Source organism: Aliiroseovarius sp. F47248L (assembly GCF_023016085.1).
Lineage (GTDB): Bacteria > Pseudomonadota > Alphaproteobacteria > Rhodobacterales > Rhodobacteraceae > Aliiroseovarius.
The window spans coordinates 1,591,242-1,704,000 of record NZ_JALKBF010000001.1; the positions used below are offsets into that span (position 1 = coordinate 1,591,242).

Sequence of the window (112,759 nt, forward strand, 5' to 3'; positions counted from 1 at the left end):
CGATGCGCCCGAGGCCGCCGACACTCCGGTCGAAACCAAGGCCGCCGCCCAGCCGATCACCCCGGTGGCGCCCCCGGAAACAGACATTCCCGAAGGCACCGAAATGCGCTCGACCACGGTACGCGAGGCGTTGCGCGACGCGATGGCCGAGGAAATGCGCTCGGACGACACCGTGTTCCTGATGGGCGAGGAGGTCGCTGAATATCAAGGGGCTTACAAGATCAGCCAAGGCCTGCTGGACGAATTCGGCGCCAAGCGCGTGATTGACACCCCGATCACTGAACACGGCTTTACAGGCCTGGCCACCGGCGCTGCGATGGGTGGTCTGAGACCGATTGTCGAGTTTATGACGTTCAACTTTGCCATGCAGGCGATTGACCACATCATCAACACCGCGGCGAAGACGCGATACATGTCCGGTGGACAGATGTCCTGCCCCATCGTGTTCCGCGGTGCCAATGGTGCTGCAGCCCGTGTGGCCGCGCAGCACAGCCAGGATTACGCTGCATGGTATGCGCAAATCCCCGGTTTGCATGTAGCAATGCCTTATTCGGCAGCCGACGCCAAAGGGCTTTTGAAAACGGCGATCAAGAGTGACAACCCGGTCGTGTTCCTGGAAAACGAACTGCTTTACGGGCAGAGCTTCGATGTGCCGGTGATGGATGACTATACCGTCCCCTTCGGCAAGGCGCGCATCTGGCGTGAAGGCAATGACCTAACCATCGTCAGCTTTGGCATCGGCATGAAATACGCGCTTGAGGCGGCCGATGCGCTGGCCGAGGAAGGCATTTCCGCCGAGGTCATCGACCTGCGCACGCTGCGTCCCCTCGACTATGACACGGTGATCAACTCGGTCATGAAGACCAACCGCTGCATCACGGTGGAAGAAGGCTGGCCGGTTTGTTCGATCGGCAACCACCTGTCGGCGACGATCATGGAACGCGCATTCGACTATCTTGACGCGCCGGTGATCAACCTGACCGGCAAGGACGTGCCCATGCCCTATGCCGCCAATCTTGAAAAGCTTGCGCTGGTGACGACGAAAGAGGTCATCGACGCCGCCAAAGCCGTAACCTACCGTTAAGGAGACACTGACATGGCAACCGAAATTCTGATGCCCGCCCTGTCCCCCACGATGGAGGAAGGCACGCTGGCGAAATGGCTGGTCAAGGAAGGTGACGAGGTCGCGTCGGGCGACCTGCTGGCCGAGATTGAAACCGACAAGGCGACGATGGAGTTCGAGGCCGTTGACGAAGGCATCATCGGCAAAATCCTTGTCGAAGAAGGCACCGAGGGCGTGAAGGTGAACACCGCCATCGCGATCCTTGTTGAAGAAGGCGAAGAGATCGGAGTGCTGGCCGAAAGCGCGCCCGCTACGCCTGCCGCCGCCGCCGAGGCTGACGCTGCGCCGGAAGCTAAGGAAGCATCGGTTCCTGCGGCTGCAAAACCTGCCACCCCTGCCCCGCAAGCCGCTGATGGGACACGCATTTTCGCCTCCCCTCTGGCGCGGCGCATTGCGGCGGACAAAGGGTTGGACCTGGCCCAGATCAAAGGCTCAGGTCCCAAGGGGCGGATCATCAAGGCCGATGTTGAAGGCGCGACCACCGCACCGAAGGCGGCCCCGGCCGCTGCGTCAGCGCCCGCCGCTTCAGCAGCACCCTCTCCATCCGTGTCGGCGGATGCCGTGGCCGCGATGTATGAAGGCCGCGAGTTTGAAGAGGTCAAGCTGGACGGAATGCGCAAGACCATCGCCGCCCGCCTGTCCGAAGCGAAGCAGACCATTCCGCACTTCTATCTGCGGCGTGACATCAAGCTGGATGCGCTTCTGGCCTTCCGCAGCCAGTTGAACAAGCAACTGGAAAGCCGTGGCGTCAAGCTGTCGGTCAATGACTTCATCATCAAGGCGGTCGCGATCGCCCTGCAACAAGTGCCCGAGGCCAACGCCGTTTGGGCCGGAGATCGCGTATTGCAAATGAAAGCGTCCGACGTGGCTGTTGCCGTGGCCATCGAAGGCGGTCTGTTCACGCCGGTCTTGCAGGACGCGGATCAGAAATCCCTGTCCAGCTTGTCGACCCAAATGAAAGATCTGGCCGCGCGGGCACGCGACCGCAAACTTGCTCCGCACGAATATCAGGGCGGCAGCTTCGCGATCTCGAACCTTGGCATGTTCGGCATCGACAATTTCGACGCCATCGTGAACCCGCCTCATGCGGGTATTCTGGCCGTGGGCACGGGGGTCAAGAAACCCATCGTCGGCGAAGATGGTGAGTTGATGGTCGCAACAGTGATGAGCGTGACGATGTCTGTCGATCACCGGGTCATTGACGGGGCCATAGGCGCGAACCTGTTGAAAGCGATTGTCGAGAACCTTGAAAACCCGATGACGATGCTGGCATAACATTCGCAATCGCGAAATTATTGGCATGGCTCAGGGCGGATTTCCCTGCCTTGAGCCATTTGCTTTTTCGAAACCTCAGTTTCGGAGAAACTCAATAGGTTTCAAAACCTTGCTCAACGACATTCCGCCCAATACGTAAAACTTTCGATCGGCTTATTCAGAGGCTGCAAAGGTATTCACCGGGATGCACCGTGCAGCCATGGGAAACGGGGCGTTGTCCACGAAAGACAAGGAATTACAGTGCGTTGCTATCGGCATTGCCAAGAACTGCAACGATTGCATCGGCTTCATATCCGCGCGGCAATCAAGGCAGGCGCTAATCGTGAAGAGGTGGCTGAAACCGTGTCGGTTGCCATCATGATGGGTGGTGGTCCCGGCTATATGTATGGCGCACGTGCGTTGAAGGCGTTTGATCAACTGTCGCAATGAACGGCGGTCCAGAAACGCAAAAGGGCGGCGCAATCGCGTCGCCCTTCGTCATTTTCGGGTGTATCACCCGGTTCACGCGTGTCGGTTACCCGGCAACGGCGACAAGAAAAAGGGTCGAAAACCCAACCACTGTCGCAAACCAAATCTGTTTCATCTCGGATCTCCGATCATTGTCCACGGCTCCGTATAGATGAAGTCGACTGATCAAAACATTGATTTATTGCAAATTTGCGGATTTCCGCCGATGGTCACTGAATCAGACGCTGATCCATGTTGATTGATGGGCAATCGCACCCTGCCTCGCCAACGATCCGGGCCGGAACGCCTGCAACAGTCTTGTTGCTTGGCACATCTTCCAACACCACAGACCCCGCCGCGATACGCGAACAAGTGCCAACCTTGATGTTGCCCAGCACCTTCGCGCCCGCACCAATCAGAACACCATCAGCGATCTTGGGGTGACGATCTTCATCTTCCTTGCCCGTGCCACCCAGTGTCACGGAATGCAGCATCGACACATTGTCGCCCACCACAGCGGTTTCACCGATGACAATGGAGTGCGCGTGGTCAATCATGATCCCGCGTCCAATCCGTGCTCCGGGATGGATGTCGATCCCGTAAACCTCGGAACAGCGCATCTGGATGAAGTAAGACAGTTCTTTACGCCCTTGCGTCCAAAGATAATGCCCCAGACGATAGGCCTGCATTGCCTGAAACCCTTTGAAGTATAAAATAGGCTGCAACATGCGGTGGCAGGCCGGATCGCGGTCCAGAACGGCGGTGATGTCGGCACGTGCCGCCTCGGCCAGTTCCGGGTTGTCGACATAGGCTTCATCCGCAATCTCGCGCAGCAGCACCATGCTCATCTCATTCGAGCTAAGCTTGGCGGCGAACCGATAAGACAAAGCTTTTTCAAGGGTGCGGTGATGCAGCACACACGCATGGATCAGACCGCCCATAAGCGGCTCATCCGCGACAGCCTGACGGGCTTCTCGGGTGATCCGATCCCAGACAGGTTCTATTTCGGTAACTGTTGCGCGCTTCTCGGCCATGGTCTTTCCTTGTGTTGAAGCCATTCCCTACACCAGATAAGGTCAGAGTTCAAAATTCAAACCCGTGGTATCACGGATAACTGACATGAATAAAACCCAAATCGCTGCCTATCGCGCACAGTTGACCAAGACGTTAGACACGCTTGATCACGGCGATGCTCTTGGTGAGTCAGGACAAAAGACCGTGGAGTTGGACCAACAGGCTGTTGGGCGGCTGAGCCGAATGGATGCGCTGCAAAATCAAGCCATGGCAAAAGCAACAGGCGCACGCCGAGCCGCCCAGCGCGAACGTATACACGCCGCGCTTGGCCGGATAGACGCGGGCGAGTTTGGATATTGCGAAGATTGCAGCGAGAAAATTCCCAAGGGACGGCTGGATCTAGACCCCTGCGTCACCAGATGCGTCAGTTACGCAAGCGGGTAAGCGCCACACGCCGGTCATTGCGCGTCTTGAGCGCCGCAAACACGGTCAACATACAGTCGACATAATCTGGGTCGTTAAGAAAAGGTTCAGCCGAACGTGGCAGGGACATCGCAACCGAACCAAGACTTCCGTTGCCCCAATCAGGATGCGCGTGGCCCAGCGCCAACCGGTACCTGTCCGCCGCTTCAGCGCGGTTCAGCATTTCCAGCATGGCACCGGGCCGTTTGCGGACCGGAAGCGCAAGAAGCGCGCAACCGGCGGCCATGACATCTCCGGGCAAGACAGGACGCATGGTTTACAGCGCCACATCCAGTTGCGCATACGGTCCGGGGCCGAACCGGTCCGAGACCTGCGCCACCTCAACAACATAGGAACCATTGACAAGATCCGCCGTACGCATCATCGCGTCGTAACTCCATTCCGGGGCTACCACTTCGACCTCTCGCTTGACCGTCCCGCCGTCGATCACTCGCAGGCGGTAGCGTTCGGACGCCTCACCCAGTGGCACATCGCCCTCGCCCCAAGTGTCACCGTCGATCCTGCTGCGTCTGATCCAGTGGATCATGTGCGCACCGGCGGCATCACGCGCCGAAAGGTGGACGGGGGCATACGGACGTAGACCGATCCCCTTGAAGGCATGGACCTGATGCAGGAATGACGGGTCTGACAGAGGCTTACGTGCGGGCCCGATCCGGTAGTGCCGGTTCAAGCCGCGCGCCGAGGAAGCCAGTCCAACCTGCGCCTGATGCCCACCCAACAACACGAAATAACTGCCAACCGGCCATGTCTGCGGAACAGCCGCATCGGTGCCTACTTGCCCGCGAAGCCGCAAGGTCAGGTCATATGTGCGATCGCCCACCAGTTCTGCCCCGGCAAACTGGAACACTTCCCAGTTGTCCAGGCTGCCATCACCGATCACGGCCACGTTCGCGCCGTTCAACAAGTCGTCAATGGAACAGGCAGACAGTGCTCCGTCGGTCAGTGAAACCCTCACGGCCGGGCCACGGTCGATCATGCCGGATTGCGCGTGCTCCAGCACCGTTTGTGTCACGCCGACAATCGACGGGTCTGTAATCATTCGGTTCACAGCATAGCCGTTATCAGTGACAGAGCTATAAAGCGCGACACGTCCCGGCCATGGCCTGGCCGCCACAGCGATACGCGGTTGGTGCGGCACCTCATCCCCGGTCAAAAGCGGCAAATCCATGAACAGCGGAAACACCGGCGCTGGCGGGATATAAGGTTTTACCGCCGGAGCGGGCTCAACACTGTCTGCTGGTTGGAACAATCCTGGTTCGACCCGCACAGCGCGCAAGGTCTGCACACCAGTATGATCCACGTGATCAACCCGGTATTGCTCGGTCCCCGCGTCAGTCGTCAGCTCAATCACATCGCCCGCGCCCTTTGACAACTCGGATGGTGGCAGCGCAAAGGTCGCCTTGTCGCGGGCCACGCGGGCTTCGGACAACCAGCGTTCGACGATTGTCCGAGCCTCGACGCGCGTTAGAATCAACGGAATCTCTGAGACTGCGACAGAGCGGCTGGTTTCATCCGGGAATGTCGCCTCGACCGACCGCACGTCGTAATCGCCCGCCCCTTCGACATAGGTCAGACGGATCCGTCCCGCGATCTCGGCTTCCGGATCTCTCACTCGTTCCAGCGTGGTATCGCGATCCGACGACAATGCCATTTTGTTCGGATCAAGCATGTGATCGGACCGTCCGGTCCGCGTTTTGAAGACAAGCACTCCTTCGCGTTCCATCACTTCAAAGCCATAAGCCAACATCAGGGGTTGCAACGCCGCCCGCGCCCCACCGACCTGATCGACGATATAGCCACGCACCAGACCATAAAGCTTCGAGACATCGTAGCGCGTCACACCTGACCGTTCGCAGATTTCAGCAACGACAGAGGCCAGCGAGCGTGCAGAAACTCGCCCGTTCAGCCAATGGCCGCGGTCATAATTCGCCCCGTCACTCCAAAGCCCCTTGCGATTGGGAAACTGCGGAAAGGGACGGGCATCCCAGGCCCACACATGCGCACGCGACATATCCAACATTTGCACACCCGTCGCACTGTGGGTCGAATTGTTTTCGGCCTGCCCCCAATACTCATACATAGCCCGCAGATACTGCGCCTGTATCAGGTCATCCCGACGCCCGTTCGAGTAGCGCGGCTTTGAACTTTCCGAGCTTTTGGGATCCAGAAACTTGTTGGGCTGGTTGGTGCCTTTGTCTATCGCCGCACAACCAAGTTCGGTAAACCAGAACGGCTTTGATCCCGGCAACCAAGCGGTTGGATCGCTGTCGCGTATACCGGCCACACGATTGTGGTGTGACCGCTCCCACCAATTGCGCAAATCCTTGTAGCGATAAACCCATGGTTCACCATGCGCGTCATCTGTGATGGGGGTACGGATTTGAAGCGCCCGGGCATCTGGTGTCTTGTAATACCAATCATACCCCTCTCCGCCTTGGATGTTGGACTGAAGATAGGCGAGGTCATAGATCGACCCGTGATGGGCGTCCGCATGGTCAAACCCGTCGCGCCAATCGGAAAGTGGCATGTAATTGTCGATGCCGATGAAGTCGATCTGAGGATGGCTCCAAAGAGGGTCCAAGTGATAGAACACATCCCCCGACCCGTCCTGCGGATGATATCCAAAATACTCGGACCAATCAGCGGCATACGAAATCTTAGTCCCCGCTCCAAGGATCGCGCGCACATCCTGTACCAACGCGATCAGGTGATCGACCACTGGAAAGCTGTTTCCGGGGCCGCGAATTTGCGTCAGTGCCCGCAGTTCGGATCCGATCAAGAACGCGTCGACCCCACCAGCAGCCGCACAAAGATGGGCGTAATGGAGGACAAACCGACGATAAGAAAATCCAGCCGGGCCTGAATAACTGACACCATTTTTTGTTACTGTGAAATCCCCCGGCTGGGCATTGCCAAAGAAAGCATCCACCTGTGCCACTGCACCAGCGGTGCCATCCGGAGAAGCAACATGGCCCGGCGCGTAAGAGGTCGTGATCCGACCGCGCCAGGGCAGCACAGCTTGCCCCAGATTACCACTCCACGGGTCGGGCAACATGTTGTCTTTCATCTGCTCCATCAGGATGAACGGGTAAAATGTAGCCTTGCGCCCGTCATCAGACGCCATCACAATCGCTTCCATCACGGCACGATCGGACGGGGTTCCGCCATAGATCGGGCGCCCCTTATCGTCTTTCGGCACAAGACCCGCCTGCCCTCGGCTCAGTCCCGACACACTCCACGGCATGTTATGACCATCCACCTCGTGCTGTTCAACACGAGGACGGATACGGCAATTGCCACAGCGCAGATCGTCACCAAACCACGACACAACAAGGGCGGTATTACGGCAGTTGGGCATTTCCTGCCGCATCATACGATAAGAGGTCTTGAAATCGGTCCACCCGGATGGCGTGTTCATGTTCGACCCCTCGACCGCGCCGGGGGCGCTTTTATAGAAGACGGGCGTGGTGGCCAAAGAATATTCACCCGTGCCGGGGATCAGCGCGACGGCACGCGTGCCTCGCGCCACTTCCTTGGGTTGGTCCCGTTGCTCGGGGCGGAAAACTTCGAAACTGAACTGGGGCACTCGGTTGCCAAACTGGCCCAACGACAGATCCTCGATCACGACATAGGCGACGCCGCGATACGCCGGTGCCTTGCCCGCACCTTTCACAGCCTCGATTTTTGGATCCGCAAGCTGGGTTTCCGTGCCGCGGTAAACGCGCATATTCAGATCGTTGCGCGATACTTCATTTCCATCCGCCCAGATTCGACCAACACGGGTGATTTCACCCTCGCACAACGCAATCGCAAGGCTGATCGAATAGCTATAGGTTGTCACTTCGGGTTCGGGCGGCGATGGCATCCCCTTGCCTCCGCCGCCCCCGGTCGTTGTAATCGATTCCTTGAAGCGCGTGGCCCAGATCACCTGCCCCCCCAACCGGGCGCAGCCAAAGACCATCGGAATCGCCGCCCCTTCCGAAGCACCCGTCAGGCGCATCCGGTCGACCTTGCCAGTTTCGACAGGCTCGGACCCTTCCCCCAGAATGCGACTATCAATGACTTGCCCGACTGTCGCGCCGATTGCCTTTCCAATCACCACGGACGACAGGCCCAGAACGCCGCCACCAATCGAGGCCCCGGCAGCTGCACCGACTGCGGATAGTAAGATCGTTGCCATCAGTTGATCCTTTCAGGAAATGCAAAACACGCCACGATGCGGCGGGCCCATGGGTCTGATAATGAGTTTTCGATTACGCCATGCCCCGAGTAGGCGTGAATAAAAGTTGGGGAAATGTCAGCGCGGGTCAGAATGCCCAGATGTTTGGCGACCGCGCCGCCCTGCATCCGAAACAGCAGCACGTCGCCGGGCCGGGCATTCGGGATTGGACGCTCAACCAGATGCTTGCGGGCAGCATCCCATAGAACTTCGACCTGTGCCGCTTCGGACCAGTCAGCCGTGTAGGCGGGCACCAAAGCAGGCTCGCCGCCCAACACCGCACGCCATATGCCCCGGATCAGCCCAAGACAATCGCACCCACCACCCCGGAACGAGGCTTGGTGCACATAAGGCGTGCCAAGCCAGCACCGAGCCTCAGACACAATGTCCTTCTGCAAACTGGTCATTTCAATCACCAGCGTTAGGGAAGAATGGGTTGGTGTCGTCCCCGCCCAGCACCGACCAATCTGGCAACTCGTTTGTCTCGCGCGCATCGCTGCCATCGTTCTTTCCATGCCCAACCGGGTAGGACATCAACCAGTCTTCGCCGGGGATGTCTGGAAAGCCGCGAAAATTGCGGAAGTTGTTGAACTTGACCCGGCAGGTTGTCGAAAGCTTGTCACAGCCTGCTTCCAGACGAACCATGTCACCCGGTTCCACGCACGCGCGAATGGATTCCCACAACTCGATGGTCCGATTGCCTTCCGTGCCCTTGCGGTCATTCTTTATGAGACCAGTCAGATTCTTGGCCGCGCCGGTCAACACAGTGAACTTGCCACGCTCGAACCAGCGATTTGGATAAAGCGCCATATTGGCAAACTGAAACGTGGTTACGTCCGTGTTTTCACCCACAGCAATGTCCAGCTGATATCCGGACTGGTTCAGATTGAACCGGCACGCGCCGTCGCCCAGAACCGCTGAACAGGGCATCTGATAGACGCGGCCCTGCGGCTGGTTTAGTTTTTCTGACAATCCATTCAGCTCGGCCCGAAACCCACCGGCTTCGCGCGCAAGCTCACCCACGGTGCCACGAAAACGTAGATACCGCTGACTTGTGTCGTTCCAGTTGACCAGCCATGCTTCCACCTCGGCGCCGTCATACCGGCCCGCGCGAATGTCTTTTTCAGTGATCGAGGCATCGTTAAGAACGCCCAATGCTTCTGTGTTATCAACGGACAGACCGGTGGTTTGGCTCAACGCATGGGCTGTCATCCCGGTGTCTGCACGATATGAAACACCGTCAATCGTCAGATCCAGATCGTGATCGGTGAATCCATGCACGACGCCGTCACGCCGCATGACTTTCCAACACCTTGCGATCGTGGTGACGCCTTGCCCCAGATGGGCTTCAAACTCAGCAGACAACGCCATCAGACCCGTACCTCCACCACTGGAACATTTGGCGCGTCACCGGCCTGAAACGAGGCAACGGACGTATGGATGCGGTCGGTATCAAATCGAACTGGCACGTCAAACTCATAGCCTGCCGTAACCTCTGCGCCAGTTTCCGGCGCGGTCATGAAGGTCACGTTCCCGGTGGCGTAATCCACCGTGAAATGTGTGCCTTCGCTCAGCGGATCGCCCTTCAGGCCCAGCTTCACCGTGCCGTCAACCGGCTTTTGAATGGGGCGTGCATAGGTCTGCTCTCCTGATCGATAGGTCTTGATCAGTGGAAACTCGACCGTTTCCCCATCCCCCCAGGCAATGATCTGATCGGTGTATTCTGGGGATTTCGACGGCAGACTGCTTTTAAAGTCGGACCAGTCTTTCCAGCGAAACCCGACGAGCTGACCGCGCCGTGCCTCGAAGAACGAGATCAGCGTTTCCACATCGTCGAGCGACCGCATCCCGATGCCCGCATCATAGCGGCGGCGGGAATGCTCCCACGGGGTGTTGCGTTCCTCGAACCCATTGGCCAGCGTTACAACCTCGGTGCGCCGTTCCGGGCCACCAACGGACCCAAAGCTCAGATTTGCCGGAAACCGGACCTCGTGAAAAGACATGGGGAAACCCTCCTAGGTTCGAAATGACTGGGTTAACGGTGGCGTTGGCCACGTGACAGCGCGCGCGACATTTGCGCGGCGATCTGGCTTTGCGACCGCCTGAACCCTTCGACGTCAGGGGTCGAAATGTTCATGGTGATGTTGACGGGACGACCAGCGCCCCCGGCCTGCACGCCCAATCGGCCATCCGCCCCACGCGCCAGCGGCATGATCGCCTCTGGGCCCGCCTCGCCCATCAGGCCGGTGGCGCCACGCATCGGAAACGTTGTTGCGCTAGAAACCACGCCGCCCTTGGCAAATGGCACCACACGTCCCTGTGCAAAAGCCCCACCCTTTTCAAACGGCAGGAAGGCATTGGTCATGGCCCCGACCGCCTGCCCCAGAATGTCGCCGAAATGTCCCGTGACGGGCTTGATCGCCGCGTTATAGGCCGCCTGCGACATGGATTGCGCCACGCCCTTCAGGGCATCCGACAGTTTCATGCCGTCGAAAACCAATCCATCAAACGCCTTGCGCAACCCCGACGAGATGCCCGAGGACAAGGTGTTCACATCCGCGCTCAGATCCGAGACTGTCGAATGCATCCCCTTCAGTTCAAACACGAACCCTGCGGTCATCGCCTGCGCACCGCCCAGGGCTGTTTCCAACGCATCCAGTTGTTCATCAAAGCTGTCCAGACCGTTCATTCGGGGTCTCCTTTCACCCGGCGACTTGGCGTATCCGGGAACGCCTGCGCCAATTCCTCCAGCCGCGCCCGCAGGCACGGCGCGGGTTGATCATCCAGCCCGGCCATCACAATCAGCTCGACCGGGGTGAGCGCCCAGAACTGATCCGGGCGCAGCCCAAGCCGCCCCAGCCCAAGCCGCATCAGGCCGGGCCAGTCAAAGGCGGAACAGGTGCTCACGATTGCAGCTCACTGTCCGTGGGCGTGGCAAAGGCACGGCTCAGAATCTGTCCCGCCGCCTGCGCGGCACGCACCGGGCCACCGGCAATCTCGGCCGCCAGCAGATCCTGCGCGCGCCCTCGCCAGCCGCCGCCCCGCAATCCGGCAACAATCAACGCCAGCACATCCCGGCTTGAGAACGCACCGCGTTCAAACCGTTCGACCAACGCGATGATCGTATCCTCGCCAAGTTGCGCCTCAAGCTCGGCCAGCGCGCCCAGTGTCAACTTCATGACATGCGCCGTGCCGTCGATCTCTAACGTTACCTCTCCTGTCCAGGGATTTGCCATGATCACAGCGCCGTAAAGCTGAGTTCACCCGCCGACGCCATCGACAGCTCATACGTGGCCTCGCCGTTATGCGATCCCGCATATTCGACCGAAGTGATCATGAACGGTCCTTCGACCACGCCGAAACCGGGCACAATCACCTGGAAATCCGGCACCTCGTTGTCAAAAAAGATCTGCCGCGCCCGCTCGTCCGTGGTCGCATCCTTGAACACGCCCGAGCCCGAGATCGAGGCGGATTTCACACCAGCCCCGCCCAGCAACTCGCGCCAGCCACCGGTGCTTTCCAAACTTGTCACATCAACGCTTTCCGCGTTGAAACTCAGACGTGTGGCCCGAAGGCCCGCAATGGTCTCGAACACGCCGCTGCCGGTCATGTCGAGCTTGATCAAAAGGTCCTTGCCGTTTTGCGCAGCCATGGGATCACTCCGTTATTAAGGGTTAGTCGTCTTGAACACGGGCGCGGAAGAACAGGTCGATCCGGCGCACATCCGCGTCCTCGACTCGACGCGCCCGCGCGCGATGGAAATTCAGGTAAACAAGCTGGCCACGCGCCAGGGGCAGCGCCGCATCCACCAGCGCATCACTAACAGCGGCGGCCACATCCTTGGCACTTTGAAACCCGGCTTCATCCGTCACCACGCTGACCGTGATGTCATGCAGGGCGCCATACCCGGTCATATCGGACCGCTCGCGCACATCCTCGGGGCCAAGGCTGACATAGGTGCCGGTGATGATGCCCGCAGGGACCGCGTCATAGATCGCACCGGCCACGAGGGTCGACAGGGTCACATCCCCGGTCAGCCGTTGATAGACTGCCTGCTGCAAGGCGGCTGAAACACCATAGCTCATGCCGACACCTCCTCTTGGGCAAAACAGGTCAGGTAGTGGGCGCCGGCATCGGCCTCGGTCACAGCCAGGATGCGAAACAGGCGCGATCCGGCGCGAAACCTCTGGTCGGGCTGGGGGCGCGACGGAGCACCATCGGGGGCGGCCCGCACCGTGATACGAAACGCGATGGTGGAGACAGTGGCAAACCCGGCGGCACGTTCGCGGCCCGTGCGGGGCGAGATTTCGGCCCACAGCTCTCCCAATGCCTGCCAGTTTTGCGTAAATCCCCCGGCCCCGTCCGGTGTGCGCACCGGCGCTTCAAGGGTTAGTTTGCGGTTCAGGACGGGTTGCTTCATCGGCCACCCCCACCGCCAAACAGGCGCACGGTGCGATAGCGTTGGATCAACGCGGCAACCGCAGAAGGCCATTGGCTTTGTCCTATTGCAGTCCCACCCATATCAGAACGGTTTTCGTAGTAGGACGCAGCCAGCAGCATCACAGCCTGTGCCAGATCGGCAGGCATGTCCGCCCAACTCGCACCAAACCCAGCCTCGAATGCGATTACCACCTGTCCACCCACCGGGATGGCTGGCAAACACAGGCCCGTCGACACCAATCGTGGCCGGTGCATATCGGGTTCCAACACATAGCGAGCCGTGTTGATCACCTCTTCTCCGCCAAGGCGGTCGATGATCTTCAGGCTGGTGATTTGGCTGACCGGGGCCACCGGCAATGCCTGCGTGGCCAGATCGCGCCATGCGGTCAATGTCCAGGTAAAGCTGCGGGACAAAAGGATCTTGCCAGTACGCGCCTCGATGGCGGCAATCGCAGCCCTCAGATAGGATTCCAACACGGCATCCTGCACCCCGTCATCGGCAAACCCGGTGCCCAGCCGCAGGTGGTCCTTGAATTGGGCGACCGGAAGGACCGCGCCCGGCACAGTGGTCTGCTCGACTAACATCATGGATCATCTCCGAAATTCGGGTCCCTCACGTCACTTGGGATAAGGTAGGCGCGCACCGTCCGCGTTGCTCGGACGGAGGGGGAGCAGCTAGACAACACGGAGTGAGGTCGGCGCGCGCCCGGTCCCGCACCTGCCAGACGGCAGAATGCGGGTCTCGGGTTCAGTCTCTTACGAGACCGAGAACTTCAGAAGCTTGATCGCTGCGAAGTCGCTGACATCGCCGCCCACGCGTTTGGTGGCATAGAACAGCACATGCGGCTTGGCCGAGAACGGGTCGCGCAGGATGCGGGTGTCGGGACGTTCGGCAATCGTATAGCCCGCCCCGAAGTCGCCAAAGGCAATCGGGGTGGTGTCAGTGCCGATGTCCGGCATATCCTCGGCGATCAGCACCGGATAACCCAAGAGGCGTGCCGGTTCCCCAGCGGCCAGACCGTCCGACCACAGGAAGCGACCATCCATGTCCTTCATCTTGCGCACAGCCCCCGCGGTTTTCGAGTTCATCACGAACTTTGCGCCTGCGCGGTATTCAGCATCCAGCGCATAGACCAGATCAATGATTGCATCCGCCGGGTTCGACGCGTCAAAATCACCCGACGTGCCAGTTACGACATAGCCCAAATTGCCCCAAGTCCAGATGTCATTGTCCACGGACGGGTGCGCCAGAATGCCCTTGGGCTTGTCGATCCCATCACCTGAAATGAAGGCGCCAGCTTCAGCGCGGGCAAACTTGTCGGCAATGCGACCGGCCAGCCAGGTCTCGATCTCGAACGCGCTGTCATCCAGCAGGCGTTGCGACGCCTTAGGCAGGGCCGACAGCTCGTGCAGCGGGATGGTGATGCGTTCGATCGACGGGGTGCCCGTTTCGACCGAGGGGTCGGTTTCCGTGGCCCAGCCCGACCCGACATCGGAATGGTCGATCAGCACGTCATAAGACGTCGCCTCGACATTCACCACATTGGCAACCGCACGCAGCGATGCGGTGGATTTCAAAACACTCTGGATGGTTGCCGCGGTCTGCGGGTCAACCAGATAACCACCGTCGCCTGCGACCGCGGTCGACATGGCCTTGCCTTCCAGTTCCAGCCCGCGCAACCCGTCATCGTCACCCGAGCGCAGATACGCTTCGAATGCTTTTTTGTGCGGCGCCTCAAGATCGGCAGCAGCGGCAAGATGCGGGCGCCCCGCGGTGAAATTTGATTTGCGATCCAGCATGGTCAGTCGCTCTTCCTGTTGTTGAAGTTTGGTCGAAATATCGTTGTGAAAGGCGTTGATATCACTCATGAAGCCAGCCAGAGCGGTCTTCACCTCGGCAGCCGGTGTCACGCCAGTCACGGCCGACTGGCCCTGAGCTTTGGTCTCGTTCTTGCTCATCTATGGGTCCTTTTCAGGGGTTCAGATCGCTGGCTCAGCAGTGGCGGGCCAGCATGCGGCGTGCCTCGGTGATCGAAGCTGCCAGTTCGCGCAATGTGGTATCAATAGCTTGAGGCGCATCGCCCTTCGCCCCCACTCGCGCCGTCGGAAGCATGGGGAAAGTGACAAGCGACACCTCCCACAGCTCCAACTCGGTCAAAAGCCGTTGGCCCTTGTCGTTCTTGGTGGCCCGCTTGGTGCGATAGCCAATCGACAACCCGTCAATCGCGCCCGCTTCGATCAGCGCGGCGGCCTCTCGCCCCTTGGCGACATCCGTTAGAATGCGGCCTTTGACGTAAAGCCCGCGCGCATCTTCGCGCACCTCGTCCCAGACGCCGATGGGTTGGGCCGGATCGTGTTGCCACAACATCTTCACACCGCGATCCGCCTTTTTCAGTGCGCGCAGGGATTTGCCATAGGCACCAGGGGCCACGATGTCGCCGCCCGTGTCGCATTGATCAAAAAAGCTGGCATAGCCTTCGATCAGAATGCCCTCGTCCACTTCGGACGTTTCGCCCAGTTTGACGAATTTGTGTTCAAGCCCCAGATCGGGCCGGAAATCGCTCATGTGCTTTTCCTCGTTGGTTATGCGTCGTCGGATGTCAGCGGCGGCAGGCCCAGAAGGCTGCGTTTTTCAGCGTCTGACAGAAAACTGGCCTCGGCCACGCGACGCCATTGTTGGTCACGTTCAGCAGACAGCGCCGGCACTTGATCAAGATCGGGTTTCAGAACCACGCTTTCGTCAGTGAACCCCGCCAGCCAATGACCCACATTGGCCGCCACGCGCGACACCAAAGGCACTACAGTCAAGCGATAGAAGGCACGGCTGGCTTCCTGGTAATTGGCGTATGTCGCGTCGCCCGGAATACCGATCAGCATCGGCGGCACCCCGAAGGCCTGCGCGATCTCGCGTGCGGCGGCTTCCTTGGTTTTCTGGAACTCCATGTCCGAGGGGCTGAACCCCATCGGCTTCCAGTCCAGCCCGCCTTCCAGCAGCATCGGCCGCCCGGCATTGCGTGCGCCCACGTGATGGGTCTCCATCTCGGCCAGCAGGCGATCATACTGATCCGCGCTCAGCTGTGCCTGGCCATCGGCACCATTGTAGACAATCGCGCCCGACGGTCGTGCGGCATTGTCCAACAACGCCTTGGACCAACGACTGGCTGCGTTATGCACATCAATGGCCGTGGCCGCTGCCTGCAAGGGGGACAGGCCATAGTGGTCATCCTGCGGGTGGAACGCCTTGACGTGACAGATCGGGGACGTACCCTCACCGACATGGAACCGGTGTTTGCGCGTGCCAACCGTGTAGTCATAGGCGACCGGCCAGCCATCCGCCCCTGGCACAAGATTCATTCGATCTGACCGCAGCACATGCAGTTCGGTCGGCCTGCCATCAGCACCCGTCACCGCTTCGACATAGCCATTGCCGGTCAGTAGAAGCTGTCCGAAAAAGGCTTCGAACAATTCGGCCCGGCCCTGAGCATGGTTCGGTCGCGCCAGAAGCTCTAGCAGGGGATGCGTGTCAAACCGTTGCTGGTCGTCTTGCAGCACCAACGGCAGGGCGGCGGCGGCCTCGGCGATCAGCTTGACGGACCGAAAACCGACCGGGTTTGCGGCAAAGCCGGTTTTGGTCAGGCTGACCACGTCGCGCGGGCTCCAGGCGACACGAGCGGCACCACCATAGGCAATGACCGGACCTGTTGCGGACGCCTTGGTCTCGGTCGGTTGTGCCGATATATGCGCAGCGTCGCCCCGCTTGAGAAAGTCGAATACCATGTGCTGGTGCTCCTCGCGTTCTGTCCTATTGGGGTGTGACCCCCGGCAAATCTCTCTCTCCCGGTGGGCTGCAGGTCGCAGCACCGGTCGTTGAAACCTTCGTCTCAGTGATGATCAGTCAGAGTCAGTGAACCGTTGCGGCCCATGCCCTGCCTTTCGATGTTTTGCACTCTGCCATCCAAGGTTAAAAAACTGTTTAACTCAGCGAACGCACCTGCGGCCTGCGCCATTTGGCAACGGGTTCGATGATCAACTCGTGCAATGCCCAGACCAATGCATCAACGCGATCAGGGCTGCCCTTGCCCTCGTAACCCTGCACCGTCATGCGGCACATCTGATCCTCTAAAAGCGGCATCCCGCCCGTATGGATAACGCGCCCCTGCTCATAAAGCGCCGCAACAGGTTCAGCCCGTGCGCACTTGCCTCGCGTAGCCCGCACCGCGCGAAACGGCACAGTTGGGTCAATCTGTCGGATAACGCTTTCTACCAGATCGCCGCCTTGGTTGACCTCGGCCACCAACCGATCGGCACCGTGGCGTTGCATGGCCGCAATCGCCGCTTGCGCCCATTGGGACGGTGTCACGGCAGACACGCTGGCATCTTCCAGAACAACAGCGCGCCAATTCCCTGGCGCACCTTGCGCCACAACGCCCGCCACGATGATTCCGCAATCATCCGACCCTTTGTGCCCCGTGACCGGTGGATCAACAGCCACAACAATCCGGTCAAACTCAGGCAGGTCCTCGGTGCTGCGCGCCTTGTCCAGCGCCGCCATCGTCCACAGCGCGCCCTCGGTGTCTTCTAACAACACGCCGTCCAACTCTTGCCGGCCCAAACGGGTATCGGCATAGCGCGAGCGCACCTCGTCAAGGAAACTCTTTGCCAGATAGGCACGGTTTGCCTCTGTCGGCGCCTGTGTCACGACGGTTGTAGGATTCTTTAGGATTGCCTTTAGCACTCCGACATTGCGCGGAGTGGTAGTGACGCATTGCCGTGGATGGCTGCCCAACCGCAAACCAAACTGGAGCATGTCCCAAGTGTCTTCGGCCTTTTTCCATTTCGCCAATTCATCCACCCAAGCTGCATCAAACTGCGGGCCGCGTAGACTTTCCGGCTCATGGGCGGAAAACACCTGTGCCACCGCTCCGTTTGGCCACACCAGGCGCCGTCGCCCCGCTTGCCAATCCGGTCGCCGATCCGGCGGCGAGCAGGCCACTATACCGCTGTCACCAAAGATCATCACCTCGCGGACCTGATCAATGGTCTCGCCCACCAACGCGACCCGTTGCGATCGACCAGGATCAAGGGGGCCTGCCCCCTCAACCTCGGCGCGCACCCATTCGGACCCAGCGCGGGTTTTCCCCGCGCCACGACCGCCCATGATCACCCATGTGCGCCAATCACCGTCCGGCGGCAATTGATGATCCAACGCCCAGAACTCAAACAGGAATGGCAAGGCCGCCAATGCGCCATCACTTAGGCTATTCAGAAATGCTTCCCGCTCCTCTTGCGTCGCGCAGGCAAGCCAGTCTGCGCCCGATTTCATCTCGGGCCTCAGCAAGGTCGAGTGCACCTGCTCCCGCCCCGCCAAAGGCGTTGATACCACTTTGTTCAAGACGTTTCCTTTCTTCGAATACAGTTTGCATGGCACGGCGCACCTCGGTCACAGCTTTCGCCAATCCCGGTGTGGTCTCGCAATCGGCCAGTTCCGCCGCGCTCAACTGGCGGTCTAGCTCTTTCAAAACACGCAGAAAAAACGTGTCCGCGATCTTCAGGTAATCTTCCGAAGCCGCGTCCTTCCCCAAGGGCGTGATCATTGTCATTATTGTGTCTGCCTCTCATGCTCTTCTCCGCACGAGCGACATGAAAAAACGGCCCCGGGCGGAAGCCCAAGGCCGTTACATTCACGTCTTCTAGCGTATGTCAGAAGTTACGAGGGACCGTGCGTTCTGTCAAACCAACCCGCCGCAACAGCGTGCGGCAAGGTTATTTTTTGTTTACAAAATCACTCAGTTGCCCGCTGCGCTTCAATCTCGCGCCACTTGGCAACATTGCGATTGTGCTCGTCCAACGTCTCTGCAAAGGCATGTCCGCCGGTGCCATCAGCGACGAAGAAGATGAAATCCGTGCTGTCTGGGTTCAATGCCGCCTCAATCGCGGCTTTGCCGGGATTGGCAATGGGCGTCGGCGGCAATCCGTCGATGGTATAGGTGTTGTAAGGCGTTTCAGACCGCAGCTCACTTTGCCGCAATCCACGACCCAAGGCGCCCTGCCCCTTGGTGACGCCATAGATTACCGTTGGGTCCGTTTGCAGGCGCATCCCCTGGTTCAGACGATTCACGAATACGCTGGCCACCTGGCGCCGCTCCTCGGCCAAGCCAGTTTCTTTTTCGACAATAGATGCCATGATCAGCGCCGCTTCCGGGCTGTCATAGGGCAAATCCGGTGCACGTGCCTCCCAAGCCTCGGCCAAGATGGCCGACTGCGCCGTTTGCATGTCTGCAAGCAGCGTGGCACGGTCCGCGCCTTCCTTCACTTCATAGCTGTCCGGGGCCAACGTGCCTTCAGCCGGAACCTCGGCAACCTCTCCCTCAAGGAAATCGGCGCGATTAAGGCTGTCCACGATCTGCCAGCTGGTAACGCCCTCGGCCAAGGCGATACGATAGCGAGTATCACTCTCATTGCGAACCTTGGTGTAAGTCTCAGGTGCCGCGCCTTCCAGTTCAGCAGGTTTGAATTCAGCCGTAATTTCATATTCCTGCGTCGCAGGGTCCAGTTCTCGCACCTGAACCTCGGCAGCCAACACGCCAATTCGATAGACAACTTCGGTGCCACAGGTCGACGCCCCGCCGCGAGTGACCACATCGACGATTTCTTCCATCGACGCACCTTCATCGACCAAAAACGATCCAGCCTTCAGCGCAGATTTCTTATCGGAATACTCGACGCCCAACCGAAAGATAGTCGCATTAGAGATCGCCCCTTGGTCAGACAGCTTGCTGGCCACCCGAGAGAAATTTGAACCTTTCTCAACGCGCAGACAAATTGCCTCTGCCAACGGGCCAGGGTTGGTATACTGGCTCTTGCCCCATGCAATCATCCCAACCGCGATGATCAAGATGACAATGAACAGGCTAAGCGCGTTCGAGGCTATGTTGCGCCACATCAGTCCGTGACCTTGCCCATGATCAGGCTGGCATTGGTGCCACCAAAACCGAAGCTATTGGACAAAACCGTGTTGATCTCACGCTTCTCAGCCTTGTTAGCGGCAAGGCTTAGGCGCGGCTCCACCGCGGGGTTGTCCAGATTGATGGTGGGTGGTGCGATCTGGTCGCGCAGGGCAAGGATGCTGAAAATTGCTTCAACCGCTCCCGCAGCCCCCAACAGGTGACCGATCGAGCTTTTGGTCGAACTCATCGTGGCCTTATCCGCCGCATCACCCAGCAGGCGTTCAACAGCACCCAATTCAATAGTGTCTGCCATGGTCGAAGTGCCGTGCGCGTTGATGTAATCAATCGCTGACGGCTCAAGTCCGGCCTTGGCAAGGGCCGCTTTCATGGCGCGGAAACCGCCATCTCCGTCCTCGGATGGGGCAGTGATGTGATAGGCGTCACCAGACAGGCCGTATCCAAGCACCTCGGCATAGATTTTTGCACCGCGTGCCTTGGCGTGCTCGTATTCTTCCAGAACGACAATACCTGCGCCCTCACCCATAACGAAGCCATCGCGATCCACATCATAGGGACGGCTGGCTGCTTGCGGGTTGTCTTCCGCTTTGGTCGACAGGGCTTTACAAGCATTGAACCCGGCAATGCCAAGTTCGCATATCGCAGCCTCGGCACCACCCGCAATCATCACATCGGCATCACCTGTCTGAATCAGACGTGATGCATCACCAATCGCATGTGCGCCAGTCGAACAGGCGGTAACAACCGAATGGTTTGGCCCTTTGAAGCCAAACTTGATCGACACCTGTCCAGAAATCAGATTGATCAACGAACCGGGAATAAAGAATGGCGATACACGACGTGGACCGCGTTCGTTCAGAATGATTGAGGTTTCGGCAATGGTTGCCAGCCCCCCAATCCCCGAGCCGATCATGACACCCGTGCGCAGCAGGCTTTCTTCGTCCTCGGGCATCCAACCTGCGTCTTTAACGGCCATCTCGGATGCCGCCAGCCCATAGAGGATGAAATCATCCACTTTGCGGCGTTCTTTCGGCTCCATCCAATCATCAGGATTGAACGTGCCATCTGTTCCGTCGCCCAGCGGCACCTCACACGCGTATTTCGTGGTGACACGTGACGCATCGAACTTTGTAATCGGACCTGCACCCGACTGCCCGTCCAAAATACGTTTCCAGGTTTCCTCAACCCCGCACGCAAGAGGAGAAACCATACCCAGACCTGTAACGACCACTCGACGCATTATGCTGCCCTTTCTCAGGAAGTCTTTCATCCCACGCTTGATAGCGCGGCGAAGGGTTTAGGGGCAAGAGGCGTTCGGCCTGTCAGGCAAAAGCTGCCGATGTCAGGGTCTATTCGGATGATCTCAGAAGTCGGCCGGTAAGAATTGCTCACCTTCTACGCGCCACCCGGCCAACGTCTGACTACTCTTTACATTATATGAACTCTGCTCTGGCCTCAGGCTCTGGCCGCGCCACTTCAAGCGCCTCGCTCAAATCCACGTTTTTCGAGAACAGTGCACGCCCAATCAGAGTGCCCGCGATATTGGGAACATATTTTAGTCGCGCGACATCATCCAACTCATGGACAGTGCCAGCGGCAATGACCTGATGTCTGGTTTTCCCCGCCAGCTTGCTCAGAAGACCAAGCTGAGCGTCGGGTTGGTCAATGTCGCTGTCGATATCGGTGATCAGAACACTGGCCAGCGGAACATCTGCAAAGGATGCCAGGAAACTCTCGGGTGTAATCGCCACGGGGTTGCGCCAGCCATCAGTCATCAATTGGCCCTGCCAGATATCGGCCGCCAACACGATCTGGTCGGGATGTCTGTTGGCAAGTTCTTTCACCATGTCTGGATCACGCGCCGCGATAGAGCCCAGCACAACACGTCCAACTCCTTTATCGATCCAGTTTTCAACGATATCGCGGGTGCGGACTCCACCCGCAACCTGAACCGAGCATCCAGTATGTTTAATGATATCTTCAATCAGCGCGGAGTTCTCGCCTACACCGTCAACCGCGTCGAAGTCAGTGATGTGTATCCATTCGGCGCCTACTTCGACGAAGCTTTGCGCCGTCTCCACCGGGTCTACGTGCCAGATCGAGGGTTCCTCAAGACGCCCCCGACGCAAAGATACGCAACGCCCGTTCTGCAATTCAAGTGTCGGATAGATGATCATGGATCGCCTCCTTCGCCAAACCATCAATGGTTTAGTGAAATAGTAACACACCCCTGGAAGCGTATCCAAAATCGTCTGAATGCATGCTGAAAGCGTCGCGGAGTCCACACTGATGCGGAAAAAGAAACGGCCTGCCGATTGGCAGGCCGTTTCAGGAATTAGAAAGTCTCGAAACCTTACACGGCTTCCGAGATGAATTTCACGGCGTCGCCGAAGGTTTGAATGGTCTCGGCAGCGTCATCCGGAATTTCAATGCCGAACTCTTCTTCAAAGGCCATGACCAGTTCAACGGTGTCCAGGCTGTCTGCGCCAAGGTCGTCAATGAACGAGGCCGATTCCGTTACCTTGTCCTCTTCAACACCCAGGTGCTCAACAACGATTTTCTTCACGCGATCTGCGACGTCGCTCATGATAAATCCTCACGTATTTTCAGGCACATGGCCTTTTTCGGTAGACCCGGGATGGGCCATTTAGTTTTCAGCGTGTTACGCCAATATCCCCCACCCCGAAAGGTATGTTGGAGAAAAACATGCGCCGCCTATAGCACATCACATTAGATAGGCAAACGCTTTAGACCTTCAATAGGCCGGGCGGTCAAGCGCTTCCAGCCTGACCAAATCCGCTACACCATTGCCATCCCGCCATTCACATGGATCGTAGCCCCTGTGGTATAGCCCGCTTCTGACGACGCAAGATAAAGCACTGCAGCCGCAATCTCTTCTGGTGTGCCCATCCGGGCGGCTGGAATTTGTGCGTTGATCTTATCTTTCTGTTCATCGGTCAGTTTGTCGGTCATCGCGGTCGCGATAAAGCCGGGTGCAACACAGTTCGCGGTGATACCACGGCTGGCGACCTCATAGGCGATGGATTTCGTCAACCCAACCATCCCTGCCTTCGACGCGGCATAATTCACTTGTCCGGGGTTGCCCGTAGCCCCGACGATCGAACTGATATTGATGATCCGCCCCCAGCGGGCTTTCATCATCGGACGCATCACGCCACGACACAGCCGCATCGTTGAGGTCAGGTTGACGTTGATCACACTATCCCATTCCTCATCCGACATACGCATGAAGATCTGATCGCGTGTGATCCCGGCATTGTTCACCAAAATATCAACCGAGCCCAACGCCTCAACCGCTTGTTTCGGCAACGCATCGACGGCCTCGCCATCTGACAGATTGCAAGGCAATACATGTGCCCGCTCGCCCAATTCGGCAGCCAAGGCCTCAAGCGGTTCAACGCGCGTGCCAGACAATGCGACGGTCGCACCCGCTGCATGAAGAGCCTTAGCAATGGCACCCCCGATCCCGCCAGAAGCTCCGGTAATCAGTGCGTTTTTTCCATTCAGATCAAACATTTATCGTTCCTTCTTCATAATCCACCAAAGCCTATCCCCTTAGACGGGAACAAGAAGAATTTTGTATAATTCCTGGCTCTGCTCAGCCCTTCAGCGCCCCAACGGCGGCAGCTACGTCTTCAGGTGTTCCCACGGTGCGAGTTTCAACGTCCTTCGCGATGCGCCTGATCATGCCAGACAAGGCCTTCCCGGCACCGATCTCCCAGATCTCGGTCACACCTTGTTCAGCCATCCACGCCACGCTTTCACGCCAGCGAACTGAGCCGGTTACCTGTTCCACCAACAAAGATCTGATCGTCGTTGAATCAGAGATGGCCCGCGCCCGCACATTGGACACCAAGGGCACCAAAGGCGACTTCATCTCGACATGTGACAACGCCTCGGCCATCGCTTCAGCAGCGGGTTGCATCAAGGCACAATGGAATGGCGCGCTCACTGGCAACAGCACAGCACGCCGCGCCCCTTTGCCTTTCGCGATTTCAACAGCACGCTCGACCGCTTCCTTGTGACCGGATACGACCACCTGTGCCGGATCGTTGTCATTTGCCGCCTGACACACCTGATCATGCGCCGCTTCCAGCGCCACAGACTCGGCGGTTTCGAAATCCAGACCAAGAATCGCAGCCATCGCCCCAACCCCAACGGGAACAGCCTCTTGCATCGCCATGCCGCGCGCGCGCAACAAACGGGCCGCATCCGCAATGGTGAAGGTGCCGGCAGCCGCCAAAGCCGAGTATTCTCCCAAAGAGTGCCCCGCGACAAAGGAAGCGACTTCGACCGAAACGCCCTCGGCTTCCAGCGCCCGCATGGCCGCCAGAGACGTGGCCATCAGCGCGGGTTGGGCATTTTGCGTCAAGGTCAGTGCGTCTTGCTCGCCCTCCCAGATCAGAGCTGACAGCTTTTCACCAAGCGCTTCGTCAACCTCGTCAAACACGGCTTTGGCGGAAGGGTATGCATCAGCAAGGGCTTTGCCCATTCCGATGCTCTGGGCCCCCTGCCCGGGAAATACGAATGCGCGGCTCATGGGCTCTCCTGTTGCTAAATCTGTACCAATGGGCATAGCGCGCAGGGGCGTGTGGCGCAATCCGCTTTGCCATAAATGAAAATCGGCGCGCGCCAACCAAGACGAGCACCGATCCAAATTTTGAACTGATTAGTTTAAAGGGCAGAGACGCGTGCCAGCGAAATGGCATTACCTGTAGGCCGCGAAATCCTGCGGTTCTTTGGGTCGCGTCTGCGCCGCTCTCCGGTCAAATCCGAAACAAGCCGCGCTTGAATGGGTTCTAGTGCTGCCTCGCTGCCCTCGATCACTTCATAGGCGTCCATACCGCTGCCGATCCGAGCGTAAAGCGCTGCTTTGTTGGGGTCGTCTTTTGTGCGCAGGATCAAAAACGAACCGATGTCGCTGAAGGGTATCCGCGTCTCTTGCCGAAACCGATTCAGCCCGTTCCGATGCCCAATCCGCAGTTCACATCCATCTAAATCAACCTGCGCTTCGACCTGTCGTGCGTCGCGCCCATACCAGAACAACATCCAGCCCACAACGAACAGAAGTCCGGTCAGGCCAAGTTTCATCGCCATGATCAATGGATCAGCGAAAGCATTCGCCGAGAACGACCAGACACCCGCGATGATCAGAAGAAGCACCAGTCCGACAAACCGACCCGCCGCATGGGTCACACGCAACAACCCTGCTTCAGCGCCCACGGCGCTCAGCCGGTATCCCCACGTGGTTTGCAACATCGCAGGACCTTTCCGGTCTTGTGGCATTACTTCAGTGTGTTTGGTGTTTTGAATATTGCCCTGCATCATTGTGCCGCCCTTTTCAGTTCAATACCGCTGGGACTATCAGCAAAAAATCGCGACATATCCCTTGTCTACATGGCTCCCATGCAACTGTGACGGGATTAGGGCACATGTCTGGTCTTTCGCAGGCATTTGCACGACCTAAACCCTTCCGCCTGCCAACACTTCGCACACCAAGCAGGCAACAGGAAACGGCCTTGCACCATTGGTCCAGACGTGTATAAGGCACCGTCCTTTCCGTGTGTCTATGAACCGCGTGGCCTCTCGTGGATGGGGGCGGAAAGGTGAAGCCCCATCCTTTGAAGCGCGCTTGAAAAAAGAACTGGAGCTCACATGCCGCTTTACGAGCATGTCTTCATCTCGCGTCAGGACTTGTCCAATACGCAAGCTGAAAACCTCATCGAACATTTTGGCACCGTGCTGGGTGACAACGGCGGTAAAGTCGTTGACAGCGAGTACTGGGGCGTCAAAACGATGGCCTACAAGATCAATAAGAACCGCAAGGGTCACTATGCGTTCCTGAAAACCGATGCGCCCGCACCGGCTGTTCAGGAGATGGAGCGCCTGATGCGCTTGCATGACGACGTCATGCGCATTCTGACCATCAAGGTTGACGATCACGCCGAAGGTCCGTCGATCCAAATGCAAAAGCGTGACGAGCGTGGCGATCGTCGCCCCCGTGACCGCTAAGTTCGAAAGGATCTAAACCATGGCAGCTAAACCATTTTTCCGCCGTCGCAAAGTGTGCCCGTTCTCGGGCGACAACGCACCGACGATTGACTATAAAGACACACGCCTTCTGCAGCGTTATATCTCTGAGCGTGGCAAGATTGTCCCCTCGCGGATCACCGCTGTGTCGGCTAAGAAGCAACGCGAGCTGTCGCGCGCCATCAAACGCGCTCGCTTCCTCGCCCTGCTTCCCTACGCCGTGAAGTAAGGAGATCTGATTATGCAAGTTATCCTTCTGGAACGTGTGGCCAAGCTGGGTCAGATGGGCGACGTCGTTGACGTCAAGCCGGGCTTCGCCCGCAACTTCCTTCTGCCCCAAGGCAAGGCTCTCAGCGCGTCGCAAGCCAACATTGACAATTTTGAAGCCCAGAAAGCGCAGCTGGAAGCACGCAACCTGGAAACCAAAAAAGAAGCCGAGGCTCTGGCCGCGAAACTCGACGGACAGCAGTTCATCGTGATTCGGTCTGCATCGGACGCAGGCGCCCTCTACGGGTCGGTCACACCGCGTGACGCCGCAGATGTTGCCACCGAAGGCGGATTCTCCGTCGACAAAAAACAGGTCGCTCTGAAAGCCCCGATCAAATATCTGGGTCTGCATGCCGTTCATGTCATCCTGCACCCCGAAGTCGAGGTCGAAATCCACCTGAACGTCGCCCGCTCGGAAGAAGAAGCCGAACTGCAGGCATCAGGTAAATCGATTCAAGAGCTGGCTGCCGAAGCCGAAGCTGAAGCCGAGTTCGAGATTGCAGAATTGTTTGACGATATCGGCGCCGCCGCATCGGAAGACGACGAACTGGCTGAAGCCGTCGAGGACGAAGCTGAAGCCGCGGAAGAGGCCGAGAAAGAGGACTGATCCTCTTCTCACCAGAACTACCAAAGGCCGCCCTTATCCGGGGCGGCCTTTTTCGTTCGGAGTCACTGATGAGCTCGTGCCAGACGGCTAACCGGTCATCCACGCGCCCAGCATCCAGAACCCCATACCCAGCATGACCAGGTTTTCGGTCAACGAAATTGCCCCCAGCGGCACATTCGCCCCCCCGCCTACACAGGCGCAGGTCAACTCGCGCTTATCAATATATACGGCTTTGATCACGCTGATCGCGCCAATCGTACCGATGAACATGCCCACCGGCGCCACCAACCAGATCAGCGCACTGCCGGTCCCGATCAACGCCATCATGCCGATGCCGGTGTGAAGTTCGGCAAACGGATAGGCATAGCCATAGGGCACATAACGGCGCGCCAGCAGATCATAACCCAAAAAACTGTTAACGAACGCCTCGACATCGCGCAATTTCTGGATGGCAAGCGCCACCATCGAGGTTGCAAAAAACCATTTAAGCCATGTTAAAATGGGAAACCCGTCATATACGTTTAGAACAATCGCCAGTGCCATCAGTGCCGTCGCCGCAAAGATGGCGATGACTGGCTGATAAGTCGTGTCGTCTTCGCCCAGTACACGATAGCCAAAATGCTCTTTCAGATCAGAATAGCCCCCTATCCTCTCACCATCTATGAAGGTTTGCGGGGTCTCGTCCACTTCATGCGCCGCTTGGAAAGCATCCACCTGCTCGCGCGTCGTCAACAGGTTGTCTTCAACGACATATCCTTTACGCTCCAGGATTGACTTCGATTTCAAGCCGAACGGGCACAGGTGCCCCGGCATTGCCATGCGGTAAAGTGCGGCGCGCAACCCTGCGCCCTGACTTTTCGCCCGCGCAATGTCCGGGCCGTCGATTTCGTCTGCAGGGGTCATGGAAACCTCTCTTGTCCAAGCTCGGATCAATCTGCCTGCGTTTCGCGCGGCGTGCCCGCTGGCACATCGCCATTGGCTTCGATATCCATGATATAGCGTTTCATTTCCTCGATTTCGGCCCGCTGCGCTTCAATGATCGCATCGGCCAAGGCTAGAACCCGTGGGTCGGAAATGTCCGCCCGCTCACTGGTCAGAACAGCGATGGAGTGGTGCGGGATCATCGCCTTCATCCACGCAACATCCCCGACTGTTGCCTGCGACCGGACCAGACCCACGCCCAGCACGAACGCAATCGCAGCACCAGTAAAAACGGCGATGTTAGCGGTACGGTTCGTATACATGCCCAGCATGAAAACCAGCATCACAACCGCCATCATGCCCCCCATGTAAAGCGCCATCCACAACCGCGTTTGCGAGAAAAACACATGATCCATCGCGTAAGTGTTCAGATACATCAGCCCAAACATCGCAACCGTCGATGTCGCGATCATCGCAAAAAACCGACCATAGCCGACGTGCATTCCTCGATCGTCCTGCGACGGGTCCTTTTCGGCTTGGTATCCCGGGGCGTTTTGCAAGGTATCCGAATGATCAATCATCTCAAGCCTCCTGTTCAGGTCTTACAACCTCAACGCAAATGCAGCCCGATGGTTCCATGCAACACGGTCGCGCAAAATCAGCAGGCCATTGCCGATCATGGATAGTCGCTCTATCTCATCACCGGGTCGGCACCTATAAGCGAAGTTATGAAACAGTTCCCCCGGCGCGCCGTTCTGGCCTTCCTGCCCGCATTGACCATGACCGCCTGCTCGCGCGGCAAAACGACAACCAGCAAAGCGCGCGGCGGTGAAATCCCCCCGCTTTATCCCAACGAAACGCCAGAGTTGCGCGTTCTGATCAACAAGTGGGCAGACCACTACGAAATCCCGCGCGAATTGGTGCATCGGCAGGCGGTGCGGGAAAGTACGCATCGACCGTGGGCGCGCAACGGGCCGTATTGGGGACTTCTGCAAATCCTGCCTCAAACCGCCCGCACGATGGGCCATCGCGGACCCGCGTCCGAACTTCTGGACCCTGACATCAACCTGAAATATGCGGGTAAATATCTGCGCGGTGCATACATGGTTTCAGGCGGCAGTATCGAAGGCGCTATGAAATGGTACGCCAAGGGGTACTATTACGAGGCCAAACGACAAGGTCTTCTGGTCGAAACCGGGTTGCGTCCGGGCTAACCACACGGCGCAATGAAAAAAGCCGCCCAATCAGGCGGCCTTCTTGGTAATCGGCAAAGCCAGTCTTATTCGTCTTCCAGCGCCTCAACGGCTTTTTGCAAGTCGTCTTTGGACACGTCTTTTTCCGACACTTTTGCCAGCTCGAACACATAGTCGATGACTTTGTCTTCAAACAGCGGTGCCTGGATTTGCTGGCGCATCTGCGGGTTTTGCTGAACAAATTCAAAGAATTGTTTCTCTTGTCCCGGATACTGACGGGCTTGATTCATCACCGCCTGAGTCATCTCGGCGTCCGAGACTTCGATCTCGGCCTTCTGGCCAAGTTCGGCCAGCAGCAGACCAAGGCGCACGCGGCGTCCAGCCAACTTGATATGCTCATCTGTCGGCTCTACTTCCGGGTGGTCGTGACCTTCCACTTCCGGGTTCTCTTCGTGCCACAGTTGATGCGCGATTTGCTTGGCTTCGGCATCCAGAAGCGACGGCGGCAAGTCGAAATCAACCAGCTTATCCAACGCATCCAGCAGATTGCGTTTCATCACGGCGCGCGCGGCACCCGAGAACTCGGCCTCAAGGCGTTCGCTGATCTGACCTTTCAGGCGATCAAGATCTTCGGCACCAAATTTCTTGGCAAGCTCGTCGTTGATCTCGGCAGCTACTGGTTCTTTGACTGCTTTCACTTTGCAGTCAAAAACGGCGTCTTTGCCCGCCAGGTTTTCAGCGCCATATTCAGCGGGGAAAGATACTTTGACTTCGACGTCATCGCCCGGTTTCGCGCCGACCAGCTGCTCTTCAAAGCCCGGAATGAACGATCCTGACCCCAGCACAAGCGGATAGTCCTCCGCCGCGCCGCCGTCGAACGCTTCGCCGTCAACTTTACCAAGGAAGTCGATCACAATCTGATCGCCATCTTTGGCTTTCGAGCCTTTCTTGCGGTCTTTGAAGTCCTGCGCGGTTTCAGCCAGGCTGCCCAAGGCTTCTTCGATGTCCGCGTCGCCGGCCTTTACAACCAGTTTTTCCAGCTTGATACCTTTCAGGTCGACTTCCGGAATCTCGGGAAGAGCTTCATAGCTCATCTCGATCTCAACGTCGTCGCCTTCTTTCCAATCTTCATTGGTCATCTTCACGTCAGGCTGCATCGCAGGGCGGTCGCCACTGTCTTCGAAATGCTTGCTCATCGCACCGTCGACAGCTTCCTGCATGGCTTCGCCCATCAGACGCTGACCAAACTGCTTCTTCAGCAGCGCCATCGGAACTTTACCTTTGCGGAAGCCTTTCATTTCGACTTCGGGCTGCGCTTCAACCAGCTTTTCGTTGACTTTAGCGTCCAGATCAGCGGCCGGAACCACAATCTTATAGCCGCGTTTCAGACCTTCGTTCAGGGTCTCGGTGACCTGCATCATTTCGTCCTTTTCCGTCTTTTGGTGCGGGTGGAGGGACTTGAACCCCCACGCCTCGCGGCGCCAGAACCTAAATCTGGTGCGTCTACCAATTTCGCCACACCCGCAAAAACCGTGGGCAGCCCGCACTGGTTTCGCAGGGGCCGCCCAAATTCGCGCCCTTCTAACACCAGTATAGTCGGGATGCGAGAGGAAAAACGCGCCAGACCACCACGGATCAGCGGCAAAACGCGCTGTATTGGTCACAGGCGTGCCAGGATTGACCCGACTACGCCGCCAGAGGTCAGAAATCGGGTGCTTTTATCAACGACGTTGCTAGCGTGCGAAGAATAAGCAGAGCCCGGATACCGGGCCACAGACGAAGGCAGGACGTTAATGACACCCAACCCCTTTTCGGGCGGCATGGTGGCTGGGGATGTGCGCAGCACGCCTCCAACCGCTGGTATTGGCCCCGGCGCAGCGATTCACACTCAACACGGCGACCGATTGATCGAAACAATTGTCCCCGGCGATCGCATCATCACCCCAGACGGCGGACGCGCCCGCGTATCGGCAATCTCAGTCTTAGTCGTCCCGACGCGAACATTATGCAGAATTTCGCCCGACGCATTGCCCGAAGATCGAAGGGGCGGACAATCAAACCCACTGATCGTATCATTGCAACAGATCATTCGGGTCACAGGCTGGCTGGCACGTGCAATGTTCAGGCGCAATCAAGCGCTTGTACCCGTTTCCGCGTTGGTGGACCGTGACTTCGTGCGCAAAATGACGCTGGACGCCGAACTTCCGCTGTTCCAGTTGCATTGCGAGACGCCAGCCCTGTTTTGCGCAGGCGGATTGCAAATGCTCGCAACCCCCAGCAAACAGTACGCCCGTTAGACACCCAGCTTTCGAAATACCTGCGGCAACATCTCGGGCAAGTCTTCGGCGACCAATCCCGGTCCAAACTCCAACGCGCATTCGACGTGCAGCCACGCTGCGGATTCTGCCGACTGCATTGGGCTGAACCCACGCGCCATCAGCCCTGTGATGAACCCCGCCAACACATCGCCAGATCCCGCTGTCGCTAGCCACGGCGCAGACCGTTCATATGCTGCTGAGTTGATCGAGCACGTCCCGTCCGGCGCAGCAATCACGGTATCCGAACCTTTGAACAGCACGACACAGCCTGCCCGCGCGGCGGCTTCGCGGGTCGCATCCACTTTAGAGTAAGCTGGACCTTTTGTGGCGGGGGCGTTCAGCTTCTCGGCGATATCCGGGAACAGCCGCGCGAATTCACCGGCATGGGGGGTTAGCACACAATCTTCATGCAGCGCTCCAAACAACTCGGCGGGATTGTCCACATAGGCAGTCAACGCATCCGCATCCAACACAGTCGCGCGCTTGGCGGCCAAAGCTACCGGCACCAGATCCCGCGCACGCTCAAGGCCCAATCCGGGGCCAAGGCACAGCGCATTGAGCCGCTCATCCGCGAGCACCGCCGTCAACGTCTGCGCGTCCCCAACAGGCGACAGCATAATTGCATCCAACCGCGCCGCGTTTTCCTGAAGCGCGCCGGGTGTTGGGGCGACGGTGACAAGCCCTGCCCCGATCCGAAGCGCCCCGCGCGCTGCGAGCCGCGCCGCGCCGCCTTTGCCCGATTGTCCAGAGAGGATGAGGGCATGGCCGTGGGCATATTTGTGGCTTTGCGCACCCCTCCGCTTATCAAGATCGTTTCCGGGCCATGCACGCTTGGATCGACCCTTTGGAACGTCGAAATCTAGCAAGCGTGCCACGTCATTCGAATGCGGCCAGAGCAAGTGCGCCGGATGGCGATCCTCTTTGCCCAATCCGATGTCACATACCACCACTTTTCGACTGACATCCGACAGAACATGCCCAAGCTTGCGTCGATGAAACGCAATTGTCAGATCAGGTAGAAGAAGCCGCTTTGACGCGTCATTCTGCCACCACTCCCAGTGACTCTCCCAGTTCTCTTCGTCTTCTGGGTCCCCGCTGAACTCAGGTAAAAGAAACTTACCGCTATCAGTATCCAGCCCAGAAGGGGTGTCTATCGCAACCCGATGGTAAGGCACCAGCCAGGGATGCCTATCGCCAACATCTCTTTTTTCAATCGCGTGAAATGCAAGCGCGCAATCGAGAGGTATCGCACGTGTGAGTCCCGTCCCGAACATCGCATCGATCAGCAACGTTGGCCGCGACCCGGAAGCAACCGCGTCGACTTCTAATTTCTTTACTGCCCCCATCGAGCACCAGACGTCGTAATTTGTCCGAGCATCAGGCGGCAATTTTTCCGGGTCGCCAAAAAGAAACACTTCGACGCCCCAACCTTTGTCCAAAAGCCTCCGTGCTGCCACAAACCCGTCGCCGCCGTTGTTCCCCGGTCCGCACAGCACCACCGCCTTATGAGAAGTCTTCGCGAGCTCTGGCCATTCCTCGAATATCGCCTCGACCACGCCCCTGCCCGCGCGCTCCATCAGTTCAAGCCCGGTGACCTCACCTGAGTCGATGGCCGCTTGCTCGATCGCCCTCATTTGGGTCGCTGTCAGCAGTTCCGTCATGGGTCTCCTTTCGCCATCTGCTCAATTCTTGAACCAACTGCCTATTTTTTATGCAATTGCCCGGAATACAGCCGTTCCGGGCTGCTCTACATCAGCCTATCCAATTGTCCCTCTCATAGGAAAGTGGTCTTTGGGTCGCAACGCGAGCAACCACATGAGGGATGCAGATGAAAAAGATCGAAGCCATCATCAAGCCGTTCAAGCTGGATGAAGTGAAAGAAGCGCTTCAGGACATCGGGGTGCAAGGCCTGTCGGTGATCGAAGTAAAGGGTTTTGGCCGCCAAAAGGGTCACACCGAGCTTTATCGCGGTGCTGAATATGTCGTCGACTTCCTGCCCAAGGTGAAAATCGAAGTTGTGCTTCCCGCCGATCAGGTGGACGAGGCCATCGAAGCCATCGTTGAAGCCGCAAAGACAGATAAAATCGGCGACGGCAAGATTTTCGTCACCCCCGTCGAACAAGCCATCCGCATCCGCACCGGTGAAACCGGTTTGGACGCGATCTGACCCAATCTCGATAAGATACGAACCAGAGGAAAAACCATGAGCGTTAAAGACGTACTCTCAATGATCAAGAATGACGACATTGCCTATGTCGACATCCGCTTCACCGATGTGCGCGGCAAGCTGCAGCACGTCACCGTGGATTGCGACCTTGTCGACGAAGACTTCCTTGAAGAAGGCTTCATGTTCGACGGTTCGTCCATCGCGGGCTGGAAGTCGATTGAAAACTCCGACATGAAGCTGATGCCCGACACAGAGAGCGCCTATGTCGATCCGTTCTACGCAGAAAAGACACTGTGTTTGCACTGCTCGATCGTCGAGCCGGACACGGGCGAATCCTATGGTCGCGACCCGCGTGGCACCGCGCAGAAGGCCGAGGCCTACCTGAAATCTTCCGGCATCGGTGACGTCGCCTATATGGGCCCGGAAGCAGAGTTCTTCCTGTTTGACGATGTGCGCTTCTCGAACACCATGAACAAAGTGTCGTTCGAAGTGGACGCTGTTGACGCGTCTTGGAATTCGGACACCGAATACGAGATGGGCAACACGGGCCACCGTCCGGGCATCAAAGGCGGTTACTTCCCCGTGAACCCGATTGACGACGCGCAAGACCTGCGGTCGGAAATGCTGACTACGATGAAGCAGCTTGGCATGAAGACCGACAAGCATCACCATGAAGTGGCGTCGTGCCAGCACGAGCTTGGCCTGATATTTGACAGCCTGACCAAACAGGCTGATGAACTGCAGAAATATAAGTATGTGATCCACAACGTCGCACATGCCTACGGCAAAACGGCCACCTTCATGCCTAAGCCCATCGCAGGTGACAACGGCACGGGGATGCACGTGAACATGTCGATCTGGAAAGATGGCAAGCCATTGTTTGCGGGTGACAAATACGCTGACCTGTCGCAAGAAGCGATCTGGTTCATCGGTGGCATCCTGAAGCACGCCAAAACGCTGAATGCCTTCACCAACCCGTCGACCAACAGCTACAAGCGTCTGATCCCGGGTTTCGAAGCCCCCGTCCTGCGCGCTTACTCGGCTCGCAACCGGTCCGGGTGTGTGCGTATTCCGTGGACCGAAAGCCCGAAAGCCAAACGCGTCGAGGCACGTTTCCCTGATCCGGCCGCGAACCCCTACCTGGCCTTTGCTGCCCTTCTGATGGCTGGCCTTGACGGCATCAAAAACAAGATCGACCCCGGTCCGGCACAGGACAAGAACCTGTATGATCTGCCCGCAGAAGAGCTGGAAGGCATCGACACGGTTTGCGCGTCCTTGCGTGAAGCACTGGATAGCCTGAAAGCTGACCACGACTTCCTTCTGGCCGGTGACGTTTTCACCAAGGATCAGATCGACGGCTATCTGGATCTGAAATGGGAAGAGGTCTACGCTTACGAGCACACACCGCACCCGATCGAGTATCAGCTTTACTACAGCTGCTGATACCAACACAGAAACAAAGAAAGGGCGCCGAATTTGGCGCCCTTATTCAATTCAATTTATCAAAAGTCCAACAAAAGAGGCTATTACAAGTCGCTCACTTGGCGGATGATCAAACGCGCCCGCCGGCCGCACGGTAGGCTTCCAGTTGTTTGGCGCCCTGTTCGATGCAAATATTGTCTGCTTCCTTCTTCGACATGCTTTCAGGTTTCGCAATTGCTTCGTCCCATTGCACGCGTCCCGGAGTATAAAGTTGACACGTCACTTTCCCCTTTGATGTGTTCACTTCAACGGGTGTGCTTTCATAACTGGCCCGCACGCAGCCTGACAATACTACCGCTGCACCCAAAACCACCAAACCTGTCCGGATCATATTCTCTACCTTTCATACCAAGCTACCGATCAAGAAAGCCACGATAGACCGCAGCTTTTACTACTCATACCGATCAACAATTAAAGTCCGCTTCACCGATAACCAAATGATCCTGTTTTTCAAGCCAGTACACGAAAGTTCGGCCTAAAAGGCTGATTTCCGCACCAAATGATAGCATTTGAAACACCAGCTCTACCGAACATAGGCCAAGCGCCATTCTGTCGACCGACCAACGTCATAGTCTCGTCACTGATCTTAACAGATATCAGTTCAAGAATCATCAATCGGCTGGCACACCTCACAAGTATGGATCATGAAAATCACCGTGTTGGTAATAAGAAGACGCCGCAAACCCTGACGTTCAACCCTGATCCATTTCGGGCAGTGTTTCGGTGCCGGACAACGTTCACTCTCGCGCCTTGGTTGGTGATGTTCCGGATCATCTTAAGTCCGGCAGTTTGCACGCCAAATCGGCCACCCGACTTGAAGCCTTCAAACAGTCGCGGCACGCGCTTTGCGATATCAAGTGTGTAATCTGCAACCGGCTTGTGAATGCGAACCATCGGTATATTGAATTTCCCGTCCAGCGACCAGCTTGCCGAAAAGCACGAAACGGCCCCAGTTACGACGTGTTCGTTTCCCTGCTTCTGCATCACAACAAGGTTTTCTTGGACAAGTATCCCGCAAGTCAGCAACGGCGCATCAAGGTCGATCTGCACAACGCACCCATCCGGGCAATTTACGTTCCCTTCGACAACATCAAGACCTTGGAGGTTGGCAAGTTCGTTCAAAACCGTCGCCAGCTATTCGTCTGCAGCGGGTCGCGTATCATCACACATCTTCTGCAGGACGCAGGGCTTGTTCTGGATCAACGCAATCCGTTGCGCCATCTGCGCGGCATAAGCATCGCCCTGCACCAACCATTTTCCGGGCGCGATAGGTTGCAATCCAGGAAGGCGTGTCAGGCGAACATCTTCCCACGGGCGGATAGGCAGATGTGATTGGCATATTTCAACCATTGAAGGCTCTGACTGGCAGCGGAGGCAACTCTCTGCCTACAATCCAAAAAATGATAAAGGCTGGACCAGTTACCGACCGAATGGCAAAGCAAACCGGGCAAACAATCCAAAATGATCCGAACCCAGCCGCTCAATGCGCTGTACACTGCCATTCCCTCCGCTGACCAGTACATGATCAATCGGCACCCGCATCCAGCCTTGCATCTTTGTCAGGGTCACATGTGGCGGTCCAATCCGTTCAGTGTTGCTCACCCTCGACAGCTGGGTCAGGGCATGGCTCCAAGGCACCATGTTGAAGTCGCCTCCGATGACCATAGGGGCACCTGTTTCACTACTTGCGAGCTTCTCCAGAATTGGCGACAGCCGTGCGATATGGGCCGGTTGGCTTTTCGGCCAGGGCCAATGAAGGTGGATCGATACGACCCAGACTGGGCCTTTGGGCGTCGTCACTTGCATCGCGGCCAGCCCGTCGGCCTCGGCACAAAACCCGGTTCCGGGCACCACCGGCCAACGCGACGCCACGGCGACGCCGCCAACGGTGGCAAATGGGCAGAATTGACGCGCCTGATAGGTAACATCCAGAGGGTCGAACACCGCCATATTCGCACCGCTCACTTCTTGCAAGGTCACGAAGTCGGGGCGACGCGCAAGGATATCTGCCGCCAGCAAGCCCGGATCCTCGACCCGAAATCGCATATTCTTTTGATACAGGCTCAACCCTGTTCCGCCCGATGCACTCAGCGCGCCGCTCATCCAAAAAATCGGGCCAACCGCAACGCCTGTGGCCACGATCCCCAGCAATGCCCATTTCCGTGCCCGCGTTATCCACAGAAGAATCGCCAACAACAGAATGACCAGCGCGATTTGCGGACGAAATACGGCAAGGCTGTCCCCTGCCGGATGATAACGCCCCAAATAACCGACCCCCAACACGATAAGTGCCAGCAGTAAAAGGTTTATTATACCGCGTTTAATCATGCGCCCTTGTTACCCGGATCATTGTCGAAAGGAACATTCAATCACCACTGCGTGAGCAACGCTCCGCCGATCTTGTGAGCTAAGCCTTGGATGACCAATCTGCAAGCACGCATCTAGGGGAGTTGCCAATGAAGACCGAGAAATTCACGTTCACCGGCCATGCGGGTCATGCTTTGGCCGCGCGGCTTGATATGCCTGACGGGCCACATTTGGCAACGGCTTTGTTCGCCCATTGCTTCACCTGCAGCAAAGACATCGTCGCTGCCCGCCGGATCGCTGCCCGGCTGGCCGGGCTTGGGATTGCCGTGCTGCGGTTCGACTTCACCGGGTTGGGCCATTCAGAGGGAGAGTTCGAGAACACGCATTTCTCGTCCAATGTCGAAGATATCGTGCAGGCTGCGAAGACCCTGTCAGATCGAGACATGTCGCCCAGTCTGTTGATCGGGCATTCACTGGGTGGTGCAGCTATCCTTAAAGCTGCCAGCTTGTTGCCGGACACAAAAGCGGTCGTGACGATCGGCGCCCCGGCAGACCCTGCACATGTGGTCGAAAACTTCCGCGAAGCCCTGCCCCGCATCCGCGCCGAAGGCAGTGCCGAGGTCAGTCTAGGTGGTCGAACTTTCCGTGTTAGCGAAGATTTCATAGAAGACGTCAACACCAGCGAACTGGAAACGATTCTAGGCAAACTGAAGCCCGCGCTTCTTGTCCTACATGCCCCACGGGACGAGGTGGTTTCGATCGACAATGCCGCTCGCATCTTCATGGCTGCAAAACATCCGAAAAGTTTTATAACGCTGGACGACGCCGATCACCTGATCACACGCCCCGAAGACGCTGAATATGTAGCCGAAGTCATTGCAGCATGGGCGACAAGATATGTCGAACTGACACCACCCGCGCCGCCGCCCGGCGCCCCGGAAGGCATCGTGCGCGCCAACGAAGCCGATCCACGAGGTTTTCTACAAGACATCCAGTCCGGACCGAACCACCACGCATATGCCGATGAACCGCTGGCCTATGGAGGCACAAACAAGGGCATGTCGCCTTATGGGTTTCTGTCGGCGGGTTTGGCGGCCTGCACTTCAATGACCATCCGCATGTATGCCCGACGCAAGGGTTGGCCCCTGGATCATGTCCGTGTCGATGTCAGCCACGACAAGGTGCACGCACAGGACGCCGAAACCGGAACCCGCGACCGTGTCGATCAATTCCAACGTGAAATCTGTCTTGATGGCGTGCTTGACGCCGATCAACGAGCCCGTTTGCTCGAGATCGCCGACCGCTGCCCGGTACACCGCACGTTGGAAGGCTCCAGCAAGGTTATGACCAAGCTGGTGGACTAGCCAAAAGGCGGACGGTTCTTGACAACACTCGGCGGGGAAAGATGCGCGCAACCTGACAGGATTGCCTTTTGGCCTTGACCTGCGCCCTTCACACGTCAAAAACCCCCTTTATGAGTACAGGCAGACTTACCATTGATCTGGACGCCGTGGCTGCCAATTGGCGGGCGCTGGACGCGAAATCCGACACCGAGGTGCAAACCGCCGCGGTGGTCAAGGCCGACGCCTATGGGCTTGGCGTGGGTAAAGTGGCGCGTGCGCTTGCTGCTGCAGGGGCGCGGCGTTTCTTTGTCGCCGTTGCCGAAGAAGGGGCCGCCTTGCGCGAAGCCCTTGGGCCGGGTCCAGAAATCAGTGTCTTTGCAGGGCACATGGCCGGCGACACCGACATGATCCATGATCTGGGCCTTGTGCCCATGCTGAACTCTGTCGACCAACTGACCCGCCATTTCGAATCCCTGCCCGGCCACCCGTTCGGCATTCAGCTGGATACCGGTATGAACCGGCTGGGGATGGAACCACCCGAATGGGCCACCCTGCGCGATTTGATCTTATCGCAGAACCCGCGCCTGATCATGAGCCATCTGGCCTGCGCGGACGAGCCCATGCACCTGATGAACCGCCAACAGCTTGATACCTTCCACGAAATGACCGAGGGCGTGGATGTGCCGCGCAGCCTGTCTGCGACCGGGGGCATCCTGATGGGGGCAGATTATCATTTCGACCTGACCCGCCCGGGCATCGGCCTATATGGCGGCCTGCCCTTTGACAGTGCAGAGCCAGTTGTGACGCTTGACCTTCCCGTGGTGCAGATCCGCGATCTGGCAATAGGCGAAAGCGTTGGATATTCTAATACTTGGGTCGCTGAGCACGCAACCCGTGTGGCCACCGTCAGCGGTGGCTATGCCGATGGGATCACGCGGCATATCTCGAACAAAGCAGTAATGTTTCATCTAGACACGCCCTGCCCGATCCTGGGCCGCGTGTCGATGGACTTAATTTCCGTGGATGTTAGCCACTTGAAGGAAGAGCCCAAAGCACTAACCCTTTTGGGCGCGCACCAAACCCCGGACGATTTGGCTGACGTGGGCGGAACGATCGGCTATGAAGTGCTGACACAGCTTGGCGCACGCTATGCGCGATACTATGCACGAGGTCGCGGATGAAGCCGATCACATACCCTCTGGCGGCTCTTGGCCGTGCCACGCTGGGTTTTTTGGCTATGGTGGGTCGTGTGGCGATTTTCGCGGGCCAGTCACTCAGCCATATCGTGCGCCCTCCCTATTATCCGCGCGAGTTTCTGAACGCGCTTTTGAATATTGGCTATTTCAGCCTGCCCGTGGTGGGCCTGACAGCGATCTTCACCGGCGCGGCCCTTGCCCTGCAAATCTATTCCGGCGGGCAACGCTTCTCGGCCGAGGCTGTGGTGCCGCAGATCGTTGCCATCGGCATGGTGCGCGAACTTGGCCCGGTGTTGGTGGGCCTGATGATTGCCGCGCGGGTGACATCTTCGATCGCCGCTGAAATCGCGACCATGAAAGTGACCGAGCAGATCGACGCCCTTGTCACCCTATCCACCCACCCGATGAAATACCTCACCGCGCCGCGCGTACTGGCCGCGATCCTTGTCGTCCCGGCCCTTGTCGGGATCGGGGACATCATCGGCATCATGGGCGGCTATATCGTCGGCACCAAGCAACTGGGCTTCGCGCCGGGCGCCTATATCAACAACACGTGGAACTTCCTTGAAACCGCTGACATCGTGTCGTCCCTTGTGAAAGGCGCGGTTTTCGGGTTCATAGCCGCCGTGATGGGCTGCTATCACGGGATGAATTCCGGACGCGGCGCGCAGGGTGTGGGCCGCGCCACCAAAACCTCGGTGGAGGCCGCTGCGATCCTGATCCTTGCCGCCAACTTCCTTCTCACCAGCTTTTTCTTTGCCACATGATTGAACTGACAGACGTCCATAAAAGTTTCGGCCCCAAGAAGGTGCTGGCAGGTGTGAATCTGACCATTCCGCGCGGCGAAAGCATGGTGGTGATCGGGGGGTCCGGCACCGGGAAATCCGTGCTTCTGAAATGTGTTCTGGGTCTGATGACGCAGGACAGCGGTACGATCACGCTGGACGGCGAAGACACGCAGAAAGCAGAACGCGACGCGTTTCTGGCCAGGTTCGGGATGCTGTTCCAAGGCGGCGCGCTGTTTGACAGCCTACCGGTCTGGCAAAACGTCGCCTTCCGCCTGCTGCGCGGCTCACTGGCCCGTCCCTGGCCCGAGGCACGCGAGATCGCGGTCGAGAAGCTGCGCCGCGTCGGCCTGACCCCGGACGTGGCCGACCTGTTCCCCGCCGAACTGTCAGGGGGGATGCAAAAACGCGTCGGCCTTGCCCGCGCCATCGCCGCCGAACCTGAAATCATCTTCTTTGACGAGCCCACCACCGGCCTTGACCCCATCATGTCCGGCGTCATCAACGACCTGATCCGCGAGATTGTCGTCGAAATGGGCGCCACCGCCATGACCATCACCCACGACATGTCCTCGGTCCGCGTGATCGCCGACAAGGTGGCGATGCTGCACGGGGGAAAGGTGCAGTGGACGGGTCCGGTCGGAGAAATGGACGCCTCGGGCGATCCCTATCTGACGCAGTTCATTTCGGGCAGTGCCGAGGGACCGATCGAAGCGGTGCGGTAGCCACTCCCTTCGCCCGGAGTTTCTCTTTAATGCTCGCCATCCCGGACATCGCATAGCAATGCTCAAATACCTAAACCTCGCCCTCCTCATCGCCTTCCCGATCGCGTGGTTCGCCCCGCTTATGCGGGCAGGCCTCAACCTGCCGCTCTTCGGCCTCAAGGAAGTCAGCGTGATCTCGGGCCTGCAGGCGCTGTGGGACACGGACGTGATCCTTGCCCTTCTCGTCACCTTTTTCGCGGTCTTCGCGCCGATCATGAAGGTGTTGGGGCTGGCGCTCATCCAATTCGGCATGATGCGCCGCAAGATGCTGTCCATCTTCAATGTGTTGGGCAAACTGGCGATGGCCGATATCTTCCTGATCGCGCTATACATCGTGATCGTGAAGGGTGTCGGCATGGCGAAGATCGAGACGGGCTGGGGGCTGTATCTGTTTACGGCCTGCATCCTGACCTCCATCGCGATCAGCTTCGCAACGGCCAAACGCCAGAGGGCCTGAGACCTCTTGCAAGCCCTCGAACGGTCAGGCAAAAAGCCGCATGGCAAAAGCTCCGAAAACCTTCACCTGTAACGTCTGCGGCGCGTCCTCGTCCAAATGGTCGGGGCGGTGCGAAGGCTGCGGCGCGTGGAACACGATTGTCGAGGACGCACCGCTCAGCGCGGGACCTGCATCGAAATCACTGGGCGGCAAACGTGGCGCTGCCATCACGCTGACCGACCTGTCCACGGAAGAAGCCCCGCCGCCGCGCACCGAATGCGGAATGGCCGAGCTTGACCGGGTTTTGGGCGGTGGGCTGGTCCCCGGCTCGGCCATACTGGTGGGTGGTGACCCCGGCATCGGCAAATCCACCTTGCTTCTGCAAGCCGCTGCAAAGTTTGCCCGCGCTGGTCTGCCCACGATCTATGTCTCGGGCGAAGAAGCGTCGGCCCAAGTACGGATGCGCGCGCAACGGCTGGGGTTGACTGACGCCCCCGTTCGGCTGGCCGCCGAGACCAATCTGCGCGACATCATGACGACGCTGGATTCGGAACGCCCGGCGCTGGCGATAATCGATTCCATCCAGACTATGTGGGCCGATCATGTGGACAGCGCACCGGGGTCGGTCAGCCAAGTTCGAACCGCCGCCCACGAGCTGACAACCTTTGCCAAAAAACGCGGCATTTCGGTCGTTCTGGTCGGCCACGTCACCAAGGATGGTCAGATCGCTGGCCCGCGTGTTGTTGAACATATGGTCGACACGGTGCTCTATTTCGAAGGCGAGCGCGGCCACCAGTTCCGCATCCTGCGCGCCGTTAAGAACCGCTTTGGCCCGGCTGATGAGATCGGCGTGTTCGAGATGACAGGCAAAGGCTTGGCCGAAGTTCTGAACCCCTCGGCCCTGTTCTTGTCCGACCGCGAAGACCCCGCCCCCGGCTCGGTCGTCTTTGCAGGCATCGAAGGCACGCGCCCTGTGCTGGTCGAATTTCAGGCCCTTGTCGCGCCCTCCTCCCTCAGCCAACCACGGCGGTCGGTTCTGGGTTGGGACAGCGGGCGTTTGGCAATGATCCTGGCGGTCCTTGAAGCCCGGTGCGGCATTCCCTTCGCGGGGCTGGATGTCTATCTAAACGTCGCAGGCGGCATGAAAATAACCGAACCCGCTGCGGACCTTGCTGTGGCGGCGGCGCTACTTTCCGCGCGCGAGGACGCCGCAATTCCGAAAGAGACTGTGGTTTTTGGCGAAATCAGTCTATCAGGGGCTTTGCGCCCCGTGGGACAGACCGAAAACCGGTTGAAAGAAGCGCAAAAACTTGGTTTTACAGCCGCAATTGCGCCCACGCGCAGCAAGACAGGTTCGGGTTCCGGACTGAAGATACAGAAAATGGCGGACCTGACCAGGTTCGTTGGTGAGATTTTCGGGGCCGGTTAGCCCCACAGACAGGGACGGTCGCAAGCAGTGCTTGAGCCGAAGTGAGACGACATGGAAGGCTTTACCTTGATTGACGGGATCGTTGCGGCGGTCATCCTGATTTCGGCCATTCTGGCCTATTCGCGTGGGTTCGTGCGCGAAGGCATGTCCATCCTCGGGTGGATCGCTGCGGCCATTCTGGCCTATATATTCGCGCCCCGCGCCCTGCCGCTGGTCAAGGAAATCCCGGTTCTGAAAGACTTCATCGCTGACAGTTGCGAACTGTCGATGATCGCGGCCTTCGCAGGGGTCTTCGCCTTGGCGCTGGTGATCGTGTCGATCTTCACGCCGCTTTTCTCCTCTGCCGTGCAACGTTCCGCACTTGGGGGCTTGGATCAGGCACTTGGCTTTATTTTCGGCGTCGCGCGCGGCTTGCTTCTGGTTGCCATTGCGCTGGTTGTCTATGACCGCATCGTGACCACGGACACGATTGCCATGGTCGATGACAGCCGCACAGCGAAAATCTTTGCCCGCACACAGGACAAGATCAACGAACAGATCCCCGAGGACGCCCCCGGTTGGATCGTCGGCAAATACGAAGAGCTTGTCGGTGCTTGCACGTCAACGTCGCTTTGAGCGGACAGTTGTAGATGTCGCAGTAACAGCCAGCTAATTTGCTGCTAATCTGACAAAAACCTCGTAATATGTTCTAACGCGCGCGCCCATTCAGGGTCACGTGGCAGCGGAATATGATTTGCACTGTCCAGCATCATTAACTGGCTGTCAGGAATGTGCGTCGCGATGTCCTGAGCTTCGGATAATGGATTCACCGCATCCTTTTGTGCATGGACAATCAAGACAGGTACATCGACAAGGCTCGCCAGGTCTGTGACATCGAATGATGCGATTGCACGTCGATAAGCAACCGCCATTTCGGCACTGGCCGATGCAAACTGGATCTCCGCCAAGCTCTCGCGTTCCGCGCGTGTCGATTCAGGCATATAGAACGCATAGAATGATTGCATGAATGGGCTGCCTGAATCCCCCCACCCATTGTGAAGCAGCGCAAGAAACGCATCTGTCATGGATGGTGCGCTGTCTCTGCGCCTATCAGCACCTCGCAAGAATCCCGACAAAAGCACGATACGCCGGACGCGTTCTGGATAGCGAACAGCAAAAGCGATCGAGACCGGCACATTTTGTGACGCGGCGACAATGTCGACCTGTTGCTCGCCGCTGGCTTGAAGCACCACAAGCATGTCTTCGACAAACCGGTCAAGGCTCAGGTCACTCACATTTCGAGTCGAAAGCCCCGTGCCACGCACATCGTATCGCAGCAATCGCCGCCCCTGATTTAGATGAGCCAACAGCGGTGCCCAAACATGATTCTTTAGGTCAAGTTCCAGATGGGTCAACCAATGCCCGCCACGTAGCAAGGCGGGTTGCCCATCATGAGAAGCCCCCGACGAAGCCCATGCCAAGCCAGTTCCATCAAGACTTTTGGTCATATGAACGTCCTGCTCGATTGCAGGGACCTCTAGTTCAACTGTTTCCTGTCCACCACTGCGTACCGTCTGCGCCAATTGAAATCCGACACCCGTCACCGTTCGAATGACATTCTGTGCGCGACCATCATCGCCAACAGCCTGACGCGCGGCATGAACACGGGCACTAATTGCGGAATCCGAGACAATCCGCCCGTTCCACACGGCGTCGATGATGGCATCACGATCAAGCACCCTGCCCTTGGCTGCTGCCAATGCCACAAGAAGACTAAACACTTGTGGCTCGACATGCACAACACAACCTGCCCGGCGCAGAATTCGCCGTTCAACATCCAGGTCGCAGTCTGAAAAGGAAAGGTGCATGCATATAGCAGACGTCAGCACAGCGCCAATCTCAAGAAAATTCTGCCGATCTTTAGAAATCTCAAGACAATCACAAGCCGCCCTTCAAGCAAACCACCTTCTTGCACGGCAAGATCAGTGAAAGGCACACACGAAGAGGAGGCTATAATGGACGATCCTGTCAAACGCATTGCAAACGGCGCAATCGATACCGATCACTACATCCGCAAAGCGCACGAAATTCGGGCGACCGAAACCATTTCGAAGCTTGCCGCGATACGTCGCTGGGCGACATCTTCCAAACATCGACGCTCGGACCGATATCATCGGACGTATCACCCCAAGAAGCGCTTTGTCTGAGAAATCCCGCCTTGTTCTGTGATAGTTTAATGACAGATCGGCACGCTTAGATTAAGAGGGGGCCAACGCCACGGAATCGGAGCCGCTGCCCATGTCCGACATCTCGTCTGCTGCCAACAAGTCGATGCCCCCCGCACATCCTTTTGATGACGATAAGCTCAAGGAAGAATGTGGTGTCTTTGGCGTCATTGGGCTTGCAGAAGCGGCGAACTTTGTGGCGTTGGGCCTGCATGCGCTGCAACACCGTGGGCAGGAAGCGGGTGGCATTGTCTGCCATGACCCGGAACAAGGATTCAATTCTGCCCGCCGGTTCGGCTATGTGCGTGACAATTTCACCAAGACCAGCGTGATGGAAACCCTGCCCGGCCCTCTGGCCATCGGGCATGTGCGCTATTCCACCGCCGGATCCAAAGGTGCCGTCATTCGCGACGTGCAACCTTTCTTTGGCGAGTTTTCGATGGGTGGTGCGGCCATTGCCCACAATGGCAACATCACCAATGCAAATGCGCTTCGCAAAGAACTCATCGAACGCGGGTCGATCTTTCAAAGCTCATCCGATAGTGAATGCATCATCCATCTGATGGCGCGCTCGCTTCAACGCAACATCCCCGAACGGATGGAAGACGCGCTGCGCAGGGTTGAAGGCGCGTTTTCCGTCGTCGCCATGACCCGCACCAAGCTGATGGGCGTGCGCGACCCGCACGGGGTGCGACCGCTGGTTCTGGGCCGCCTGGGCGAAGGCTGGGTGCTGAGCTCGGAAAGCTGTGCGTTGGATATCATCGGCGCGGAACTGGTGCGCGAGATTGAACCTGGAGAGATGGTCGTCATCTCGAATGGTAATGTGGAAAGCAGCTTCCCATTCCGTCCGCGCCCATCGAAGTTCTGCATCTTCGAACACGTCTATTTCTCGCGCCCCGACAGCATTATTGGCGGCAAATCAGTCTATGAGACACGCCGCCAGATCGGTGTGGAACTGGCCCGTGAAAACCCGGTGGATGCCGATCTGGTCTGTCCGGTGCCCGACAGCGGTACGCCTGCGGCCATCGGGTATAGCCAAGAAAGCGGCATTCCCTATGCGATGGGGATCATCCGCAACCAATATATGGGCCGGACTTTCATCGAGCCAACCGAGCAAATCCGCGACATGGGCGTGCGCTTGAAGCTGAACGTGAACCGCGCGCTGATCCGGGGTAAGCGGGTCATACTGGTTGATGACAGCGTTGTGCGTGGCACGACCACGCGCAAGATCAAGGATATGTTTCTGGACGCGGGCGCCGCCGAGGTGCATTTCCGCATCGCCTCCCCTCCGACCGCATGGCCCTGCTTCTATGGTGTGGACACGCCGGAACGCGAAAAACTTCTAGCCGCCACAATGAGCGAAGAAGAGATGCGCGAGCATCTGAAAGTGGACAGCCTGAAATTCATCTCGCTCGATGGATTGTATCGCGCTGTTGGCGAAGCAACGGGTCGCAAGAAAGACTGCCCGCAGTATTGTGATGCGTGTTTCTCGGGCGAATACCCCGTGACGCCCTCGGATCAGATCGAAAAAGGGTTCGCACTGAAAGCGGCGGAGTGATAATCACAGTTCTTGAAGAACTGTCGGAATATCGATCTCATAGGAAAAATGATATCGCCTGAGTAACTTTCTGGGCAACTGAGCGAAGCGAACCCAAGCCGGTACATTGGTCGCAGCCAAACTTGGAATGACTTTCAAGTTGATGTCCAGATTGGCAGCAGCCATGTCCAGCCATGGTCCTTCCATTCGCGGCGGGCGCAACTCTATTACCTTTGCTTGAGGGGCCAGAAAGCAAATATTGGCAAGAGCTGCTCCTGTTGATCCAATCAACACACGAGCGGTGCGCATCGCGTCGATTTGCTCTCGCACAGACATTTTCTGCGGACGTAGTACCCGAACCCCCCGATTGGAAAGCTCCGTTTCGAGTTTTTGTTCGTTTACAAGAACTCGTCCATAGTAACCCCTTCTGGAAAAGTATACGGCGTCTGCCCCCAATGACTTCGGTCGTTCAAATTTCATCGCCAAAGAACGGAACAGTCCATCATTTCTGTGCAAATAATGGTTCATACTCGTCAGCCAAATGACTTCTTCGAAGTGAACTTCGCTAACAGTCTTTTCATACGCATTTGAAGTCAGTCCGGCAGTTTCGACCAATTCGTGTTGCCAGGAATTCAGCCCCGCCGCAATCGGATGAAAACTTTTGTCCAAGCCACTCTCGGACAGAAAATTCAATCCAGTCAGTGCATCAAAAATGAAATGTCCATAATTTTTCTCCGACGCAGGACATAGCCAAAGGGCGCCTTTTCTTACTTTCAAGATTTTTCCAGGCTTCTGAATGTCGCGAAGGCCTGAAAGGCTTGCCGGAACACGCCCGTCTTCCAACACCATGCGCCCAGATTGGACATGCCAGATTGCATTTTTAGCCCAGTTGAGTCGCACGTCTCCAACTAAGCCAATCGGTGTTTCTCTTACCGGCTCTACAATGTCCTGAGCACAGTTGCCGCCGATTTTGTTCCCCGCAATCAACTTATCTGTCAATCCTTCCAGGATCGGAGACAGTGAAGCGTCGGGCGTTATGGAATTTTTCATTTCTTTCGAGTGTATTATTAAGTACTGCTCGCTATCATCCCATAATCCAAGGGTCAATGCGCCCAGCCTTGTTCATTTTGAACAGGCTTGTTAAGTGATTGTCCAGACGCGAATACTGGCTATAGGCTCTCACACACATGAACAATAAAATCGCCCTTGTCACCGGTGCCTCGCGCGGCCTTGGCGCTGCCATTGCGCTGGAACTTTCCAAGACCCATCATGTTGTTGCAGTTGGTCGCACGACGGGTGCACTGGAAGAACTGGACGACAAGATCAAGGCGCAAGGTGGGTCAGCCACGTTGGCCCCCATGGACATCACCAACCGGGACGCCATGGCACATCTGTGCCGGTCGATCCATGATCGTTGGGGACCGATAGATGTCTGGGCGCACACGGCGATCTATGGTCCGGCGCTGATGCCCACGCCCGATCTGGACGACAAGGGATGGACGCAGGCGATGAACACCAATGTCGAAGCCACGCGCAACCTGATCTTCATGGTAAACGCGCTGATGACCGATGACAGCACCGCCATTTTCTTTGCCGATGATCACGCGGGCGAAAAATTCTTTGCCGGCTATGGTGCGACTAAGGCTGCACAGATGGCACTTGTGCGCAGTTGGGCCGCAGAGAATACAAAGCTTGGACCGCGGGTGATAATTGCAGAGCCGAAACCGCTGGCCACAACGATGCGCACGCGTTTCTTTCCTGGTGAAGACCGCAGCAAACTGGCACTTGTTGAAGACGAAGCCAAACGCATTCTCTCCGAGGCAGGATTTACCTAAGTTTCGGCTGATGGCCAACTTGATCTGACAACCAATCTGCGGATGATGGATCTATGTCCCAAAGACAATCCACGTCCAACGACTTAAGCCGCAGATATGATGAAGTCGCACCAAAATGGCATGCGTCCATTATGAAGCTTGGCTACGATGACGCCTATACCCTACTGGTAAGCGCCTTACCGCAACCTGCAACATCGCTTCACGTGCTGGACGTGGGATGTGGTTCAGGCGCGTTTGCACAGGCGTTTCTGACTGCCGGTCTGCACCAGACGAAACACATACATCTGCTTGATCCATCGCGGGAGATGCTGAACCGCGCCCGCACTCTTTTGACCCCCTACAACGTGCCGATGACATGTCACCAGGCTGGAATAGGAACCAGTTCCATCAAGAGTGGGGGCATCGACACCCTGCTTTGCGCCCACGTGATTGAACATGTGGACGACCCAATCGGCGCATTAAAGTGGATTCGCAGCTGTCTGTCTTCGGGTGGGCAGCTGGCACTTTCGGTCAGCAAGCCCCATTGGTGTACCGCCATACTTAGGTGGAAATGGGGTCACAAAGCTTATCATCCCCATCAGGTCGAGTCCTTGTTGCGTGGGGCTGGATTTACACGGATCACCCCGGTTCCATTTCTGAAAGGGCCCCCGTCGCGCACATCAATGGGTTATGTCGCCTCTTGAACACGTTTGAAGACCGGCCCGGTGAGAAACTAGAAACCGTTTGCTGCAAGGCTGTGCCTGCCCTATTGAATGAAAAAGATTTTTAGGAAAACGGGTTGTCCATGCGCATTCTCATCACCAATGACGACGGGATCAACGCGCCGGGTCTGAAAGTTGCCGAAGCGATCGCGCAAGAGGTCGCACAGGAACTTGCAGGTGAACGAGCCGAGATCTGGACCGTCGCCCCAGCCTTTGAACAGTCGGGGGTTGGGCATTGTATCTCATACACGCATCCCTTCATGATCGCTGAACACAGTCCGCGTCGATTTGCCGCCGAAGGCAGCCCTGCCGATTGCGTGATTGCGGCGCTTTATGACGTCATGCCAGAACGCCCCGATTTGGTGATTTCCGGCGTCAACCGGGGCAACAACTCGGCTGAAAACGCACTTTACTCCGGCACACTTGGCGCTGCGATGGAGGCTGCCCTGCAAGGTCTGCCCGCCATTGCCCTGTCGCAATATATGGGCCATGGAACCAAAGGCCTGGTTAATATGTTCGATGCGGCGGCGGCATACGGTGGTGATGTGGTGCGTCGCTTGTTGGCCGATGCACCTTGGGATCACGGTTCTGATTACCGTCTGTTCTATAACGTGAACTTCCCCCCTGTCGGGTCGGATCAAGTCAAAGGCATCAAGGCGGCCCCGCAAGGCTGGAGAAATGATGCATTTTTCAAGATAGAAGCGCAGAACAGCCCTTCGGGCCGCAAGTTTCTGTGGATCAAAGGTGGACCGCAAGCCAACCGCGCAGCCCCCAACATGGACGTGACCCATAATCTGGATGGCTATGTCTCGGTGACTCCAATGCGTGCCGATCTTACAGCCCATGACCATCTGGTAAGTTTGGGAGCGTTATTTGAATGAGCGAGACGGGCGTCACAGACGCGGAACGCAAGATGCAGTTCCTGTTTGCCCTGCGTTCAAAGGGCGTGACGAACCCGCGTGTCCTGTCGGCCATGGAAGAAATAGACCGCGGCCCCTTCGTGCGCGGCCTGTTCGCCGAACGTGCTTACGAAGATATGCCGCTGCCGATATCCTGCGGGCAGACGATCTCACAGCCTTCCGTGGTTGGCTTGATGACGCAGGCCGCACAGATCAGCCCGCGTGACAAGGTGCTCGAAGTTGGCACCGGGTCGGGCTATCAGGCGGCGATCCTGTCGCGGCTCGCACGCCGGGTCTATACGGTCGATCGTCACCACAAGCTGGTACGCGCTGCCCGCGATCTGTTCGAGGCAATGGACCTGCATAACATTACCACCATCACCGGTGATGGATCGCGCGGCTTGCCCGATCAGGCACCGTTCGACCGCATAATTGTGACCGCCGCCGCCGAGGATCCCCCCGGACCCCTCTTGGCGCAGCTTGCCATTGGCGGTATCATGATTGTGCCGGTGGGCCAGTCCGACGCGGTGCAAAGCCTGATCAAGGTAACGCGCAGCGAAGACGGGTTTGACTATGACGAACTTCTGCCGGTGCGTTTCGTGCCCCTTTTGGAAGGGTTGGGGCAGGACTGACGCGCGCAAGACAGACCGGGACGCCGGGAACATGGGGCCATGCCCCGCACAGCAGTGAAAAGACCCGACAACAGGGTCACAACCAGAGCCTGACAACAGGCCAATGGATTGAGGAACGAGCAATGCCACTTTCATGCACGACTGAAACCCGTGCGCGCCGCACAATGCGGTGTCGCCCCATGCGCTCTACCGCCCTGGTTGGGCTTCTGGTGGGACTGACCGCCTGTGACAGCCCCTTCGACATGGATATGCGGCGGTTTGCCCCCGGCGGCCTGTCAACAACTGAAGCCGCACAAGGGGCCACAACAACAGCGCGCCCCAAAGCAGACGCACGTGGCGTGATCTCTTACCCCAGTTATCAAGTGGCTGTGGCCAAGCGCGGCGACACTGTCGCACAGGTTGCAAGCCGCATCGGCATGGCCCCGGCAGAACTGGGCCGCTATAACGGTATCGCTGTCGACGCCCGCCTGCGCGAAGGCGAAGTGCTGGCCCTGCCGCGCCGCGTGGCCGAACCGGCTACCGGGGTAATAACACCAAGCGACGATATCGACATCACGACACTGGCAGGCGACGCCATTGACCGTGCAGATGGCACATCGGCCAAACCAGCCGCCACCGTCACATCAGGTGAGCAACCCACCCGCCACCAAGTGAAACGTGGCGAAACCGCCTATTCCATCGCACGCAACTATGGTGTGTCGGTCCGTGCCTTGGCCGATTGGAACGGTCTTGGCTCAAGCCTGACCGTGCGCGAAGGTCAGTTCTTGATGATACCGGTAAAAGTCGATGCACCCGTTCAGACCGCCAGCGTCACACAACCTGGGCAAGGCTCTGCAGCGCCCATTCCGCCTTCATCGGCGAAGCCCTTGCCCAAAGATGAAGCGGTCCCTGAAAAGGTGACTGCCCCAGCGTCGCCCAAGCTGGAAGAAACCCGCACGCCTGCCAGCACAGCCCGCATGTCGCTGCCGGTTGCAGGGAAAGTCACCAGTTTGTTTGACGCCGAAAAGGCCGGCTACATTCTGGTGTCCGCCAAGCCCGGCGACCCCGTTAAAGCCGCGGCCAATGGCACGGTGCGCTTGGTGTCCAAAGATGTCGAGGGGGAAGAGATCGTGGTAATCGACCACGGCAACGGCACCCAAAGCGCCTATAGCTTCGTTCAGGGAATCAAAGTGAAGAAGGGCCAATCGGTGAAACGTGGCCAGCAAATCGCGTCTGCATCAAAGAACCAGTACAACGCGATTCAGTTCCTTGTCTTCAAGGGGACCGAACCGGTCGACCCAATGCCTTACCTGCAGTAAGACAGAGCAGATAGTGACATCAGGGGCGGCCAATCGGTCGCCCCTGATACGTTGAGGGCTACAGCGTGATGCGGAACAGAGCGAAGCCGCTGTCGGACATACCTGCCTCTTCAATCGCCACACGCGGCACATTGGCAACGTGTTTGGCGGCGGCGGGTCCGGTTTCGAACAGCACACTGGTGTTCTCCATCGGTGCAAAGGTCCAGTTTCCGTCCGCTTTCGGATTGATTGTGCCTTTTTCAACGATGTAACGCACTAGCACATCACGGTTGGTGTCCGGCCCTTCGAAGATCGTCGTATCACCGCCTGCGCCGGGGAAATGCCCACCACCACCAGCGCGGTAATTATTAGTCGCAATGATGAATTCCTGATCCTCATCAATTGGTTGTCCATCAAACTGCAAGTTGACGATCCGGTGGGCATCGGATGCGATTACCTCACCATCTTTATTGTAACGTGCTGGTTGGCTCAGGTCGATTTGATATGTGACACCATCAATGACATCGAAATTGTAAGATGGCATCTCGGGGTTCAGCAGCACCGCATCTTGTGCCCCCGGTTCGATCTGGTTGAAGATCGTGGCCGAGCGTTCCAGCCATTCGCGCACTGTCGCACCGTTGATCCGTACCGCCCTTACAGTGTTGGGATAAAGATACAGGTCGGCCACGTTCTTGATCGCGACATCACCGACCTCAACATCGGTATAGTAATCCGGGCCGCCGCGTCCCCCCGCCTTGAATGGTGCAGCCGCAGACAAGATCGGCAGACCTTCATTCTCGGTCCCTTTCATCATCTGTTCGATATACCAGATCTGAGCATTCGACACGATCTGGACAGAGGGGTCATCGGCAACCAACGCGAAATAGGAATGTAGCGGGGCATCGGTCTTGCCCACCGCGCGGCGTACATATTCCAGCGTCTCATCATGCTCTTTCTGTACAGACGCCAGCACGGCGGCATCGCTTTCGACCAGCGCCGTGATTGAGCGGTCTTCGCCGCGCTTGTAGATCGGGCGTGCCTCGCAACTGTGCGACACCACGCGCCACGCGCCGCCATCATGTTCCAGCATCAGGTCGATCAGACCCATATGCGAGCCCCAGAACCCGCCCATCACAGCCGGAATCCCCATCAGAGTGCCCGCTTCGACATCCGCGCCAGCAAAATCAGCGTAGGTATCAGAGGGGAACACAAGATGGGAATGACCCGTCAGCACAGCGTCGATCCCTTCGACCGCCGCCAGAGGGATCGAGGCATTCTCCATCCCATCACTATGCTCAGCCGCACCGATACCAGAGTGTGACAACGCAATGATCAGATCAGCCCCTTCCTCACGCATCTGCGGGACATAGGCGCGCGCGGCTTCAACGATGTCACGGGCCATCACGTTGCCTTCCAGATGGCGCCGGTCCCAGTTCATGATCTGGGGCGGTACGAAGCCGATGAACCCGATGCGAATGGGCTGCACGGTGCCCCCGCCATTGGTGATTTCGCGGTCCACGATCACATAGGGCGGCAGCAGGGTTTCATCTTCGCGCGGTGAAGCACCCAGCTTTTTCGCGACGTTGGCGCACACGATGGGGAAGCCCGCTCCAGCCACGGATTTCATCAGGAAATCAAGTCCATAGTTAAACTCGTGATTGCCCAGCGTTGACGCGTCAAATCCCAGTGTGTTCATCGCGTTAATGACCGGATGGGTGTCGCCATCTTTCATCCCGCGCTCATAGGCGATGTAGTCGCCCATCGGGTTGCCTTGCAGGAAATCTCCGTTGTCCAGCAAGAGCGAGTTCGTCGCCTCGGCCCGTATTTCACCAATCAAGGACGCGGTGCGCGCCAGCCCGACCGTATCAACCTCGCGGTCGGCATAATAGTCATAGGGAAAGACGTGAACATGCAGGTCCGTCGTCTCCATGATCCGCAAATGCGCCTGATTTTGCGACGCTTGGACGGAATAGGGATGCAAGGCAATAAACCCTGCTGTACCGGCCAGAAAGCCGCGACGCGATAGGGTAAGAGACATGGGAACCTCCGCTATAGGACGAATTTGGAAACAGGCTAGGTTGGTATCATGACAGCGAAATGACCCGTTTGGCAAATTTTGACGACCCAAACGGCAGCGCCCCGCCGGTCAATCGACACAACGGGGCGCTTTTAATTTATGTTTCCAATGCCTTGCAGTCCGCTATTCGTCTGCCCGGCCTTTGCCCAAATGCTTGCGCAACCGTGACGGCGTCGACTTCTTGCGGTTTTTGTAGGGGTTCTGCTCACCCTGCCCGCGCATCGTCAGCCGGATCGGTGTGCCCGGCATGTCAAAATCCTCGCGCAGCCCATTGACCAGATAACGGCTATAACTTTCTGGCAGTTTCTCTGGTAACGAGCACATGACCACAAAACCCGGCGGACGGGTCTTCACCTGTGTCATATAGCGCAGTTTAATCCGACGTCCGCCCGGTGCGGGCGGCGGGTGGGCCGAGATCATTTCGGCCAGCCAACCGTTCAACTGCGCGGTTTTTACCCGGCGGTTCCAGATCTCATGGGCGCGCATGACGGCGGCTTGCAGGCGCTCTAATCCCTTACCCGTTTTCGCGGAAATGGTGACCAGCGGGGCACCGCGCAACTGTGGCAACAGCCGGTCAAACGCTTCTTTCAGTTCTTTGAGCTTGGCCTGCTTTTCAGGCTCGGCGTCCCATTTGTTGACCGCGACGACCACCGCGCGGCCTTCGCGTTCGGCCAAGTCCGCGATGCGCAAATCCTGTTGTTCAAACGGGATGGCAGCATCCAAAAGCACCACCACAACTTCGGCAAACTTCACGGCGCGCAACCCGTCCGAGACTGACAGTTTTTCAATCTTTTCCTGCACCTTTGCGCGTTTGCGCATCCCGGCAGTGTCAAAGATGCGCGTCGGCACCCCGCCCCAATCGAACCGCTGCGAAATCGCATCACGGGTGATTCCGGCTTCCGGCCCTGTCAGCAGACGTTCTTCTCCGATCAACTTGTTGATCAACGTGGACTTACCCGCGTTGGGGCGTCCGATTACGGCCACCTGCAAGGGTTTGTCCTGAGTCGGCACGCGCGGGCCATCATCCGCGTCCTCGTCAAAATCAACATCCGTTTCAGGGGCTATTTCGGCGGCACGTTTTTCGAATTTTTCCGCGATCGGGCGCAGCACATCCATCAGCTCGCCCATACCCTCGCCATGTTCGCCCGATAGGCGGATCGGCTCGCCCAGCCCAAGAGAGAAGGCTTCCAGATACCCGGCCTCTCCGGCCTTGCCTTCGGATTTGTTGGCGGCAAGGATCACATGCGCGTTTTTGCGGCGCAGGATGTCGGCAAACACCTCGTCAGAGGGTAGAATACCAGCGCGCGCATCAACCAGAAACAGGCAAGCGTCGGCCATCTCGACCGCCCGTTCAGTCAGGCGGCGCATTCTGCCCTGAAGGCTTTCATCGGTGGCTTCTTCCAGCCCTGCACTGTCGATCACGGTAAAACGCAGATCGCCCAGCCGTGCCTCGCCTTCGCGCAGATCGCGTGTCACGCCGGGCTGGTCGTCGACCAACGCAAGGCGTTTGCCAACCAAGCGGTTGAACAGCGTGGATTTGCCCACATTCGGGCGCCCCACGATGGCAAGGGTGAAGCTCATATCGGTCTCCGGGTCACGTCAAGCGCCCCGCATACACGGTTTACGGGTCAGCGCAAAGCCAGAAGTTTGCCGTCACGTGACACCAGATAAGCGGTGCCATTCACCACGACGGGACGTGTTGCAGCCCCACCCGGAATGGCCACCTGTCCGACCAGCGCGCCGTTCACGGGGTTGAAACCACGCATCACGCCGTCAGACGAGGCAACCCACAGCTTGCCACCTGCCAAAACGGGGCCAAGATTGGCATAGATCGCTTTACGTTTCCGGTTTTTTGATTTGGTGTAATAAGGCAGCGGCACGCCCCAGATGCGTTCACCGGTTTTGGCATCCAGACGCACAAGTTGCGCTTCGTCCGAGACAAGGAAAACCGACCCGCCCGTGACCCAAACCGGGCTGACAGCGCCTTCTTTTGCGGTCCACAGACGCTCACCCGACAGGTCGATGGCCACGGTGCGCCCCACTGGGTTACCGGTAAAGATCACACCATCCTTCACCACAGGTTCGCCTGTGATGTCGGTCACGATGGAATAGCCGCGTCCGGCGCGTTCACCAGCGATCAGGCTGGACCATGTGCGCGCACCGCCTTTTTTCAGGGCGGCCACGACCTCTCCCGAGGCGAAAGGCAGAAGCACTAGACGATCGGTGACGGCTGGCGAAGATACTCCCACCACACCATCCTGGCTTGGCGTGCCGGACAGGCGCCATTTCACCCGGCCATTCGCCGCCTCGATTGCCCAGGCGCTGTTGTCGCGGCTGACCACGTAAACAAGCCCACCCGACAACGCAGGCGCCCCGGATCCCGAGGCGTCCATCTTCTGCTGCCATTTGACCCGCCCCGTGGCGGCATCAAGCGCGCTGACCAGACCGAAGCCAGAGGTCACATAGATCGTGCCATCGGCATAGGCCAGACCGCCCCCCGAGGCATCGTCGGACCGATCCGACGGCGGAGTCAGGTCACGCGACCAAAGTGTTGCACCAGCGGTCGATGTGGCCACCACCTGCGCACGGCTGTCCAGCGTGAACACGCGCCCGTTTGCCACGACCGGTTCGGCGGTAATCCGATGCTTTCGGTCATTGCCTTGACCGATTGATGCCGCAAACAGCAGCTTTGGCGCGGGGGACAGGGCGGGATGTTGCACGCGGTGGGTCAGGCTGCCACCCAGATGAGTCCAGCTTGAATGATTAACCACGGCCGGCAGGGAAATCGGCTGTGCGCGATCAGCGCGATCAGGTCCTTCGACGGCTGCTGCCGCCTCGGATAGCTCGGCGGCGTCCATGGTTTGCGGGTTCAGACTGCGCAGGTCTTCCCGTTCGCCGGGAAGAATGTATTCCTGTTGGGAACAGGCAGACAGAAGGCTCAACGAGACCAAAAGAGCAGCGCTGTGTGTGAACTTCAAAATACGTCCCCCAGATTATCAATTAATCTTATCAAACCGGGCAGTTTCCAAGTGATTGCCCAGTGCAGGTCATCAGGATGCGTCCAGGGACCCGCCCAGCGCCACAATCAACTGAGACGCACGTCGACGCAAGGCCCCAGACGCCTCGTCATCCACCAAAAGTGCTTTCAGGCGGGCGATGGCGGCATCGGTCTGGCCGTCGTCAATATCAACCAATGCAAGCTGCTCTTCGGCAAGCGTTCGAAAAGGGGCACCGGCAATGGCGAGCGGCTCAAGCCGTTCACGGCGCACGGCGGCCTCAAGATCCGCACCTGCCTTGGACACCAACTTCAATTGCGCCAAATCACGATACAAGCTGTCGATAGCGGGATCGTCAGCCAAAGCCCGCAACGCATCCACGCCCTCTTCCCCTTCAGCCGCCGCCAGCATGGCAACCACGGCAGAGGCATCGCCGCTGACATCCAGCGCGGCCAGTGCAGTGGCGCGTTCTGCAGGGTCGGCTTGCTCCTCTGCTGCCAAAATGGCATCACCAAGGGCTTGCGCCGCAGCACGGTCGCTGGCTTTGCGCCATTCGTTATAGGCGGCGCCACCCACCAGAATGACAACCAGCAAGACGGCGATCCAGCCATATTTCCGCATCAATGCATACAGCTTGTCGCGACGCACCTCTTCGCTGACTTCATCGATGAAAGTATCGGTCTCGCTCACGGTCGTGCCTCCGGGTCAAAATCTGAACTCCTTTTGCCCGAACAGTGGCCGATTGCCAAGGGGGGTGCGACGCACCGCTGTCGGTTCCTTCTGCGAGCGCTGAATTGATGACCGTTCGGCTGATGCCGGTTGATCCTTCTGGTTGCACAGGTCAGGGAACCCACACTTGTTCCCATGCAAAACAACGCATAGTGTTTCGCCAGTTTGTTTAACATCAGCAGGTATTCCTATGCGCCTTTTCCCAATAGTCACGGCGATCCTTGTGGTGGCGGGATTGTATTTTCTGGTGTTTCAACGTGACACGCTTGAAACGGCAGCGGGAACACCAGCCGCAGAGGTCAGTGAGGCAGCCACCGACAACGTGGATGCATCACCTACCAGTGGTGTTTCAGTGGTGGCTTTGCGAAGCACTGCGCGCGAGATCGAATTGCCTGTTCTGTTGCGCGGCCGGACCGAGGCCAATCGAAGGGTTGAACTGCGCGCCGAAACGACTGGGCAAGTCGTGTCTGCCAAGATTGCCAAGGGCAGCCTTGTGAACGAAGGCGATGTTTTGTGCCAACTTGATGCAGGCACTCGTGAAGCCAGCCTAGCAGAAGCCACCGCGCGTCTGGCCGAAGCAAAGGCACGTGCGCCCGAAGCCGACGCCCGTGTGATCGAAGCGCAGGCAAGGTTGGACGAGGCAACATTCAACCTGACCGCCGCCACCAAGTTGTCAGCAGGCGGATTTGCATCAGACACGCGGGTTGCCAACACCAAAGCATCTGTTGAAGCGGCACGCGCTGGGTTTATCGCAGCACAATCGGGAGCCTCCAGTTCCGCCGCGGCCATCCAGTCCGCCGAGGCCGCCGTGGCCGCTGCCCAACGCGAAATCGAGCGGCTGGACATCCGCGCGCCTTTCCCCGGCACGTTAGAAACCGACACTGCCGACATCGGGACGCTGCTGCAGCCCGGCGCCGCCTGCGCGACGGTGGTGCAATATGATCCGGTGCGCGTCGTCGGTTACGTCTCTGAACTTCAGGTCGACAAGCTGACCACCGGGCTGCCCGCGAATGTGCGGCTGGCGGCTGGCGGCGAGCTGACAGGTATCGTGACCTTCGTTGCCGACACCGCAGACCCGATTACACGGACCTTTCGAGTCGAGGTTGAAATCTCGCGTCCTGACGACGCTTCGGTTATCCGTGCAGGCCAAACCGCCGAGGTCGTCATCACGGGGAACGGGTTGCTCGCACACCTTGTACCGCAAAGTGCACTGACGCTGGACGACGATGGGCAATTGGGCGTTCGGATCGTGACCGACAGCAATTTGGCAGGGTTTTCGCCCGTCGAGATGATACGCGACAGTGTCGACGGTGTGTGGATCACCGGGTTGCCCACAACCGCGGATGTGATTGTCGTGGGCCATCACTATGTCAGTGATGGCGTATCCGTTGACGTCACCTATCAGGAGCCGGGCATATGATCGGGATCATTGATTGGGCAGCAAACCGCGCCCGAATGGTCATCGCCTTCGTGATCCTGTCGGTTCTGTCCGGCGCGATCGCCTATGTCAGTCTGCCGAAAGAAGGAGAGCCGGACATTGAAATCCCGGCTCTTTTTGTTTCGGTCCCCTTTCCCGGTATTTCCGCTGCTGATGCCGAACAGCTTCTTCTGCGCCCGATGGAAACGGAACTGGCCGACATTGACGGGCTGAAAACCATGTCCGGCACCGCCGCCGAAGGCTATGCAGGCGTGGCGTTGGAATTCGAGTTCGGCTGGAACAAGACCAACGTCATGGCGGATGTGCGCGACGCGATGAACTCGGCCGAAGGGAAGTTTCCGCAGGGGTTTGACAGCTATTCTGTCAATGAAATCAACTTCTCGGAATTCCCGATCATCATCGTAAACCTGACCGGAAACGTGCCCGAACGTACGCTGGTACGACTGGCGCGTGAATTGCAGGATGAATTGGAAGGGTTGGATGCGGTGCTCGAGGCATCGCTGACCGGCTATCGCGACGAGATGCTTGAGGTCGAGATCGACCCTTTGAAGCTGGAAGCGTACAACGTGACAGCGGGCGAGCTTATCCAGGTGGTGCAAAACAACAACCAATTGATCGCAGCTGGTGACATCAAGACGCCCACTGGGTCAACCGCCGTCAAGATACCTTCGTCCTTTGATGAGGTGAAGGATGTTTACGATCTACCGGTCAAGGTCAATGACGACAGCGTGGTGACTCTGGGCGATCTGGCGACGATCCGTCTGACTTTTGAGGACCGCGAGGGCACGGCACGGTTCAATGGCGACACCACGGTGGCGCTGCAAGTGGTGAAGCGGAAAGGATACAATCTGATCGACACGGCCGCAGAAGTGCGCGACCTGGTGGATGAAACCCGCAACAGTTGGCCCAAAGAGCTGCAACAAGCCGTACAGATCGGCACGTCAAACGACCAAAGCTATGTGGTCGACAGCATGGTGCGCCAATTGGAGGGCTCAGTCATCACTGCGATTGCGCTGGTCATGATTGTGGTGCTGGGGGCGCTCGGCATCAGGCCCGCACTCTTGGTGGGCTTTGCAATTCCGACCTCATTCCTTTTGACCTTTGCACTGTTTGGCGCACTTGGGGTCACAATCTCGAACATCGTGATGTTTGGCCTGATCCTTGCGGTGGGGATGCTTGTAGACGGTGCCATCGTGGTGGTCGAATATGCCGACAAGAAGATCACCGAAGGCGTGGGCCCAATGGCTGCCTATACGGCCGCGGCAAAACGAATGTTCTGGCCCATTGTCAGTTCGACCGCGACGACGCTGTGCGCCTTCCTGCCCATGCTGTTTTGGCCCGGCATTCCCGGCGAGTTTATGGGCTGGCTGCCTAAGACACTGATCTTCGTCCTGATGGCGTCTCTGCTGGTGGCGCTAATCTATCTGCCGGTGGTTGGCGGCGTGTCGGGTCGGATCAGCCGAACGATAGGCTTCTTGTCCGATGCCCTGCGGGGGCTTCCGGTGTGGCTGCGTGCGCTGTTGGTTCTGCCCTCAGCCTATGTACTGTTTCTGTCCGGTTTCCAATTATTAAACCCCGGCTATCTATTCGGCGGCGTGCCTCCGTTCGAAGGCGCAATGTCAATTCTGCCCGGCGCGTTGCTGTTCGTTTTGGGGGCGACCGCCACGTCGGTCACGCTGGGATCGCTCAGCTGGCATCGTGAGGCGCAAAGGATCCAGGGTGGCTATCGCCGGACCTGGTTTGGGCATCTGATCCACTTCATCTCGGGCAACCCAATCATGCCGCTGGTGTCCATCGCGCTGGTCATCGGTTTCGTGGTGTCCACGTTTATGATGTATGGCCGCAACAACCTGGGCGTCGAATTCTTCGCCGACAGTGAACCGGAACAGGCCATCGTCTATGTGCGTGCCCGTGGCAACCTGAGCCTTGAAGAACAGGATGCGATGGTGAAACAGGCGGAAGAAATTGCCTTGTCCACAAAAGGCATCGACAGTGTTTTCGCCTTTGCAGGCTCAGGCGGGTTGAACCAGAACACAGGCGGAGCCATGGGGCCGCGCGACAGCATCGGCCAGTTGCAAATCGAACTGGTGGCATGGGTGGATCGCCCATCAATCGAACAGGACGCGCCACTGTTTGGGCTGATCCCGTTCACCACCACCGAGATTGATCCCGAATTTGACGGCGATGTGGTCATGGCCCGGTTGGAGGAACGACTGGCCACCCTGCCCGGCATTCGTACCGAAGTGTTGAACCTGAACCGGGGTCCAGCATCGGCCAAGCCCGTGCATCTGCGCCTTAAGGGCGATGATTGGGACGCGTTGGAGCAAGCCGCGAACATGGCCATCGCTCAGTTCGACGCCACCCCCGGCCTGACCGCCATTGAAGACACACTGCCCCTGCCCGGCATTGACTGGCAGATCGAGGTGGATGTGGAAGAAGCTGGTCGCTACGGCACGGATGTGGCCACGGTTGGTGGCATGGTTCAGCTTGTGACCAACGGTATCTTGCTGGACACAATGCGGGTCGATAGCTCGGACGAGGAAATTGAGATCCGCGTGCGGTTACCGGAACAAGATAGGGTCCTGTCCACACTGGACGGACTTAAAATTCGTACCGCAACCGGGCTGGTGCCGATGTCGAACTTCGTCACCCGAAAACCGGTGCCCAGCCTTGCCCAGATCGACCGCGTCGATCAAAGCCGCTACTACGACGTGAAGGCGGGCGTGCAGGACGGGCTGGTCCGACTGACCGACCCCGAAGGAGGCGAGCGGTATGTGAACGCCGCCGAGGCTGACCGGATCATGGCAACCGGTGAAGGCGCCAATCTGACCCGCATACCGGTGACGCCCGGCGATCGGATTGCTGCCCTGACAAAATGGATTGATGGGGCCGATCTGCCCGCAGGCGTCAGTTATGAATGGACTGGCGATCAGGAGGATCAGGCGGAAAGTCAGGCTTTCCTTGGACAAGCCTTCATAGGCGCGCTTGGGATGATGTTCATCATTCTGCTGGCGCAGTTCAACAGCCTCTACAACTCAGTTCTGGTGTTGTTGGCGGTGGTGCTGTCGACCACAGGCGTGCTGATCGGGATGATGGTGATGCAGCAACCGTTCTCGATCATCATGACCGGCACCGGGATCGTGGCGTTGGCGGGGATCGTGGTGAACAACAACATCGTCCTGATCGACACCTATCAGGATTATGCCCGCTATATGCCCAAGATCGAAGCGATCACCCGCACCGCCGAGGCCCGTATCCGCCCGGTTCTTCTGACCACGATCACAACGATGGCTGGTCTTGCCCCGATGATGCTTGGCCTGTCGCTGGATTTCTTTAACGGCGGCTATTCACTGGACGCCCCCACCGCCCTGTGGTGGAAACAACTGGCCACGGCAGTGGTTTTCGGGCTGGGCATCGCGACCGTGCTAACGCTGGTATTCACGCCGTCGATGCTGGCGCTGCGCATCTGGATTTCTGCAGGCGCGTATCGGTCTGCGAACGGCTTGCAAGCGCTCGCCCGCCGATCGGGACAAATGGCGCGCGATGTCGCGTTGGAAAAGGCCGCGCGCAATACGACCCTGCATGATTTGATTTGGGATCAGCCGACGGAAGTGGACGGCGACATGCCAGACACCGGGGACATGTCGCCCAATATTGAAGATATCAAACGCGTCCTTTCACCGCAGACCAAATCACAACCCGTCGCGTCTGAAGCGACACTCTCCGCAACACCGGATTCGGAAGAAAAAGCTCCGTCGGGCGGAAAAGACGCCGCAGAATAGGCGCGCTGTGATCCAATACAGTGGCCGACGGCCGGATGTCATTCGGCCAGCTTCAGATGTCCGGTGGCAGTCATCGGGTTGGGGTCGGTCGTGTCCTCTTGCGCAGCTTCGCTGGCTTGGCGCGCCCACATGGCCGCATAGCGGCCGTCTTGCGCCAGCAGGCTGTCGTGGCTGCCCCGTTCAATGACCTCGCCCGCTTCGAGCACGATGATTTCATCGGCATCCACGATGGTGGACAGGCGATGGGCGATGGTGATCACCGTGCGCCCCTCGCCCATCTCACGCAGGCTTTCCTGGATGTCCCGCTCGGTCTGGGTATCCAGCGCCGAGGTCGCTTCGTCCAGCAACAGGATCGGCGGATTTTTCAGAAGCGTCCGGGCGATGCCCACGCGCTGTTTCTCACCCCCCGACAGTTTCAAGCCACGTTCGCCCACCTGGGTGTCGTAGCCATCGGGCAGGCTCATGATGAAATCGTGAATCCTGGCGGCCTTGGCTGCACCTTCCACTTCCTCGCGCGAGGCCTCAGGGCGACCATAGGCAATGTTGTAATATACGCTGTCATTGAACAATACCGTGTCCTGCGGCACCACGCCGATCACCCCATGCAGGCTGTCTTGCGTCACATCACGCACATCTTGCCCGTCAATCTTCAAACTGCCACTGCTGACGTCATAGAACCGAAACAGAAGTCGTCCGATGGTTGACTTTCCCGAACCGGAAGGCCCGACAATCGCAACCGTCTTTCCTGCTGGGACATCAATCGACACCCCTTTCAGGATCGGGCGCGCAGGATCATAGCCAAACCGCAAATCGTCAAAGGACAACGCTCCACCGGTGATCTTGATATCTGGGGCACCGGGTTTGTCCGTTACTTCTGCGGGTTGCTCCAACAGGTCAAACATCTCGCCCATATCAACCAAGGATTGGCGAATTTCGCGATAGACGGTGCCCAGAAAGTTCAGGGGCATGGTGATCTGGATCATATAGGCATTGACCATGACGAAATCGCCGACAGTCAGGTCGCCAGCCTGCACACCGATTGCAGCCAGCACCATCACGCCGACAAGCCCCAGCGTTATCAATAGCGCTTGCCCAAAGTTCAGGAACGCCAGCGAATAGGATGTTTTCAGCGCGGCTTGTTCATACCCGGCCATGGCAACGTCGTAGCGTTCCGCTTCACGCCTTTCAGCACCGAAATACTTCACGGTCTCGAAGTTCAGCAGACTGTCGATGGCCTTCTGGTTCGCGTCCGTGTCCTGATCGTTCATTTCCTTGCGGATGCGCACACGCCATTCGGTCACTCTGAAGGTGAACCAGACATAGGCCCCGATGGTGCCGACAACGACGGCCAGATACCAGACATCAAAGACGAAAAACAGGATCGCCGAGATCAGTGCAAGCTCCAACACCAGCGGCCCCATCGAAAACAGCATAAAGCGTAAAAGGAACTCGACCCCCTTCACACCGCGTTCGATAATCCGTGACAACCCGCCTGTCTTTCGCGTGATGTGATAGCGCATGGACAAGCGGTGAATGTGGGTGAACGTCTCTAGCGCCAGTTGACGCAAGGCGCGCTGGCCCACACGCGCAAACACCGCGTCGCGCAATTGTTGGAATCCGTTGGTCATGATCCGCGCCATGCCATAAGCCAACGTCAATCCAACCGCACCTGCCGCCAGCGCCCAAGCTTCCCCGGTTGCCTCGCCGCTCAGCACATCAACCGCACCTTTATAAAGAAACGGCGTCAGGACCGATACGATTTTGGACGCCAAAAGCATCACCAACGCGATCACCACCCGTCGTTTCACCCAAGGTTTATCCTCGGGCCACAGATAAGGCGCGACACGTTTGATCGTGCGCCAACCGTTCTTTGGCGCTTCGGTCGAGGTGATACGGGAGGGAGCCATAGGTAACCTTTTCGTGGCTGGCGAAGTCATATCTGTGCGATGGGATCAGACAGCGCTTGCGTCATTTCAATATTTCACCGATATTTGAAATATGGAGCAGAGTCGAGTCCTCAGATCCCTGTCAGCCATGGCACATGACACGCGGTTAGAAATCGTGCGTCTTCTTGTGCCTTGCGGCAAAAACGGGATGGCCGCCGGCGCAATAGCCAAGGCGATTGGTGTTTCAGCATCGGGTTTGTCGTTTCACTTGGCACAATTGGAAGCAGCGGGACTGCTGACCTCGCGCAAGGCATCACGACATGTCATATATGCAGCCGACTGCAAGGCGCTGGGTGGTGTCATCGCATATTTGTTAAACGATTGCTGCGCACGCGACCCCGATATCTGTGCCTGCACCGGCCAGGACGTCGACGTTGAACATCAAAGCAAACGAACTCATACTTCTCAGCCTTAGAAATTACTCTGCTTCAGGGATCGCAAAGACCTGTCCCGGATAAATCAGATCAGGATCCCGGATCTGCTCTCTATTGGCCGCAAATACGCGCACGTAAAGCGGCCCTTCCCCAAGATGTTCGCGTGCGATAGCCCAAAGTGTTGATCCCGGTTGCACCGTTACGGCCTCGACCCGCGCTTTCGGGGCGGATGTGTCTGCATTTGTCACTGCGGCCAACTGGGTGGGTTCTTCTCGTTTGAACGGGGTTTCAGTGCGCGATGTGACAGATCCATCTTCGGCCAGTTCATCGACTCTAAGCGTATATACACCGCTGTCCACCTCAGGCAACGGAACGCGCCATTGACCGCTTTGGGCTACCTCGCCGATTTCAATCGGTTTATTGTTCAGATATATCCGCAGATTGGCACCACCTTGCCCACGCCCCGACAAAGCGACGTCGCCAGATTCGTCGTAAGTGATTGCGTCTATGACGATATTATCGACTGCTGGACTACCAGTGCCATCCTGCAAAACAGCTATACCCTCATCATCGGCCAACAGAACCTGAGGGGCGTTGGCCGTGGTCTCGGGCGTTTCCATGCCTGGGGTGTCTGGATCTGCCGCGGCAAGTGCTTCGCTTTCTGGAGCTGCCGTCACCGGCTCAGGCGTCGGGTCAGATACGGCCGGCGCGATCAGGACAGTTTGCGAGCTTTCGCTGTTCTCGACGACTTTCCCGCTGTCATCAAGCGTCGAAAACCCAAGTGTGCTAGGGGCTTCGACGGGAAGGTCCAGCAGCGCAACAAAGTTGCCATCGCTGCCGACTTCGACATCCTCAAGCGGTGCACCGTCAATGGTCAGTTGAATGGTGCTTCCGGGTTCGGCATGGCCAGCCACAACAGCACTGCCATCCGGATCCACACGGACAACATCAAATCCCGGCGGTGTGTCAGACGGGGTCTCTGTATCTACCGCAGCATCTGCAACATCATCGGGCGTCGAGTGCTCGGCATCTGACGGCGAAGCATCGATCTCAGGCATTTCCGTCGGTGGCGCTGATGTTTCAGCTATTGGGTCGGGCAATACAGATGACGGTTTCTGCACCCAGAAATACAACGCCACACCAATAGCGACTGCAAGAACCGCTCCTGCCGCCACTTTTATTCCGGTCGCATTGCCAGCGTTGCCTGTTTCTGTCGTCATTTGCGTCCCCTGTCGGCTGAACTTTAGGCCGCACCTGCTTGTTGAACAGTAGCAATCCCGCTAACACCGGTCAAAAGATCATTCAGGCACCAACGAATTGGGGACATCCATGACACAGCACACGGCATCAGTTTGCGTTTACTGCGGCTCGCGGTTTGGTACGGATTCCGCCTATCGCGACGCTGCCACCGCACTTGGCACAGCCTTGGCCGGGAACGGTTGGCGACTGGTCTATGGGGCTGGAGATGTCGGGCTGATGGGCACGGTTGCCGTCGCCGCCCAGCTTGAAGGTGCGCAAACATTCGGGGTCATCCCGAAACACCTAATGAAATGGGAGGTGGGCAAACGCGACCTGACCACCTTCATCGTGACAGAAAACATGCATGAGCGTAAAAAAGTCATGTTCATGAATTCGGACGCCGTGGTGGTTCTGCCCGGCGGCGCAGGGTCACTGGACGAATTTTTCGAGGTGCTGACTTGGCGCCAGCTTGGACTGCATGCCAAACCAATTCTGCTATTGAACATCAACGGATTCTGGGATCCGCTGGTTACGCTTTTGGACCACGTGATCGACAATGGGTTTGCCGAAGACAGCTTGCGCAATTTCGTGACCGTTGTGCCGGATGTGGATCAGGCGCTCACCGCCCTGCGCGACGCCTTGTCGTGACGATAGGCTTCGGCGGAATAGATCGCCAAGGCCAGCCAAATCAGCGGGAAGGCAATCATGTGCCATACTGTTATGGTCTCTCCCAATACCGCTACAGCACAGGTGAACTGAAGGCTTGGATTGAGGTATTGCACCAAACCGACGGTCGACAGTGCCAAACGACGTGACGCGTAGCTGAACAGCATCAGCGGCACCGCCGTAACCAGACCCGACGCGATCAGCAGCGCACTGTCCCAAAAGTGGTGTCCAAACACACCACCCGTTCGCCCCACGATCCCCTGCCACCCTGCCAGATGCGTGCCCAGAAGCCATATGATCGCAAGAGGTGCCAACAAAAGGACTTCTGCGGTCACAGACACAACCGGACCAGATGAGACAGTCTTCTTGATCACACCGTAGATCGCAAATGTTCCGCCCAACAGCAGGGACAGCCACGGCGCCACACCCAAACCGAGTGTTAGAGTCAGAACCGCCGTGGTGGCAAGGATCAGCGCAATCGCCTTGCCCCGTGTGATCACCTCTCCGAAATGAATACGTCCCAGCACCACCATCACCAGCGGAAAAATGAAATAGCCAAGACTGCTTTCGACAACCATACCGATTTGCACTGACAGGATAAAACCACCCCAGTTGATAGAAATGACAAGAGCAGCAAGCGCCACCAGAAAAGCCGATCGCCCGCGCAGCAGAGCGGGCACCTGCCCCAATCGCCCCTGCACCGTTAAGATCAGCCCGAAGATCATCAGTGACCACAAGGTACGATGGCTAAGCAGCTCCAGTGGCGGAACGTGTTCCAACAGCTTGTAGAACAGCGGCGACAGGCCCCAAACGACACATGCGGCTACGATCGCCGCGATCCCTTTCATGCCATCGCTCATCGCTCGCCCCTTGGTTACCGGTCTGTTTTGGCACAAAAAAAGCGGCCGCCCAAGGGGCGACCGCCATGATGTTTCGTGATGGGTTAGGCAACAGATACGCTGCCGCAGACCAGCCCGAATTACAGGCGCGAGGCCACGTTTTCCCAATTCACGAGGTTGTTCAGGAAGTTGTCCAGATATGCCGGACGCTTGTTGCGGAAGTCGATGTAATAGGAATGCTCCCACACATCGCAGCCCAACAGAGCGGTCTGACCAAAGCAGAGCGGGTTCACACCGTTTTCAGTCTTGGTCACCTTCAGACCACCATCCGTGTCTTTGACAAGCCACGCCCAACCCGAACCAAATTGGCCCGCACCGGCAGCAGCAAACTGCGATTTGAACTCGTCAACCGAGCCAAAGCTGTCATTGATCGCCTTTTCAAGCTCGCCCGGCATCGCGGTCTTACCCGGCCCCATCATCTCCCAGAATTGGTTGTGGTTCCAAAGCTGGCTGATGTTGTTGAAGATACCGTTTTGCGCCACGGCGTTCTTGTCGTAGGTGCCAGTGATGATATCTTCCAGCGACTTGCCGTCCCACTCGGTCCCGGCGATCAGCTTGTTGCCGTTATCTACATAGGCCTTGTGGTGCAGGTCGTGGTGATACTCCAGCGTTTCCGCCGACATGCCGAAATCGGCCAGCGCGTCGTGTGCGTAAGGAAGATCGGGAAGTTCAAAAGCCATATCTAGCCCCCTGTTCATGCGTGTTTCCGTTACAACCTAGATGGGGTAGCGGAAGGGGGAAGGTCAAGGGGCAAGGCGGAAATCCACCCAACCCCCAAACAGTTATTTCACTGTGCATTTGCCTTTGGCGCGAAATGTATTGCGATAGCCGACCGGCTTCATCGAAGCGATGGCAGCTCCAGTTGCCTTCTGATAGGTCAGGCGAAAGGCAAGTTTGGCGACATGGTTTCCGGTTCGCTGCGTGGCCTTCCCGTCAACTTTTTCGACGGTCCAAGTGAATGTGGTCCGCTTAGCGTTGTCGACGTCAATTCTGGCAGCGATTGGTTCGCCGAACATGTTTTGGATAAGTCCGTCAATCACGCTGATCTTGCCGTTGTTGTCGGTGACAATGATACGTGGGGAAATACCCTTGTTGTCGCCAGACCCCGCTTCATCAACTGCGCAATCATAAGTCTTCGCCAATCCCGGAGCAGCAATACCCATTGTCGCCACGCAAGCAACAATCGAAATATATTTCTTCATAGTTTTATACCCTTACGCGAATTTCTTTGCGAAAAGGTGTATGGCAATGCGTTCAGGGCGGCAACCCTATGGGTTGAAGGTGTGACAAGTTCACTCTACCTATCGTAACGTCAACTCGGGTTGCCTTCCGACGTGACGCGAAGTCGTCAGATTACCCTAGCCAAAGACCTCGCCCCCCGGCTTCGCCGCGTCTTTCAGCAGATCAAAAGCATACTGAGCGACAGAGCGAAAGCAAACCAGAACCGCTGTCTCATCATCCTCCAGATAAAACGCAGCAGGGATCTGGGCAATCCGTGTACGGCGCAACATACCGGGCTGCATGACCGAGGTGTCGGCAGGCGTCAGTTTGGCGATCACCTCGCGGCAGACTGCGCCTTTTACGCGGTACACAGCACGCGCGTCGGACACGTTGACGACCAGCGCGTGCTCTTTCGCCAGCGATTTGCTGGCAGCCTCGACAACGTCGGCAGCTTTCGCGTGATCGACGATCAACAACAGCTCGTCCGGCGACATCCAGCCTGCGCGACCCTTCGCGCCTTCGGTAATCTGGCCCTGCCCCGGCATCTCAGCGCCGGTGGCGGTCTTGACCGTCTTGGCGACACCTTCCGACGACAGATCGCCGCGCAGGGTGATCATGCCGACCAATCCGGCTTCTTCGACCTTGCAATAGCCGTCAAAGCTTGCACCTTGAAGTGCGGAAACAGCATTAGACATTCTGCTTCTCCCCGTCCTTGTCATAGAAGACCGGATCACAAATCCGCGCCTTAATCACCGTGTTGGACCCATCGACCGTCGGGAAATCCAAGACTTCGCCCATCCGGTCGGGACCGTGTTTCACAAGCCCCATCGCGATGCCCTTTTTCAACGTCGGCGAATAATAGGTCGAGGTCACGCGCCCAATCATGTTGCGCTGGCCGTAATCGTTGTTGCCTTCCGCGACCGCGTAAGCCCCATCCGGCAGGACCGAACCGTCCAGCGTTTCCAAGCCGACCAACTTCCAGCGATCCGGGTCTGTCATATGGCTACGAAGCTGAGCGCGCTTGCCAAGAAAGTCCTCTTTCTTCTTCGAGATCGCCCAGTTCAGCCCCAGATCCTGCGGGATCACGGTGCCGTCGGTTTCGTCCCCAATCATGATAAAGCCCTTCTCGGCCCGCATGATGTGCAAACACTCAGTACCATACGGCATGACGCCAAATTCCTCTCCGGCCTCAAGAAGCGCATCCCAGAAGGCGCGGCCCTGGCTGGCAGGGACGGCGATTTCGTACGACAGCTCGCCCGAGAATGAGATGCGATAGACGCGCGCATCGAACGCGCCGATCTTGCCGTCTTTCCACTGCATGAAGGGCAGCGTTTCCTTGGACACATCCATCCCGCCCAACTTTTCCAACAGCTTGCGCGCGTTGGGGCCGACCACGGCGACCTGCGCCAGTTGTTCGGTGATGTTTGCGACGTAGACTTTCCAGTCCCACCATTCAGTTTGCAGCCATTCCTCCATCCACGCGTGGATGCGATCTGCGCCGCCCGAGGTGGTGTGGCAAAGCCACGTGTCCTCGTCGATCCGGGCAACAACGCCATCGTCCGACAGGAACCCGTTTTCCGAGCACATCAGACCATAGCGGCATTTGCCAACTGCCAAGTTCGACATCATGTTGGTGTACATCATGTCCAGAAACTTGCCCGCATCCGACCCCTTCACGATCAGCTTGCCAAGCGTGGACGCATCCAGCAGCCCAAGCTTTTCGCGAGTGTTCAACACCTCGCGATGAACGGCTTGCTCATTGGTCTCGCCCGGTTTGGCATAGCAATAGGGGCGACGCCAATGGCCGACTGGTTCCATGTAAGCGCCAGCGTCTTCGTGCCACCCGTGCATCGGCGTGCGACGGAGCGGCTGGAAGATCTCGTGACGCGCTTCGCCTGCAATCGCACCGAAGCTGATCGGCGTGTAGGGCGGGCGGAAAGTGGTGGTACCGGTCGCCGGAATGGGTTGACCCAATGCATCAGAAAGCACCGCCAAGCCATTGATATTAGATAGCTTTCCTTGATCCGTCGCCATGCCCAACGTGGTGTAACGCTTGGTGTGCTCGACGCTTTCGTATCCTTCGCGCGCGGCCAGTTGCACGTCTGACACCTTCACGTCGTTCTGATAATCCAGCCACATCTTCATGCGCTTCTGGTAGCCTGCGCCCTGCGGCATGATCCAGACGGGCGCCATTGGTTGAGTGCTCTCTGCATCAGCCTTGGGGCCAGCCTTGCGCACGGCTTTGCCGCCCGCCGCTTTCGCGGCTTGCTTGCCTGCTTCATAGGCGTCCGACAGCACATCAGCTAAACTCATCGCACCCGACGCGGCACCTGCGGTGACCACAAAGGGTTGGCCATCATGGCCCGTGGGCGCGCGGTCAGGATCGGGGCGGAAATGCGACTGCGCCTCGTCCCAGATCAGTTTGCCGCCGCAATGCGACCAAAGGTGCACGACAGGCGACCAGCCGCCCGACATAGCGACCGCGTCACAAGCGATATCTTCGACAGCTGAGCCTTCGCCTGCCTGCGAGCAGATCGAAACGCCCGTCACGCGCTTGCCGCCGTTCACCTTGGCAATTGCTTTGCCGACCTCGACACGAATGCCAGCGGCGCGGGCAGCCTCTGCCAGCGGACCGTTGGAGCTTTCGCGCGCGTCCAGAATGATCGGCACGTCCAGCCCGGCCTCTTTCAACACAAGGGCGGTGCGATAGGCATCGTCATTGTTGGTCACAACCACGGTGCGGTCGCCCACCGACACGCCCCAGTTCACGGCGTAATCACGCACGGCAGCCGCCAGCATGACACCCGGAATGTCGTTGCCTGCAAAGGACAACGGGCGTTCGATCGACCCTGTCGCGGTGACGATCTGCTGTGCACGGATGCGCCACAGGCGATGGCGCGGGCGGTCATCGCCCGGCGTGTGATCCGCCACACGTTCATAGCCAAGCGCATAGCCGTGATCGTAAACGCCCGAGCCCATCATGCGGGTGCGCAGGGTGACGTTGTCCATGCCTTCAAGCTCGGCCAGGGTCGCGGCGATCCAGTCATCGGGCGACTGCCCGTCAATCTCGCCACCATCCACCGGGGCACGACCGCCCCAATGGTGCGTCTGCTCCATCACCAGCACTTTCGCGCCCGACCGACCCGCGGCCAGAGCGGCAGCCAGACCGGCGACACCGCCACCGATCACCAGCACATCAGTGTGGTGATAGAAATGCTCGTAACGATCCACGTCAGCCTCGGTCGGGACTTTGCCCAGACCGGCGGATTTACGGATGATCGGCTCAAACACGTGCTTCCACGCGGGCGCGGGCGCCATAAACGTCTTGTAATAGAACCCTGCCGGCAGGAAACGCGCGGCGTAGTTGTTGATCACGCCCACGTCGAACTCAAGGCTCGGCCAGTGGTTTTGCGAGGTGCAGGCGAGGCCGTCAAACAGCTCGGTCGTGGTGACGCGCTGGTTGGGTTCGAAACGCCCGCCCTGCCCCATGTTTACAAGCGCATTGGGCTCTTCCGCGCCGCTGGCGACGATGCCGCGCGGGCGGTGGTATTTGAACGACCGGCCGACCAGCATCTGGTCTTCGCCCAGAAGGGCCGCAGCCAGCGTGTCCCCCTCATACCCCTTCATGCGTTTGCCGTTGAAGGTGAAATTCTTCGGTTTGGTGCGGTCGATCAGGCGACCGCCCTTTGCCAGACGGGTGCTCATTTCAAGCCCTCCCACTCGGGATGTTTCTTTTTAACCGCGTTGATGATCGCCTTGGGCGGCTCATAGGTCTGGGCGGAATAGGTGCCGTAAACCTCAAGCGTCATCGTGTTGCGCGCCGCGTGGAACCACTTGCCGCAACCCGACACATGCCGCCAGCGTTCAAAGTGAACGCCTTTAGGGTTCGCGCGGTGGAACAAATAGGTCTGAAAATCTTCATCGGACGAGCCGGGGCCATAGCGCTTCAGATGCGCCTCGCCTCCGCCATGCAGGTCCGTTTCATCGGCCATCACGCCGCAATAGGGGCATTCAAGGATCAGCATGGCTGCACCTCATAGTTGCAATGCGCGCCTGCATATGCAGGAATTACGCTATGGTAGATTTTCTGATTTCCGTCTCGCCATTGGCGCTGATTGTGGTTCTCGCCTTTTTCTTGGTTCGACGTGGTAGGAACCTTGACCCACATGGAGACGACCCACCGTATAACGGCGGATAACGAACTCGGTTTTCCGTACTGAGCAACCATCAGTGAGCCACCCCCGCAGCCACGCTTTCATCGATGAAGCGTCCTTCGGTGAAGCGGTTCAGGCCGAATTCGCTGGCCAAGGCGCCGGGTTCGCCCTTGGCGACGGTTTCGGCCATGGCCCAGCCCGACCCGGGAATCGCCTTGAAGCCGCCAGTGCCCCAACCACAGTTGATGAAGCAGTTGCCCAAAGGCGTTTTGCCGATGATGGGCGAGCGGTCGCCGGTCACGTCCACAATACCGCCCCATTGGCGCAACATTTTCAGTCGCGAGATGATCGGGAACGTCTCGACCAAGGCCCGCACGGTTTCTTCCACATGGTGGAACGATCCGCGTTGGGTGTAGTTGTTATACCCGTCTGTGCCGCCACCGATGACCAGCTCGCCCTTGTCGGACTGCGACATGTAACCGTGCACGGTGTTGGCCATCACAACCACGTCGATGCAAGGCTTGATCGGCTCGGACACCAGCGCTTGCAGCGCGACGCTTTCCATCGGCAAACGGAAGCCTGCCATATCGGCCAGATGGCTTGCGTTTCCGGCCACAAGCATGGCCAGCTTGTCGCAATCAATCTGACCATGCGTGGTGTCGACGCCCGTGACCTTGCCGCCCGATTGACGCACCCCTGTCACTTCGCATTTCTGTATGATGTCCATGCCCATGTCTGAACACGCCCGCGCGTAACCCCACGCCACCGCATCGTGACGCGCGGTCCCTGCACGGGCCTGCCACAGCGCACCCAGAACGGGATAGCGCGGGCCGTTAATGTTCATGATCGGCACAAGTTCCTTCACGCGCTCGGGCGAAATGAACTCGGTCTTGACGCCTTGCAGCGCGTTGGCATGCGCCGTGCGCACATATCCACGCACCTCGCTTTCGGTTTGGGCCAGCATCATGACGCCACGCGGGCTGAACATGACGTTATAGTTCAGGTCCTGGCTCATCGTCTCGTATAGCGAACGCGCCTTTTCATAGATCGCGGCCGAGGGATCCTGCAGATAGTTCGACCGGATGATCGTGGTGTTACGGCCCGTATTGCCGCCACCCAGCCAGCCCTTTTCGATGATCGCCACATTGGTGATCCCGAAATTCTTGCCCAGATAAAAGGCAGTGGCCAACCCGTGGCCGCCCGCGCCCACGATGACGACATCGTATTTTTTCTTCGGCTTGGGGGACGCCCACGCGCGCTCCCATCCCTGGTGATAACGCGCAGCCTCGCGCGCAATGGCAAATGCAGAATAACGTCGCATACGATTCCCCTGTTGGGTCCACGGTTCATGTCGGTTTTATAACTAAGCGACGTTTCCGAACGACATTCCAGCGTCATATGAAATGAAAAAGACGACATGTATGATTATTTGCACGTTCACGCGGCATCGTGATTGTCGCACCTGATCATTAAGGGTTTTGCCCGCCCCCATTGCACATTACATGAGGGGAAACCTAAGCACGCGGAGGAAACATGGTTTTCTGGCTGATCATCGGGGCGCTGACCCTTGCCACCATTCTGGTTTTGGCGCGGCAAATGCTGCGCTCCCGCGACGCTGCCGTCCCGACAAAGGGTGACACGACCCGGATGAGTTCCGACATGAAGGTCTATCGTGACCAGCTTAGTGAACTGGATCGCGATGTTGCGCGTGGCACAGTGACGGCCCAGGATGCGGACCGAGCACGTTTAGAGATCTCGCGCCGCCTGCTTGAAGCAGACAAAGCAGCGCAAGCCAAATCCCGACCCACCGATGCCCCGCAAAGTGTGAGCCGTCTGGTGATTGCCTTCTGTGCGATCCTGCTGGCAGGCGGTGCATTCGGTGTTTACTGGGGGCTTGGCTCGCCGGGGTATCAAGATCTGGGCCGCGAAAAGCGCATCGCCCTAAGTCAGGAAATGCGCGAAAGCCGACCCAGCCAGGCCGAGGTCGAAGCAGAAATGCCACCATGGCCCGGCCCCCCGATCGAAGCGCCGGCAGACTATCTTGAACTGATTCAAGGTTTGCGTGATGCCGTGGCCGATCGGCCTGATGACGTTCGGGGGCTGGATCTTCTTGCGCAACATGAAGCCGCCCTTGGCAACATGGTTGCGGCACATAAGGCGATGAGACATTTGCTTGAGATTAAAGGCGAAAACGCGACAGCGGATGATTTCGTCCGTCAAGCCGATTTGCTGGTCAATGCAGCGGGCGGATTTATCTCGCCCGAGGCGGAGGACATGCTTAGAAACGCGCTTGAACGGGATCCAAATCACCAGTTGGCACGCTATTATACCGGCTTGATGTTTGCTCAGAACGGTCGCCCCGACATGGGCTTTCGCCTGTGGCGCGGGTTGCTGGAAGAAGGCCCGGCGACGGCCATCTGGTGGACGTCAGTGCGCTCGCAAATCGGCAGCCTCGCGGCACATGCGGGTGTTGATTACACCCCGCCAGACACGCCCATCCGTCCGGCGATGCCAAACCTGACCGGCCCCAACGCCGATGACATCGAAGCAGCACAAGAGATGACCGAGGAAGACCGAACAGCGATGATCAAGGGGATGATCGACCAGCTTTCCGAGCGTCTGGCCTCCGAAGGCGGCACGCCAGAAGAATGGGCGCGCTTGATCAGCGTGCTTGGCGTCGTCGGCGATACAGAGCGCGCCGCTGCCATCTGGGACGAAGCTCAAACGCTGTTCAATGACCATCCCGATGCAATGGCCACCGTTCGCGCAGCCGCCGAACAGGCTGGGGTTGCCCCGTGATTTTTGAAACCGTCGAGGAGTTCGCCACCGCCCTGCCTCCCATGTCGGCACTTGCCGGGCTGGACCTTGGCACCAAAACCATCGGTGTGGCGGTCTCTGACAGAACGCGGCAGATTTCGACCCCGCTGGAAACGATCAAGCGCACCAAGTTCACCGCCGATGCGGCCAGATTGCTGACAATCGCCAAGGATCGCGACCTCGGCGGGTTGATCCTTGGCCTACCCCGCAACATGGATGGTAGCGAAGGGCCACGCGCCCAATCCACCCGTGCGTTTGCCCGCAACCTTGAGAGACTGACAGACGTGCCAATCACCTTTTGGGATGAACGCCTTTCCACGGTTGCTGCCGAACGCGTGTTGCTTGAGGCGGATACGTCCAGAAAGCGTCGCGCCGAAGTGATCGACCATGTCGCCGCAGGGTATATCCTGCAAGGTGTATTGGACCGAATGAGGCATCTATAATGTCGGACGACATCTGGAAACGGGACGAGGTCGAAAGCCCCTGCGTCAACATTTGCGTCGTCCATCCGATCGCGCGGATCTGCACAGGGTGTTACCGCTCGATTGACGAGATCACCGCCTGGTCTCGCCTGTCACCTGACGCACGCCGCGCCGTGTTGAAAGACCTGCCGGACCGCAAGGTGGAACTAACCAAACGGCGTGGTGGACGTAAATCGCGGATTGGGAAGAGCTGAACCCGCTCTCTACAACGTGAAATGGCGCGATGAAAATTGCGGTTAGGATCAAGGCAAAAGGACGCCTGATGACCACATTTCTTCGCTATTCCGTTGGCACAATCGCACTGCTTGTAACGCTTCCAGCGCTAGCTGAAGACTGGAAGACGAGACCCGGAGATACCCGACTGGGGCACGCCGAACTAACCGATAAGTTATCGGGTCAAACCCTGACCTTCTATGATGGCGCCACGTCAGTGTTCAATCTGGACGGGACCTATTCCTATACCTATGGCGGCGGTGGAACATGGCTGGGCGGCTATAAGGTCGGCACCGATAGCACAGCCTGTGTGGAGTTCGTCACGGGAGTGTCGCGCTGTGATCTGTATATTATGAACCACGATCAGCTTGTTCTGATCACGAAAGACGGATTACGCTTTCCTGTCCAGTCGATCGCAAGACACTAGCCCCCGTGGCCTGTCTCGACACTTGGAAAAGGGGCGTTGCCCCTCGCACCATGGGTGCTCACCCCGGATATTTTCAGCCAGAAGAAAGACGAAACTGGCGCGCCACCTCGACCGTTGACCAAGGGCTTGGCATACTTATCTCTTTGAATTTCTGGTATTGGACAGACCGGTTTAGCCCACCGAGCTTCTTCTGGCTGAAAATATCCTGGGGGTGAGAGCCGTGGGCTCGAGGGGGCAACGCCCCCTGTTTACTCCGCCGCCTCTTCAGACTGCAGATCGAGTTCCGCGGCACGCTTCTCAACCAGTTCAACGATATGGTCGACCATCTTTTCATTGTCGAGCTTATGGTCCTGTTTGCCCGCCAGATACACCATGCCAGACCCGGCACCACCACCGGTAAAGCCGACATCGGTCATCAATGCTTCGCCCGGACCGTTCACCACGCATCCAATAATAGACAAGCTCATCGGGGTATGGATATGCGCAAGGCGTTCTTCCAACGTCGCGACGGTTTTGATCACATCAAACCCCTGCCGCGCACAGGACGGGCAGGAAATAATGTTGACCCCGCGGTGGCGCAAGCCAAGGCTCTTCAAAATCTCAAAGCCCACCTTAACCTCTTCGACTGGGTCGGCGGACAAGCTGACACGGATCGTATCGCCGATCCCGGCCCACAGCAGGTTGCCAAGGCCGATTGCGCTTTTGATCGTGCCAGACACAAAGCCGCCAGCTTCGGTGATCCCCAGATGGATCGGAGCATCCGTCGCTTCGGCGATACCGTGATAGGCCGCAGCCGACAGAAAAACGTCTGAGGCTTTCACACTGATCTTGTAGTCGCGGAAGTCATTGTCTTCCAGAATGCGAATATGCTCGAGCCCGCTTTCGACCATCGCCTCGGGGCAAGGTTCACCATATTTTTCAAGCAGATGCTTTTCAAGCGAGCCCGCGTTGACCCCAATTCGGATTGAGCAGCCGTGATCTTTTGCGGCCTTGATCACTTCACGCACACGGGTCTCATCGCCAATATTACCGGGGTTGATGCGCAAGCAGGCCGCGCCAGCTTCAGCTGCTTCGATGGCGCGCTTATAGTGGAAATGGATATCTGCCACGATCGGCACCGGGCTTTCGGCGGTGATTTCCTTCAAGGCGGTTGTCGATGCCACATCCGGGCAGGAAATGCGCACGATATCGGCACCAGCCTCGGCCGCAGCCATCACTTGGGCCAACGTCGCCTTAACGTCAGAACTGTCGGTGTTCGTCATGGTTTGCACGGCAATGGGTGCCCCGCCGCCCACCGGCACGTTGCCGACCATAACCTGCCGCGATTGACGACGTTCTATATCACGCCAAGGACGGATTGGATTGTGAGACATGGGATCACTCTTTCGCCGATAGGTTTGCGGCTAGGGATAGCGCGCGCGCGACGCGGCGACAAGCACGCAAGGCCTATATGCGCGGGCAATTGGAAACGAGTTTACTGAGAAAGGCTCAGCTCGGCCACATAGGTCGCCAGATCGGCGTCAGCTGCCAGATCGGCAAGGGCAAAGACCTCGGTCAGGGCATCCTGCGACAACGCAACGTTTTTCACGACGGACGGGCCATCACCCGATGGACCATAGGCGGTGCCATTCACAGCGAAATAGACGGATCCCGCATTGCCCGTGCGCATAACAGGTGCTTGTTCGGTTTTGGGCAGCACATAATGTTCGCCCGCATCCAATATCTTTTCGAAGATAACGGTTCCATCTGCGGACTGAATACGCACCCAAGATGGACGCACCGCAAAAACGGCGACTTCGGCAGCTTCCGCGCCCAATACCTGTACCGCGCGAGCAGCCGTTTCGGCATTGCCCTCTACGGTCGGGGCAATGACGTTCGCCGCGAGTCTTTGCGTATCACGAGATGCAATCGCATCGTCGGTTCGGGACGACCCAAAGGACACAGGTGCCAGGCCCAGATCAGGCGCAGTTACACCGGCCAAAACTCCAACGCTGGCCGGGTCAAGTGTTGAGATCGGTGCATCCCGATGGGTCAACACCGGCACCTCCAACGCCTGAGGGCGATAGAGTCGATCCAGTGCTTCTGCAGACGGAGGTTGGGACAGACCCACACCCGCATGGGCCATGACCTCGGTGTCATTTTCGCTTTGGAAGCTAGAAGGGCCACCCCCCACATCGGGCAATTCAGCAAGCACACCGGGCGTTTGTTCAATTGGCGCGAAATCAACGCGTTGAATTTCCTGCAACACAGACCATCCGCCAAAGCCGAGAAGACCGATCAGCGCCGCCAATACAGCCACGGATCCAACCGCGCCGGGTTCGATCCCTGCAAAGATACTTTCCGTCTGGGGCACCCAGCTGGCATTGGGATTGGCCAGAGGATCGCCACTGTGATCGGTCCGTTTCGCAACCTTTTTGGGTTTATCCAACTGGCTCGAGGCACTCGCGGACAATCCATGGGCCGTTGTGAAACCGCTTTCCTTGCAGAACGTCTTGTAAGCCCATTCCGGATCCATCCCCAGATACCGGGCATAGGACCGGACATATCCTGCGATAAAGCCCTGCGTTTCAAAAGCGGACACATCGGCATTTTCGATGGCAGCAATATAGGTGGCTTTGATCTTCAATTCGCGCTGGACGTCCAACAGCGATTTGCCAAGCGTGGCGCGTTCACCCCGCATGACATCGCCAAGTCGCAGATCAAAGGAATCAAAACCGGTTGGCTTTTCTTCTTCCTCGACCCGAGACGTGTTCCAACGCCCGATCATCCAGCTGCTCCTCGTGCCTCATGTGTCCCAAATGAAGCCATCGATTCGTCATCGTTGCCTTCGCTAATGGAAAGGTAACACATTCTCACAAAATGTGCAGTCTGTGATTGGAGTTAAGCTGAGAGCTCGGCGCGATTTAGCTCACAATGCGACCAGAGCTGATCGAGGGCATTGATCAGGGCATCCATTTCCTTCGAGCCATGGACTGGCGACGGGGTAAACCGCAACCGTTCAGTCCCGCGTGGGACCGTGGGAAAATTGATGGGTTGCACATAAATTCCAAAGTTTTCCAACAACATATCGGATAGCTGCTTGGTGTGAACCGGATCCCCGACGATCAGAGGAACGATATGCGAATCATGGTCGATGATAGGCAGTCCGAGGGCTTTCAAGCGGGTTTTCAGAATCTTGGCCTGGGTCTGATGCGCGTCACGCAAAGCCTGATCAACCTTCAGATGCTTGACAGACGCAGCAGCACCCGCCGCCACAGCGGGGGGCAGCGAAGTTGTGAAGATGAAACCGGGCGCATAAGAGCGCACAGCGTCACACATTTTCGCGGAGGCCGCGATATAGCCGCCCATCACGCCATAGGCCTTTGCCAGGGTGCCGTTGATGATGTCGATCCGGTGCGCAAGGTTGTCACGTTCTGCCACGCCTGCCCCGCGCGGGCCATACATGCCCACCGCGTGCACTTCGTCGATATAGGTCAGGGCATCGAACTCGTCCGCCAGATCACAAAGCGCTTCGATCGGGCCGAAATCGCCGTCCATCGAATAGACACTTTCAAACGCGATCAGCTTCGGGGCGGCGGGATCATCGGCCTCAAGCAATTCACGCAGATGGGCAACGTCGTTGTGGCGGAAAATGCGCTTGGCACCGCCATTGCGGCGCACCCCTTCGATCATCGAAGCATGATTCAATGCGTCAGAGTAGATGATCAATCCCGGAAACAGCTTGGGCAATGTCGACAAAGTCGCGTCGTTGGCGATGTAGGCCGAGGTGAAGATCAGCGCGTCTTCCTTCTGGTGAAGATCCGCGATCTCGGCTTCCAGGCGTTTGTGATAGACCGTGGTGCCCGAGATATTTCGGGTTCCGCCAGAACCTGCGCCGGTGGCTTCGATCGCTTCGTGCATGGCATCACGCACTGCAGGGTGCTGCCCCATGCCCAGATAATCGTTGCCGCACCAAACGGTAACGGGCGCTTCGGTGCCATCGGGTTTCTTCCAGGTGGCGTGGGGAAACTGGCCTTGGCAGCGTTCAATTTCGATGAACGTGCGATAGCGGCCTTCGTCATGCAGGCGCTGCAGCGCCACATCAAGCTCATGATTATAGTCCAAGGTTCCCTCCTGGCCGGTCTGATCCTGTTCGTTCGCTCAACATACAGAGTATCACCTCACAAACATATTCAAAAATTGGATATGTTTTTCCCTGAACGTCGCTGTGTGCCGTGTTAACGGTTTGAGGCCGGGTTTTACATTGATCCATCTCAAACGGAACCCTTTTTGGGATCTCCGCGACACTACGCCCCCTTTTCCGCACGGGGTGGACAGTGCCTGACGGGCTGGTAGGGTCAGCGCCGACAACATACAAACTTGGAGCTTTCCATGACGCTCGACCCTGTTCTGGACCGCATTGACGCCGACCTTCCTGACGCCATCGACCGCCTTCTTGCGCTTCTGCGCATCCCGTCCATCTCGACCGATCCGGCTTATGCCGTAGAATGCCAGAAAGCAGCAGATTGGCTGGTGAACGATCTGAAAACCATTGGATTTCAAGCCGATAAACGGCAGACGCCGGGCCACCCGATGGTCGTGGCGCATGCAGATGGCCCTGCAGATGCGCCGCATCTGATGTTCTATGGGCATTATGACGTGCAGCCCGTTGACCCGCTGGAGCTGTGGGACACGCCGCCGTTTGAACCCGCCCTTGAAGACACGCCAGCGGGCAAGGTGATCCGGGGTCGCGGATCGTCCGATGACAAGGGCCAATTGATGACCTTTGTCGAAGCCTGTCGCGCATGGATCGCCGTCCACGGCAGCCTGCCCGCGCGCGTTTCGCTGTTTTTTGAAGGTGAAGAAGAATCGGGTTCGCCGTCTCTGATCCCCTTCATGGAGGAAAACCGCGACGAGCTGACCACCGATATTGCATTGATCTGTGACACCGGGCTTTTCGAATCAAAAACACCTGCGATCATCACCCAGTTGCGCGGCATGAGCTGCGAGGATTTCACCATCACCGGCCCTGACCGCGACCTGCATTCGGGCATGTATGGCGGCATCGCGATGAATCCCATCCGTATCCTGACCCGTGCTTTGGCTGATCTGCATGATGACACAGGACGCATCACCCTGCCCGGCTTTTATAACGGGGTCGAGGAGCTGTCGGACGAAATACGCGCCCAGTGGCAGGGGTTGGGCTTTGACCACGCCGCCTTCCTAGGCGATGTTGGTTTGAAACATCCGGCAGGAGAACAAGACCGCATGCCGATCGAAATGCTGTGGTCGCGGCCAACCTGCGATGTGAACGGTATCTGGGGTGGCTATACCGGCGACGGGTTCAAGACCGTACTGCCCAGCAAGGCATCGGCCAAGGTCAGCTTCCGGCTGGTGGGCAAACAAGACCCCGACGCGATCCGCAAAACCTTCCGTGCTTATCTGGAAAAGCGCCTGCCCGAAGGTTTCACCATTGAATACCGCACCGAGAAAGGCTCGCCCGCTGCGCAGGTATCCACCGACAACCCGATGTTCGAACAAGCACGCAAGGCGCTGAGCGAAGAATGGGGTATGCCGGCAGCCTTTGCCGGTTGCGGCGGCTCGATCCCGATTGCAGGCTATTTCAAGGATATACTGGGCGTTGACGCAATGCTGATCGGCTTTGGCAAAGATGACGACAACATTCACAGCCCGAACGAAAAATACGATCTGGAAAGTTTCCATAAAGGCATTCGCAGTTGGGCGCGCATCTTGGCAAAACTGTCCTGAACACGCTGGTCCGGTATCCTGCGTACCGGGCCAGCCCTATCCCTCGCGGGAGGTCGGACCCGACCGAAGGTGTCGCACGATCTTGATCAACAAGATCACCCACGGCCCACCATGCATCACAAGATCAAGTATATCGAGCGGACGCACCAATGTGCCGGATAACAGCATCACCAGCTTTTCCCAGATATGCGGTGGCGCAAATGGGGCTAGGCCGATGGTCAGGCAGAAAATGACGACGGTCAAAAAAGGAATATTGTCAAAAATCGACATCAACAGCCCCTTTTGCCAAACCGGTCGCAATCTTGGTGTCTTGCGATCAACGCGGACAGGCTATCGCCGAAAACTCAGGATGAATATGTGGTGAAGTGGCGCGGTTGACGGGGCTCGAACCCGCGACCCCCGGCGTGACAGGCCGGTACTCTAACCAACTGAGCTACAACCGCGCGTGGCGGCGTGAATACAGTGGGCATGATGGACCGTCAATGGGCAAATCACACGATGCGGCTGGTTGGTTTACGGGTAAGTAGACAGGCTTGAACGGTGGGCTAAAAACGAAGAAACCCCGCCAATGGCGGGGCGTCTTTCAGGCAGTGGTGGCGCGGTTGACGGGGCTCGAACCCGCGACCCCCGGCGTGACAGGCCGGTACTCTAACCAACTGAGCTACAACCGCTCACTGCCAGCCTTTCGGCTTGTTCGGGCGTTCTAGGCTGCAGGCCCAAGGGCGTCAAGCGGCCAATTCAGTTTTTCCGGATTATTTTTCGATGGTCCGGTGTCCATGTCGGGCGGACAGGTGAAATATGATACCCTGACCGCCGGGCAAGTCCAGCATGTCATGTTCGTTCAACCCCAACCAACGGGCCCGAAGCACTCGCGACAGAATGCCGTGGGTGAATATGACCGCCGGTCCGGACAGATCAGCCAAAAACGCATCGGCCCTGCGCTCAAGATCCAGATAGGTCTCGCCGCCCGGTGACATGAAGTGCCAGTTCAACGGATCGTTTTCAGCGATCACAGAAAGCTGGGGCCAACCAGCATGGATCTGGGATTGAGTCAGACCTTCCCACGCGCCAAACGCAACTTCACATAAGCGCGCATCTTGGGTCAGAGGCCAACCCAGCGGCTTCAGCGACAACTCGGCAGTTTGAAGCGCCCTGCCTTGCGGAGAACTAAAGGCTTGCACGTCCTGCCGTTCAGCCAAAATCTGCTGCAGGATCACGCCCATATCACGGGCTTGCTGGCATCCCAGTTCGGTCAGGGGCGAATCCAATCGTCCTTGATGCCGCCGCGCCAAGTTCCACTCTGTCTGGCCATGGCGAATGACAAACAACTCTGGGTATCGGCTATGCATGAGGATCTGTTCCCTTCTGCTCGCTCAACCTAACCGACCTGAGTGATCTGGCAAGGATTCTTGGATATGAACGAGGGGGAATGGTGGGTCGTGAGAGGCTCGAACTCCCGACATCTTCGGTGTAAACGAAGCGCTCTACCAACTGAGCTAACGACCCGATGGGCTGCTAATAGCCTTGGCAAACCGGGGATTGCAAGTGCGGTTTTCATTATGGGTTAAAAATTTTTTGTCCCCCTCGGCCAGCGACCGACAATATACGAATTGCACACAGGCAACCCAGCGCCAAATGGTTGCACTTTGCCCTACGTAACGTATGGTGCCTGAATTCCACCAGTGAGGACCCTGAACATGTCGGCCCCTGTCGTTCCTAAAGGCGTTGCCCATGTTGCCATTGATGCACCCGACAGTCCCGAACCGATTGTGTTTGTTCTGTTGCCCAACCTGTCGATGTTGGCTTTTACATCCGCCATCGAACCGTTGCGCATCGCAAACCAGCTGACCGGACAAAGCCTGTATTCCTGGACCACCATGTCTGAGGACGGTCAGAATGTGCGCTGCTCCAACGGGATCGAGATCGGCATTGATCGCGCTTTGGGGGACACGCCGGGCGACTGTCGTATCTTCGTTTGTTCAGGCGTGCAACCCGAGCTTTCGACTAGCAGCAAAGTCGCGGACTGGACCCGCAAACAATGGCGCCTGGGGCGCACAGTCGGGGCCTTGTGCACCGGTACATATACGCTGGCCAAAGCGGGCATTCTGGCAGGACACAAGTTCACGCTGCATTGGGAAAACATTGCCCCCTTTCGCGAACATTTCCCGGATCTGAACCCGGTCGAGCAGCTTTATACGATGGACAACCGCGTTCTGACCTGCGGTGGCGGGTCGGCCGCCACGGATCTGTTTTTCAAGCTGATCTATGACACCCATGGGCCGGTTCTGGCGCAAGCCGTCCTGAACATGTGCCTGCACACAGTGCAGCGTTCGGAAACCGACCGCCAGCAAAGCTCCACCTCGGCATCGATCGGGGTACGCAATGACAAACTGGTACGCATTATCAACCATTTCGAAGAACATCTGGACGATCACATCAATCTGGACATCGTCACCGAAGAACTGGGCATATCACGGCGCCAGATGGAGCGTCTGTTTCGTCACTATCTGGACACCACACCCAAGAAATACCTACAAAACCTGCGTCTACAACGCGCACGAATTTTGCTGGCGGAAACCGACCTGGCGGTGGTCGATGTGGCCGTGGCATGCGGGTTTGAATCTGCCGCCTATTTCTCAAAACGGTTTCGCGAAGCGTTTGGTATGTCGCCGCACAAGTTTTCAACCGGTCACGTCTGACGACTTATACACAACTAAGTTGCGCGAAGTTTGTGTTACTTCCAAAACAAAACAAGAAGATTGGTGGGTGATAAGAGATTTGAACTCCTGACATCTTCGATGTGAACGAAGCGCTCTACCACTGAGCTAATCACCCGACGGGGCAGCTTTTAGCGTCAGTCATCAACCGGTGCAAGAGGGTCATCGACCTTGGCTGACATCTTATTGCGTCGGATTTTGCAAATCACAACATCCGCATCAGGCAAGGTCTTCTGACGGTTCACTTTCACCGTTCCCAGCGGAGGAATGCGCAACTTCTCTCCACGCACCAGGGCAGCGCCCAGCTCTTCTAACACAGCCTCATAGACATCGCGCACTTGAATTGGGCGAAGCTCGGTCCGTGCTGCAACACGCGCCAGCATCTCTTTCGTTTTTACCACTGGTTCAGAGGGCGCGGTTGGCTTGCTCTCATCTGGTTTGGAGGATTTGGACAGCGGCGCGACGGCCTCTTTTACAGCTTTGTCTGCGGATGCCGAACTGCGCATCGTTTTTGATTTAGATTTCGGACTTACGGCCATGAAAGGTCCCCTGTTTTTGGGTGGCGGCGTTTTTTGTTATTCTTCAAGGATAACGACGCGCCGAACGTCGCCTGAATGTGAAACGTGCGGACACTTGGCCCGCACGTTTTTTTACTTTACCACCAATCAATGTGCGATCGGGGGAGCACTTGGCGGATTCTTCGCCAGAGCGGCCGCTGCCGCCTCTTCTGCAGCTTCATCCCATTCGACCGGGACCGGCTTGCGCACCAAGGCGTGCTTCAAAACTTCGGACACGTGATTGACAGGTATGATTTCCAACCCTTCTTTCACATTGTCCGGAATTTCGCGCAGGTCTTTTTCATTCTCCTGCGGAATCAGCACTGTTTTGATGCCGCCACGCAATGCTGCCAACAGTTTTTCCTTCAAACCGCCAATAGCCAGTGCGTTGCCGCGCAGCGTAACCTCGCCCGTCATGGCGATGTCTTTTCTAACTGGAATACCCGTCAGAACAGACACGATAGACGTGACCATCGCCAACCCTGCCGACGGGCCATCCTTCGGCGTCGCGCCTTCCGGCACGTGCACGTGGATATCCCATTTTTCGAACTGGGGTGGCTTCACACCGATGTCCGGTGCAATCGAGCGGACATAGGAGCTTGCCGCGTCAATCGACTCTTTCATCACATCGCCCAGCTTGCCGGTGGTTTTCATCCGACCTTTGCCCGGCAGGCGCAATGCCTCGATCGACAGAAGATCGCCGCCCACGCTGGTCCAGGCCAAGCCCGTCACGACGCCGATCTGATCTTCCTGTTCGGCCAACCCATAACGATGTTTGCGTACACCCAGATAGTCATCCAGTGCGTCCGGGGTCACGTCGACCTTGTCGACTTCCTTTTTCACCAGCTTTGTCACGGCTTTACGAGCCAGTTTAGACAATTCGCGTTTCAGGTTACGCACACCCGCTTCGCGGGTGTAATATCGGATCATATCGGTCAAGGCGCTTTCCGACACCGAGAACTCATCCTTTTTCAGGCCGTGATCCTTGATCACCTCTGGCAGCAAGTGACGCGTCGCGATCTCGCGCTTTTCGTCCTCGGTGTAACCGGCCAACGGAATGATCTCCATCCGGTCCAGAAGCGGGCCGGGCATGTTGTAGGAGTTCGCGGTAGTCAGGAACATCACATTCGACAGGTCATATTCGACCTCAAGGTAGTGGTCGACGAAGGTCGAGTTCTGTTCCGGATCCAGCACCTCAAGCATCGCCGACGCCGGGTCGCCACGGAAATCCTGACCCATCTTGTCGATCTCGTCGAGCAGGATCAGCGGGTTCGTGGTTTTCGCCTTTTTCAGCGCCTGAATGATCTTGCCGGGCATAGAGCCGATATAGGTCCGGCGGTGGCCGCGGATCTCGGACTCATCACGCACGCCGCCCAGCGAGATGCGGATAAACTCGCGCCCCGTGGCTTTCGCAACAGATTTCCCAAGCGAGGTTTTACCCACACCCGGAGGGCCAACAAGGCACATGATCGGGCCTTTGAGCTTCTTCGAGCGCTGCTGAACCGCCAGATACTCGACGATCCGCTCTTTGACCTTCTCAAGCCCATAGTGATCAGCGTCGAGCACTTTTTGCGCGTTGTTCAAGTCTTTCTTAACGCGGCTTTTCGTACCCCATGGCAGTCCCAGCATCCAGTCAAGATAGTTGCGCACAACGGTCGCTTCAGCCGACATCGGCGACATGTTTTTAAGCTTCTTCAGCTCGGCATCTGCCTTTTCGCGCGCCTCTTGCGACAGTTTGGTAGCTTCGATCTTTTCTTCAAGCTCGGTCAGCTCGTTCTGACCTTCTTCGCCGTCGCCAAGCTCTTTCTGAATGGCCTTCATTTGCTCATTCAAATAGTACTCGCGCTGGGTGCGCTCCATCTGGCTTTTGACACGTGTCTTGATCTTTTTCTCGACCCGCAGCACGGACATTTCGCCCTGCATCAGGCCAAACACCTTCTCAAGCCGTTCGGACACGGTGAAGGTTTCCAGAAGTTCCTGTTTCTGATCCACTTCGACACCCAGATGACCAGCTACCAAATCGGCCAGCTTGTCTGGCGCGCGGGTTTCTGACACAGCGGCCAACGCTTCTTCGGGGATGTTTTTCTTGATCTTGGCGTAGCGTTCGAATTCCTCGCCAACCGAGCGCAAAAGCGCCTCGATCTCGCTGGCGTCACCGGGGCGTTCCTCGATGATTTCAGCGAAGGCTTCGAAATAGTCGGCATTGTCGACGTAATCGGTGATGCGCACACGCGACTGTCCTTCTACCAACACCTTTACAGTGCCGTCGGGCAGTTTCAAGAGTTGCAGCACATTGGCCAGCACACCCACATCATAGATGCCTTCCACGTCCGGCTCATCAACCGAAGGGTCGATCTGACTGGACAGAAGGATTTGTTTGTCATCTGCCATCACCTCTTCCAGCGCCCGGACGGATTTCTCGCGCCCGACAAACAGCGGCACGATCATGTGGGGAAAGACCACAATGTCACGCAGCGGCAGGACCGGGAAGGATTGGCTCAGTTGCTCACTCATAAGATTTCCTTGTTCTTGGCAAAGCGCCCTGCCCCAGTATCTTGGCAGCTGGGGCGCCTCCTGTTCGGATATTCAGATGGGGGTCGCACCGCCCAACGTCAACCCGCTTTGCCCTGACACTCTGCCCCTGCCACGCGCGGACAACAAGGGCAAACCGGGGCATATTTTGCACGATCAGGTTTCCGATCTGTTAAAGCGGGTCGATATCGCCTTGTGCGCGACCTGCATGGAAGGCTGCTTCCCATTCAGCGAAGGATTGGGAGGCAATCGCATCGCGCATTCCTTGCATGATCTCTTGGAAATAATGCAGGTTGTGCCATGTCAGCAGCATTCCCGAAATCATCTCTTGCGCGCGAAAAACGTGATGGAGGTAAGCACGCGAGTAGTTGCGGCATGCGGGACAGCCGCAGTTGTCATCAATCGGGCGCGGGTCGTCCTGATGACGGGCGTTTTTTATGTTCAAAACTCCGTGACGGGTAAACACTTGCCCCGTCCGGCCCGAACGCGATGGCAAGACGCAGTCCATCATGTCGATACCGCGCTTCACCGCGCCCACGATGTCGTCCGGCTTGCCAACTCCCATCAGATAGCGAGGCTTGTCTTGCGGCAGAAAATCTGGCGCGAAATCGAGGCAGTCGAACATCGCCACCTGCCCTTCCCCCACAGCCAACCCGCCAACAGCGTAGCCATCAAACCCGATTTCTTTCAAAGCTTCGGCGCTTTCCTCGCGGAAATCGCGTTCCAGCCCGCCTTGCATGATACCAAAAAGGGCATGACCGGGGCGATCTCCGAACGCGTCTTTGGATCTAGCCGCCCAGCGCATTGAAAGACGCATGCTGTCCGCAATCCGGTCGCGATCGGCTGGAAGAGCGGGGCATTCGTCAAAACACATTACGATGTCGGATCCCAACAGCCGCTGAATCTCCATCGACCGTTCTGGCGTCAGTTCATGTTTCGATCCATCGATATGGGATTTGAAGGTCACGCCCTTCTCGGTCAGCTTGCGCAGGCCTGCCAAGCTCATCACCTGAAATCCGCCACTATCGGTCAGGATCGGCTTATCCCAGTTCATGAATCGATGCAGCCCACCCAGCCTGTCGATCCGCTCGGCCGTAGGGCGCAACATCAGGTGATAGGTGTTACCCAACAGAATGTCAGCCCCGGTGGCCGCCACACTTTCAGGCATCATCGCCTTAACGGTAGCCGCCGTTCCTACTGGCATAAAGGCCGGAGTGCGGATATCGCCACGCGGTGTGGATATCACCCCAGTACGGGCCTTACCGTCTGTAGCATTCAGCGAATAGGTGACGCGGTTTTGGCTTGGATTTTGCATGCGCTTCGTGTGGCGCAAGACGCTCAGAATGCCAAGGGTTTTTTGCCAATGCGTGGGGTTTCAGCGCATGCGCTGTTCAGTTATCGTCACCGTGGTTGATCTTCACCGACCCAAGTTTGGCTTTATTCACACGTTCTGAAAGCCGCTCCAGCTTGCGACTGGTCAGCATCAGTTCCGTCAGAGTTGTGTTATCCACCCGGTTAGCCAACGCATAGGCAACGTCCTGCACCATCCGAGCCGCCTGATCCAGCTGCTCGTTACATGTCACCGTTTTTGTCTCACCGTTTTTCGTCGAAATCACCGCCTAGGCTCCTCGTGTCGTACCTGTTTACGCAAAAGAGCGCTTTCCATCATAGATTCAAGTCGAACACGTCCATTTTATGGCGAATTATAGGCGTTTGCGCATCATGCGGTTGTGATTTTCAACACAATGCCCGGAAATTTTCTGGATTCGGATCGAAAGTCGAAACATGTAACATATTCAGCATCTTAAAGTTCTCGCCCCCGCTTTAATGTCTGGCTCTCGGCAACACAGGGCTTTGACTCTACCACAGTGACGGTCTTGTTTCTGGCTGCCTCTGGACGTTGCAGGCATCAATCCTTATATGATCAGTCAGGATTAGAATGATGGCACAATGACAATGAACACTTCCGACAAGATAGAAGGCGAACCGCTGATCAAGCCTTCGACGGTCGATCATCCGCTGTATGACAGCGTGGTCGAAGCCTGCCGCACGGTCTATGACCCCGAAATACCGGTCAATATATTTGACCTGGGTCTGGTTTACACTATCGAGATCAACAACCAGAACGAAGTTGACCTGATCATGACCCTGACTGCACCGGGTTGCCCTGTCGCAGGCGAAATGCCCGGCTGGCTGATCGAAGCGATCGAACCGGTTGCCGGCGTCAAGCAAGTGAATGTCGATATGACATGGGATCCGCCCTGGGGCATGGAAATGATGTCGGATGAAGCCCGCCTTGAACTGGGGTTCATGTAACCCCAGATGCACCCTGCACTTGAGCGACGCTCCGTGAGCGCCTAGCTTGAGAATGAAGGAGAAGCAGATGTTTGGTATTCCCGGCAAATCGCCGATCACCATGACACAGGCCGCCGAATCCCAGATTGCCAAGCTGATGGCGTCTGGTGGACATAAGGGTTTGCGCATCGGGGTCAAGAAAGGCGGTTGTGCGGGCATGGAATACACCATGGATTACGTTGATGACGTTGACCCACATGAAGAAGTGGTCGAACAGGGCGATGCCCGCGTGATCATTGCCCCCATGGCGCAGATGTTCCTGTTCGGGACAGAAATCGATTACGAGATCTCGCTTCTGGAAGCGGGGTTCAAATTCCGCAATCCAAATGTCAGCGAGGCCTGCGGTTGCGGAGAATCGATCAAGTTCGATGATGCGCTAACCGAAGGGTCGTCGAAATGCTGATGGCCGTCACCGACGCCGATATCGCCTTTGTCAAAGAATTGCTTGAAGGCCTTGGCTCATTGACCCATCGTAAAATGATGGGTGGCGCGACCTTCTATTGCGATGGGCAAGTGTTTGCGATCCTGTCCAGTGGCGGCGAGGTTTACCTGAAAGCCAAAGGCCCGTTTGCCGACGCAATGGAGGCCGAAGGCAGCCGTATCTTCGGCATGGACGGCAAGACCATGGGCTATTGGACGCTGCCCGACGCCGCATTGGATGACCCGGAACTTGCCTGTGACTGGGCCCGAAGGGCGCTTGCAGCCCTGGCCTAGCCTTGCCCTGCATCTTTGAGATGCAGATAGGTTTCATCAAAACGTTTTTTCATGTGATCACCGGCAAGGATCGACTTGTCCGCCCCTACCGGAGCGACATTTGTGTCATGGTTGGGGTTGAAAAACAGTGGGATCGAGATCCGCTCTGCGTCTGACCCGACCACCCGATGCATCGTGGCCTTGACCCATCCGCCCGTCCAAATTTCCAACATCTCACCAAAATTGATCACGAATTCGCCGACTGGAGCATCGACCGACAACCACTGTCCATCGTCTCCCAGAACCTCAAGCCCTGCCACCCCGTCGGAGGCAAGCAGTGTCAGGCAGCCGTAGTCGGTATGCGGGGCGATGCCAAAATCCTTGGCCCCCGCCCAGTCTGGTCGTGGTGGATAGTAATTGCCGCGCAACAGCGCCATCGGACGGGAGAATGCACTGTTGAAAAAGCCTTCATCTTCACCAATCGACACGGATATCGCTCGCAAGAGATCAAGTGATAAAGTTGAGGCTTGCTTATAATAATTTTGGATGGTTTCACGAAATCCCGGCAAGCTGGGCCATTGGTTGTCACCATAAACCAACAAACCCAGCGCTCGCAGCGGATCTTCCTTATCCAGTTCAAACCCGCAATCGAAGACCTGCTTGAAATCGGGGTTTGACGTCGGGTCCACCTGTTCAGACCGTGCAGCCCCCCACCCCCGGTTCGAGCCTGTCCGCGCCATATTTACGGCCTGTTTCTCGGCATCCGGTAGCCGAAAGAATGCTCGATAGCTGTCCAGCACCCGTTGCATCTTTGCGCGCGAAATCGGCGTATTGAAAATGGTCAGAAAACCAATGTCTTCCACGCTTCGTGTCAGTGCTGCCATAGTCTCGGGATCACGGGCCGAGATCTTTGCGGCATCCAGTCTTGGGATCATCTCGCCAGTCCTTTCCCAAAGGCCACTTTGATGACGTTGTAGCAAGCCATGTTTTCGGCGCAAGCCTCTCGCAGGGCTTGACGCCTCAGCCATTGCGTCGGACAACACATCAACCAACGAGGAGACATATGATGACCCGGCGCAAACTTGCTGCAGGCAATTGGAAGATGAACGGAACCAGCGCAAATCTGGACGAACTTGACGCGCTGGCACTTGCTCATCCAACACCGGGTTGCGACATTCTGATTTGCCCTCCGGCGACTTTAATTTCGCGAGCGTCTTCAGCAACTCCAACCCAGATTGCCGTTGGGGGTCAGGATTGTCACAAGAATGAAACCGGCGCTCATACCGGCGACATCTCGGCAAACATGCTGGTCGATGCCGGGGCCAGCTATGTCATTTTGGGCCATTCCGAGCGGCGCGAGGACTACGAAGAAAGCAACACGGATGTCCGCGACAAAGTACTGGCTGCACTCTCGGCTGGTTTAAAAACCATTGTCTGTGTGGGCGAAAGCCTGTCCGAGCGCGAGGCCAACAACACGCTCGACATCATTGGCGGGCAGTTGGCCGGGTCAATCCCTGACGTGGTGACCGGAGAAAGCCTTGTGGTCGCTTATGAACCGATCTGGGCTATAGGCACAGGCAAAGTGCCGACGTTGGATCAGATTGGTGAAGTGCATGACTTCATCCGGTCACGGCTTGAGCGCCGGTTTGGCGCAGGCGTCGGGCGCTCGACGCGCATTCTTTATGGTGGATCGGTCAAGCCCGCAAACGCCGCCGAGATTTTTGCTGTCTCGAATGTGGACGGTGCTTTGGTAGGCGGCGCCAGTCTGTCGGCAAAGGATTTTTCGCCGATCATCACCGCGCTTGAAAACAGCTGATCCTATGCCCTATGGGGTCAAGGATTGACGAGGCGTCCTATTTCATTAACAAGTTAATAATCTTGCCGGTGGAGCATGTTATGGATTATTCAGACCTTGCCGATTGGCAAAAACGCGCGGCTGACTGGGCGCGGGACTATCATGCCGGTCTGCGGGATCGCCCAGTGCGCCCCGACATCGCGCCGGGAGAGTTTCTGGCAAAGATCAACACCCCTGTGCCCGAAACTCCGGAACCGATCGAAGCGATCTTTGATGACTTCACCCGGCTTGTGCCCGATGCGATGACTCATTGGCAACACCCGCGCTTCTTCGCTTACTTCCCGGCAAATGCTGCACCTGCCTCAATGCTGGCCGAGCAACTGGCCAACGCGATCTCGGCGCAAGCGATGCTGTGGCAAACGGCCCCTGCAGCCAACGAAATGGAAGACCTTGTGATCCGCTGGCTGCGCGACGCGATGGGACTGCCCGGTGATTTCACCGGCACAATTCACGACAGCGCGACCACGGCGACCTTTTCGGCCGTCACCACGATGCGAGAACTGGCCTTGGGGCACGAAGGCATCACTAAAGGTCTGTCAGACGCGCCAGTACTGCGCATCTATGCCAGCGCGCAGACCCATTCCAGTGTCGACAAAGCGGTGCGCCTTTCCGGCATCGGACAGGACAATCTTGTGAAAGTGCCGACAATTCCCGACCACCCCACCTGGTCGATGGACCCGGATGCTCTAGATCAGTTGATCCGCGAGGACTTAGACGCCGGGCGTAAACCTGCGGGCGTTGTGCTCTGTGTGGGCGGCACTTCGATCGGGGCTTGTGACGACATCGCGGCCTGCATCAAGGTCGCCCACAGCCACGGGCTGACCGTGCATGTGGACGCCGCATGGGCGGGGTCTGCCATGATCTGCGAAGAGTTCCGGCATCTTTGGGCCGGGATCGAAGACGCCGACAGCATCATCTTCAACCCGCATAAGTGGCTGGGGGCGCAGTTCGATTGTGCCGTACAGTTCCTGCGCGACCCCGGCCCGCAAATCGGCGCAATGGGCTTGCGACCGGAATACCTGAAGACGCAAGGCGCGGACGAAATTGTAAATTACAACGAATGGACCCTGCCCCTTGGTCGTCGGTTCCGGGCGCTGAAGCTGTGGTTTTTGCTACGCTCCGAAGGGTTGACTGGGCTGCGTACACGCATTCGCAATCATGTCACTTGGGCCGCAGAGGCGGCAGAGGTCATTGACGCGCTTCCCGGATTTAACATCACCACGCCGCCGATCCTGTCGCTGTTCACCTTCCGCTTTCGGGACGACGCAAAAACCGTTGTGTTGTTAGAACGCGTGAACCGTGACGGGCGCATCTATCTGACCCAGACGCACCATGACGGACAGTTTGTGATCCGTGTCTCTGTTGGTCAATATTCGACGTCCCGTGAAGATGTGATGATGATCCCCCACGTGCTGCGCGAACTGGCCCAGGACCTGTAACAGCAAGAAATCTTTACTTTTCCGTGCCAGCGTATAAACTGGATGTGGGTCGTGCCCTGTGTGGCGGACATTAATTTACCGCACAATCGGCATGCCGGCACCCGCTTTGGTTCTTATCTATTTGATAGGCGAAAGGGGAATCCAATGGAGTTCGGGAAGGACTTTACATATCACGAGTACGTCGCCGACGGCGTCGTGCACGGTTTGGGGGTGATCGCTGCAATTATCGGATCGGTCGCCCTGATTTACTGGGCCATGGGTGACGCACCGCTGGGCCGATTGCCTCCGATGTTGGCCTATGGGGCCGGATTGATCGCAAGCTTCACGCTTTCCGCCGCGTATAACATGACATTGCACCGGTCTGCGCGCCAAGTGCTGCGCAAGTTCGACCATGCAGCCATCTATGTCATGATTGCAGGCACGTATACACCGATTGCCCTGATCGGAATTGGTGGCACAAATGGCTATGCGCTGGTAGCTGCGGCTTGGACGCTCGCCATCGTAGGGATCGCCATGAAGCTGTTTTTCTTCGGTCGATTCGAACGGTTTGGTTTAATGCTAACCTTGATGCAGGGATGGATGGCGGTTCTGATGATCGGACCGTTAATCGCTTCGTTCAGCCCGGTTGTTTTGGTGCTGTTGGTGGGCGGCGGTTTGCTGTTCACCTTGGGGATCTTCTTCCATCTTGGCGAACATCTGCCCTTCAACCGTGCGATCTGGCATGTCCACGTGCTGTTGGGGGCAGCAGCGCATTATGCCGCTGTGGTGATGGTCGTGGGCACATAGGGCCGAAATAAACCGCTGTGTATGACGCGAACAGAACAGACCTGTCGTTTCCTGACCCGCTACGCTTGGGGTAGGGAGGACGGAAATGGATCGGTTGGACTGGCTCATTTCAATTGTAGTGCGCACCATCGGGGCCGAGCGCGGACGTGCAGCGCGCGGTCGCCCCTGACGACATCTCTGTGTCACCAAAGCACTGCAATCTGATCAGGTTTACTCTATGACAAAATCTTTTTCCCGCCGCTCTGGCGGTCGCGCCGCCCGCACCGCCCTGCGTGCAGCCCCCCTTGCCCAAGATGTTCGCCCTGTCCGCGCAGGAATGGAAGGCGGTACCTTTAAACCTCTCACCCCCGACGGCATCAATCGCATTCACCTTGCTGCCTTGGACGCATTAGAGCAGATCGGACTGGCAGATGCCCCACCATCGGGCATCGACATCATGACACGCGCAGGCGCAATCCTTGGCGACGACGGTCGTTTGCGCTTCCCACGTGCACTGGTTGAAGACATGCTGGCCAAAGCAGCCAAGAGCATCACCCTGTGCGGTCGCGATCCGCAGCATGACCTGACCCTCAGCGGCAAGCGCGTGCATTATGGCACCGCGGGCGCGGCGGTTCACATGGTCGACCCCCACGGGCGCGAATACCGCGAAAGCACGGTTCAAGACCTGCATGATGCGGCGCGAATTGTCGATCAGTTGGACAACATCCACTTCCTTCAACGCCCCATGGTGTGCCGAGATATTCCCGACAATCGCGAGATGGACCTGAACTCGATCTACGCCTGTACATCGGGTACGAAAAAGCATGTCGGCGTTTCATTCTCTGAGCCTGACTTTGTAGAAGACGGCATCGAATTGTTGCACTTGATCGCGGGCGGCGAAGACGCGTGGCGCGCACGCCCCTTCGTTTCGAACTCCAATTGCTTTGTCGTCCCACCTATGAAATTTGCCACCGAAAGCTGTCACGTGATGGAGAAGGTCATCGCAGCAGGCATGCCCGTATTGCTTCTGTCGGCTGGCATGGCCACCGCCACGGCACCCCCCACCCTGGCCGGCGCGATCGTTCAGGCCGTCGCCGAGTGTCTGGCCGGTGTGGTCTATGTGAACGCGATCGCACCGGGGCATCCGGCCATTTTCGGCACATGGCCCTTCTTGGTTGATCTGCGGTCCGGGGCGATGTCCGGCGGGTCGGGTGAACAGGCTTTGATGACGGCAGGCTGTGCGCAGATGCACCAGTTTTATGGCCTGCCCGGAGGGGCGGCGGCCGGGTTCTCGGATTCCAAACTGCCGGATATGCAGGCGGGGTGGGAACAAATGTGTTCCAATGTGCTGGCTGGTCTTTCGGGTCTGAACATGGTTTACGAGGCCGCCGGCATGCACGCATCGCTTCTGGGATTCTGTCATGAAAGCCTGATCCTTGGCGATGACATCGTTGGGCAAGCCTTGCGCTGCGTGCGCGGGATCGAGATCACGGAAGATGCGGTCAGCATCGAGATGATGAGATCGGTCTGCCTTGGCGGCCCTGGTCATTATCTGGGCGAGGATCAAACACTCAGCCGGATGCAGACAGATTTCGTTTATCCGACCCTTGGCGATCGGACATCCCCAAAAGAATGGGCCGAGGTTGGAAAGCCGGATCTGATCGCTGCGGCCACCGCACGAAAAGAGGCAATTCTGGAGCAGCGATCCGGCGCCCGTTTCGATCCGCAGGTCGATGCCGCTATTCGGGCAAGCTTCAACATTCACCTGCCGCAGTAGCCACCGCTGCGCGTGTCACCCACGCGCGGCGTCCGCCTTTTCTTCCAATGTCAGCCATTCCTCTTCCGCGGTGGCCAACGCCTGTTGTCGCTCGGCCAATCCGTCAGAGGCCTTTTTGAACTTCACAGGTTCCTTGGTGAACAGGTCCGGGTTCATCAGAAACTCTTCCAGTTTTGCGATCTCGGCGGATAGGCGATCCATTTCGGCAGGAAGAGCATCAAGGCGGTGGCGTTCTGTGAACGACAATCCATCAGGTTCGGGCTTCACGTCCTGCTTTACGTTATCCGCCTTGAGCTTTGATTTATCTTTCCTTTTCTCATTCTGCAAACCGCCAACCGCGCGCTGCGCCTGATAGTCGGACCAACCGCCGGGATAGATCGTGGCACGTCCGTCACCTTCCATCGCGATGGTGCGTTCAGCCACTCGATCAAGGAAATCGCGGTCGTGGCTGACCACCAGAACGGTCCCGTCATAGGCGGTGATCAGCTCTTGCAACAGGTCCAACGTTTCCACGTCTAGATCATTGGTGGGTTCGTCCATCACCAGAAGGTTCGACTGCCGCGCCATGATCTTTGCCAGAATCAATCGCGCCTTCTCTCCTCCCGACAAAGAGCGCACCGGCGCACGAGCCTGCGCATCTGAGAACAGAAACTCTTTCAGATACCCGACCACGTGTTTGGGATTGCCGCGCACCATCACCTGATCGGCCTTGCCAGATACGCGCATTTCGGGATCGCCGGTCAGGTTTTCCCACAGGCTGTCATCTTCGACCAGCCCTGTACGATTCTGATCAAACACCGCGATCTCAAGTCCCGTACCATGTTGCACACTGCCCGTGTCGGGCGCTTCCTGCCCGATCAACATCTTCAGCAGCGTGGTTTTTCCGGCCCCGTTCGGGCCAACAAAAGCAATCGTTTCACCACGCATGACGCGCAGGTCAAAATCGCTCAGGATCACCCTTCCGCCATAGGATTTCGAGATACCGCGCGCTTCGATCACCTTGCGGCCGGATTTCGGGCCCGCCTCCAGCGCCATATCTGCAGCGCCCTGACGTTTGATCTGGGCGGCGCGTTCTGCTTTCAGATCGCCCAGCGCCCGCAAACGACCCTGATTGCGTTTGCGCCGCGCACTGATGCCTTCGACGGCCCAGCGCGCCTCGGCTTTGATCTTGCGATTCAACTTGTGGCGGCTCTGGTCTTCTTCTTCCCAGACCTTGTCACGCCACGCTTCAAAATGCTCAAACCCCTTTTCCTGCCGCCGCACCTGCCCGCGATCGACCCACAGCGTGGCCCGCGTCAGGGCGCGCAGGAAGGCACGGTCGTGGCTGATCAAAACAAACCCTGCGCGGGTCTGTGACAGTTCAGCCTCCAGCCACTCAATTGCGTGAATATCCAGATGGTTGGTTGGTTCATCGAGCAGCATCAGGTCAGGCGCTTCAGCCAGCAGCTTGGCCAATGCCGCGCGCCGCCGTTCGCCGCCAGAAGCCGTTCCAACCGGGGCGTCCAGTCGCATTTTCAGGCCTTCGGCCACGCGCTCCACCAGATAGTCCTGCCCCGGTTCAAGCCCAGAGGTCGCAAAGTCGCCCAACGTAGTAAACTTTGATAAATCGGGGTGTTGCTCCATGTATCCAACCGATACTCCGGGCGACAGAACGCGGGTGCCGTGATCCAGCTCTACCAAACCAGCCATGACCTTCATCAAGGTCGATTTACCAGAACCGTTGCGCCCCACAAGCGCCACCCGGTCCCCAGGTTGGATCACCAGATCAAGCGCATCGAACACAGGATCGCCACCAAAGGTCAGCGAGATATCGGACATCTGAAGAAGGGGTATACGAGCCATGTCGCCGAGTTAGGCAATCCGCTAGCCAAGGTCAACCGAAGGCTTGACCCGACACCGCGCGCAACAGGCGCGTTCGCGCGGCGGGCACAGCACGCACTTCAAGCCCGGTGAACACATGCAGGGTGTTCAGGTCGTGATCCACCACTGCATGATCAGACACCCACCCGCCCATCACAAGATAGCTGCGCAAAAGCGGTGGCATTGAACGCAAGGCCAGCTTTGTATCCGGCTTGCGACGCATCCGTTGCGCATAACGGAACACCATGGGCGCTTTTACCCGAGGCAGCCAACGTTTCGGGGCAAGATGACGGTCACGCAACATGGCAAACGTATCCAGATAGCGGGCGGCGTCCGTGCCTTGAAACGATGAGCAGCCAAACAACATACCAATATCGTCTTCTTCCACATACTTGGTCATCATAGCCCACGCGATGCGCAAAATATCGGCCCCGTCCGATACATCGGGCGCAATACAAAAGCGCCCCAATTCGATCATCGGGGCATCATAGGTTTGCAGGGCGGACAATTCATAGAACTGAGCGGCGTAGCTGTCTCCGATCTGTGCGCCACTCTCAAGCTGCAAAAGGCGACAACACCCGACGAGTTTTTGCGTCAGACGATCTTCGATCAGCATGTGGCGACAGCGTTCATCAAAGGCATCTGCGTCCAGTCCATCCCCTCCGCGAAAACAGCGATGGCGCAAAGCTTGCGCAGCACGAATGTCATCTTCGGTTTCTGCGAACCGGGCGATGTAGCAGCTTGTGGTCAATGTCTGCATCTCGGACCTCCGCCCCTGATACGGGACTTGTTACTGCAACATATGCGTCTCGGAAGGGATGCCGGCAAGATATGACAGCAATATGAGGTTACTCCAGAAACCAGAAAAAGCGCGGCAACCTTTCGGCGCCGCGCTGTCTTGATCCGTATCTACCGCCGGTTAATTGCCGCGGATTTGTTCAGCCACGTCGATCCGACCAAAAGACCCGAACAGCTGTCGCAGGAAGCCGATACCCTTGACGTTGCTATCTGTCACACGACGTTCCAGCACGACGATACGCCCATCTTCCAGACCGAAGCGCTCGATGTTCTGGACGACGCCCTTTTCGGTGAAGCTGATGGCCAATACTTCGCGGTCAATTTCTTGCGGAGCGTTGTAAAGGTAATGTTTGAAGCGCGAGCGGACATAGTAATACCCACTGCCTGCCAACAGGCCCGAGGTTCCCGGCTTGCCAATCGACGCGCCAACGGTTTCGCGCGTGTCTTTGCCGACCTCAATCAGGTCAACGTCTTCTTTCGGCGGCATATATCCGTGATTGCGGTATGTTGCCGAACAGCCTGTGACAAGAGCCAGAAGCAGCATCGCCCCGACCATCTTGCCCATATTCCTGCCCATTTGGCGCAGATAAGACATACCGCCCCCCTTGCGTTCGCCACTCTGTCTTGGGTATCGGCTTAGCGTAGGATAGCGCGTGGTTCAAGAAACGATCACGAGCATTCTTTATCTGGTATAGGTATATGCTGGACCAAACGCGACACCGAACAATCTGCGGAGACGCAAAATGACCGACACGACCCCATCCGGCGATGCCCTGCCGTTCACTCATCCCGTTCGCGTGGCCGATCTTCCGACCAGCCGCCCCACCCGGTTTGAACTTGTGCCAAATCAGGACACATGCAACGCGATCGCCGCGGATCTTGGCATCCCTGGTCTGCGCAAGCTGAGATTTACCGGCGAATTGAAACCTTTGGACAAGCGCGATTGGCAAATGGAGGCCGACCTTGGTGCAACGGTGATACAGGATTGCGTTGTCACACTTGACCCTGTCACCACCCGGATTGATGACACAGTCCTGCGCCGTTGGCTGAAAGATCTAAGCGAGCCTGACAGCGGTGAAGAGGTCGAGATGCCCGAGGATGACAATGTTGATGCATTGGGGCCTGTGATTGACTTGGGCCAGGTGATGATTGAAGCTCTAACCCTAGCGCTGCCCCTGTATCCCCGTGTCGAGGGGGCCGAGGTTCAGGCCAGAGTTTTCGCCGAGCCGGGTACGAAACCCATGACCGATGACGACGCCAAGCCCTTTGCGGGCCTGTCCGATCTGCGTGATAAGCTTTCGGGAAAGGACAAATAGGTTCTCAGTCCCGCGACGACCTTGCCAAGATCGTTCATTTTCACCAGAACCGTGAAATTCCAGCGCATGCAGTGCAATTCGCCCTTGCAAGAATCAAGAAAGGCAGTATTTTCCCGCCTTCTTCCAAAAGATGGGTTGGACAGCGCACCGCAAACCGCGTATGAGGCGCCGAGACTCAGGAATGACTTGAGAACACCGGGCCATTGCGCCCCAGAATGACACCGGGCGACACCGCCCCCGAAACCGAAGGTTGAGACCATGGCTGTCCAACAGAACAAAGTATCGAAGTCGCGCCGCAACAACCGCCGTGCGCATGACGCCCTGGTTGCCGCGAACCCGAACGAATGTTCGAACTGCGGCGAGCTGAAGCGCCCCCATCACGTGTGCCCGTCCTGCGGCCATTATGACGACCGCGAAGTCGTTGCAATCGCCGACGAAGTTGACTTCGACGACGAAGACGCGGCGTAAGCCTCTTGCCCGATGCGGGCGGGCATGTCAGAAAATCCCCGAGCATGGGATAACGAATGACAATGAACGCCCCCAAACGCACAATTGTATCGGTCGACGCCATGGGTGGAGATCTTGGACCGGCAGCCGTGGTTGCCGGTCTTGCGCTGTCTGCGGACAAAAACCCGGAAATCGGGTTCATTCTGCACGGCAACAAAACCGAGCTTGAAGGGCTGGTCGCCCGACACAAGGATTTGGCTGACGTTTGCGAGATTCGGCATGCCGACGAAGCTGTCACCATGGACGACAAGCCCAGTCAGGTGATGCGAAACGGTCAGAAGACCTCGATGTGGTCAGCAATTGACGCAGTTCGCGATGGTGACGCCGAAGTCGTGGTCAGCTGTGGCAACACCGGTGCCCTGATGCTGTTGTCAATGGTGCGGCTGCGCAAACTGCCCGGCGTAAACCGCCCCGCCATTGCCTGCCTGTGGCCATCGCGCAACCCGTCCGGGTTCAACGTGATGCTGGATGTCGGTGCAGATGTCCGCGCGGATGAAGATGACCTGTTGCAATACGCGATGATGGGCGCGTCTTACGCTCGCAACGGTCTGGGCATTGCCCGTCCACGTGTTGGTCTTCTGAACGTCGGAACCGAAGAACACAAAGGCCGCAACGAATTGAAGGCGGCACACGAGTTGATCGCCAACGCCGCTGATGGCGCGCAGATCGACTTTGTCGGGTTTATCGAAGGCGTCGACCTACCCTCGGACCAAGTCGATGTTATTGTCACGGACGGCTTTACTGGCAATGTCGCGCTAAAAACCGGCGAAGGCACCGCCAAGTTGATCTCCGGCCTGTTGCGCGAGGCATTCGGCGCAACGATCTTGTCAAAGATCGCTGCTGTTTTGGCCATGGGTCCACTGAAGCGCATGGGGCAACGCGTGGACCCGAGCCGCAACAATGGCGGTGTGTTCCTTGGTCTGAACGGGACAGTTGTCAAAAGCCACGGATCGGCGGATGCGACGGGGATTTCCGCCGCTGTTCGGCTGGCGTTTCAGCTGGCCAAGGGCGGCTTCAACCAGAAGCTTGCCGCCCGGGTTGCATCCGGCGACGCATCACGCCAAGATGTCGCAACGGAAAGCCGGCAAGGTGAGCAGCAAGAATGACAAAACGCGCCGTGGTCAAGGGCGTTGGGCATTATCTGCCCCAACGCGTCGTCCCAAATTCGTACTTTGAAAAGATCGTCGACACCTCGGATGAGTGGATTCGCACCCGCTCGGGCATTGAACGACGCCATTTTGCCGCCGAAGGGGAAACCACGTCGCAAATGGCTGCCGAAGCGGCACGTGCTGCGCTAGAAAAGGCAGGTCTTAAGATCGATGATATCGACGCGATCGTTGTTGCAACCTCGACCCCCGATCTAACTTTCCCGTCCGTCGCCACGATGGTTCAAAACGAGTTGGGAATGACACGCGGCTTTGGATTTGACGTGCAAGCTGTCTGCGCGGGTTTTGTTTTTGCGCTGACAAATGCCAACGCTTTGATCATGTCCGGACAAGTTGACCGCATTTTGGTGATCGGGGCCGAAACATTTTCCCGCATACTGGACATGACCGACAGGTCGACATGCGTGTTGTTTGGCGACGGCGCTGGTGCGTTGGTGCTGGAAGCCCAAGAGGGCAGCGGAGATAACACTGATCGCGGAATCCTGTCGGCTGATCTGAACTCGGACGGGCGCATGCGCGAGATGCTGTATGTGGATGGCGGAGTGTCAACGACACAGACCTCGGGCCATTTGCGGATGCAGGGTAACCCGCTGTTTCGTCAGGCCGTCGGCAAATTGACTGAAACTGCCGAAACCGCATTGAAAAAGGTGGGGCTGACGGATGACGATCTGGATTGGATCGTGCCACATCAGGCCAATATTCGCATCATTCAGGGCACAGCCAAGAAGATGGGCGTGCCGATGGATCGCGTGATCCTGACGGTGCAGGACCACGGCAACACCTCGGCCGCATCGATTCCTCTGGCCCTGTCCGTGGGCTGTACTGAAGGTAAGATCAAACAAGGCGATCTTGTCGTGACCGAGGCCATCGGCGGCGGATTGGCGTGGGGTGCGGTCGTAATCCGCTGGTAATACCTTTAAACCCCTGTGCGAACGGCTTTTCACAAGCCGTTGATATTGACTCGGAAAATCAAACCACCCATGCTTCCCGAAAACAATCAGGGGGACGACATGAGTGAAAAGACTTTGACCCGCATGGACCTCAGCGAAGCTGTGTTTCGCGAAGTCGGCCTGTCGCGCAACGAAAGCGCGCAGTTGGTCGAGACGGTATTGGGTCATGTTTCCGACGCCTTGGTGGCTGGCGAAAGCGTGAAAATATCATCGTTCGGGACATTTTCGGTGCGCGACAAGGCCGCCCGCGTGGGCCGAAACCCGAAAACAGGCGAAGAAGCGCCGATCCCGCCGCGTCGGGTTCTGACATTCCGTCCGTCACATCTTATGAAAGACCGGGTCGACGAAGGAAACAAACGCTGACACCTTCGCAACACCCGACCGGCGCGCACCTGCGCCTGAATGAATAATAGAAGCAGAACAGACAGGTCTGGACATGGATAAGAAGTCACCCGACGCCTTCCGCACCATAAGCGAGGTGGCCGAATGGCTTGGTGTGCCGACCCATGTGCTGCGGTTCTGGGAAAGTCGCTTCAGTCAGGTTAAACCCGTGAAACGTGCTGGTGGGCGACGCTATTACCGTCCCAATGACATGGAGCTTCTGGGCGGTATCCGTAAGCTGTTGCACGAAGATGGTATGACGATCCGTGGCGTTCAAAAACTTCTGCGCGAAGAAGGTGTGAAGCATGTTGCGGCAATGTCGCCGCCGCTGGACAGTGACGAGATGCGTGACATCACGCCGTCAAATGTTGTCCCGCTGGCCGGGAAATCCGCACCGGAAGAACGACCGCATGAAGATCGCAGCGAGGATCCTGTCACCGCCACACCACCGGTCGAAGAGACTGCCTCCGATGCATCGCAGCCAGATCCCGCGCCAGACCAGCCAGACGTCGCTGACGCCCAGCCAGAGCCATCAGACGAAGCCGCCACGTTGGTGGAGCACAGCGAAGCTGACCCCCACTTCACCCGCAGCGAAGTGGATACGCCGGACGAAAGCTCACATCCCACTGACGACCCGGTGGACGAACCAACCCTAACGGCGCCAGAGCTTCCGGGCCTTCATGGCTCTTCCGATTCGTCTGATGCTGCAGCGCCCCCAGAGCCTGCCCCAAAGATCGACATCACCCATATTCCCACTGATCCCGGCGATCAGGATGCGACTCCCACACCGACATTGACTAGCGCCCTGCGGCGTACGCGCCAGACAGGCACCGGTGCCCGTATTGCCGCCCTTCAAGCCCTGGCCGACCGACTTGAGTCGCTGGCAGCACAAATGGGCCGCAACCCCGAACAAACACCGTAAGCACGCCGATGTTTGATCGACCTCTGCTCGAATGCGGAATGATGCAATTCCTGCTGTTTCCCGCTTGCCCTGCCTGCGAAAATCACTATGTAAGGTCTCCAGTCGGGCTATGGCGCAGCCTGGTAGCGCGTCCGTCTGGGGGACGGAAGGTCGCAGGTTCGAGTCCTGCTAGCCCGACCAATCTCAAAACCGCCCGCCCGTTCATCGGGCGGGTGTTTTTGTATCCGCGTGACGGATCCAAGGGGGGACGCAAATGAAGACCGGCGTATTGGCAGATCGGCAGATCCGGCAGATGATTACCGATGGTGGGATCGCGGCATCCTCGCCCATCCTGAACGAACAAATCCAACCGGCTTCGCTGGACTTGCGGTTGGGGGATACAGCCTATCGCGTGCGCGCCTCGTTTCTGCCTGGCAAGACCTCAACCGTCGCTGAACGTCTGGTTGAGCTGACCATGCACGAAGTGTCGTTGACTGGCGGCGCGGTGTTGGAAAAGGGGTGCGTTTATGTCGTACCCCTGATGGAACACCTGCGCTTGCCCAAAGGCATGACAGCGGCGGCCAGCGCCAAATCTTCGATTGGGCGGGTCGATCTGATGACTCGGGTGATCACCGATCAGGGCATCGAATTTGATCGCGTGCCGGAAGATTATGACGGGCCGCTCTATGCCGAACTGTGCCCGCAAAGCTTTTCGGTCGTGGTCCAACCCGGACAGCTTCTAAACCAAATCATCTTTCGGCAAGGCAAGACGATCCTGACTGATGACGAGCTACGCGCGGTGCACGCACGTTCCCCGATCGTGTCGGGCGATCCGGTGATTTCGGACGGGCTTGGGTTCTCGGTTGATCTGAAACCTGCCAAGGGCGATCTGGTGGGATATCGCGCCAAGCGCCATACGGGCGTTGTCGATTTGTCGAAGCTCGCCCATTACGACCCGGCAAACTACTGGGAAGAGGTACACACAACAGACGGGCGCATCATCCTTGACCCCGGCGCGTTCTATATCCTTGTCAGCCGCGAGGCGATTGCAATCCCTCCTGATTGCGCCGCCGAAATGGCCCCCTATCTGGCAATGGTGGGCGAGTTTCGCGTGCACTATGCAGGCTTTTTCGACCCCGGTTTCGGATATGACGCCGCTGGCGGATCAGGGTCGCGCGGCGTGCTTGAAGTACGCTGTCACGAGGCACCTTTTGTGCTGGAACACGGGCAGGTTGTCGGACGTCTGGTCTATGAACGGATGAGCGAAGTGCCTGAGGTGCTTTATGGTGCTGACATCAAGTCAAATTATCAGGGGCAAGGGTTGAAACTGTCGAAGCATTTTCGCTAGCTCTCTTTCCAACTCAACCAGACACCAAAGGACAGGTGGGCTGACTTGTGCTAGCGTTCCTGAAAACTTTATTCAGGGATTGCGCGAATTGGCCAAACAACGGCAACTGATCTCGAACGGAAATCCGATGGAAGCCGTTGTCGGTTTCAGCCGCGCCGTTCGCGTTGGTTCGTTTATCGCTGTCGGTGGCACCGCACCGGTTGACCAGAACGGGAATACCGTCGGCGTTGGGGATGTGTTTCTTCAGACCAGGCAGTGCATTGAAATTATCAAGACCGCTCTGGAGGACGCCGGTTCCGGCCTTCAGGATATTGTGCGCACTCGGGTCATCCTGACCGACATCGACAATTGGAAAGAGGCGATCGAAGCGCGCAAACTGTACTGCCTGACCGCTCGTCCTGTTGATACGATCATGGCTGTAGATCGTTTTGTGAACCCTGAATGGCTAGTCGAAATCGAAGTGGATGCGGTCACCACCGACTGAGCGGAGACGCAAGCTAGCAATCCACAGCTCCTACAACGACGTCGTACACCTTAAGGCGCGAATTGGTTTTCAGACTTGCTGCGCGACCTCATCTGTCGGCGGTGGCGCGGTGTTGGGATCAGCACGTTTGAGCACCACGGTATCCGAAAGGTCAATGCGGCGCAGCTTCGTTTCGACAACTGTCACCTTCTCCACTTTTATTTTGACCGAAGGTTGCAGATGCCCTGCGGCAATTCCGATGATTTGGCGATCCTTGATGGAAAGGGAGACGCCCGCAACTTCAACCGTCAAACCAACAGGTATGCGAATTTTTCGCAAGTCGACCGCCTCACCAACGGTCAAACGAACCTCGGGGGTATGCGTCGATTTCAGTTTGTGTTTCAACAGCGCTGCAACCCGTGTCTTACCGTCCATCGGGCCTTTTTCCCCCACCAGAGCCTGCACAGACTTCATACCTTCCCACGCCTTCAAAAGCGTATCGATAAGTGAGATCGACAGCGCCTCTTCAACGGCAGTCGCCACCGATTTGTGCAGAGTTCCTGCGTCCAACTCCATTCCGGCAAGACGCACGCCCGGTTCCCCTTCGTTCAGCGCGGATTTGACGGCGTCGACCACATTGCTGAAATCGGTGGGCGGGATAGCAGTTTCCAGCGTTTCAATGCTGTCGGTCATGGCTCATCGCTCCTGTCTTCTTCCCGGATGATTGTGATATCGGTTCGTCCACCCCGATCAACTGTCAGGGTGATCGTCGGCATCTGATCTGGTTCGACTGAAATATCTGGTGTGGTGTCGGGCACCGCATACACGTGGGGCATGATCCCCGACGCTAGGGGCTTTGGCTGCCGCGCTTTCTTAAATGGTCTGAAACCTCTGAGCGGCCAGATGAAACTGCCAAGCAGTAACAGGCCGACAATGCCGGGAACCAGCCAAGATGGCGGACCAGCGGCTGGTCGGCGCAGCGCAAGTGCGCGTTGGTCGCGTTCCTCACCGGCCCCGTCGTGCACACGGATCACCAGCGGACGGTTCACACCTGGAGGCGGCATCGCAACAGCAACCGCGCGCCGTTCACCGGTATAGGACCAGACTTCCGACGTGCCGTCACCCAGCTCGACGCTCAGTTCCGCATCCGGCCAAGCGTTCAGAAGATCTACAACAATCTTGGCTTCAGGCTCCTCGGTCTCAATTACATTCCCCTCAAGATCACCGGCTTCAATCTGCAATCGCATGTCCGCCAACCGAAAAAGTGTGAGCGATTGCCGCGCGCGGATCGTACCTTCCCTATCCACAGCAAGAAACGTGGCGGTGCCGCTATCGCCGGGACGGGGCATGGGCAGATCGACCGCAATCGGCACCTCTTCATAGCGACGCTGATCGACCACGCCGGGATCGTTTGTCTGCCATTCGACGCTAGCATCGGGCCACGGGTCGCGCAGGGTCACCTGCACCTGCACCCTGTCCGTGCTGGCCACAATTCGTCCGTTCCGCAGGTGATCAGAAGCCAGATTAAGCGTCATGTCCATCATGCGCCGAAGGGTCAGACGTGTCTGGGCAAGAACACGTGTGCGGCCGTCCAGGGCGTCAAAACGAAGGTCCAGTTCGGCGCCCGGGTTGAGCGCGAAGTGATAGGGTATGTCTTGGCCCTGAGCACGGCGGTCCGCTTCAGCGACACGGCCCCCGGCTGTTACGCGGACCCACTCTACCGCTGCTGTTTCACGCGGATCGCTAATCGACACGATCACCAATTGTTCAGCATCAGTCGGATCGCTTTGCACCCGTCCGGTGATGCCTATGCGCGCACGCGCCAGTGCCGCTTGCAAGGCGGGCCAGTTGTTGACAGGTGCTGGCTCGAACCGCCGGATCGCCCCACAACTTCCCCCACCAATAAGCCCGTCGACAACACCTGCATTAAGCCCGAGGGCGTTCAGATCAGACTGGATCTGCCGCGCCATTGCAACATCTAACCCGTCGGGTGGCCCGCAAGCCGGAATACGGCGGATGAAGACGCTGCGCGTTCTTGGGTTGCCCAAACGATCCTCGGCAGAAATGACAACTCGCGTTTGTGCGTAGTCGTTTGGCAAACGGATCATGATCTCAAATCGATCCCCATTGCGTTGAACCAAATTTGCCCCGCTTGCATCTGCTCTGGCAACGCCACTTGGATCAGTGATGTCGGCAACTATGGCGACCGACCCCGATGAGGCGGTGAATTCATTGGCCACTGGCTCAATCACCGGACCATCACGGTCTGTCTGCGTAGGCGTGGGCTCGGGGCGCGCAGAGTCTAGAATCGCTCTGACCCACCTGACCGCCGCACCTTCGATCAGAAGGGTGCAACGACCGGTACGCAAAGCCAATGATCCGGACCGGATTGTCGTCACCAATGTTCGGATGCCACGTTCATTCAGAAACCGTGCAAACGCCTGATCATCTGTGCAAACAACTTGTCTTTGCAGGAACCGCTGCAGGTTAACATCCGACTGCCCAGCCAACATACTACTTAACAGCGATCGCATTCGATCATCGCCAAGTGTCAGCCCGTCGGGAAGGTTTTGCGCAAACGCATGGGTCAGCAATATCCAGATAAAAAGCACGGCAGAAACACCGTGGCGAAACCAGCGCATCTTACTATCCAATCGAAAAATGATCTGCGGAACGCGCCCAGAAACAGCATCGATACTAACACAACTTAGCAGAGAATCCCATATTCGCACCAATGACCCGCTAACTAGAAGCCACGATCGGTTGGGGGAACGGGGTTACTCATGTGTACTGAAATGACCATTTGGTGGGAAGTAAAAGAGACCGAAATCCGCCGGTCAGAAACATCAAAATTGACAGGATGCGATTGTCCAAAATGGTTGATCAATCTGCCCCAAATTGTCCGACTGTTGCAAAAAAAGCGACCTGAGGCGAGAATAGGCCCATTATTTAAAACCTAAAATTGATTCTATTTTGAATATCTTACCGAGGAGTTTAGCTATGATACTCCGTGTTATTTGGTTTGTTTTGGCCGGTCTGTTGATGCCATTCTCAGCATCGGCCCAGCTTTTTTCTGGCCCGAAAGACGAAGCACTTCTGGTCGGGCGGGACGAAACCACATTCCCCCCAGCGGACGAAGATTATTTCGCAGATATGGACAACGGCATTGCCCTGACATCTGACGAGATTAAAGGTCGCAACATGTGGATGGTTTGGACCGGCGGCAATGATTTGCTGTGGGACACGCTGACCGTAGACACGTTTGGGCAGTTTGATCTGCTGAAAACCCTGTCTTCGCATCCCAGCCTGCCCGCCAAACGGTCAAACCGTTTCGAATATTTGGGCCTGATCAACGAACCTTGTTTCAACGAGGCAACCAGCCCGGTTGAAGACCGCCACGGGCTGTGGCTGGACATAAGGCGCGACGATTGCACGCCCGACCCCTTCGCCAATGCCGAAAAATATCCGGGCGTCGAAATTGGCGCGCGCGGGCGCAACATGCCCATCTGGTCCTACTACGGAGAGCCCACGGGCGTTCTGGGCCTGCGTCTTTTCCCGAACCCCGAATTTGACGAACGCGCCGAAGAACGCTGGGACGCCGAACGCTTTTACAACGATCCCGATTACTATAATGACGACGACCTCGTGCGACCCTATCGGGTTGGCATGTCCTGTGCGTTCTGCCATGTCGGACCGAGTCCGATTGACCCGCCCGCCGACCCGGAAAATCCGGAAATGCGCAACCTGAACGCCACCGTGGGCGCACAGTATTTCTGGTTCGACCGGATCTTTGCTTGGAAGCCGGACAAGCGGCAATACATGGTGCAGCTGATCCATACGGCGCGGCCCGGTACGCTGGATACCTCGCTTGTGTCGCCCGATTACATCAACAACCCGCGCACCATGAACGCGATCTATCTGCTTGAGGAACGTCTGGCCGTCGCCCGACGCTTTGGAGAAGAACGGCTTGAGGGCGGCGAGTTGGACAACAAGCAGTTTCAGGATTACGTGCCCGAAGGCCCCCTGACCGAGTTTTTTGAAGAGCCTGACCTGAGCTTCAGCCCCCGCGTTCTGAAGGACGGGGCAGACTCCGTCGGCGCGCTTGGGGCGCTCAACCGCGTTTATCTGAACATCGGATTGTTCAGCGAAGAATGGACCCGCCATTTCAACCCCATCGTGGGCGGAAAAGACATCACGCCGATCAAGATCGAGACCGCGCAGAAAAACTCGGCTTTTTGGCGAGCGACAGAAGATCAATCCCCACTGACGGCGCTTTATTTCCTGAAAGCAGGTCGCCCCGACCGGCTCGCAGAAGCGCCGGGAGGCGACGCGTTTCTGACCGAGGACGCCGAACAAGTGGATCGCGGCAAGATCGTCTTTGCGGAAAACTGTGCTGGGTGCCATTCGTCGAAACTGCCGGAAAGCGCATACGAAGCCATGCCGGGCGGCTGTTCCGGCTCCGGATATCTGGAGTGTTTCAACCGTTATGGCGAGTTGACGCGAACAGATGATTTCAAAGCTCAGATGCGCGAGATCGTGCAGGCCGATGACTTTCTGAATGGCAATTACCTGTCCAGCGAATTGCGCATTCCGGTGACGTTGCTGGAAACCAACGCCTGCAGCCCGCTGGCCACCAATGCGATCGCAGGCAATATCTGGGACAACTTCTCGTCTTCGACCTACAAGGCGCTGCCGTCTGTGGGGACGATCAAGGTGCATCATCCGAAGACGGGCGAGGAATATGAATACGAGATGCCGGCGGGCGGGCGCGGTTACACGCGTGTGCCGTCGCTGATCAGCCTGTGGTCCACCGCGCCCTATCTTCTGAACAACACGGTGGGGTATTACAACCAC

General features: G+C 57.6%; 113 protein-coding genes and 6 tRNA genes (2 of these 119 only partly in view). 53 read left to right on the top strand and 66 right to left on the bottom strand.

Annotated features, from left to right (window positions below; translation table 11 throughout):
- The 3 genes from MWU51_RS07885 to MWU51_RS07895 form a co-directional block, all read left to right on the top strand.
- Positions 1–1,084 carry the 3' portion of a pyruvate dehydrogenase complex E1 component subunit beta gene (locus MWU51_RS07885; RefSeq protein ID WP_247036155.1) on the top strand. The gene continues 290 nt to the left of window position 1, outside the view, so only the last 1,084 of its 1,374 coding nucleotides appear in the window; its start codon lies beyond the left edge, outside the window; it ends in the stop codon at positions 1,082–1,084.
- A gap of 12 nt (positions 1,085–1,096) precedes the next feature.
- The gene (locus tag MWU51_RS07890) at positions 1,097–2,398 is read left to right on the top strand and encodes a pyruvate dehydrogenase complex dihydrolipoamide acetyltransferase (RefSeq protein WP_247036158.1); all 1,302 of its coding nucleotides are present in this window, start codon (positions 1,097–1,099) and stop codon (positions 2,396–2,398) included.
- Positions 2,399–2,638: 240 nt separating this feature from the next.
- A complete protein-coding gene (locus MWU51_RS07895; protein ID WP_247036160.1) occupies positions 2,639–2,827 on the top strand; it encodes a carboxymuconolactone decarboxylase family protein in 189 nt (62 codons plus the stop codon).
- 248 nt (positions 2,828–3,075) lie between these two features.
- Here the strand turns inward: MWU51_RS07895 and cysE are convergent, their stop codons facing one another.
- On the bottom strand, positions 3,076–3,879 hold the full coding sequence (cysE, locus tag MWU51_RS07900; RefSeq protein ID WP_247036162.1) for a serine O-acetyltransferase: 804 nt from the start codon (positions 3,877–3,879) through the stop codon (positions 3,076–3,078).
- An 85-nt stretch (positions 3,880–3,964) separates the two neighbouring features.
- Here cysE and MWU51_RS07905 point away from each other — a divergent pair, with 85 nt between their 5' ends.
- Positions 3,965–4,303: a TraR/DksA family transcriptional regulator gene (locus MWU51_RS07905; protein ID WP_247036164.1), complete on the top strand. Its 339-nt coding sequence runs from the start codon at positions 3,965–3,967 to the stop codon at positions 4,301–4,303.
- On the opposite strand, the gene MWU51_RS07910 is transcribed toward MWU51_RS07905, so the two are convergent.
- From MWU51_RS07910 to MWU51_RS08025, 24 genes are all read right to left on the bottom strand, one after another.
- Positions 4,284–4,568: a hypothetical protein gene (locus MWU51_RS07910; RefSeq protein WP_247036166.1), complete on the bottom strand. Its 285-nt coding sequence runs from the start codon at positions 4,566–4,568 to the stop codon at positions 4,284–4,286. The two genes, MWU51_RS07905 and MWU51_RS07910, sit on opposite strands and share 20 nt — an antisense overlap.
- Positions 4,569–4,598: 30 nt before the next feature.
- Complete coding sequence (locus MWU51_RS07915) at positions 4,599–8,522, bottom strand: glycoside hydrolase/phage tail family protein (RefSeq protein WP_247036168.1); 3,924 nt, start codon at positions 8,520–8,522, stop codon at positions 4,599–4,601.
- Positions 8,522–8,968, bottom strand: coding sequence for an NlpC/P60 family protein (locus MWU51_RS07920; RefSeq protein ID WP_247036169.1), 447 nt, complete (start codon positions 8,966–8,968; stop codon positions 8,522–8,524). Before MWU51_RS07920 ends, MWU51_RS07915 begins: the two co-directional genes overlap by 1 nt.
- 1 nt (position 8,969) lies before the next feature.
- Positions 8,970–9,932 (bottom strand): DUF2163 domain-containing protein, encoded by a 963-nt coding sequence (locus MWU51_RS07925; RefSeq protein WP_247036170.1) that lies wholly within the window; start codon positions 9,930–9,932, stop codon positions 8,970–8,972.
- A complete protein-coding gene (locus MWU51_RS07930; RefSeq protein ID WP_247036172.1) occupies positions 9,932–10,564 on the bottom strand; it encodes a DUF2460 domain-containing protein in 633 nt (210 codons plus the stop codon). The genes MWU51_RS07925 and MWU51_RS07930 overlap by 1 nt, the downstream gene beginning before the upstream one ends.
- A gap of 32 nt (positions 10,565–10,596) precedes the next feature.
- Entirely contained in the window at positions 10,597–11,250 is a 654-nt protein-coding gene (locus tag MWU51_RS07935; protein ID WP_247036174.1) for a phage tail tape measure protein, read from the bottom strand.
- On the bottom strand, positions 11,247–11,468 hold the full coding sequence (locus tag MWU51_RS07940; RefSeq protein ID WP_348646723.1) for a rcc01693 family protein: 222 nt from the start codon (positions 11,466–11,468) through the stop codon (positions 11,247–11,249). The genes MWU51_RS07935 and MWU51_RS07940 overlap by 4 nt, the downstream gene beginning before the upstream one ends.
- Positions 11,465–11,797 (bottom strand): gene transfer agent family protein, encoded by a 333-nt coding sequence (locus MWU51_RS07945; protein ID WP_247036176.1) that lies wholly within the window; start codon positions 11,795–11,797, stop codon positions 11,465–11,467. Before MWU51_RS07945 ends, MWU51_RS07940 begins: the two co-directional genes overlap by 4 nt.
- A 2-nt stretch (positions 11,798–11,799) precedes the next feature.
- Positions 11,800–12,213 carry a phage major tail protein, TP901-1 family gene (locus tag MWU51_RS07950; protein WP_247036178.1) on the bottom strand — a complete coding sequence of 138 codons (414 nt, stop codon included), beginning with the start codon at positions 12,211–12,213 and terminating at the stop codon, positions 11,800–11,802.
- Positions 12,214–12,235: 22 nt separating this feature from the next.
- Entirely contained in the window at positions 12,236–12,646 is a 411-nt protein-coding gene (locus tag MWU51_RS07955; RefSeq protein ID WP_247036180.1) for a DUF3168 domain-containing protein, read from the bottom strand.
- The gene (locus tag MWU51_RS07960; RefSeq protein ID WP_247036182.1) at positions 12,643–12,981 is read right to left on the bottom strand and encodes a phage head closure protein; all 339 of its coding nucleotides are present in this window, start codon (positions 12,979–12,981) and stop codon (positions 12,643–12,645) included. Before MWU51_RS07960 ends, MWU51_RS07955 begins: the two co-directional genes overlap by 4 nt.
- Positions 12,978–13,589: a hypothetical protein gene (locus tag MWU51_RS07965; RefSeq protein WP_247036185.1), complete on the bottom strand. Its 612-nt coding sequence runs from the start codon at positions 13,587–13,589 to the stop codon at positions 12,978–12,980. The genes MWU51_RS07960 and MWU51_RS07965 overlap by 4 nt, the downstream gene beginning before the upstream one ends.
- A 168-nt stretch (positions 13,590–13,757) precedes the next feature.
- The gene (locus tag MWU51_RS07970; protein WP_247036187.1) at positions 13,758–14,960 is read right to left on the bottom strand and encodes a phage major capsid protein; all 1,203 of its coding nucleotides are present in this window, start codon (positions 14,958–14,960) and stop codon (positions 13,758–13,760) included.
- A gap of 34 nt (positions 14,961–14,994) precedes the next feature.
- Positions 14,995–15,567 (bottom strand): HK97 family phage prohead protease, encoded by a 573-nt coding sequence (locus MWU51_RS07975; protein ID WP_247036189.1) that lies wholly within the window; start codon positions 15,565–15,567, stop codon positions 14,995–14,997.
- A 17-nt stretch (positions 15,568–15,584) separates the two neighbouring features.
- Positions 15,585–16,778, bottom strand: a complete 1,194-nt coding sequence (locus MWU51_RS07980) for a phage portal protein (protein ID WP_247036192.1) — start codon at positions 16,776–16,778, stop codon at positions 15,585–15,587.
- A 196-nt stretch (positions 16,779–16,974) separates the two neighbouring features.
- Positions 16,975–18,324, bottom strand: a complete 1,350-nt coding sequence (locus MWU51_RS07985) for a terminase family protein (RefSeq protein WP_247036194.1) — start codon at positions 18,322–18,324, stop codon at positions 16,975–16,977.
- On the bottom strand, positions 18,260–18,601 hold the full coding sequence (locus MWU51_RS07990) for a hypothetical protein (RefSeq protein WP_247036196.1): 342 nt from the start codon (positions 18,599–18,601) through the stop codon (positions 18,260–18,262). Before MWU51_RS07990 ends, MWU51_RS07985 begins: the two co-directional genes overlap by 65 nt.
- Positions 18,602–18,783: 182 nt before the next feature.
- Positions 18,784–19,944 (bottom strand): endolytic transglycosylase MltG, encoded by a 1,161-nt coding sequence (gene mltG, locus MWU51_RS07995; RefSeq protein ID WP_247036197.1) that lies wholly within the window; start codon positions 19,942–19,944, stop codon positions 18,784–18,786.
- Positions 19,944–21,206, bottom strand: a complete 1,263-nt coding sequence (gene fabF / locus MWU51_RS08000; RefSeq protein WP_247036201.1) for a beta-ketoacyl-ACP synthase II — start codon at positions 21,204–21,206, stop codon at positions 19,944–19,946. The genes mltG and fabF overlap by 1 nt, the downstream gene beginning before the upstream one ends.
- Positions 21,207–21,399: 193 nt before the next feature.
- Complete coding sequence (locus tag MWU51_RS08005; RefSeq protein WP_247036202.1) at positions 21,400–22,143, bottom strand: 1-(5-phosphoribosyl)-5-[(5-phosphoribosylamino)methylideneamino] imidazole-4-carboxamide isomerase; 744 nt, start codon at positions 22,141–22,143, stop codon at positions 21,400–21,402.
- A gap of 176 nt (positions 22,144–22,319) precedes the next feature.
- Positions 22,320–22,553: an acyl carrier protein gene (locus tag MWU51_RS08010; RefSeq protein ID WP_091430496.1), complete on the bottom strand. Its 234-nt coding sequence runs from the start codon at positions 22,551–22,553 to the stop codon at positions 22,320–22,322.
- Positions 22,554–22,765: 212 nt separating this feature from the next.
- Positions 22,766–23,503, bottom strand: a complete 738-nt coding sequence (gene fabG / locus MWU51_RS08015; protein ID WP_247036203.1) for a 3-oxoacyl-[acyl-carrier-protein] reductase — start codon at positions 23,501–23,503, stop codon at positions 22,766–22,768.
- 82 nt (positions 23,504–23,585) lie between these two features.
- On the bottom strand, positions 23,586–24,527 hold the full coding sequence (gene fabD, locus MWU51_RS08020; RefSeq protein WP_247036205.1) for an ACP S-malonyltransferase: 942 nt from the start codon (positions 24,525–24,527) through the stop codon (positions 23,586–23,588).
- A 134-nt stretch (positions 24,528–24,661) separates the two neighbouring features.
- On the bottom strand, positions 24,662–25,315 hold the full coding sequence (locus MWU51_RS08025; protein ID WP_247036207.1) for a hypothetical protein: 654 nt from the start codon (positions 25,313–25,315) through the stop codon (positions 24,662–24,664).
- A gap of 327 nt (positions 25,316–25,642) precedes the next feature.
- Between MWU51_RS08025 and rpsF the strand changes: the two genes are divergently transcribed.
- The 3 genes from rpsF to rplI are packed head-to-tail and all read left to right on the top strand — an operon-like array spanning position 25,643 to position 26,891.
- Positions 25,643–25,999: a 30S ribosomal protein S6 gene (gene rpsF / locus MWU51_RS08030; protein ID WP_247036208.1), complete on the top strand. Its 357-nt coding sequence runs from the start codon at positions 25,643–25,645 to the stop codon at positions 25,997–25,999.
- A gap of 19 nt (positions 26,000–26,018) precedes the next feature.
- Entirely contained in the window at positions 26,019–26,246 is a 228-nt protein-coding gene (gene rpsR / locus MWU51_RS08035; protein ID WP_158977458.1) for a 30S ribosomal protein S18, read from the top strand.
- 12 nt (positions 26,247–26,258) lie between these two features.
- Positions 26,259–26,891, top strand: a complete 633-nt coding sequence (gene rplI / locus MWU51_RS08040; RefSeq protein WP_247036210.1) for a 50S ribosomal protein L9 — start codon at positions 26,259–26,261, stop codon at positions 26,889–26,891.
- A gap of 87 nt (positions 26,892–26,978) precedes the next feature.
- Here the strand turns inward: rplI and MWU51_RS08045 are convergent, their stop codons facing one another.
- The gene (locus MWU51_RS08045; protein ID WP_247038772.1) at positions 26,979–27,710 is read right to left on the bottom strand and encodes a glutaredoxin; all 732 of its coding nucleotides are present in this window, start codon (positions 27,708–27,710) and stop codon (positions 26,979–26,981) included.
- A 110-nt stretch (positions 27,711–27,820) separates the two neighbouring features.
- Positions 27,821–28,393, bottom strand: coding sequence for a DUF305 domain-containing protein (locus MWU51_RS08050; RefSeq protein WP_247036212.1), 573 nt, complete (start codon positions 28,391–28,393; stop codon positions 27,821–27,823).
- Between the two features lie 147 nt (positions 28,394–28,540).
- Between MWU51_RS08050 and MWU51_RS08055 the strand changes: the two genes are divergently transcribed.
- A complete protein-coding gene (locus MWU51_RS08055) occupies positions 28,541–29,026 on the top strand; it encodes a lytic transglycosylase domain-containing protein (RefSeq protein WP_247036214.1) in 486 nt (161 codons plus the stop codon).
- Positions 29,027–29,091: 65 nt separating this feature from the next.
- Here MWU51_RS08055 and tig read toward each other — a convergent pair whose 3' ends face one another.
- Both tig and MWU51_RS08065 read right to left on the bottom strand, forming a co-directional pair.
- Positions 29,092–30,423, bottom strand: a complete 1,332-nt coding sequence (gene tig, locus MWU51_RS08060) for a trigger factor (protein ID WP_247036215.1) — start codon at positions 30,421–30,423, stop codon at positions 29,092–29,094.
- Between the two features lie 22 nt (positions 30,424–30,445).
- A tRNA-Leu gene (locus tag MWU51_RS08065) sits at positions 30,446–30,530 on the bottom strand.
- Positions 30,531–30,798: 268 nt separating this feature from the next.
- Here MWU51_RS08065 and MWU51_RS08070 point away from each other — a divergent pair.
- Entirely contained in the window at positions 30,799–31,302 is a 504-nt protein-coding gene (locus MWU51_RS08070) for a Hint domain-containing protein (RefSeq protein ID WP_247036216.1), read from the top strand.
- On the opposite strand, the gene MWU51_RS08075 is transcribed toward MWU51_RS08070, so the two are convergent.
- A complete protein-coding gene (locus MWU51_RS08075; RefSeq protein ID WP_247036217.1) occupies positions 31,299–32,984 on the bottom strand; it encodes an NAD(P)H-hydrate dehydratase in 1,686 nt (561 codons plus the stop codon). The genes MWU51_RS08070 and MWU51_RS08075 overlap by 4 nt on opposite strands.
- Before the next feature lie 167 nt (positions 32,985–33,151).
- Between MWU51_RS08075 and MWU51_RS08080 the strand changes: the two genes are divergently transcribed.
- Together MWU51_RS08080 and glnA are read left to right on the top strand one after the other, a co-directional pair.
- On the top strand, positions 33,152–33,490 hold the full coding sequence (locus tag MWU51_RS08080) for a P-II family nitrogen regulator (RefSeq protein WP_247036218.1): 339 nt from the start codon (positions 33,152–33,154) through the stop codon (positions 33,488–33,490).
- Positions 33,491–33,526: 36 nt separating this feature from the next.
- Positions 33,527–34,933: a type I glutamate--ammonia ligase gene (gene glnA, locus MWU51_RS08085; protein ID WP_247036219.1), complete on the top strand. Its 1,407-nt coding sequence runs from the start codon at positions 33,527–33,529 to the stop codon at positions 34,931–34,933.
- A 109-nt stretch (positions 34,934–35,042) separates the two neighbouring features.
- Here the strand turns inward: glnA and MWU51_RS08090 are convergent, their stop codons facing one another.
- A complete protein-coding gene (locus tag MWU51_RS08090) occupies positions 35,043–35,303 on the bottom strand; it encodes a hypothetical protein (RefSeq protein WP_247036220.1) in 261 nt (86 codons plus the stop codon).
- 668 nt (positions 35,304–35,971) lie between these two features.
- On the opposite strand from MWU51_RS08090, the gene MWU51_RS08095 reads away from it, so the two are divergent.
- Positions 35,972–36,304 (top strand): hypothetical protein, encoded by a 333-nt coding sequence (locus tag MWU51_RS08095; protein WP_247036221.1) that lies wholly within the window; start codon positions 35,972–35,974, stop codon positions 36,302–36,304.
- A gap of 87 nt (positions 36,305–36,391) precedes the next feature.
- On the opposite strand, the gene MWU51_RS08100 is transcribed toward MWU51_RS08095, so the two are convergent.
- A complete protein-coding gene (locus MWU51_RS08100) occupies positions 36,392–37,300 on the bottom strand; it encodes an endonuclease/exonuclease/phosphatase family protein (protein ID WP_247036223.1) in 909 nt (302 codons plus the stop codon).
- Between the two features lie 128 nt (positions 37,301–37,428).
- Between MWU51_RS08100 and MWU51_RS08105 the strand changes: the two genes are divergently transcribed.
- The 7 genes from MWU51_RS08105 (at position 37,429) to MWU51_RS08135 (ending at position 43,847) form a co-directional block, all read left to right on the top strand.
- On the top strand, positions 37,429–38,643 hold the full coding sequence (locus MWU51_RS08105; protein ID WP_247036225.1) for a bifunctional alpha/beta hydrolase/OsmC family protein: 1,215 nt from the start codon (positions 37,429–37,431) through the stop codon (positions 38,641–38,643).
- Between the two features lie 110 nt (positions 38,644–38,753).
- Entirely contained in the window at positions 38,754–39,803 is a 1,050-nt protein-coding gene (gene alr, locus MWU51_RS08110; protein WP_247036227.1) for an alanine racemase, read from the top strand.
- Positions 39,800–40,585 carry an ABC transporter permease gene (locus MWU51_RS08115; RefSeq protein ID WP_247036229.1) on the top strand — a complete coding sequence of 262 codons (786 nt, stop codon included), beginning with the start codon at positions 39,800–39,802 and terminating at the stop codon, positions 40,583–40,585. The genes alr and MWU51_RS08115 overlap by 4 nt, the downstream gene beginning before the upstream one ends.
- Positions 40,582–41,328: an ATP-binding cassette domain-containing protein gene (locus MWU51_RS08120; protein WP_247036231.1), complete on the top strand. Its 747-nt coding sequence runs from the start codon at positions 40,582–40,584 to the stop codon at positions 41,326–41,328. Before MWU51_RS08115 ends, MWU51_RS08120 begins: the two co-directional genes overlap by 4 nt.
- A gap of 58 nt (positions 41,329–41,386) precedes the next feature.
- On the top strand, positions 41,387–41,824 hold the full coding sequence (locus tag MWU51_RS08125; RefSeq protein WP_247036233.1) for a paraquat-inducible protein A: 438 nt from the start codon (positions 41,387–41,389) through the stop codon (positions 41,822–41,824).
- 40 nt (positions 41,825–41,864) lie between these two features.
- On the top strand, positions 41,865–43,232 hold the full coding sequence (gene radA, locus MWU51_RS08130) for a DNA repair protein RadA (protein WP_247036235.1): 1,368 nt from the start codon (positions 41,865–41,867) through the stop codon (positions 43,230–43,232).
- 51 nt (positions 43,233–43,283) lie between these two features.
- Entirely contained in the window at positions 43,284–43,847 is a 564-nt protein-coding gene (locus tag MWU51_RS08135) for a CvpA family protein (protein ID WP_247036237.1), read from the top strand.
- Between the two features lie 44 nt (positions 43,848–43,891).
- Here MWU51_RS08135 and MWU51_RS08140 read toward each other — a convergent pair whose 3' ends face one another.
- Positions 43,892–45,079: an alpha/beta fold hydrolase gene (locus tag MWU51_RS08140; RefSeq protein WP_281502655.1), complete on the bottom strand. Its 1,188-nt coding sequence runs from the start codon at positions 45,077–45,079 to the stop codon at positions 43,892–43,894.
- A gap of 147 nt (positions 45,080–45,226) precedes the next feature.
- On the opposite strand from MWU51_RS08140, the gene MWU51_RS08145 reads away from it, so the two are divergent.
- Together MWU51_RS08145 and purF are read left to right on the top strand one after the other, a co-directional pair.
- Complete coding sequence (locus MWU51_RS08145) at positions 45,227–45,418, top strand: hypothetical protein (RefSeq protein WP_247036241.1); 192 nt, start codon at positions 45,227–45,229, stop codon at positions 45,416–45,418.
- A 124-nt stretch (positions 45,419–45,542) separates the two neighbouring features.
- Positions 45,543–46,994, top strand: a complete 1,452-nt coding sequence (gene purF / locus MWU51_RS08150; protein WP_247038775.1) for an amidophosphoribosyltransferase — start codon at positions 45,543–45,545, stop codon at positions 46,992–46,994.
- A 3-nt stretch (positions 46,995–46,997) separates the two neighbouring features.
- Here purF and MWU51_RS08155 read toward each other — a convergent pair whose 3' ends face one another.
- Positions 46,998–48,080 (bottom strand): glycosyltransferase 61 family protein, encoded by a 1,083-nt coding sequence (locus MWU51_RS08155; RefSeq protein WP_247036243.1) that lies wholly within the window; start codon positions 48,078–48,080, stop codon positions 46,998–47,000.
- A gap of 80 nt (positions 48,081–48,160) precedes the next feature.
- Between MWU51_RS08155 and MWU51_RS08160 the strand changes: the two genes are divergently transcribed.
- The 5 genes from MWU51_RS08160 (at position 48,161) to MWU51_RS08180 (ending at position 52,338) form a co-directional block, all read left to right on the top strand.
- Positions 48,161–48,808: an SDR family oxidoreductase gene (locus MWU51_RS08160; RefSeq protein ID WP_247036245.1), complete on the top strand. Its 648-nt coding sequence runs from the start codon at positions 48,161–48,163 to the stop codon at positions 48,806–48,808.
- Positions 48,809–48,939: 131 nt separating this feature from the next.
- Positions 48,940–49,491 (top strand): class I SAM-dependent methyltransferase, encoded by a 552-nt coding sequence (locus MWU51_RS08165; protein ID WP_247036247.1) that lies wholly within the window; start codon positions 48,940–48,942, stop codon positions 49,489–49,491.
- A 101-nt stretch (positions 49,492–49,592) separates the two neighbouring features.
- Positions 49,593–50,390 (top strand): 5'/3'-nucleotidase SurE, encoded by a 798-nt coding sequence (gene surE, locus MWU51_RS08170; protein WP_247036249.1) that lies wholly within the window; start codon positions 49,593–49,595, stop codon positions 50,388–50,390.
- On the top strand, positions 50,387–51,040 hold the full coding sequence (locus MWU51_RS08175; protein ID WP_247036252.1) for a protein-L-isoaspartate(D-aspartate) O-methyltransferase: 654 nt from the start codon (positions 50,387–50,389) through the stop codon (positions 51,038–51,040). The genes surE and MWU51_RS08175 overlap by 4 nt, the downstream gene beginning before the upstream one ends.
- Positions 51,041–51,219: 179 nt before the next feature.
- Complete coding sequence (locus MWU51_RS08180) at positions 51,220–52,338, top strand: LysM peptidoglycan-binding domain-containing protein (RefSeq protein ID WP_247036253.1); 1,119 nt, start codon at positions 51,220–51,222, stop codon at positions 52,336–52,338.
- 58 nt (positions 52,339–52,396) lie between these two features.
- Here the strand turns inward: MWU51_RS08180 and MWU51_RS08185 are convergent, their stop codons facing one another.
- From MWU51_RS08185 to MWU51_RS08200, 4 genes are all read right to left on the bottom strand, one after another.
- Positions 52,397–54,355 carry a bifunctional 2',3'-cyclic-nucleotide 2'-phosphodiesterase/3'-nucleotidase gene (locus tag MWU51_RS08185; RefSeq protein WP_247036254.1) on the bottom strand — a complete coding sequence of 653 codons (1,959 nt, stop codon included), beginning with the start codon at positions 54,353–54,355 and terminating at the stop codon, positions 52,397–52,399.
- A 162-nt stretch (positions 54,356–54,517) separates the two neighbouring features.
- A complete protein-coding gene (der, locus tag MWU51_RS08190) occupies positions 54,518–55,975 on the bottom strand; it encodes a ribosome biogenesis GTPase Der (protein WP_247036255.1) in 1,458 nt (485 codons plus the stop codon).
- A gap of 47 nt (positions 55,976–56,022) precedes the next feature.
- Complete coding sequence (locus MWU51_RS08195; RefSeq protein WP_247036256.1) at positions 56,023–57,372, bottom strand: PQQ-like beta-propeller repeat protein; 1,350 nt, start codon at positions 57,370–57,372, stop codon at positions 56,023–56,025.
- Between the two features lie 72 nt (positions 57,373–57,444).
- The gene (locus MWU51_RS08200) at positions 57,445–58,080 is read right to left on the bottom strand and encodes a hypothetical protein (RefSeq protein WP_247036257.1); all 636 of its coding nucleotides are present in this window, start codon (positions 58,078–58,080) and stop codon (positions 57,445–57,447) included.
- 229 nt (positions 58,081–58,309) lie between these two features.
- Here MWU51_RS08200 and MWU51_RS08205 point away from each other — a divergent pair, with 229 nt between their 5' ends.
- Together MWU51_RS08205 and MWU51_RS08210 are read left to right on the top strand one after the other, a co-directional pair.
- Positions 58,310–59,539, top strand: a complete 1,230-nt coding sequence (locus MWU51_RS08205) for an efflux RND transporter periplasmic adaptor subunit (protein WP_247036259.1) — start codon at positions 58,310–58,312, stop codon at positions 59,537–59,539.
- Positions 59,536–63,339, top strand: a complete 3,804-nt coding sequence (locus tag MWU51_RS08210) for an efflux RND transporter permease subunit (protein ID WP_247036260.1) — start codon at positions 59,536–59,538, stop codon at positions 63,337–63,339. Before MWU51_RS08205 ends, MWU51_RS08210 begins: the two co-directional genes overlap by 4 nt.
- A 38-nt stretch (positions 63,340–63,377) precedes the next feature.
- Here the strand turns inward: MWU51_RS08210 and MWU51_RS08215 are convergent, their stop codons facing one another.
- Positions 63,378–65,246 carry an ABC transporter ATP-binding protein/permease gene (locus tag MWU51_RS08215; protein ID WP_247036262.1) on the bottom strand — a complete coding sequence of 623 codons (1,869 nt, stop codon included), beginning with the start codon at positions 65,244–65,246 and terminating at the stop codon, positions 63,378–63,380.
- 127 nt (positions 65,247–65,373) lie between these two features.
- Between MWU51_RS08215 and MWU51_RS08220 the strand changes: the two genes are divergently transcribed.
- Positions 65,374–65,700: a winged helix-turn-helix domain-containing protein gene (locus MWU51_RS08220; protein WP_348646724.1), complete on the top strand. Its 327-nt coding sequence runs from the start codon at positions 65,374–65,376 to the stop codon at positions 65,698–65,700.
- A gap of 3 nt (positions 65,701–65,703) precedes the next feature.
- Here MWU51_RS08220 and MWU51_RS08225 read toward each other — a convergent pair whose 3' ends face one another.
- On the bottom strand, positions 65,704–66,879 hold the full coding sequence (locus tag MWU51_RS08225) for an Ig-like domain-containing protein (protein WP_247036266.1): 1,176 nt from the start codon (positions 66,877–66,879) through the stop codon (positions 65,704–65,706).
- A 109-nt stretch (positions 66,880–66,988) separates the two neighbouring features.
- On the opposite strand from MWU51_RS08225, the gene MWU51_RS08230 reads away from it, so the two are divergent.
- Entirely contained in the window at positions 66,989–67,546 is a 558-nt protein-coding gene (locus MWU51_RS08230; RefSeq protein WP_247036268.1) for a TIGR00730 family Rossman fold protein, read from the top strand.
- Here MWU51_RS08230 and rarD read toward each other — a convergent pair.
- The 7 genes from rarD to MWU51_RS08265 form a co-directional block, all read right to left on the bottom strand.
- On the bottom strand, positions 67,510–68,424 hold the full coding sequence (rarD, locus tag MWU51_RS08235) for an EamA family transporter RarD (protein WP_247036270.1): 915 nt from the start codon (positions 68,422–68,424) through the stop codon (positions 67,510–67,512). The two genes, MWU51_RS08230 and rarD, sit on opposite strands and share 37 nt — an antisense overlap.
- A 119-nt stretch (positions 68,425–68,543) precedes the next feature.
- Positions 68,544–69,143: a superoxide dismutase gene (locus tag MWU51_RS08240; RefSeq protein ID WP_247036272.1), complete on the bottom strand. Its 600-nt coding sequence runs from the start codon at positions 69,141–69,143 to the stop codon at positions 68,544–68,546.
- 102 nt (positions 69,144–69,245) lie between these two features.
- Positions 69,246–69,665, bottom strand: a complete 420-nt coding sequence (locus MWU51_RS08245; RefSeq protein WP_247036274.1) for a hypothetical protein — start codon at positions 69,663–69,665, stop codon at positions 69,246–69,248.
- A 156-nt stretch (positions 69,666–69,821) separates the two neighbouring features.
- The gene (locus MWU51_RS08250) at positions 69,822–70,379 is read right to left on the bottom strand and encodes a sarcosine oxidase subunit gamma family protein (RefSeq protein ID WP_247036277.1); all 558 of its coding nucleotides are present in this window, start codon (positions 70,377–70,379) and stop codon (positions 69,822–69,824) included.
- Complete coding sequence (locus tag MWU51_RS08255; protein WP_247036278.1) at positions 70,372–73,389, bottom strand: sarcosine oxidase subunit alpha family protein; 3,018 nt, start codon at positions 73,387–73,389, stop codon at positions 70,372–70,374. Before MWU51_RS08255 ends, MWU51_RS08250 begins: the two co-directional genes overlap by 8 nt.
- Positions 73,386–73,709: a sarcosine oxidase subunit delta gene (locus MWU51_RS08260; RefSeq protein WP_247036280.1), complete on the bottom strand. Its 324-nt coding sequence runs from the start codon at positions 73,707–73,709 to the stop codon at positions 73,386–73,388. Before MWU51_RS08260 ends, MWU51_RS08255 begins: the two co-directional genes overlap by 4 nt.
- Before the next feature lie 202 nt (positions 73,710–73,911).
- Positions 73,912–75,159 carry a sarcosine oxidase subunit beta family protein gene (locus MWU51_RS08265; protein ID WP_247036282.1) on the bottom strand — a complete coding sequence of 416 codons (1,248 nt, stop codon included), beginning with the start codon at positions 75,157–75,159 and terminating at the stop codon, positions 73,912–73,914.
- A 212-nt stretch (positions 75,160–75,371) separates the two neighbouring features.
- Between MWU51_RS08265 and ccmI the strand changes: the two genes are divergently transcribed.
- The 4 genes from ccmI (at position 75,372) to MWU51_RS08285 (ending at position 77,777) form a co-directional block, all read left to right on the top strand.
- Complete coding sequence (ccmI, locus tag MWU51_RS08270; protein WP_247036284.1) at positions 75,372–76,637, top strand: c-type cytochrome biogenesis protein CcmI; 1,266 nt, start codon at positions 75,372–75,374, stop codon at positions 76,635–76,637.
- A complete protein-coding gene (gene ruvX / locus MWU51_RS08275; protein WP_247036286.1) occupies positions 76,634–77,098 on the top strand; it encodes a Holliday junction resolvase RuvX in 465 nt (154 codons plus the stop codon). Before ccmI ends, ruvX begins: the two co-directional genes overlap by 4 nt.
- Positions 77,098–77,331 (top strand): DUF1289 domain-containing protein, encoded by a 234-nt coding sequence (locus tag MWU51_RS08280; RefSeq protein WP_247036288.1) that lies wholly within the window; start codon positions 77,098–77,100, stop codon positions 77,329–77,331. Before ruvX ends, MWU51_RS08280 begins: the two co-directional genes overlap by 1 nt.
- 68 nt (positions 77,332–77,399) lie before the next feature.
- Positions 77,400–77,777, top strand: a complete 378-nt coding sequence (locus tag MWU51_RS08285; RefSeq protein ID WP_247036290.1) for a hypothetical protein — start codon at positions 77,400–77,402, stop codon at positions 77,775–77,777.
- A gap of 248 nt (positions 77,778–78,025) precedes the next feature.
- Here MWU51_RS08285 and ispG read toward each other — a convergent pair whose 3' ends face one another.
- From ispG to hemA, 3 genes are all read right to left on the bottom strand, one after another.
- Positions 78,026–79,150 (bottom strand): flavodoxin-dependent (E)-4-hydroxy-3-methylbut-2-enyl-diphosphate synthase, encoded by a 1,125-nt coding sequence (gene ispG, locus MWU51_RS08290; RefSeq protein WP_247036292.1) that lies wholly within the window; start codon positions 79,148–79,150, stop codon positions 78,026–78,028.
- Between the two features lie 101 nt (positions 79,151–79,251).
- Positions 79,252–80,544: a helix-turn-helix domain-containing protein gene (locus tag MWU51_RS08295; RefSeq protein WP_247036294.1), complete on the bottom strand. Its 1,293-nt coding sequence runs from the start codon at positions 80,542–80,544 to the stop codon at positions 79,252–79,254.
- Between the two features lie 113 nt (positions 80,545–80,657).
- Positions 80,658–81,881, bottom strand: a complete 1,224-nt coding sequence (hemA, locus tag MWU51_RS08300; RefSeq protein ID WP_247036302.1) for a 5-aminolevulinate synthase — start codon at positions 81,879–81,881, stop codon at positions 80,658–80,660.
- Between the two features lie 267 nt (positions 81,882–82,148).
- On the opposite strand from hemA, the gene MWU51_RS08305 reads away from it, so the two are divergent.
- Positions 82,149–83,525 carry a M20/M25/M40 family metallo-hydrolase gene (locus MWU51_RS08305; RefSeq protein WP_247036305.1) on the top strand — a complete coding sequence of 459 codons (1,377 nt, stop codon included), beginning with the start codon at positions 82,149–82,151 and terminating at the stop codon, positions 83,523–83,525.
- 36 nt (positions 83,526–83,561) lie between these two features.
- Here the strand turns inward: MWU51_RS08305 and MWU51_RS08310 are convergent, their stop codons facing one another.
- From MWU51_RS08310 to MWU51_RS08330, 5 genes are all read right to left on the bottom strand, one after another.
- Entirely contained in the window at positions 83,562–83,795 is a 234-nt protein-coding gene (locus MWU51_RS08310) for an RND transporter (RefSeq protein ID WP_247036306.1), read from the bottom strand.
- Between the two features lie 96 nt (positions 83,796–83,891).
- Positions 83,892–83,968: transfer RNA gene (locus tag MWU51_RS08315), tRNA-Asp, on the bottom strand.
- Between the two features lie 151 nt (positions 83,969–84,119).
- Positions 84,120–84,196 (bottom strand) — tRNA-Asp (locus MWU51_RS08320).
- A gap of 81 nt (positions 84,197–84,277) precedes the next feature.
- Positions 84,278–84,874 (bottom strand): histidine phosphatase family protein, encoded by a 597-nt coding sequence (locus tag MWU51_RS08325; protein ID WP_247036307.1) that lies wholly within the window; start codon positions 84,872–84,874, stop codon positions 84,278–84,280.
- Between the two features lie 81 nt (positions 84,875–84,955).
- Positions 84,956–85,031 (bottom strand) — tRNA-Val (locus MWU51_RS08330).
- Positions 85,032–85,222: 191 nt separating this feature from the next.
- Here MWU51_RS08330 and MWU51_RS08335 point away from each other — a divergent pair.
- Positions 85,223–86,224 carry a GlxA family transcriptional regulator gene (locus tag MWU51_RS08335; protein WP_247036308.1) on the top strand — a complete coding sequence of 334 codons (1,002 nt, stop codon included), beginning with the start codon at positions 85,223–85,225 and terminating at the stop codon, positions 86,222–86,224.
- Positions 86,225–86,285: 61 nt separating this feature from the next.
- Here MWU51_RS08335 and MWU51_RS08340 read toward each other — a convergent pair.
- The 5 genes from MWU51_RS08340 to MWU51_RS08360 all read right to left on the bottom strand — a co-directional run bounded on the left by MWU51_RS08340 (position 86,286) and on the right by MWU51_RS08360 (position 90,947).
- A tRNA-Val gene (locus MWU51_RS08340) sits at positions 86,286–86,360 on the bottom strand.
- Positions 86,361–86,379: 19 nt separating this feature from the next.
- Positions 86,380–86,781 (bottom strand): HU family DNA-binding protein, encoded by a 402-nt coding sequence (locus tag MWU51_RS08345; RefSeq protein ID WP_247036309.1) that lies wholly within the window; start codon positions 86,779–86,781, stop codon positions 86,380–86,382.
- Between the two features lie 126 nt (positions 86,782–86,907).
- A complete protein-coding gene (lon, locus tag MWU51_RS08350; RefSeq protein WP_247036310.1) occupies positions 86,908–89,313 on the bottom strand; it encodes an endopeptidase La in 2,406 nt (801 codons plus the stop codon).
- 190 nt (positions 89,314–89,503) lie between these two features.
- On the bottom strand, positions 89,504–90,646 hold the full coding sequence (gene tgt, locus MWU51_RS08355) for a tRNA guanosine(34) transglycosylase Tgt (RefSeq protein WP_247036311.1): 1,143 nt from the start codon (positions 90,644–90,646) through the stop codon (positions 89,504–89,506).
- Positions 90,647–90,722: 76 nt separating this feature from the next.
- Complete coding sequence (locus tag MWU51_RS08360) at positions 90,723–90,947, bottom strand: hypothetical protein (RefSeq protein ID WP_247036313.1); 225 nt, start codon at positions 90,945–90,947, stop codon at positions 90,723–90,725.
- A gap of 334 nt (positions 90,948–91,281) precedes the next feature.
- On the opposite strand from MWU51_RS08360, the gene MWU51_RS08365 reads away from it, so the two are divergent.
- From MWU51_RS08365 to MWU51_RS08375, 3 genes are all read left to right on the top strand, one after another.
- On the top strand, positions 91,282–91,647 hold the full coding sequence (locus MWU51_RS08365; protein WP_247036315.1) for an SUF system Fe-S cluster assembly protein: 366 nt from the start codon (positions 91,282–91,284) through the stop codon (positions 91,645–91,647).
- Between the two features lie 67 nt (positions 91,648–91,714).
- Entirely contained in the window at positions 91,715–92,089 is a 375-nt protein-coding gene (locus MWU51_RS08370; protein ID WP_247036317.1) for an iron-sulfur cluster assembly accessory protein, read from the top strand.
- Complete coding sequence (locus MWU51_RS08375; protein WP_247036319.1) at positions 92,089–92,400, top strand: TfoX/Sxy family protein; 312 nt, start codon at positions 92,089–92,091, stop codon at positions 92,398–92,400. Before MWU51_RS08370 ends, MWU51_RS08375 begins: the two co-directional genes overlap by 1 nt.
- Here the strand turns inward: MWU51_RS08375 and MWU51_RS08380 are convergent.
- A complete protein-coding gene (locus MWU51_RS08380) occupies positions 92,397–93,314 on the bottom strand; it encodes a 2OG-Fe(II) oxygenase family protein (protein ID WP_247036321.1) in 918 nt (305 codons plus the stop codon). The genes MWU51_RS08375 and MWU51_RS08380 overlap by 4 nt on opposite strands.
- Before the next feature lie 131 nt (positions 93,315–93,445).
- Between MWU51_RS08380 and tpiA the strand changes: the two genes are divergently transcribed.
- From tpiA to MWU51_RS08400, 4 genes are all read left to right on the top strand, one after another.
- Positions 93,446–94,195, top strand: coding sequence for a triose-phosphate isomerase (tpiA, locus tag MWU51_RS08385; RefSeq protein ID WP_247036323.1), 750 nt, complete (start codon positions 93,446–93,448; stop codon positions 94,193–94,195).
- A gap of 80 nt (positions 94,196–94,275) precedes the next feature.
- A complete protein-coding gene (locus MWU51_RS08390; protein WP_247036325.1) occupies positions 94,276–95,673 on the top strand; it encodes a pyridoxal-dependent decarboxylase in 1,398 nt (465 codons plus the stop codon).
- A 144-nt stretch (positions 95,674–95,817) separates the two neighbouring features.
- Positions 95,818–96,459: a hemolysin III family protein gene (locus tag MWU51_RS08395; RefSeq protein ID WP_247036327.1), complete on the top strand. Its 642-nt coding sequence runs from the start codon at positions 95,818–95,820 to the stop codon at positions 96,457–96,459.
- 217 nt (positions 96,460–96,676) lie between these two features.
- Positions 96,677–98,215: a trimethylamine methyltransferase family protein gene (locus MWU51_RS08400; RefSeq protein ID WP_247036329.1), complete on the top strand. Its 1,539-nt coding sequence runs from the start codon at positions 96,677–96,679 to the stop codon at positions 98,213–98,215.
- Positions 98,216–98,230: 15 nt separating this feature from the next.
- Here the strand turns inward: MWU51_RS08400 and MWU51_RS08405 are convergent, their stop codons facing one another.
- The 3 genes from MWU51_RS08405 to bamE all read right to left on the bottom strand — a co-directional run bounded on the left by MWU51_RS08405 (position 98,231) and on the right by bamE (position 101,468).
- A complete protein-coding gene (locus MWU51_RS08405; RefSeq protein WP_247036331.1) occupies positions 98,231–100,057 on the bottom strand; it encodes an ATP-binding cassette domain-containing protein in 1,827 nt (608 codons plus the stop codon).
- Between the two features lie 31 nt (positions 100,058–100,088).
- Positions 100,089–100,835: a GNAT family N-acetyltransferase gene (locus tag MWU51_RS08410; RefSeq protein WP_247036332.1), complete on the bottom strand. Its 747-nt coding sequence runs from the start codon at positions 100,833–100,835 to the stop codon at positions 100,089–100,091.
- Positions 100,836–100,994: 159 nt separating this feature from the next.
- Positions 100,995–101,468, bottom strand: coding sequence for an outer membrane protein assembly factor BamE (gene bamE / locus MWU51_RS08415; protein WP_247036333.1), 474 nt, complete (start codon positions 101,466–101,468; stop codon positions 100,995–100,997).
- 148 nt (positions 101,469–101,616) lie between these two features.
- On the opposite strand from bamE, the gene MWU51_RS08420 reads away from it, so the two are divergent.
- From MWU51_RS08420 to MWU51_RS08460, 9 genes are all read left to right on the top strand, one after another.
- Entirely contained in the window at positions 101,617–102,189 is a 573-nt protein-coding gene (locus MWU51_RS08420; protein WP_247036334.1) for a DUF177 domain-containing protein, read from the top strand.
- 258 nt (positions 102,190–102,447) lie between these two features.
- The gene (gene rpmF / locus MWU51_RS08425; protein WP_191284736.1) at positions 102,448–102,657 is read left to right on the top strand and encodes a 50S ribosomal protein L32; all 210 of its coding nucleotides are present in this window, start codon (positions 102,448–102,450) and stop codon (positions 102,655–102,657) included.
- A 56-nt stretch (positions 102,658–102,713) separates the two neighbouring features.
- Positions 102,714–103,802, top strand: a complete 1,089-nt coding sequence (gene plsX, locus MWU51_RS08430) for a phosphate acyltransferase PlsX (protein WP_247036338.1) — start codon at positions 102,714–102,716, stop codon at positions 103,800–103,802.
- Complete coding sequence (locus MWU51_RS08435) at positions 103,799–104,773, top strand: beta-ketoacyl-ACP synthase III (RefSeq protein ID WP_247036339.1); 975 nt, start codon at positions 103,799–103,801, stop codon at positions 104,771–104,773. The genes plsX and MWU51_RS08435 overlap by 4 nt, the downstream gene beginning before the upstream one ends.
- A 99-nt stretch (positions 104,774–104,872) precedes the next feature.
- Positions 104,873–105,175 carry an integration host factor subunit alpha gene (gene ihfA / locus MWU51_RS08440; protein WP_091432399.1) on the top strand — a complete coding sequence of 101 codons (303 nt, stop codon included), beginning with the start codon at positions 104,873–104,875 and terminating at the stop codon, positions 105,173–105,175.
- A gap of 73 nt (positions 105,176–105,248) precedes the next feature.
- Entirely contained in the window at positions 105,249–106,115 is an 867-nt protein-coding gene (locus tag MWU51_RS08445) for a MerR family transcriptional regulator (protein WP_247036341.1), read from the top strand.
- A gap of 103 nt (positions 106,116–106,218) precedes the next feature.
- Positions 106,219–106,295, top strand: a tRNA-Pro gene (locus MWU51_RS08450).
- Between the two features lie 73 nt (positions 106,296–106,368).
- Positions 106,369–107,442 (top strand): 2'-deoxycytidine 5'-triphosphate deaminase, encoded by a 1,074-nt coding sequence (locus MWU51_RS08455; RefSeq protein ID WP_247036343.1) that lies wholly within the window; start codon positions 106,369–106,371, stop codon positions 107,440–107,442.
- An 88-nt stretch (positions 107,443–107,530) separates the two neighbouring features.
- On the top strand, positions 107,531–107,926 hold the full coding sequence (locus MWU51_RS08460) for a Rid family hydrolase (RefSeq protein WP_247036347.1): 396 nt from the start codon (positions 107,531–107,533) through the stop codon (positions 107,924–107,926).
- A gap of 69 nt (positions 107,927–107,995) precedes the next feature.
- Here MWU51_RS08460 and MWU51_RS08465 read toward each other — a convergent pair whose 3' ends face one another.
- Positions 107,996–108,598 (bottom strand): hypothetical protein, encoded by a 603-nt coding sequence (locus MWU51_RS08465; protein WP_247036348.1) that lies wholly within the window; start codon positions 108,596–108,598, stop codon positions 107,996–107,998.
- A complete protein-coding gene (locus MWU51_RS08470) occupies positions 108,595–110,547 on the bottom strand; it encodes a hypothetical protein (RefSeq protein ID WP_247036349.1) in 1,953 nt (650 codons plus the stop codon). Before MWU51_RS08470 ends, MWU51_RS08465 begins: the two co-directional genes overlap by 4 nt.
- A 358-nt stretch (positions 110,548–110,905) precedes the next feature.
- Between MWU51_RS08470 and MWU51_RS08475 the strand changes: the two genes are divergently transcribed.
- Positions 110,906–112,759: the 5' portion of a hypothetical protein gene (locus MWU51_RS08475; RefSeq protein WP_247036350.1), read on the top strand. Its footprint extends 558 nt past the window's final position; the window shows 1,854 of its 2,412 coding nt (coding positions 1–1,854); the start codon lies at positions 110,906–110,908; its stop codon lies off the right edge, out of view.

What these genes read in the sequence shown, in the direction of transcription:
- MWU51_RS07950 (WP_247036178.1), bottom strand. Translation starts at nt 12,213, where the DNA reads ATGGCTGCGCAAAACGGCAAGGACCTTTTGATCAAGCTCGACATGACC.
- MWU51_RS08260 (WP_247036280.1), bottom strand. Translation starts at nt 73,709, where the DNA reads ATGCTGATCCTTGAATGCCCCTATTGCGGCGTGATGGCCGATGAAACG.
- tig (WP_247036215.1), bottom strand. Translation starts at nt 30,423, where the DNA reads ATGCAGGTCACCGAGACCCTGAACGAAGGTCTGAAACGCGGCTATAAG.
- MWU51_RS08080 (WP_247036218.1), top strand. Translation starts at nt 33,152, where the DNA reads ATGAAAAAGATCGAAGCCATCATCAAGCCGTTCAAGCTGGATGAAGTG.
- MWU51_RS08250 (WP_247036277.1), bottom strand. Translation starts at nt 70,379, where the DNA reads ATGTCTAATGCTGTTTCCGCACTTCAAGGTGCAAGCTTTGACGGCTAT.
- MWU51_RS08240 (WP_247036272.1), bottom strand. Translation starts at nt 69,143, where the DNA reads ATGGCTTTTGAACTTCCCGATCTTCCTTACGCACACGACGCGCTGGCC.
- mltG (WP_247036197.1), bottom strand. Translation starts at nt 19,944, where the DNA reads ATGTGGCGCAACATAGCCTCGAACGCGCTTAGCCTGTTCATTGTCATC.
- MWU51_RS08470 (WP_247036349.1), bottom strand. Translation starts at nt 110,547, where the DNA reads ATGCGCTGGTTTCGCCACGGTGTTTCTGCCGTGCTTTTTATCTGGATA.
- surE (WP_247036249.1), top strand. Translation starts at nt 49,593, where the DNA reads ATGCGCATTCTCATCACCAATGACGACGGGATCAACGCGCCGGGTCTG.
- MWU51_RS08210 (WP_247036260.1), top strand. Translation starts at nt 59,536, where the DNA reads ATGATCGGGATCATTGATTGGGCAGCAAACCGCGCCCGAATGGTCATC.
- MWU51_RS07890 (WP_247036158.1), top strand. Translation starts at nt 1,097, where the DNA reads ATGGCAACCGAAATTCTGATGCCCGCCCTGTCCCCCACGATGGAGGAA.
- MWU51_RS08370 (WP_247036317.1), top strand. Translation starts at nt 91,715, where the DNA reads ATGTTTGGTATTCCCGGCAAATCGCCGATCACCATGACACAGGCCGCC.
- MWU51_RS08090 (WP_247036220.1), bottom strand. Translation starts at nt 35,303, where the DNA reads ATGATCCGGACAGGTTTGGTGGTTTTGGGTGCAGCGGTAGTATTGTCA.
- MWU51_RS07980 (WP_247036192.1), bottom strand. Translation starts at nt 16,778, where the DNA reads ATGGTATTCGACTTTCTCAAGCGGGGCGACGCTGCGCATATATCGGCA.
- MWU51_RS08100 (WP_247036223.1), bottom strand. Translation starts at nt 37,300, where the DNA reads ATGATTAAACGCGGTATAATAAACCTTTTACTGCTGGCACTTATCGTG.
- ihfA (WP_091432399.1), top strand. Translation starts at nt 104,873, where the DNA reads ATGAGTGAAAAGACTTTGACCCGCATGGACCTCAGCGAAGCTGTGTTT.
- MWU51_RS08025 (WP_247036207.1), bottom strand. Translation starts at nt 25,315, where the DNA reads ATGATGCAGGGCAATATTCAAAACACCAAACACACTGAAGTAATGCCA.
- MWU51_RS07970 (WP_247036187.1), bottom strand. Translation starts at nt 14,960, where the DNA reads ATGAGCAAGAACGAGACCAAAGCTCAGGGCCAGTCGGCCGTGACTGGC.
- MWU51_RS08055 (WP_247036214.1), top strand. Translation starts at nt 28,541, where the DNA reads ATGAAACAGTTCCCCCGGCGCGCCGTTCTGGCCTTCCTGCCCGCATTG.
- alr (WP_247036227.1), top strand. Translation starts at nt 38,754, where the DNA reads ATGAGTACAGGCAGACTTACCATTGATCTGGACGCCGTGGCTGCCAAT.
- MWU51_RS08105 (WP_247036225.1), top strand. Translation starts at nt 37,429, where the DNA reads ATGAAGACCGAGAAATTCACGTTCACCGGCCATGCGGGTCATGCTTTG.
- MWU51_RS08165 (WP_247036247.1), top strand. Translation starts at nt 48,940, where the DNA reads ATGAAGCTTGGCTACGATGACGCCTATACCCTACTGGTAAGCGCCTTA.
- MWU51_RS07935 (WP_247036174.1), bottom strand. Translation starts at nt 11,250, where the DNA reads ATGAACGGTCTGGACAGCTTTGATGAACAACTGGATGCGTTGGAAACA.
- MWU51_RS08345 (WP_247036309.1), bottom strand. Translation starts at nt 86,781, where the DNA reads ATGGCCGTAAGTCCGAAATCTAAATCAAAAACGATGCGCAGTTCGGCA.
- MWU51_RS08365 (WP_247036315.1), top strand. Translation starts at nt 91,282, where the DNA reads ATGACAATGAACACTTCCGACAAGATAGAAGGCGAACCGCTGATCAAG.
- MWU51_RS08380 (WP_247036321.1), bottom strand. Translation starts at nt 93,314, where the DNA reads ATGATCCCAAGACTGGATGCCGCAAAGATCTCGGCCCGTGATCCCGAG.
- MWU51_RS08050 (WP_247036212.1), bottom strand. Translation starts at nt 28,393, where the DNA reads ATGATTGATCATTCGGATACCTTGCAAAACGCCCCGGGATACCAAGCC.
- MWU51_RS08465 (WP_247036348.1), bottom strand. Translation starts at nt 108,598, where the DNA reads ATGACCGACAGCATTGAAACGCTGGAAACTGCTATCCCGCCCACCGAT.
- fabD (WP_247036205.1), bottom strand. Translation starts at nt 24,527, where the DNA reads ATGAGCCGCGCATTCGTATTTCCCGGGCAGGGGGCCCAGAGCATCGGA.
- MWU51_RS08255 (WP_247036278.1), bottom strand. Translation starts at nt 73,389, where the DNA reads ATGAGCACCCGTCTGGCAAAGGGCGGTCGCCTGATCGACCGCACCAAA.
- MWU51_RS08265 (WP_247036282.1), bottom strand. Translation starts at nt 75,159, where the DNA reads ATGCGACGTTATTCTGCATTTGCCATTGCGCGCGAGGCTGCGCGTTAT.
- MWU51_RS07955 (WP_247036180.1), bottom strand. Translation starts at nt 12,646, where the DNA reads ATGAGCTATGGTGTTTCAGCCGCCTTGCAGCAGGCAGTCTATCAACGG.
- MWU51_RS08180 (WP_247036253.1), top strand. Translation starts at nt 51,220, where the DNA reads ATGCGCTCTACCGCCCTGGTTGGGCTTCTGGTGGGACTGACCGCCTGT.
- MWU51_RS07910 (WP_247036166.1), bottom strand. Translation starts at nt 4,568, where the DNA reads ATGGCCGCCGGTTGCGCGCTTCTTGCGCTTCCGGTCCGCAAACGGCCC.
- cysE (WP_247036162.1), bottom strand. Translation starts at nt 3,879, where the DNA reads ATGGCCGAGAAGCGCGCAACAGTTACCGAAATAGAACCTGTCTGGGAT.
- MWU51_RS08045 (WP_247038772.1), bottom strand. Translation starts at nt 27,710, where the DNA reads ATGGCAATGCCGGGGCACCTGTGCCCGTTCGGCTTGAAATCGAAGTCA.
- rarD (WP_247036270.1), bottom strand. Translation starts at nt 68,424, where the DNA reads ATGAGCGATGGCATGAAAGGGATCGCGGCGATCGTAGCCGCATGTGTC.
- MWU51_RS08325 (WP_247036307.1), bottom strand. Translation starts at nt 84,874, where the DNA reads ATGCATAGCCGATACCCAGAGTTGTTTGTCATTCGCCATGGCCAGACA.
- MWU51_RS08230 (WP_247036268.1), top strand. Translation starts at nt 66,989, where the DNA reads ATGACACAGCACACGGCATCAGTTTGCGTTTACTGCGGCTCGCGGTTT.
- MWU51_RS08245 (WP_247036274.1), bottom strand. Translation starts at nt 69,665, where the DNA reads ATGAAGAAATATATTTCGATTGTTGCTTGCGTGGCGACAATGGGTATT.
- MWU51_RS08225 (WP_247036266.1), bottom strand. Translation starts at nt 66,879, where the DNA reads ATGACGACAGAAACAGGCAACGCTGGCAATGCGACCGGAATAAAAGTG.
- radA (WP_247036235.1), top strand. Translation starts at nt 41,865, where the DNA reads ATGGCAAAAGCTCCGAAAACCTTCACCTGTAACGTCTGCGGCGCGTCC.
- MWU51_RS08335 (WP_247036308.1), top strand. Translation starts at nt 85,223, where the DNA reads ATGTCGGCCCCTGTCGTTCCTAAAGGCGTTGCCCATGTTGCCATTGAT.
- MWU51_RS08295 (WP_247036294.1), bottom strand. Translation starts at nt 80,544, where the DNA reads ATGATCGGGCGTTGGAACACGTCTCGGGTCGAGGAAGAAGAAAAGCCA.
- MWU51_RS08175 (WP_247036252.1), top strand. Translation starts at nt 50,387, where the DNA reads ATGAGCGAGACGGGCGTCACAGACGCGGAACGCAAGATGCAGTTCCTG.
- MWU51_RS08145 (WP_247036241.1), top strand. Translation starts at nt 45,227, where the DNA reads ATGGACGATCCTGTCAAACGCATTGCAAACGGCGCAATCGATACCGAT.
- MWU51_RS07905 (WP_247036164.1), top strand. Translation starts at nt 3,965, where the DNA reads ATGAATAAAACCCAAATCGCTGCCTATCGCGCACAGTTGACCAAGACG.
- MWU51_RS08135 (WP_247036237.1), top strand. Translation starts at nt 43,284, where the DNA reads ATGGAAGGCTTTACCTTGATTGACGGGATCGTTGCGGCGGTCATCCTG.
- rpsF (WP_247036208.1), top strand. Translation starts at nt 25,643, where the DNA reads ATGCCGCTTTACGAGCATGTCTTCATCTCGCGTCAGGACTTGTCCAAT.
- MWU51_RS07945 (WP_247036176.1), bottom strand. Translation starts at nt 11,797, where the DNA reads ATGGCAAATCCCTGGACAGGAGAGGTAACGTTAGAGATCGACGGCACG.
- MWU51_RS08160 (WP_247036245.1), top strand. Translation starts at nt 48,161, where the DNA reads ATGAACAATAAAATCGCCCTTGTCACCGGTGCCTCGCGCGGCCTTGGC.
- MWU51_RS08410 (WP_247036332.1), bottom strand. Translation starts at nt 100,835, where the DNA reads ATGCAGACATTGACCACAAGCTGCTACATCGCCCGGTTCGCAGAAACC.
- MWU51_RS08115 (WP_247036229.1), top strand. Translation starts at nt 39,800, where the DNA reads ATGAAGCCGATCACATACCCTCTGGCGGCTCTTGGCCGTGCCACGCTG.
- MWU51_RS07920 (WP_247036169.1), bottom strand. Translation starts at nt 8,968, where the DNA reads ATGACCAGTTTGCAGAAGGACATTGTGTCTGAGGCTCGGTGCTGGCTT.
- MWU51_RS08390 (WP_247036325.1), top strand. Translation starts at nt 94,276, where the DNA reads ATGGATTATTCAGACCTTGCCGATTGGCAAAAACGCGCGGCTGACTGG.
- MWU51_RS07915 (WP_247036168.1), bottom strand. Translation starts at nt 8,522, where the DNA reads ATGGCAACGATCTTACTATCCGCAGTCGGTGCAGCTGCCGGGGCCTCG.
- tpiA (WP_247036323.1), top strand. Translation starts at nt 93,446, where the DNA reads ATGACCCGGCGCAAACTTGCTGCAGGCAATTGGAAGATGAACGGAACC.
- MWU51_RS08075 (WP_247036217.1), bottom strand. Translation starts at nt 32,984, where the DNA reads ATGACGGAACTGCTGACAGCGACCCAAATGAGGGCGATCGAGCAAGCG.
- MWU51_RS08005 (WP_247036202.1), bottom strand. Translation starts at nt 22,143, where the DNA reads ATGATCATCTATCCGACACTTGAATTGCAGAACGGGCGTTGCGTATCT.
- MWU51_RS08215 (WP_247036262.1), bottom strand. Translation starts at nt 65,246, where the DNA reads ATGGCTCCCTCCCGTATCACCTCGACCGAAGCGCCAAAGAACGGTTGG.
- MWU51_RS08375 (WP_247036319.1), top strand. Translation starts at nt 92,089, where the DNA reads ATGGCCGTCACCGACGCCGATATCGCCTTTGTCAAAGAATTGCTTGAA.
- MWU51_RS07990 (WP_247036196.1), bottom strand. Translation starts at nt 18,601, where the DNA reads ATGACAATGATCACGCCCTTGGGGAAGGACGCGGCTTCGGAAGATTAC.
- tgt (WP_247036311.1), bottom strand. Translation starts at nt 90,646, where the DNA reads ATGCAAAATCCAAGCCAAAACCGCGTCACCTATTCGCTGAATGCTACA.
- MWU51_RS08420 (WP_247036334.1), top strand. Translation starts at nt 101,617, where the DNA reads ATGACCGACACGACCCCATCCGGCGATGCCCTGCCGTTCACTCATCCC.
- MWU51_RS08070 (WP_247036216.1), top strand. Translation starts at nt 30,799, where the DNA reads ATGACACCCAACCCCTTTTCGGGCGGCATGGTGGCTGGGGATGTGCGC.
- der (WP_247036255.1), bottom strand. Translation starts at nt 55,975, where the DNA reads ATGAGCTTCACCCTTGCCATCGTGGGGCGCCCGAATGTGGGCAAATCC.
- fabF (WP_247036201.1), bottom strand. Translation starts at nt 21,206, where the DNA reads ATGCGTCGAGTGGTCGTTACAGGTCTGGGTATGGTTTCTCCTCTTGCG.
- MWU51_RS08395 (WP_247036327.1), top strand. Translation starts at nt 95,818, where the DNA reads ATGGAGTTCGGGAAGGACTTTACATATCACGAGTACGTCGCCGACGGC.
- MWU51_RS08120 (WP_247036231.1), top strand. Translation starts at nt 40,582, where the DNA reads ATGATTGAACTGACAGACGTCCATAAAAGTTTCGGCCCCAAGAAGGTG.
- MWU51_RS07975 (WP_247036189.1), bottom strand. Translation starts at nt 15,567, where the DNA reads ATGAGCGATTTCCGGCCCGATCTGGGGCTTGAACACAAATTCGTCAAA.
- MWU51_RS08400 (WP_247036329.1), top strand. Translation starts at nt 96,677, where the DNA reads ATGACAAAATCTTTTTCCCGCCGCTCTGGCGGTCGCGCCGCCCGCACC.
- rpmF (WP_191284736.1), top strand. Translation starts at nt 102,448, where the DNA reads ATGGCTGTCCAACAGAACAAAGTATCGAAGTCGCGCCGCAACAACCGC.
- MWU51_RS08445 (WP_247036341.1), top strand. Translation starts at nt 105,249, where the DNA reads ATGGATAAGAAGTCACCCGACGCCTTCCGCACCATAAGCGAGGTGGCC.
- MWU51_RS08310 (WP_247036306.1), bottom strand. Translation starts at nt 83,795, where the DNA reads ATGTCGATTTTTGACAATATTCCTTTTTTGACCGTCGTCATTTTCTGC.
- lon (WP_247036310.1), bottom strand. Translation starts at nt 89,313, where the DNA reads ATGAGTGAGCAACTGAGCCAATCCTTCCCGGTCCTGCCGCTGCGTGAC.
- MWU51_RS08185 (WP_247036254.1), bottom strand. Translation starts at nt 54,355, where the DNA reads ATGTCTCTTACCCTATCGCGTCGCGGCTTTCTGGCCGGTACAGCAGGG.
- MWU51_RS07965 (WP_247036185.1), bottom strand. Translation starts at nt 13,589, where the DNA reads ATGATGTTAGTCGAGCAGACCACTGTGCCGGGCGCGGTCCTTCCGGTC.
- ccmI (WP_247036284.1), top strand. Translation starts at nt 75,372, where the DNA reads ATGGTTTTCTGGCTGATCATCGGGGCGCTGACCCTTGCCACCATTCTG.
- MWU51_RS08010 (WP_091430496.1), bottom strand. Translation starts at nt 22,553, where the DNA reads ATGAGCGACGTCGCAGATCGCGTGAAGAAAATCGTTGTTGAGCACCTG.
- rplI (WP_247036210.1), top strand. Translation starts at nt 26,259, where the DNA reads ATGCAAGTTATCCTTCTGGAACGTGTGGCCAAGCTGGGTCAGATGGGC.
- MWU51_RS08140 (WP_281502655.1), bottom strand. Translation starts at nt 45,079, where the DNA reads ATGCACCTTTCCTTTTCAGACTGCGACCTGGATGTTGAACGGCGAATT.
- MWU51_RS07960 (WP_247036182.1), bottom strand. Translation starts at nt 12,981, where the DNA reads ATGAAGCAACCCGTCCTGAACCGCAAACTAACCCTTGAAGCGCCGGTG.
- MWU51_RS08220 (WP_348646724.1), top strand. Translation starts at nt 65,374, where the DNA reads ATGGCACATGACACGCGGTTAGAAATCGTGCGTCTTCTTGTGCCTTGC.
- fabG (WP_247036203.1), bottom strand. Translation starts at nt 23,503, where the DNA reads ATGTTTGATCTGAATGGAAAAAACGCACTGATTACCGGAGCTTCTGGC.
- MWU51_RS08280 (WP_247036288.1), top strand. Translation starts at nt 77,098, where the DNA reads ATGTCGGACGACATCTGGAAACGGGACGAGGTCGAAAGCCCCTGCGTC.
- MWU51_RS08125 (WP_247036233.1), top strand. Translation starts at nt 41,387, where the DNA reads ATGCTCAAATACCTAAACCTCGCCCTCCTCATCGCCTTCCCGATCGCG.
- MWU51_RS08285 (WP_247036290.1), top strand. Translation starts at nt 77,400, where the DNA reads ATGACCACATTTCTTCGCTATTCCGTTGGCACAATCGCACTGCTTGTA.
- bamE (WP_247036333.1), bottom strand. Translation starts at nt 101,468, where the DNA reads ATGTCTTATCTGCGCCAAATGGGCAGGAATATGGGCAAGATGGTCGGG.
- MWU51_RS08205 (WP_247036259.1), top strand. Translation starts at nt 58,310, where the DNA reads ATGCGCCTTTTCCCAATAGTCACGGCGATCCTTGTGGTGGCGGGATTG.
- ispG (WP_247036292.1), bottom strand. Translation starts at nt 79,150, where the DNA reads ATGTCTCACAATCCAATCCGTCCTTGGCGTGATATAGAACGTCGTCAA.
- MWU51_RS08305 (WP_247036305.1), top strand. Translation starts at nt 82,149, where the DNA reads ATGACGCTCGACCCTGTTCTGGACCGCATTGACGCCGACCTTCCTGAC.
- MWU51_RS08405 (WP_247036331.1), bottom strand. Translation starts at nt 100,057, where the DNA reads ATGGCTCGTATACCCCTTCTTCAGATGTCCGATATCTCGCTGACCTTT.
- plsX (WP_247036338.1), top strand. Translation starts at nt 102,714, where the DNA reads ATGACAATGAACGCCCCCAAACGCACAATTGTATCGGTCGACGCCATG.
- rpsR (WP_158977458.1), top strand. Translation starts at nt 26,019, where the DNA reads ATGGCAGCTAAACCATTTTTCCGCCGTCGCAAAGTGTGCCCGTTCTCG.
- MWU51_RS08455 (WP_247036343.1), top strand. Translation starts at nt 106,369, where the DNA reads ATGAAGACCGGCGTATTGGCAGATCGGCAGATCCGGCAGATGATTACC.
- MWU51_RS08435 (WP_247036339.1), top strand. Translation starts at nt 103,799, where the DNA reads ATGACAAAACGCGCCGTGGTCAAGGGCGTTGGGCATTATCTGCCCCAA.
- MWU51_RS07925 (WP_247036170.1), bottom strand. Translation starts at nt 9,932, where the DNA reads ATGGCGTTGTCTGCTGAGTTTGAAGCCCATCTGGGGCAAGGCGTCACC.
- MWU51_RS07930 (WP_247036172.1), bottom strand. Translation starts at nt 10,564, where the DNA reads ATGTCTTTTCACGAGGTCCGGTTTCCGGCAAATCTGAGCTTTGGGTCC.
- glnA (WP_247036219.1), top strand. Translation starts at nt 33,527, where the DNA reads ATGAGCGTTAAAGACGTACTCTCAATGATCAAGAATGACGACATTGCC.
- MWU51_RS07985 (WP_247036194.1), bottom strand. Translation starts at nt 18,324, where the DNA reads ATGAAATCGGGCGCAGACTGGCTTGCCTGCGCGACGCAAGAGGAGCGG.
- purF (WP_247038775.1), top strand. Translation starts at nt 45,543, where the DNA reads ATGCCCCCCGCACATCCTTTTGATGACGATAAGCTCAAGGAAGAATGT.